Source organism: Arthrobacter sp. PsM3, from assembly GCF_030433895.1.
In the GTDB taxonomy this organism is placed as follows: domain Bacteria; phylum Actinomycetota; class Actinomycetes; order Actinomycetales; family Micrococcaceae; genus Arthrobacter.
The window spans coordinates 1-114043 of sequence record NZ_JARUXE010000008.1; the positions used below are offsets into that span (position 1 = coordinate 1).

Consider the following 114043-nt stretch of genomic DNA (forward strand, 5'->3'; position numbering starts at 1 on the left):
ACGCATCCAGGCAATCATCCGCCAGATCCCGCAACGGATCGATCCCCCGGAACGGGTCCGTGTCCCGCAGATGCGTGCCGTCCGCGCCCACGCCGATGAACTCAGCAAGCGCAGCCGTGGACGCCGCGACAGCCGCCAGGGCCTCCCTGCTCTCCACGCTCAACGCTGCTCCGCTAGCCACACTTTCAGAATAGAGGGAGCCTCTGACAAAATTTCGACATCGACTTTGCGGCAGCGCGGCACCGGAACCGACAAACAAACCAGCCGGCACCCCGAGAATGGCCAGCCTTCAACAGACGGGCGTCCGGGTCGCCGCGCTTCTTTCACAACCCGGGCCGGCGCTACCACGTCCACGGTTGCAAGCGGCGCTTGCAACCGTCGACGAGTGGGCAAGGTTTGGGTCAGCGGGCAAGGTTTGGGTGAACGAGGCCCGGGGCCGCCCAGCGCTGGACCCGCGGCCCCGCTGCTGACTTCGGCTCTGCCGGAAGCATAAGCTGTCCGCATGAACAGCTATGCGGTCTTTCTGCGCGGGGTCAATGTCGGCGGCGTGACCATCAGGATGGCCGAACTGAAAGATGCCCTGAAGTCCCGTCCTTTTTCGGCAGTGAAGACGCTCCTGGCCAGCGGCAACGTCGTGCTTTCGAGTGAGCTGTCCCCGGCTGGCGTCAAGAAGGAATTCGAGGCCTGCCTCCGGGAGGCCTTCGGCTATGACGCCTGGGTGGTGGTTCTGGCGGCGGACCGGGTGAGCGAACTGGTCGCGGCATGTCCCTACCCCGCGGACGACAAAACTACGCACACCTATCTCACACTCGGCTCGGACGCCGACGTGCTTGCCGAGCTGTATGAGGCCGGCAGCGCAGCGGACGGGGCCGAGTTGACCATGCTGGGTCCGGAGGCCCTGGCCTGGCTGGCCCCGGCGGGCGGCACCCTGGACAGCCCGTTCAGCAAACTCTCCTCAAAGCCGAAGTACAAGGCCTCCACCACCACCCGCAACCTGCGCACGATGGTCAAGGTCCGCGACGCCGCAGCGCCGGCTTAGGCGGAGCCCGGTCAGCGCGACGCCGCCCGCAGGGCCTTGTTGAAGGATTCGAGCCGGCTGACCTCCAGCTCCACGGGTTCCACCACCAGTTTCGCCGCCACCGCCGCGACGGACGCCTTGAGCCGCTTCCGGGCTGCGGCGCCCCGGGCACGGGCGGCCGCGGCCGCGATGAACTTCGCAAGGACGGCCAGGACAATTCCGAGCAGCGCGCCGCCGGCGATCATCACGGTCGGCACCGGCCAGCCCGCAACGAGCGGCACCTGCGGGACGGGAAGCTGGAAATAGCCCAGCGCGGCGAGGACGCCGAGCCAGGCGAAACCGCCGAGGGCTGTCAGCAGGGCCAGCCACTGCACAATGTTGAACGCCCTCCACCACCAGGCCTTGCGGCCGGCTTTCAGCTCCGTGGAGGCGATGGCTTGGTCCAGCGCATCCGGCAGCTGCTCGCGGCCCTCGCGGGCAGCAGCCCGGATCACGGCCCGCCAGGGGCCGGGGGCGCCGTCGGAGGCCGCGTCGGCGAATTCCCGGACGGCGGCATCCGTGCGGGCACGCTCCGGGGCGCCGGCCGATGGCAGCGAGGTGCGGTTGAGTTCCGCACTGGCGCCCTCCCGGCGCAGGTTCAGCCGCCGCAGCGGATCGGGCCGGAAGCGGACCAGCCAGCGCGTCACCGGCCAGCCGGTGCGGCGGGTCGACTCCAGCCGGTAGGACCGGACGACGGCGTCCACCACGAGCGGGACGTTCGCCGCCACGGACAGTTCCTCGGCCAGCCTCGCTTTCGCCGCTGCGGTGACCCCGGCTGTCTCGCCCGCACCGGATGCCTCAGCGAGTCGGGCCGAGGCCCGCGTGACGTCCGCGCCGAGGCGCTGCGACTGGGCCTGCCGCTGCGTGGCCACCTGGCGGATCGCGGCCCGGACGTTGTCCACCCCGCTGCCCACCAGTGCGGAGGCGCCGATGACCTGTACCTTGCCGAGTCCGTCGCGCGCCAGGATGCCGCCGAGCGATTCCAGCACCGGGCGGACCTCTTGTGCAGGGAGCCGGTCGATCTGGTTCAGCACCACCAGGGTGACGGCGCCGTGGGATGCGAGGGGTGCCAGGAAATCGTTGTGAACCGCGGCGTCTGCGTACTTTTGCGGATCGAGCACCCAGACAAGGACGTCAACGAGTCCCACCATCCGCTCCACAATCTCCCGGTTGGCGGCGCGGGTGGAGTCGAAGTCGGGAAGGTCCAGGAGGATGAGTCCGGTGCCGTCGTCGGCGAAGCCGGGGACCGCGGTGGCGTGGTGCCGGTTCCGGACCTCCAGCCAGTCCAGCAGTTCGCCGCTGCCCTCGGCGCCCCAGATGCCGGCGAGCGGCTCGGACGTCGTGGGCCGCCGGACGGCCGCCGTCGCGATGTCCGCCCCGCTGACGGCATTGAAGAGCGAGGATTTTCCGCTGCCGGTGGCCCCGAAAAAGCCGACGACGGTGTGGTCGGCCGAGAGGGAACGCCGGGAAGCCGCCCGCTCCAACACTAGGAGAACTCCGTCCAAGACGTCCTCCGGGAGCGCGCCCGCGGCGAGTTCGCGCACCTCGTTCAGGGCCTCGAGGCGGCGGTCCAGCCGGGAGGCCTCGGCGGCGGCGCCGTGGCGGCTCATGCGGAGGCCGCCAGCCGGCGGAGCGCCGCAGCATGGCCCTCAAGCACTGCCGGAGGGACCCCGCCGGAGACAGGAAGCCGGGCCAGGAAGCGCTGCTGCTCGGCCTGGAGCAGCAGCTGGCAGCGGGCGTGGAGATCCTCGCGGGCCGTTTTGGCGAGCCGGCGGACGGCGTCCTCTCCAAAGACCGCTTCCAGCAGCCGCTGCCCGACGACGGCGGTGCCGCCTGCGACGCCGATCTCCAGCCCGGTCAGTCCGGCCGTCATGGAGAAGACCACGATCATCAGGGCTGCGCCGAGGCCGTTGATGCCGAAGGACAGCCAGCGGGCCTGCGTGCGCTTTCCCTGCCCTTCGGTCCGGATGAGTTCCATGAGGCTCCCCTGCCAGGCCCTGATCTCGGCAGCCGCTTTCCCTGCGAAACCCTCGGAGGTGCCGGAGAGGTCGTCGGCGCCGAGCAGTTGGCGGCCGGCCGGGTCGGAGCGCCACCGCTGGTCGGTGGCCTCCGCCGCAGTGGCGGCTTCATCGATGATGACAGCCTGCAGTCCGGACTCGATCGCGGTCTCCACCCGCACGGCCGGCGTCGGTTCGCCCCGGAAGAAAGCACCCACCCGGTCCCTGAACCGGCCAATATTCTGCTCCATGGCCCGGAAGAACTCGCCCGTGCCCACGAAGTCCTGCCAGCGGGCCAGGACCTCGCCCCGGAGGAGGGCGCCGTCCCGGGTAGCCTCAAGGATCCTGGCGACGGCGGCCCGGTACGCGTCCTGGGCGTCCCCGGCGAGGACCTGGGCAGCATGCTCCTGGGCCGCGGCGGCCTGCGCCACCGCCTCGACGCGGCTCCCCAGTGCCTTGACGGTGCCGTTCAGTGTCCGCCGGGCGATGTCGGCGCGCCCGGCGGCGTCCGCTGCGATTTCCTGCAGCCAGAGCCGCACCGGCCCCACAGCGCCGGGCGGAAGCATCCCCATCCCGTCCAGGGCCGCTTCGGGTACGACGAAGAGGCGGGCCCCGCCCAGGCCTTCCCTGCTGAGCATGGACTGCAGGTCGGCGCTGACCTCGGCTTCGGCGGCGGCCGGGACACGGTCCAGCACCACGGCCACCATGATGTCCCGCGAGGCCGCGTCCAGCAACAGGCGCCACGGGACTGCGTCGGCGTAGCGGTTGGCAGTGGTGACGAAGACCCACAGGTCGGCAGCGGCGAGCAACTGGCCGGCCAGTTTGCGGTTGTCAGCGGAAATCGAGTCGACGTCGGGAGCGTCCAGCAGCGCGATCCCCTGCGGCACCGCCGGATCCGCCACCAGCACCAGTGAGGTGACGGCGGCCGGGTCCGGGGGAGGTCCGGCCTCGCTGGCGGGCAGTGGTTCCCGGATCACGGAGCCGCGGATCCGGCTCAGGTTCGGCAGGACCCGCTGGTCCTCGAACCAGCGCCCGTCAGCGGGGTGGTGCAGCAGGATGGGCTGGCGCGTGGTGGGCCGGATGGCACCGGCGCGGGTGACGGCATGCCCGACGAGTCCGTTGACGAGGGTCGATTTACCGGCGCCGGTGGAACCGCCCACGACGGCCAGCAGGGGTGCCTCCAGGCTCCGGTAGCGCGGCAGGATGTAGTCCTCGAGCTGGGCAACGGCGCTGCGGATGCCCTGCCGGGCATCGTCCGAGCCGGGCAGGGCCAGCGGCAGGGACATCGCAGCCAGGTCGCGATGGACGGCTTCCAGTAATTCAACGGCCTGGCCCGGGGTTTCGTCGGAGCTCACCGCATCATCATGCCAGCTTCGGGTTGCGCCGGTCCGGCGCCGCGGGATGGGTACACGAAAAACGGCCCCGGGCTGATGCCCGGGACCGTTTCAGCTGTGACCCCAGCGGGATTCGAACCCGCGTTACCGCCGTGAGAGGGCAGCGTACTAGGCCGCTATACGATGGGGCCGCGTACTCTCCTGAACGGCATTCCTGCCATTCGCGCTAAGCGATTATTTCATACACTCAGCAAGTGTTTCAAATCGGCAGGCCGATTCAAAACCCCTGATCAGCCGCGGAAATCCGCGGATTTTTCAGAGCTGGGATACCAGGACTCGAACCTAGAATGACGGTACCAGAAACCGTAGTGTTGCCAATTACACCATATCCCAATGGAACTTTCGGGCCGGATCCCCGGGTCTAAACCCGCGCTCCCGGCGCCTCAGCACGAGTAATTACTTTACCCGAGAGTTTTCCTGCGCACAAATCGGCCGCCCTGACGCCCCCGGAATGGCCCTCGCGGCACCGGGCACCCGCTCCCAAACAGAAAAACCCTTGCCAATCAGGCACCGACAAGTTTACTCTCGGTAAGTTACTTACGAGTAACCAACCCTCCCCCAGTCCGCTGCGGGCAGCGGCGTCGGATTTTCCGGGTGTTAGCTGCGTCACAGCCCAGGGCCGGCAGCAAAGCCGCTGCCGGCAACACCGTCGAGAGGAACCACAGTGACACAGAGCCGTGCCGCAGCCAGCAGGACCCGCACCCGTGGCCAACAGATCGCCATCGCCATCCTTGCCCTGCTTCTCATCGCCCTTCTGGGGTTCTACACCCTCGTCACCGGCCGGATCACGGATGGTTCGGCCCGGCTCAAGGAAGGCGCCGGGCAGGCCTCTGCCGGAGCCGCACAGCTCAAAGACGGAGCCGGCAGGCTCGCCACCGGCGCCGGGCAGGCCGACACCGGTGCCGGCAAGCTCTCGGCCGGGGCCGAAAAGGTCCATGAGGGGATCAGCGGGAAACTGGCCCCCGGCGCCGAGAAGCTCCAGGCCGGCGCCGACCAGCTATCCGCGGGCGCGGTGAAGATTGAAAGGGACGTCAACACCAAACTTGCCCCCGGCGTCTACAAGGTCGACGACGGCGCGCACAAGCTGGCGGCGGGGGCCGTCCAGCTCTCTGCCGCGCTGACGCCCACGGCCGCCGGCACTGCCGAGAACAACCTCGCCGACGGCGCCACGCAGCTGGATGCGGGCGCGGCACGGCTGGCTCAAGGCTCCGGTGAGCTGGCGGCCGGAACGGTCCAGCTCAAGGGCTACCGGGGCGCCCACAACGACCCCGAAGCCGGGACCGGAACGGCGGCTCTGGCGCAGGCCCTCGAGCTGCTGGAGGCCGCGGCCTCGGATCCCGTGCAGGGCCTGGTGCCCCTGGCCGCGGTCAAGGACAAAGTCGCCAAGATCGCTGCCGGTGCCCGGAAGCTGGACGCCGGGGCCTCGCAGCTGCAGACCGGTGCGGGCCGCCTGCAGGCCGGCGCCGGCCAGCTGCAGGCGGGGACCGGGAAGCTGACGGCTGGTTTCGGCACCCTTGCCGGCAAGCTCAACAGCCGGGACCCCAGCAGCCCCGGCGTGGTCCTGGGCACGGAACTGCTGGCAGATGGAACGTCGAAGATCCGGACGGGCATGGACGGCGTTCCGGGGGATCCCGAACACCCGGGGCTCATCAAGGCTGCCGCCAGGATGACCGAAGGCAGTTCCCGGCTCGCGGATGGAACCGTGGCCCTTAACGCGGGCATCAAGGGAGATCCGGCAGACCCGGCGAATCCCGGCTTGCTCAATGGATCCCTGGCCCTCGCGTCGGGCGCCTCCGAGCTCTCGGCAGGCAACACCAAACTGGCGTCCGGTTCCTCGCAGCTGTCCACCGGCGCGGACAAGCTCGCGGACGGGAACGCCCTGGTTGCCGCGGGCACCGGCACCCTGTACGCCAGCGCCGCGGCAGTCTCGCCCTCGAACATGGTGGGTCAGTCCGACGCCGCCACGGCCCTCGGGATCGTCGGCGTCCTGGGCCTCGGCTCAGTCGGCGCCTTCTTTGTGCTGCGGAACCGCCGGGTTCCTGGCCGCGCCGCCAAGCCGGGGCTTGAAACCGGCGGTTAGGGGCGGTTAGGGGCGGTTAGGGCGGCAGTCAGGCCAGCAGCTCCAGCAGGGAACCGATCTCGCGGCCGGCGAAGCCCGGGGCCGGTTCCCCGCCGCGGTTCAGCCAGACGCCCAGGAGGCCCGCCGCCGTCGAGCCGTCAGCGTCGAGAAGGCGGTTGTCCCCCACGTAAAGCGTTTCGCCCGCGCCGGTGCCGAGGCGGCGGACGCCCTCCAGGTAGATGGCCGGATCCGGCTTCGCCGCACCCACGGTGTCCGTACCCACCAGCACGCTGATGCGTGCCAGTCCGGCGGCATCCAGCTTGACCCGCTGGTAGTCGTGGACGTTGTTGCTCACAGCCCCATAGGGGATGCCCGCGGAATCCAGGGCGTCCAGTATCGGGGTGACGTCGTCGAAGGCGCGGATGTAGCCGTGCTGCCGGCTGGCGTAGGAACTGACCCAGTGGTGGGCCTGCTCGCCCTCCTCCAGTTCCACACCGAAGTGTCCGAGGGCGGCCCTGCCCCGGAGGAGGCGCTGCTCGTTGAAGCTCAGTTCCCCGGCCAGGTAACGGTCGTAGAAGTGGGTGGTCTCGTGCGTGAAGATCCGGCCGAACTTCTCCCATCCGGCCGCGTCCATGCCGGGCAGGAGGTGCTCGCTGACGTCGCGGAGCGCTGCCGTCATGGCGAACTCAAGGTCCACCAGGGTGTCGTCGATGTCGAACAACACGCCGCGGATGCCGCCGAGGCCGGCGGCCAGCGCGCTGATCCGGGCCTCGGGCCGGTCGCCGGGTCGGTTCCCGGACTGCACGGCGGTCATCAGCCGCGGAAGGCGCGCAGCCGGGCCAAGGAGGAGTCCTTGCCCAGGATCACCATGGATTCGAACAGGGGCGGGGAGATCCGCCGGCCGGAGATGGCGGTGCGGACCGGGCCGAAGGCCAGCCGCGGCTTGACCCCGAGTCCCTCCACGAGGGCTGCCTTGAGGGCGGCCTGGATGGCGTCCGCGTTCCACTCGGCCAGCGGTGCCAGGGCGGCCAGGGCGGCGTCGAGTACCTCGGTGAGGTTCTCCGGAAGCCCCTTGCGGGCGTCGTCCGCGACGTCGATGCCGTCGTCGGTCTTGAACAGGAAGGCCAGCATTTCGGGGGCTTCGCCCAGCAGCGAGATGCGCTCCTGGATCAGCGGGGCCGCCTCGGCGAGGATCTCCTCCTGGCGGGCGGTGGGGGTGTCCCCGACAAAGCCGGCGGTGCGCAGGTACGGGACGAGCCGGGCGCGGAAGTCCTCGGCGTCGAGCATCCGGATGTGCGTGCCGTTGATGGCCTCGGCCTTCTTGATGTCGAAGCGGGCCGGGTTGGCGAGCACATCGTTGACATCGAAGTGCTCAATCAGCTGGTCCACCGTGAAGATGTCCTCATCGGCGGAGAGGCTCCAGCCGAGCAGGGAGAGGTAGTTGAGCAGGCCTTCGGGGATGAAGCCGCGGTCCCGGAGCAGGAACAGGTTGGACTGCGGGTCGCGCTTGGAGAGCTTCTTGTTTCCTTCGCCCATGACGTAGGGCAGGTGCCCAAAGACCGGCATGTAGCTGGCGACGCCGATGTCCATCAGCGCGCGGATCAGCACCACCTGGCGGGGCGTGGACGAGAGCAGGTCCTCGCCGCGGAGCACATGGGTGATTCCCATCAGGGCGTCGTCCACGGGATTGACCAGGGTGTAGAGCGGGGAGCCGTCGGCGCGGACGATCACGTAGTCCGGAATGCTGCCAGCCTTGAACGTGATGTCACCGCGGACCATGTCGGTGAAGGTGACGTCCTCGTCCGGCATCCGCACGCGGAGCACGGGCTTGCGGCCCTCGGCCTTGAACGCGGCCAGCTGCTCCGAGGAGAGCTGGCGGTCGAAATTGTCATAGCCCAGCTTGGGATCGCGGCCGGCGGCGCGGTGGCGGGCCTCGACTTCCTCCGGGGAGGAGTAGCACTCGTAGGCGTAGCCGGCTTCCATCAGCTTGGCGACGACGTCCTTGTAGAGGTCCAGGCGCTGTGACTGGCGGTAAGGTTCGTGCGGTCCGCCGACCTCCACGCCTTCCTCCCAGGTGATGCCGAGCCATTTCAGGGCCTCGAGCAGCTGCTGGTAGCTCTCCTCCGAGTCGCGCGCCGCGTCCGTGTCCTCGATGCGGAAGACAAAGGTGCCCTTGGTGTGGCGGGCGTGGGCCCAGTTGAACAGGGCCGTGCGGATCAGGCCGACGTGCGGGGTGCCGGTGGGTGACGGGCAGAACCGGACACGGACCGGGGTGTCGGCGGTGACTTCGCTGGTCACACTGGGGGCGGAGCTGGAGACGGCGTTGGACGCGGAGGGAGTAGTCATAGTGGTACCAACATTACCAACCCCGATCATCGCCGGACGCCCGCGGTCTCCGCTACGGAAACGGACAGCCGCACCGTGGATCCACAGTGCGGCTGTCCGAAATCGGAGCTGTTTCCTTCGTGCGGAGCGGGCTACCGCCGCACCACCGGGTTGGAGAGGCGGCCGATGCCCTCGATCTCGACCTCGAAGCGGTCGCCGGCCTGGACGAGTCCGACGCCGGCGGGAGTGCCGGTCATGATGACGTCGCCGGGCAGCAGGGTGAAGGCCTGCGAGACGATGGAGACGAGTTCGCGGACGCCGCGGATCATCTGGCTGGTGCTTCCGTCCTGGCGCAGTTCACCGTTCAGGCGGCCCTGGATCTGCAGGTCCTCGGTGTTCAGTTCGGTCTCGATCCACGGCCCCAGCGGCGCGGACGTGTCGAAACCCTTGGCCCGGGCCCACTGCAGGTCGGTCTTCTGGACGTCGCGGGCGGTGAGGTCGTTGCCGCAGGTGTAGCCGAAGATGACGTCGTCGACGCGGTCCTCCGGGACGTCCTTGCAGATTCGGCTGATGACGACGCAGAGTTCCGCTTCGAAGGACACTTCCTCGGAGAACTCCGGCAGGACGATCGGATCGTTGGGCCCGATCACAGAGGTGTTGGGCTTCAGGAAGAGCAGCGGCTGCTTCGGGACTTCGTTGCCGAGTTCCTCGGCGTGTTCCACGAAGTTGCGGCCCACGCCGATGACCTTGCTGCGCGGGATGATCGGGGCGAGCAGGCGCACGTCCTCCAGTTTGTGCCGGACGGCGGTTCGTTCAACGCCGTGGAAGAAGGGGTCGCCGTTGATGACAGTGACTTCCTCACGGCCGGGCTCACCTTCAACAATGCCGTAGAGGGGATCAGAATCAACAACAAACCGGGCGATACGCATGGCTCCAAGCGTACCGTCTCCGGCGGGCTAGGACGTGCTGCTGTCCAGGCGCAGGTAATGCAGCTGGGCCGCCACTGAGAGTTCCGCCGCGGGGCGCACGGCGGGATCGACGGCGGCATACACGGCGTCGGCAACCTCGGTGACCTGGGCCCCGTCGCCGAGGCTCTCGAGGGCGGAGCGGATCTGTGCGAGGCGGTCCTCGCGGTGGTCCCGGTAGGCGCGGACGATGGTGTCGAGGGCGGGCAGCATCGGCCCGTGGGCCGGGAGGACGGTGGCTGCGCCGAGGCTTTCCAGCCGGTCCAGCGAGGCCAGGTAGTCGCCCAGCGTGCCGTCAGGGTAGTCCAGGACCGTGGTTCCGAGTCCCAGGATCGTGTCGCCGGTGAGGACCGAGCCGTGGGCGCCGTCCTGCGGCAGGTGGAAGCAAACCGAGTCCGAGGTGTGGCCCGGCGTCGCCAGGACCCTGATTTCCGCGCCGGCGGCGTGGATGACTTCGCCGTCCACGAGGGGGCTTCCGCCGTGGCAGTGGGCGGGGTCCTTGGCGCGCACGGGTGCGCCGGTCAGTTCGGCGAACCTGGCGGCGGCGGCGGTGTGGTCGGCGTGCCGGTGCGTGATCAGGATGAGCTCGACGGCGCCGGCCCCGGCCAGTTCCCGCAGGTGCAGCTCATCCAGCGGGCCGGGATCAACCACGACGGTGCCGGCCGCTCCGGGGGCGGAAATGACGTAGGAGTTGGTCCCGTGCAGGCTCATCGGCCCCGGGTTGGGGGCCAGCCTGAAGCGGGTCAGCTCTGTGCTGCGCACCATGGCGCGGGGGTCGTCCGGGATCACAATTCCATCTTCCCACCGAAGCGGCAGTCAGACGAGCAGCAGTACTGCGATGGTGTCCTCCGGTTGGATCAGGAAGAGCCGGTGGAACCGCTGGTCCCGGAAGAACAAGACTTCTGCGCGTCGAACCTCTGGTCCAACGACGACGGCGGCCCCGCACCGCAAGGTGGGAGCCGCCATCGGGCGCTGCCTGTTGCCTGGGGTCCGGGGCTCAGGCCAGGCGGGTCAGCCAGCCGTGGGTGTCCTCGACGGTTCCGGTCTGGATTCCGAGGAGCTGCTCGCGGATGGCCATGGTGGTCGCCCCGGCCAACGCGCTCTCGGAGCCGATGAACTCGGTGTTGTCCTTGAGCACCCCGATCGGGGTGATGACAGCGGCGGTGCCGCAGGCGAAGACCTCGGCGATGTCGCCGGAGGCCACTCCGTCGCGCCACTCATCCAGGGTGATCTTGCGTTCGGTGACCTCGCGGCCCATGTCCCTGGCAACCTGGATGACGGACATCCTGGTGATGCCCTCCAGGATGGTTCCGCTCAGCGCGGGGGTGACAAGGGAGCCGTCCTTCATCACGAAGAACACGTTCATGCCGCCGAGCTCTTCCACGGCGTTGTCATTGAACTGGTCCAGGAACAGCACCTGCTTGCAGCCGTGGGCCTCGGCTTCCTGCTGCGCGATCAGTGACGCGGCATAGTTGCCGCCGCACTTGGCGGCGCCGGTTCCGCCGCGGCCGGCGCGGGCGTATTCACGGGAGATCCAGATGGAGACCGGCTTGAGCTCGCCGCCGAAGTAGTTGCCGGCCGGGGAGGCGATGACGCGGAAGGAGACTTCGCGGGCGGCGCGGACACCCAGGAAGGCCTCGGTGGCGATCATAAACGGCCGCAGGTAGAGGGCCTCGCCGTCGCCGGAGGGAACCCATTCCTTGTCCACCGAGACGAGCTCGCGGATGGCGCCCAGGAAGTACTCTTCCGGAAGCTCGGGGAGGGCCAGGCGCCGGGCCGAACTGTTCAGGCGCGCGGCGTTGGCTTCGGGGCGGAACGTCCAGATGGAGCCGTCGGCGTGGCGGTAGGCCTTGAGCCCTTCGAAGATCTCCTGGCCGTAGTGGAGCACGGCCGCGGACGGGTCCAGGGAGATGGGGCCATAGGCCTCAACCCGGGCATCGTGCCAGCCGCCCTTGCCCTCGGCGTCGACGCTGTAGTCGACGATGGCGGTGTGGTCGGTGAAATAGTTGCCGAAACCCGGGTTCGCCAGGATGGCAGCACGTTCTTCAGCGGACTTCGGGGTTGCCGAAAGATGCTGGGTGAATTCGACGCCATGGGCAGTCTGAGTCATGGTTCCTCCACGGTCGGCTGCCTGGCGTGTGAACGTGGTTCATCCTCGGACCACGGCAGCATATTGGTGATTCGAAACAAGCTTACGCCCGTCAGCGGACCCGCCGGCGCGCGGCGGGAAGCGGCCTACAGGGCCGCTACAGGGCCCCGGCGATCGCGTCGCCGATCGCGCTGGTGCTGCGGACCGAGGAGCCGCGGCCTGCGACATCGGCAATGACGGCCGCTTCGATTTTGCCGGCGGCGGCGCCGTAGCCTAGGTGGTCGAGCAGGAGCGCGGCAGAGAGGATGGCCGCGGTGGGGTCGGCCTTCTGCTGGCCCGCGATGTCCGGTGCGGACCCGTGGACGGGTTCGAACATGGACGGCGCGGTGCGTTCCATGTTGATGTTTCCGGACGCGGCCAGGCCGATGCCGCCGGTGACCGCGGCGGCGAGGTCCGTGATGATGTCGCCGAAGAGGTTGTCCGTGACGATCACGTCGAAGCGCGCAGGATCGGTGACCATGAAGATCGTGGCGGCATCGATGTGCAGGTAGTCATGGGTCACCTCGGGGAAGTCCTGGGCCACGGCCTCCACGGTGCGCTTCCAGAGGTGGCCGGCGAAGACCAGGACGTTGTGCTTGTGGACGAGGGTCAGCTTCTTGCGCGGCCGGTCGTTGGCGCGGCGGAAGGCGTCCCGGACCACGCGCTCCACGCCGTGGGCGGTGTTGAGCGAAACCTCGGTGGCGACCTCGTGGGGGGTGCCGGCGCGCAGCGTTCCGCCGTTGCCGACGTACGGGCCCTCGGTGCCCTCGCGGACCACGATGAAGTCGATGTCGCCGGGGTTGGCGAGCGGGCTGCCGACGCCCGGGTACAGGCGGGAAGGGCGCAGATTGACGAAGTGGTCCAGGCTGAAGCGCAGTTTGAGCAGCAGTTCGCGCTCGATGATGCCGGACGGGATCCGGGTGTCGCCGGGGGCTGCCCCGACCGCACCGAAGAGGATGGCGTCGCGGGTGCGAAGATCGGCGAGTGTTTCCTCCGGCAGGGTCTCCCCCGTTTCGAGCCAGTGCTGGGCGCCGAGTTTGTAGTGGGTCTGCTGCAGGACGATCCCCTCGGCCGCGGCAGCCTTCTCGAGGACCTTTAGGGCTTCGGCAGTGACCTCGGGGCCGATGCCGTCGCCGGGAATAACAGCCAGGTCAATCGTTGATGCGCTCATGTTTTCAGCGTAGCCAACAGATCCACATGCTGGTCAAGTCGTCTCATTATTCGAACAGTCGATTTCCAGCGTCCCTGCGTCGGGGTGAGACTTCGCGCCCATGCCGTTGCCGGACATGGGCGCGAAGTCTCACCCCGGCGCCGTGGCGGTCAGGCCTCGGCGGGCTCCTCGTACTTCGGGAAGACCGGGGCCGGGGCCGGCAGCGGCGTGCCGGCCTCGATCGGTGAGGCCAGGGCGGCGAACTCCCGCGCCCCGCCCTCGGGCTGGCCCAGGGTGGCCAGGATGGACGCCGCGGCCGCCGGCATGACCGGCTGGGCCAGGATGGCGACGATCCGCAGCACCTCGAGGGTGACGTACAGGACGGTGTTCATGCGCTCGACGTCGGTCTTCCGCAGCACCCAGGGTGCCTGCTCGGCGAAGTACGCGTTGGTGTCGCCGAGGACGGTCCAGATTGCTTCCAGGGCGCGGCTGAACTCCTGCTTTTCAAACGCTGCGCGGGAGATGTCCAGCAGCCCGTTCGCCTGGCCCAGCAGCGCGGCGTCCTCTGCGCTCAAACCGCCCGGGACGGGTACAGCGCCGCCGCAGTTCTTCGCGACCATGGACAGCGAACGCTGGGCCAGGTTGCCGAAGTTGTTGGCCAGGTCCGCATTCATCCGGCCCACGATGGCGTCGTGGCTGTAGGAGCCGTCGGCGCCGAAGGGCACCTCGCGGAGCAGGAAGAACCGCACCTGGTCCAGGCCGTACTGGGCAACCCAGTCCGCCGGGGCCACCACGTTGCCGAGCGATTTGGACATCTTGACGCCCTGGTTGTGCAGGAAACCGTGGATCATGACGCGCTTGGGCAGTTCCAGCCCGGCCGACATCAGGAACGCCGGCCAGTAGACGGCGTGGAAGCGGGAGATGTCCTTGCCGATCACGTGGACGTCCGCCGGCCAGTACTTCCGGAACGACTCGGATTCGGTGTCGGGGAAGCCGACGCCGGTCAGGTAGTTCGTGAGCGCATCCACCCAGACGTACATCACGTGGTCCGGGTTGCCCGGCACGGGGACACCCCAGTCGAAGGAGGTGCGGCTGATCGAGAGGTCCTCGAGGCCGCCCTTGACGAAGCTGACGACCTCGTTGAAGCGGTTGTGCGGCGCGCCGAAGGAGGGGTGGTCCGCGTAGAGGGCCAGCAGCCTGTCCTGGTAGGCGGAGAGCTTGAAGAAGTAGCTCTCCTCCTCGGTCCAGGCCACCTCGGTACCGGTTTCGGACGCATAGCGGAGGCCGTCCGCCTGCACCTCGGTCTCGTCCTCGACGAAGTACCGCTCGTCGCGGACCGAATACCAGCCGGCGTACTTGGACAGGTAGATGTCGCCGTTGGCTTCCATCCGCTGCCAGAGCGCTTTGGCTGCCTCGTAGTGGTCCGGGTCGGTGGTGCGGATGAAGCGGCTCAGGGAGATGCCCAGGTCATCGCTCATCTGGCGGAACGCCGCCGAGTTGCGGTCGGCGAGCTCCTTGACCGGGATGCCTTCCTTTTCCGCGGTCTGCTGCATCTTGAGGCCATGCTCGTCCGTGCCGGTCATGAAGAACACGTCGAAGCCGTCCAGGCGCTTGAAGCGCGCCATCGCATCGGTGGCGATGACCTCGTAGGCGTGGCCGATGTGCGGCACCCCGTTGGGGTAGCTGATGGCCGTCGTGATGTAGAACGGGGTCTTCTCGGAAGATGTCACAGTTTTAACCTAGATCAGTTCGGTGAGGGTATCGCTCTGGCGGACAAGTTCGTGGTCATGTGATGCGACCAGCACGGCGATGCCGTCCGAGGTCGTGTCCTTGAGGATGCTGATGATGCGGTTGGCCGAAGCCCGGTCCAGGCTGGCGGTCGGCTCGTCGACGATCAGCACGCGGGTGCCGAGGATCAGGGCCCGGGCGATTGCCACGCGCTGGCGTTCACCGCCGGAAAGCTGGGCCGGGCGGTGGCGCATGCGCCGGCCCAGGCCGACGAGGTCCAGGAGGTCCTTGGCCATGTCGCGGCGCCTGTCCACCTCGCCGTCGGGCACGGCGGGCAGCAGCACGTTCTCGAGCGCACTCATGCCGTCGATCAGGGCGCCGCCTTGGTCGACGTAGCCGATCAGGGCGCGGCGGCGGTCGGCGATCTCGTCGTCGCCCATGGTCTCGAGGGAATCGCCCTCCCAGAACACCCGGCCCGACGTCGGCAGGGTCAAGCCGGCTCCGACGGTCAGGATGCTGGTCTTGCCGGAGCCGCTGCGCCCGGCGACGCAGTGCATCTCGCCGGCGTGCAGCGTCATGTTGAAGTCGTCCACCACGTTGACCGCTTCGGCCCCGCCTTTGCCCCCGCCATAGTGGATCGTGATGTTGCTGAGCTCCAGCGGCGTGGCGTGGTCGGTGGCCTTCACGATCGTGTTGGCGCGCGTCTTGTGGCCGCCGCGGCGGGTGCTCGCCGTCATCCGGTCGTGAGCCTCACGGTCGAGGTTGAGGTCGTTGTTCATCGGACCACTTTCGTTGCAATGGGAATCCAGCAAAGTACAGCCACGAGCCCGGCGACAGCGGCCCAGAGCGCGGCATAGGGGGCGAGGAGAAGGCCCACGCCCAGGGCGCCGAGGACGCCGAGCGGCAGCGCGACAGTCCCCACCATGGCATTTTCGAAGAAGCGGACCTGGCCGAGCATGTCCGGGTTCCAGCCCATGGCCTGCAGCGTGCCGAGGTACTGGCGCTTGGCCTGCAGCTCGAACCGGCCGGTGACCATGGTCAGCAGCAGCCCGACGGCGACACCGGACACTCCGAGGATGATGCTCGGCAGCGCGATGCTGGCGGCGGCCAGCCCGCTGAGCGCACTCGCCCCGGCGGCCCGGGGTATGTCGATCAGCAGTGCGACCATCCCGCCGACCGCGGCGGCAAAAACGCCGACGGCGACGGCCAGGGAAATGGTGTTGAACTTGTTGGTGCTCAACTGCCGGTTGGCGAAGGTCAGCGGCGAATCCACAGCGATGAGCCGTTCATCGTGCTGCGGTTCCTGGTCCACCACGTCGCGGTGGCGCAGCTGCTGGGCGGCGAAGAACGCCGCGCCCGCATAGAGCACCAGCACGGCGGCCGAGACGACCGCCGTGGCAGGGTTCCAGCTGACCAGGCTGAGGATGATTCCGGCGAGGGCCAGCAGGGCCGCGCCGACGCCGAATTCGGCAAGCACCCAGGACCGGATCCGGCCTTGGGTCCAGCCCATGGCGCGCAGGGTTCCGGCCTCGCTGCGGCGTTTGCGGACGTAGCTGACGGTCGAGGCGCCGGTGAGCAGGGCGGCTCCGCAGAGCGTGAGGAAGAGCAGGGTCAGGTTGGTGGCGGTGAGGGACCCGGAGACGGCGTCCGCGGCGTCCTGGCGGACCCATGACTGCTGGACGGTGCCGAGCGGGGACTCCTTGCCGGCGTCGTCCTTGGAGTAGCCGGGGACGAAGATGCTGGCGTCCTCACGGGCGGAGCCGGCAACGATCGTTGCCTGCAGCCCCATGTCGCGGATCTCGTTGGCGAGCTTCTCCACGACGGGCTGTGCTTCCTTCCAGCTGCCGGGCACCTTGGCCCGGACGCGTACCGCATCGATCACGGAGGCGTTGTCCTGGTAGCCGCGGGCGGCGGCGAGGCCGTAGAAGTCGGTGATGGCGCCGGCGGACTGGCTGGCCAGGCCCGTGGCGCTCAGCGAGGGCTTGAGCTCGGTGTTCCCGGCGTCCTTGCCGGAGGCATCCTTGGAAAGCGTGAAGGGGGTGGGATCGTAGCCGCCCAGGGGCAGGCGGTTGACGTCGCCGGCGGCCTTCTTGACCGTCTCGGCGTCGAACGTTCCGTAGACCATGGCGAGCGGTGTGGCGAGCTTTTTGCCGGTCTCGAGGTTTTCGCGGTAGGAGCGCTCGTCGACGGGCTTGCGCTGGGTCTGGTCCACGGGGGCCCCGTTGGCCGCTTTCTCGGGGAGGCGGTTAACAGTTACCCAGTCGCCGGGGATGGCGCTCTTGTCCACGGCACCGTTGCCTGCGGTTTGACCGTCCTTGTACTTCGGGGCGGCGGCGAAGTCGGTGCTCCAGGTGGCGGGGTTGTAGAGGCCCTGGCTGAAGGTCGCGGTGTCACCGAGCAGCTGCGAGAGGTCCTTGGACCCGGGCCAGGCCAGGGCGAACGGGGACTTGGAGACGAACGGGAGGTAGTCCTTGTCCAGCGAGCGGGTCACGGTCCCGACGTCCTTGGTGACGTTGCCGGAGGCGTCGATTTCCTCGACCTTGACCGAGTACTTGAGGTCAAGGGAGGTGCCGGAGCGCACAATCAGCGGGATCGCCTGGGAGTCCGCGGTGAGCAGGCCGCTGTTCTTGGCCTGCTGGTACTGGCTCATCATCGGCGCCCAGTACTTGAGCTTGATGCCGAGGAAATCGGGGCCTTCCTTGAGTTCGCCCATGCCGATGCCGGTGGTGAAGAGGCTCTCCAGGTGCCGGCCGATTGCCGCGGCGTTGCGGGCGTCGGCGGGCGGCGCCTTCTCCAGCGGGGCGAGGAAGTCGCCGGCGGGCCCGAGCAGGGCACGTTCGGAGACGGGGTCGACGGCGACGACGGATTCGGTCACCTGCGGCGCGAGCGGCAGGGAGACGGAGAGGTTGAAGAGGTTGTGCTCGGAGCCGCCGGCCGGAGCCGGGAACTTGATGCCGGTCTCCCCTGCCGGGCCCGCGATGCGGACGTTCTTGCCGCCGCCGACCTGTTCCTCGATGAGCTTCGCCTTGCCGAGGGAGCCCTCGGCCATGGTCTTGAACAGGGTGTGCTCGGACTGGCCGTCGGAGCTGACGGCGCTGGCGGTGAGCCGGTATTTTTTCGGCGTGCCGGACAGGACCGACTCCGCGGCGGGCCATTTGCTCGGATCGGTGGCGCTGGGGTCCCCGGCGGTTCCGGCGAGTCCGGCGTTGAAGCCGAGGTAGTCGGTGGCATCCAGGCGCGGGGACTCAAGGTTCTGCGTGACGCGGGAGACGAGGCTGATCGGTGCCGCCACGGAGGTGCCGGAGAGCTTCCGGAGGGAGTCCAGTTGTTCGAAGCTGATGCCGCCCTGGCCGGTGGCAATTTCGGGCTGCATGAGGCCGCCGTTGTTGTCGGGCTTGGCCTGGACGAGAATGTCGTAGAGCCCCCGCGAGTTCTGGTCAACCGTCCGGTTCAAAGCGGCCTGCGACTGACCCTGCACGAGGACCGAGAGGCACATGGCCACGATCAAAATGGACGCGGTCAGCAGAAGCACTCGGCTTCTGATGAACCTCTGGACGGCGTTCATTGGGCTCCTGAAAGCTGGATTGCGTGCGCACACTGAAGTTCATTCCATGCGGAAGTGAAGGCGTCCCCTGCCGGGTGTGCAAAAGTAAAGGCCGGGCTGCCGGCCGAATCCGAAAATCGGACGTAGCCATTGTACGCAGACCGGCCATGCGTTCGTGGACACCGGCGGGGGTCGGAACCGCCGCCGGTGTCCACGGTGAAGACATCAGTCCTCGAGGTCGACCTCCCGCACCATGTCAGCGCCGATTCCGGCCTTGATCGCGTCCAGAACCTGCTGCGGGACAGAGCTGTCGATGGTCAGCAGGGCGAGCACCTGGCCGCCCTCGTCCTGCCGCGCAACCTGCATGCCGGCGATGTTGATGTTGTTCATGCCAAGGATGTGGCCGATGGTGCCGATCACGCCGGGGCGGTCCGAGTAGGCCACCACCACGAGGTGTTCGCTGATCGGAATCTCCACCTCGAAGCCGTTGATCCCCACGAGCTTCTGGACCTGCTTGGGGCCCGTCAGGGTCCCGGCCACGGAGATCTGCGTGCCGTCGCTGAGGGCGCCGCGCAGGGTCAGCACGTTGCGGTAGGACTCGGTCTCCGGCGTCGTGATCAGGCGGACGTTGATGCCGCGCTGCTCGGCGATCACGGGGGCGTTGACGTAGGAGACCTGTTCGGTCACGATGTCGGCGAAGATGCCCTTGAGGGCCGCGAGTTCGAGCACCTTGACGTCGAGGGAGGCGATTTCTCCGGCGACCTCGACATCAAACTGGGTGAGCGAGGCGTGGGTCATGGCGGTGAAGATGCGGCCCAGCTTCTCCATCAGCGGGATGCCCGGGCGGACGTCCGGGGCAATCACGCCGCCGGCCACGTTGACCGCGTCGGGGACGAGTTCCCCGGCGAGGGCCAGGCGGACGGACTTGGCGACCGAGACGCCGGCCTTCTCCTGCGCTTCGTCCGTGGACGCGCCCAGGTGCGGGGTGACCACCACGTTGTCGAGCTTGAAGAACGGCAGGTCGGTGCTGGGTTCCTTGACGAAGACGTCGACGCCGGCACCGGCGATTTCGCCGGACTCCAGGGCGGCGTAGAGGGCTTCCTCGTCGACGAGGCCGCCGCGGGCGACGTTGACGACGTACGCGGTGCTCTTCATCTTCTTGAACGCCTCGGCGCCGAGCATGCCGACGGTCTCGGGCGTCTTGGGCATGTGGATGCTGATGAAGTCCGACTGCGCCAGGAGCTCGTCGAGGGTCACCAGCTGGACGCCAAGCTGCGCCGCGCGGGCCGAGGTGATGTAGGGGTCGTAGGCGAGGATCTTGGTGTCGAAGCCCTTCAGGCGGGCGGCGACGAGGGCGCCGATCCGGCCCAGGCCAATGATGCCGATCTTCTTCTCGAAGAGTTCAATGCCGGTGTACTTGGAGCGCTTCCACTCGCCGTCCTTGAGGGCGGCGCTGGCCTGCGGGATGTGGCGGGCCAGGCTGAGGATGTGCCCGACCGTGAGTTCCGCGGCGGAGACGATGTTCGAGGTGGGCGCGTTCACCACCATGACACCGGCCTGGGTGGCGGCCTTGATGTCAACGTTGTCGAGGCCGACGCCTGCGCGGGCGATCACCTTCAGGTTCTTCGCGGCGGCGATGGCCTCGGCGTCGAGCTGGGTGGCGGAGCGGACCAGGATCGCGTCGACGTCGGCGATCGCCGAGAGCAGCTGGGAACGGTCGGCGCCGTCGGTCTGCCGGATTTCAAAATCCGGGCCGAGGGCCTCGATCGTGGCGGGCGAAAGTTCCTCAGCGAGGAGTACTACAGGTTTGGTGCTTGTCACCGGTGACCTCTTTAGCTCTCTTGTATAACAGGCAGGGATTTTGGTGCTGGATAGAAACAGGTGCTGCATAAAAGCAGGGAAGCCGGACCCCAGTTGGCGGTCCGGCTCCCCTGCCGGTCAGTGCTTAGCGGGCCACTGAGCCTTCGTTGTAGTCGTCTTCGTTCTTGATCCAGGAGAACAGCTTGCGCAGTTCGCGGCCGGTGGCCTCGATCGGGTGGTCCTCGCCCTTCTTGCGCAGCGCCTTGAACTCGGGGGCTCCTGCGTCCTGGTCGTCGATGAAGCGCTTGGCGAAGGTGCCGTCCTGGATGTCCGCCAGGACAGCCTTCATGTTTTCCTTCACGTCCGGGGTGATCACGCGCGGGCCGGAGACGTAGTCGCCGTATTCCGCCGTGTCCGAGACGGACCAGCGCTGCTTGGCGATGCCGCCCTCAACCATGAGGTCCACGATGAGCTTGAGCTCGTGCAGCACCTCGAAGTAGGCGACCTCGGGCTTGTAGCCGGCTTCGGTGAGGACCTCGAAGCCGTACTGGATCAGCTGGGAGGCGCCGCCGCACAGGACAGCCTGCTCGCCGAAGAGGTCCGTCTCGGTCTCTTCGGTGAAGGTGGTCTCGATGACGCCGGCGCGGGTGCCGCCGATGGCCTTGGCGTAGGACAGGGCCAGTTCCTTGGCCTTGCCGGACGGGTTCTGCTCGACGGCGATCAGGTCCGGCACGCCGCGGCCGGCCTCGAATTCGCGGCGGACGATGTGGCCCGGGCCCTTGGGGGCAACGAGGGCGACGTCGACGTCTGCCGGGGGCTTGATGTAGCCGTAGCGGATGTTGAAGCCGTGGCCGAAGAACAGGGCGTCGCCCGGCTGCAGGTTCGGGGCGATGTCCTCGGCGTAGACGTGGCGCTGGACCTGGTCCGGGGTGAGGACCATGATGAGGTCGGCTTCGGCGACGGCGTCCTTGACGTTCAGGACGCGCAGGCCTTCGGCCTCGGCCTTGGCGCGTGACTTGGAGCCTTCCTTGAGGCCGACGCGGACGTCAACGCCGGAATCGCGCAGGCTAAGGGCGTGGGCGTGGCCCTGGGAGCCGTAACCGATAACGGCGACGGTGCGGCCCTGGATGATCGACAGGTCGGCGTCGTCGTCGTAAAACATTTCAGTCACTGGGGTGTCTCCTTTGAATGGATTCTTGGGTGGTGCTTGTCGGTGAAACTTCGCTAAACCTGGTGTGGTGCTGCGGCAGGTCACGTCCGCTGCCGGGGGCGTGCCCCCGGCCGTGTTCCGCGCTTTGGCTCAGGCGCTGCGCAGGGCCCTGTCACTCATGGAGCGGGATCCCCGCCCAACGGCCAGGGTGCCGGACTGCACGATTTCGCGGATACCGAAAGGCTCGAGCACTGAGAGCAGTGCCGTGAGCTTTTCGGGGTGGCCTGTCGCCTCAATGACAACCGACTCGGTGGAGACGTCGACCACTGATGCGCGGAACAGGTCTGCAGCCTGGGTAACCTGCAGCCGTGTAGCGGCATCCGCACGTACCTTGACCAGGATGTGGTCACGCTGTACGGAAGATTCTGGGGTGAGCTCAACGATCTTGATCACGTTGACCAGCTTGTTCAGCTGCTTGGTGATCTGTTCGACCAGCTCACCGTCGGCGTCGACGACGACGGTCATCCGGGACATGCCCGGTACTTCCGTCGGCCCGACGGCCAGGGAGTTGATGTTGAAGGCCCGGCGGGCGAAGAGGCTGGCGACGCGGGTCAGCACACCAGGCTTGTCTTCGACCAGAACGGACAGTGTGTGGCGGGTCATGTTCAGTCCTCCTCTTCCCATTCCGGGGTCATGTTGCGGGCAACCTGGATCTGGTCGTTACTGACTCCGGAGGGGACCATCGGCCACACCATGGAGTTGGGGCTCACGACGAAGTCAATGACCACGGGGCGGTCGTTGATCTCCAGGGCCTTCTGGATGGTGGCGTCGATGTCCTCGTCGCGGTCGCAGCGGAAGGAAGCGCAGCCGTAGGCGTCCGCGAGCTTGACGAAGTCCGGGATCCGGACGGTGTCGTGGCCGGTGTTGAGGTCGGTGTTGGAGTAGCGGCCCTCGTAGAAGAGGGTCTGCCACTGCCGCACCATGCCCAGCGAGGAGTTGTTGATGATGGCGACCTTGATCGGGATCTTGTTGATCGCGCAGGTGGCCAGTTCCTGGTTGGTCATCTGGAAGCAGCCGTCGCCGTCGATCGCCCAGACCACCCGGTCCGGGTTGCCCACCTTGGCGCCCATGGCGGCCGGCACGGCGTAGCCCATGGTGCCGGCCCCGCCGGAGTTCAGCCAGGCGTGGGGGCGTTCGTACTTGATGAACTGTGAGGCCCACATCTGGTGCTGGCCGACGCCTGCGACGTACACGCCTTCCGGGCCCGTGAGGGCGCCGATGCGTTCGATCACGCGCTGCGGGGCGCTGAGGCCGTCGTCCGGTTCGGTCCAGCCGAGCGGGTAGGTCTCCTTGAGGTTGTTCAGGAAGGCCCACCAGTTGGTGTAGTCCGGGGTGCCGGAGACGGCGAACACGGCGCGCAGGGCCTCGCTCAGTTCCGGGATGATTTCCTTGACCGACCCCACGATCGGCACGTCGGCGGTGCGGTTCTTGGAGATTTCGGCCGGGTCGATGTCCGCGTGGATGACCTTGGCGTTCGGGGCGAAGGACTTCAGGACACCGGTCACCCGGTCGTCGAAGCGCGCCCCGAGCGTGATCAGCAGGTCCGACTGCTGCAGGGCGGTCACGGCCGAGACCGTGCCGTGCATGCCCGGCATGCCGACGTGCTGCGGGTGCGAGTCGGGGAAGACGCCGCGGGCCATCAGGGTGGTGACCACGGGGGCGCCGGAGAGTTCAGCGAGTTCCAGCAGTTCCGCGGAGGCGTGTGCCTTGACGACGCCGCCGCCCACGTAGAGCACGGGCTTGCTGGCCGCCGCGATGAGCCTGGCGGCCTCGCGGACCTGTTTGTTGTGGCCGCGGAGCACCGGGTGGTAGCCGGGCAGGTCGATCTTGGGCGGCCAGGAGAAGGTCATCTGACCCTGCTGGGCGTCCTTGGCGACGTCGACCAGGACGGGACCCGGGCGGCCGGTCGAGGCAAGGTGGAACGCCTCCGCCATCACGTGCGGGATGTCGTTGGGGTCGGTGACCAGGAAGGAGTGCTTCGTGATCGGCATGGTGATGCCGACGATGTCCGCCTCCTGGAAGGCATCGGTGCCGATGACGCCGCTGGAGACCTGGCCGGTGATGGCCACCATGGGCACGGAGTCCATGTGGGCATCCATGATGGCGGTAACGAGGTTGGTGGCACCCGGACCCGAGGTGGCGATGCAGACGCCGACCCGTCCGGTGACCATGGCGTAGCCTTGCGCTGCGTGGCCGGCTCCCTGTTCGTGACGGACCAGAATGTGGTTCATTCGGGAAGCCATCAAGGGGTCATAGGTGGGCAGGATCGCGCCACCGGGCAAACCAAAAATGTCGTCAACGCCGAGTTCTTCGAGCGAGCGGACGATTGCTTGTGAACCGGTCATCACCGTCGGGGGTACGACGTTGTTCGGCCCGAGGACAGGAGAGACAGCAGCAGTGTCGACGCCGGCGTCGGCCGGGCGTGCGACGCGTTCCGAAGCCTTGGAGGCTCCAGCGGACTTAGTGGCCATCAGCGAGGGGCTGATCGGCGATCCTTTGCTCATCGGACTCTTCCTTTGTGGATCTACGGTTGGATCTTCGGTGATCGTGGAACTGCTGGTACTGCGGGTGGATCTTCGGTGATGCGGAAATAAAAAAACCCCTCAGCCTGACGGCTCTTCGAGGGGTTTGCGCGTGACGGTTCGTTACCAGCCGGGCTATGGAGCCACGCGCTTGGTAAGGACGACGAGGACGCCGGCGGTAACGAATGCGGTCATGCGTTCAGTTTTCCCTCTAAGTAAGACACCTGTCAACGAGCCCACACTCTGTCTCACTATTTGGACTTCATTGTCCACTGGTTGATCTCTGCCCACCCCCGATGGCCCGGCAGCCTTCGGCGGCAGGCGGGTGTTCCCTGCCTCAGGCGGCCGGCGCGGACGCCGTGCGCCTGGGGACCCGGAAGCTCCCTTAAGCCCGGTTACCCGTACTAATCATTACCCGCAGTAGGCGCCGGTGGAGGCGCTGTGGACGAGCTTGGCGTACTTGGCGAGCACACCCTTGGTGAACTTGGCCGGAAGCGGCTCCCAGCCGACCTTGCGGGCTTCGAGCTCCGGATCGTCGACCAGGAGGTCGAAGCTGCGGGCGGCGATGTCCACGCGGATCCGGTCCCCGTCCTTGACGAAGGCGATGGGGCCGCCGTCGACTGCCTCCGGGGCAACGTGGCCGATGCACAGGCCCGTGGTTCCGCCGGAGAAGCGGCCGTCGGTCAGCAGCAGCACGTCCTTGCCCAGCCCGGCACCCTTGATGGCGCCGGTGATGGCGAGCATTTCGCGCATGCCCGGTCCGCCCTTGGGGCCCTCGTAGCGGATGACGACGACGTCGCCCGCCTTGATCCGGCCCTTGTCGAGCGCATCCAAGGCACCCTGCTCGCGTTCGAACACGCGGGCGGTGCCCTCAAAGACGTCGGCGTCAAAGCCGGCGCTCTTCACGACGGCGCCTTCGGGAGCCATCGTGCCGTGCAGGATGGTGATGCCGCCGGTCTTGTGGATGGGGTTGTCCATGGCACGGAGGATCTTGCCGTCCAGGTCCGGCGGGTTGATCGCCGCGAGGTTTTCCGCGACGGTCTTGCCGGTGACGGTGAGGCAGTCGCCGTGGATCAGGCCGGCGTCGAGCAGTGCACGCATGATGACGGGGACGCCGCCGATCTTGTCGACGTCGGTCATGACGTAGCGGCCGAACGGCTTGAGGTCGCCCAGGTGCGGGATCTTGTCGCCGATCCGGTTGAAGTCCTCGAGTGTGAGGTCCACTTCGGCCTCGCGGGCGATGGCCAGCAGGTGGAGGACGGCGTTGGTGGAACCGCCGAAGGCCATGGTGACGGCGATGGCGTTTTCAAAGGCCTTTTTGGTCATGATGTCCCGGGCGGTGATGCCCAGGCGGAGCAGGTTGACCACAGCTTCGCCGGACTTGTGCGCAAAGGCGTCGCGGCGGCGGTCGGCCGAGGGCGGGGCTGCCGAGCCGGGCAGGGACATGCCCAGCGCCTCGCCGATGCAGGCCATGGTGTTGGCCGTGTACATGCCGCCGCAGGCGCCTTCGCCCGGGCAGATGGCTTTTTCGATGCGGGTCAGGTCTTCGAGGCTCATTTTGCCCGCTGCGCAGGCGCCGACGGCTTCGAAGGCGTCGATGAGGGTGACTTCCTTTTCGGAACCGTCCTCAAGCTTGACCCAGCCGGGCATGATGGAGCCGGCGTAGAGGAAGACGGCGGCGAGGTCCAGGCGGGCGGCTGCCATGAGCATGCCCGGGAGGGATTTGTCGCAGCCTGCCAGGAGCACGGAGCCGTCGATCCGTTCGGCCTGCATGACGGTTTCGACGGAGTCGGCGATGACTTCGCGGGAAACCAGCGAGAAGTGCATGCCCTCGTGTCCCATGGAGATGCCGTCGGAGACGGAGATGGTGCCGAACTGCATCGGGAAGCCGCCGCCGGCGTGGACGCCTTCCTTGGCGCCCTGGGCCAGCCGGTTCAGGGAGAGGTTGCAGGGAGTGATTTCATTCCACGAGCTGGCCACGCCAATTTGGGGTTTGGCGAAGTCGTCGTCGCCCATGCCGACCGCCCGGAACATCCCGCGCGCGGGCGCGGCGTGGATTCCGTCGGTGACGACCCGGCTGCGGGGCTTGATGTCCGGTTTGGTCTCTGTCGCTGTTTGGGTGTCCTCACTCATGGGTCAAAGTCTAGGGCTCCCCCGCGGGACGCAACGACCCGGAAGGGCGCATTAAGCGGAAAACCGGGAATATTGCGACCAGATAGTGGACTTCCGTCTCACCTACTGGACTCCCCTGCCACGGCAATTCAATTAAGGTGAGCTGCGTCACGCAGTTCCGGGGCTTCGGCGACGGACTGCGCCTCGGCTTTGAGCAGGGTGAGCACCTGCTGGATGGTGGTCCGCGCCGCGACGTCGGGCCGCGCCAGTGCAACAATGCTGCGGCTGGCCTTGACCCCGGCCAGCGGGCGCAGGACGAACCCGCGTCCCTGGTTTTTCAGCGCCGTATAGCGCGGCAGCAGGCTGAGCCCGTGTCCGGCACTGACCAGGGCCTCGAGGACCCGGAGGTCGGGGAATGTCTGGGCGCGGACCGCGGGGGAATCGGCCTGCACTTCGATCTGGCGGAGCACCGTGTCGAACGGGAAGCCTTCGGGCACTCCCATCCAGGGGAAGCCGGTCACGTCTTCGGCCCGCAGCGTCGTCTTGCCGGCGAGCGCATGGCCCTCGGGGATTGCGACGTCGAGGGGTTCATCCAGGAGCGGCACCACCGTCAGCCCCAGCCGGGCAAAGACGTCGGGCCCGTCAACGCTGTGCGCCAGAACGATGTCGTAGTCGGCAGTGAGCCCGGCGAATCCGGCCACGTTGGGATCCTCGAAGTGTGCCTCGAAGTGGAGTCCGTCAATGGCTTTGACGCGGTGCAGGAGGCCGGGGAGGAACATCTCGGCGGCGCTCGGGAAGAACGCTGCCCTGACATGTGTCTGCCAGCCGCGCCGGTACGTGTCGATGGTGGCTTCCGCACGGGCCATGGCGGTGGACACCTCGGCGGCCGCACCTGCCATGGCGAGTCCGGCCTCGGTGAGACGCACACCCCGGCCCGATTTCCTGACCAGGACGACGCCCAGCTCCCCCTGGAGGGTCTTGAGCTGCTGCGAGACGGCGGAGGGCGTCACCTTCATTGCCTCAGCGGTGGCGCCGACCGTGCCGCGGTCGGCCAGTTCACGGAGAATCCGCAGTCTCTTGAAATCCATGAAGTGAGGCTACAGGGCGGCGGCCGGGCGGCTGGACAGCCCCCTTCGGGCAGACGTACGGTCAAACGACGGCAACCTTGCCTCATGGACAGAAAGGCTCTGCTATGGATTGGATCATCTGGCTCGTCGTCATCGTGGCGATTGTCGCCATCGTCTGGTGGCTGCTGAACCGCAACAGCGCACGCAGCAAGTCCGGCGCTGGCACCGCTGGCACCGCTGGCACCGCTGGCACCGGTACCGGGACCGCCGCCACCCCCGATTCCGCCCCTGCCCATCTGCACGACGCCGGCCACGATGCCAGCCACCGCGGCGCCGTTTCCGGCGGCGGTCCCGCCGCGGCTGGCGCCGCGACCTTGCCCGCCGCTGAGGCGTCCCCAGCCACGGAGAGCTCAGGCGCCGCGGCCTCGCCGGCCGTTGAAGCGGCCCCGGCCGCCGAGAACCCGGAATGGGAAACCCAATGGTCCGAGACACCGCCGGCTGAACCGCACGCCGTCCTCCACCCGGAGCCGGGCCACGGTGCCGCGCACGGCGACCACGTTGAGGAAGCTCCGGCGGCCGCAGCCGCGGCCGCCGCAAGCGCCCCGGTGCACCACCCGGAATACACAGAGCCCCACGCGCCCACCCTCCCCGGCGCCGAATCGGCCGCGGCGGAGGCCGTTCTGGACGCGGAGAACGGGCAGGGCAGGACTGCCGTGGCGGCAACTCCGCCGGCACAGCCGGCGCCCGGGTACCCCCTGGCCGAGGCAGACACCCGGCAGACGGCCATGTCCTCGGCCGCGTCCGAAACGGCTGCCAGCCACGCGGCCGAACCCGCCGGCCACCTCGCCGTCGAGCAGCCGTACGGCGAGGGGTCGGCAGCACCGGCCCCCGACGGCAGCGGGCCCGACGGCTTCACCGTCAAGGGCAACGCCTCCTCGATGGTCTATCACGACGAGACCAGCCCCGCTTTCGAGGAAACCCGCGCCGAAGTCTGGTTCCTGTCCCCAGCCCACGCCGAGGCCGCGGGTTTCCGGCCGCCGCGCCGGACCCGGCAGTAGCTCGCGGCGGGGCTGCTGAGACCTCCCGGGCAGAATCCGGAGCGCTCATGTTGATTTCACGGCCGGGGCAGCGGGGAACAGTTGATGACCGCCCGGTGGGATCGGCATGCCGGCCAGCGGACTGGCTGCGGTGGCTGGGAACGGCGGCCGCCGTCGCGGTCCTGCTGGCCGGCTGCACTCCCGGCAACGACGGCGGGACGCCTGGCGGCACCTCCGCAGCTGCGGGCAGTGCCGCGTCGGGCAGCACTCCCCCGGCCGGCAGCAGCTCCTCCGGGGGGAGCCCGGGCGTGGGGCGGCCGACGGTGGCCGCGACGATCGACGCCGATCTGCAGATGCCCTGGTCAACGGTCTTCCTGCCCGACGGCACCGCGGTCATTTCCGAACGCGACAGCGCCTTGCTCCGGGCTATCGCACCCGGCTCCGGCCCCGGCCGGGCCGGCACGCTGGGGAAGGTTCCCGACGTCGTGCCCGGCGGTGAAGGCGGGCTGCTGGGGCTGGCCCTGTCCCCGGACTTCACGACAGACCGGTACCTCTACGCCTATTACACCGCCGCCAGCGACAACCGGATCGCGCGGCTGCCCCTTGTGGAGGACGCCGGGGTCCTGCGGCTCGGCGTCACGGAAGTCATCTTCACCGGAATCCCCAAGGCCTCCACGCACAACGGCGGCCGGATCCGGTTCGGCCCGGACGGCTACCTGTATGTCGGCACCGGTGATTCGCAACGCCGCGGCCAGCCCCAGGACCCTGGTGCCCTGGGCGGTAAGATCCTGCGCATCACGGCCGAGGGGCTCCCTGCACCTGGTAATCCATTCGCCGGCAATCCCGTCTACAGCCTGGGCCACCGCAACGTCCAGGGACTCGCCTGGGACAGCGCCGGACGGCTGTGGGCAAGCGAATTCGGGCCCGACGTCGACGACGAGCTCAACCTGATTGTGCCGGGCGGCAACTACGGCTGGCCTGAAGTGACGGGCGCCCCGCACCGCGCCGGCTTCCTGGACGCGAAGGTGGTGTGGCCCTCGACGGCGGATTCCTCTCCCAGCGGGCTCGAAATAGTCGGCGACACGGCCTATCTGGGCGCCCTGCGGGGCCAGCGGCTGTGGGCCGCGCCGCTGAACGGCGAGTTCGCGGGCGATCCTGTGGGCTATTTCACACGGATGTACGGACGGATCAGAGATGTTTCGCTGGCTCCGGACGGCCGGCTCTGGGTGCTCAGCAACAACAAAAACCCTGATTTCGTGCTGGTTTTGAAGCTCCCGGAGTAGACCCCTCGGCAGCCGCCCAGCCCGATTTCACACGCCGCAAAAACTCGTGTAGAGTTTCATGTCGTTGCGGAGAACAACGCGGGAACAAAAAGCCCGCGGGGAACTAAAACAACAGATGCACCTCTAGCTCAACTGGCAGAGCAATTGACTCTTAATCAATGGGTTCCGGGTTCGAGTCCCGGGGGGTGCACCAAGGAAAGAAACCCCGTCTTTACTGGCTTAGCGGCTGGTGAGGGCGGGGTTTTTTGTTCCCCGGTGAAGACCCCGTAACTGCGCGGTGATCAGGGTTCCAGGACCCCTGGCCCGGAAGAGGTGCTCGAAAGCCCCGCCGTCGCTTGGCAGTCCGTCGAGGAAGCTGGACGGAACACGGCATATGCGCCTTGGGCGCTGGCGCATCCTGAAAATGACCCGTCCCCCGCTTCGCCCCCTGCTGCTAAGAAGACAGGCGATCTGGGGGAGCGCCCTGATTCCGGGGAGGATGTGCGTGTCAGGGACGCTCAGAGACGCGGCGCGGCGAGGAGCGGGGTTTCCAATTTGGCGCTAACCGGTCGGCTAGTCTGGGCTTGCTAGGGCGGTCCCTGACGCCGGCCCGGCCAAATACGGACCAGCGAAGAGGCGCGAGTGAAATCCCTGACTGAAATCTTGCTACTCGAAGGCATGCTGCCTCTTGAGCGGCTGGGCCGGCTCTCGACCAACCGCGCCGACGACGCCTCGACCATCGGTGCCCTTTTGGAAAATGGCCTGGTGACGAGTGCACAGGTTGCCCGGGTCCGCGCGATCCAGGCCGGCCTGCCCTTCGTCGAGTTACTCATTTCTGAAATCGACAGTGCGGCCGTAGCCCGGGTTTCTGCCTCCATCTGCCGCCGGTACGAGGTGCTTCCGCTCACCGTCGCTGACGGGCGGATGACCCTCGCAATGTGGGACCCGGGAAACATCCTTGCCGTCGATGACGTCCGGGCGGCCACCAATCTGCCGGTGGACGTCGTCGTCGCCGAGCGCGGGGACCTGTTGTCCGCCCTCAACCGCACCCTGCGTGCGGACGGCGAGCTGACCGACCTCACGAACACCCTGGAAGAAGAGAGCGCCGAGGCCGACGCCCGCACGGAGGCGGACGCCGGTCCCTCCGACGACGACGTTCCGATCGTCCGATTCGTCAACCTGCTGGTTAGTCAGGCAATCCAGGATTTCGCCTCGGACATCCACATCGAGCCCGCGGAACACGAAGTCCGGGTGCGCTACCGCATTGACGGTGTGCTGCACGAAATGCAGGGTGCCCCGAAAAGCATCCAGAACGGGCTGATCTCCCGCCTGAAGATCATGAGCGAGCTCGACATCGCGGAACGACGCAAACCGCAGGACGGCCGGATGTCAGTCCGTCACGGAAGCCGCGTTGTGGATCTACGCGTGGCGACCCTGCCTACCGTGTGGGGCGAAAAGATCGTCATGCGAATCCTTGACAGCTCCGCGTCCAGCCTGAGGCTGCGCGATCTCAATCTTCTGGATCGCAACTACGAGGCGTACAAGGCTTCCTATACAAAGCCGTACGGCATGATCCTGGTCACCGGACCGACAGGCTCCGGCAAGTCCACCACCCTATACACGACCCTGAATGAGGTCTCCCGGCCGGAAATCAACGTCATCACCGTGGAAGACCCGGTGGAGTACCGGATGCGGGGCGTAAACCAGGTGCAGGTGAATCCGAAAGCCGGGCTGACCTTCGCCAGCGCCCTGCGCTCCATCCTGCGAAGCGACCCCGATGTTGTCCTGATTGGCGAAATCCGGGATCACGAAACCGCACAGATCGCCATCGAGGCATCGCTGACCGGCCACCTCGTGCTCTCTACCCTGCACACGAACGACGCGCCGAGCGCCATCACGCGCCTCACAGAGATGGACATTGAACCGTTCTTGGTAGGGTCCGCCTTGGACTGCGTAGTCGCCCAGCGCCTCGCCCGCAAGCTCTGCATCCGCTGCAAAGAACCGATGGAGGACGGGCCGGAAATGCTGGCCGCCCTGCCCTTCCATCTCGACCCCGACCTGCCCCCGCCGCTGCTTTATCGACCCAACGGCTGCGTCAGTTGCTCCAATACTGGTTACCGCGGACGCCTGGCCATCCACGAAGTCATGACGGTCACCGAAGAAATCGAACGCCTGGCCGTCGCCCGCGCCTCCAGCGCCGACATCGGCCGCCTGGCCCGGGAACAGGGAATGCTGACCCTGCGCGAGGACGGCTGGGAAAAGGTCAAACAGGGGCTGACATCCGTCGAAGAGATCCTGAGGGTGGTCGCATAGTGGATTTTGGTACTTGGGAAAGGGACAACGCATTGCACGACAAACCCATCCATGAGATTCCAGTGGCGTCTCCCGGCGAGACAGCCCCTGGCTGGGCACCACAGCGCCTCGCCCCGGAGGGCCGGCGCGCCGCCCGCACAGCGGGTCCGGCCTTTGAGCAGGATGCCGGCTTCCCGGAGCCGGACCCCGGTGAGGAGCCAACGCCCGCTCCGGCGTTCGACGTCGACGACCGCGACGCGGACGCCGCCAACGCCGTCCCGGCCGTTGATCCCGACCTCATCAGCGCGCTGCACGACGTCGTCCGGCAGGGAGCCTCCGACCTGCATTTGACGGTGAACGCCCCGCCGATGATCCGCGTGAACGGCGGGCTGCGGCCTGCCGGCGCGGTTGAACCGTGGACCCGAGACAAGGTGCTCTCAGCCCTTGGCAGCCTGCTTTCAAACGAGCAGCGGGCAATCTTCGATGCGGAACTGGAACTGGACTTCGCCCACACCCTGCCCACTATCGGCCGGTTCCGGGTGAACTTCTATCAGCAGCGCGGTTCGCTTGGCGCAGTTTTCCGCCTGATTCCCTGGGAGATCAAGCAGTTTCGGGAACTTGGAATCCCGGAACGGATCGGCGATTTCGCCAAGTTGCCGCGTGGCCTGGTCCTGGTGACGGGGCCCACCGGATCCGGAAAATCGACCACCCTCGCGGCCATGATCGATCTCGTGAACCGCACGCGTGCGGACCATATCGTGACGGTGGAGGACCCGATCGAGTTCCTGCATTCGCATCAGATGTCACTCGTCAATCAGCGTGAGGTGGGCAGTGACACCCACAGCTTTGCTGCAGCGCTGAAGCATGTGCTGCGCCAGGATCCGGACGTGATCCTCATCGGCGAACTCCGCGATCTGGAGACGATGTCCGTCGCCCTGACTGCCGCTGAGACTGGCCACCTGGTCTTTGCCACCTTGCACACCCAGGATGCAGCGCAGACCATCGACCGCGTCATTGACGTCTTCCCGCCGCACCAGCAGGGTCAGGTACGCGCACAGCTGGCTGGCGTGCTGCAGGGCGTGATTTGCCAGACGCTCGTGAAACGCGCGGACGGCAGCGGCCGGGCGGTGGCCACCGAAGTCCTCGTCGCTACCCCGGCCATTTCGAACCTGATCCGTGAAGGCAAGACGCACCAGGTTCGCTCCATGATGCAGGCCGGGCGGGGCCTGGGCATGCACACCATGGACCAGCACCTGGCCGACCTGGTCAACGCCGGCGACATCCTCCGCGAGGCAGCGGAGGAAAAGGTGCACGATCAGGAGACCTTCGACCGGCTTGTTCACCGGACCGCTTCTCCGGGCGGCAGTGCCGGGATGGGCCCGGCCAGCGGAACCATAGACTTCGGCGACTCATTCTCCGCGGAAGCCTTGTAGTGGCAAACACGCAGTCCTGGTCCTACACCGGCCGCGACACGGCCGGAAAGCTCGTCAAGGGCAAAGTGGACGCGGCAAGTGAAGCAGGCGTCACAGCACACCTGCGGACGCTGGGACTCTCCCCCGTCAAGGTGGTGGATGCGTCCGCCGGCACCGGATTGAACCGTGAGATCTCCGTTCCTGGCTTCCAAAAGAGCGTAAAGCTCAAGGACCTGGCCATTATGAGCCGGCAGATGGCAACCATGGTCGGCGCCGGGCTGTCCCTGCTGCGTGCCCTCAACATCCTGTCCGAGCAGACCGAGAACAAAACCCTCGCAAAGCTTCTGGTGGGTATCCGGAACGACGTCGAGTCCGGCGTGTCATTGTCAGAGTCCATGCAGAAGCATCCGGCCGATTTCCCGCCGATTATGATCAACATGGTGCGGGCTGGCGAAGTGGGGGGTTTTCTGGACCAGTCACTGGAGTCCATCGCGGACAGTTTCGAGGCGGACGTCAAGCTGCGCGGAACCATCAAATCGGCGCTGAGCTATCCGATGGTCGTCCTGGTCATGACCGTAATCTCCGTCGCGGCCATGCTGCTGTTCATTGTTCCGGTGTTCAAGACCATGTTCGCCAACCTCGGCGGAACCCTTCCGGGCCCCACGCTGGTGCTCGTCTGGTTCTCAGAGCAGATGGTGTGGGCCGTACCCGTGACAATCGTCGGCAGCATCGTTTTCTCGATCTGGTGGGGAAAGAACAAAAACACGCTGTCTGTGCGCAAAGTAGTCGATCCGGTCAAACTCCGCTTGCCGGTGTTCGGGCCGCTCATGACCAAGCTCGCCGTCGCCCGTTTCAGCCGCAACTTCTCGGCCATGATCGGCGCGGGCGTGCCGATTCTTCAGGCGCTGCGGATCGTCGGGGAGTCGAGCGGCAATTGGGTGATGGAATCGGCTCTCAACCGGGTGGCCGACGCCGTTCGGCAGGGTGAGTCCATCGCCGGTCCGCTGGCCGGTTCGCCCGTGTTCCCGCCTATGGTGACCCAGATGATTGCGGTAGGCGAAGACTCGGGCGCGCTGGAGCAGATGCTGTCCAAGATCGCGGACTTCTACGACGCCGAGGTCCAGTCGACCACGGAGCAGCTCACTGCGTTGATCGAGCCTTTGATGATCGCGTTCCTGGGTCTGGTGGTCGGCGGCATGATCGTGGCCCTGTACCTGCCGATCTTCAATATTTTCACCCTCATCAAATAGCCCACAGACAAGCGGGTTTTGCGCAGTTTTTCCCTAGGATCTCGAGCCGCCCGCTGTGATTACGCTTTTGTAACGCATGTTATTGGTGTGAACGCAAGTTACTGGATCTATCGCTAATCGGACCCATTACGCTAAGCGAACTGAGTCAGCCCGAGGGTGCTGTTGGTACCCCGGGCGGCTCTCTTCTCCGCTGGGGTTCTTTTCGCAGTACAACGTTCTCGCTCTTCACTCAAACTTTACAAAAGGGAAAATCATGGTCTCACGTGCATTTGCGGCGCTCGAAAAGAAGCGCTCCTCCCTCGCCGAGCAGGAAAAGGGTTTCACCCTGATCGAACTCCTCGTCGTGGTCATCATCATCGGCGTCCTCGCCGCCATCGCGATCCCGGTCTACCTCAACGTACAGAGCAGCGCCAAGGACAGCGCCGTTCAGTCCGACCTGACCAACGCTAAGACGGCCGTTATCAGCGCACAGACGACGAGCGCCGGGGGCGCAGTGCTGCCCGCCGACCAGACGGCCTTTGATAAAGCTTCGCCTGCGCCCGCCAAAAGCAACTACGACTCCGCATTCACCACACTCATCTACACCACCGACAAGTCGACTGCATTCTGCATCACCGCCAAGAGCGCAAGCGGCAAGAACTTCGCCATCGATGCGAAGAACTCCGTGAAAGAAGGCACTTGCACCGCCTACGTGGCCGGTTAGCAGCTTTCGCCTAATCAGCGCAGCTGATCGTGAGCTGATGGGATGCCGTTACGGCCTCCCATCAGCTTTCGCTTATTACTACCGACGCTCGGGGGATGCGACGGCAACTCTCCCCGGTAGCCCTAGCTGAAGTAGTGGCCCATGCAGTCTTTCCTCACTCGTCTCCGAACGCCTGCCAGCACGGATAGCGGCTTCTCCCTCATCGAGGTGCTCATCGCCATGATGGTGTTCATGATCCTCGCTGTGGGGGTCGCGTTCTCGCTTCTTTCTGTGCTGTCGTTGACGAACGAGTCCCGTGCCCGGCAGACGGCAACAAACCTCGCGGCCCAGGAGATCGACCTTGGCCGTTCGGCCAAGGACATCTTTACCCTGGGCGATGTCACCCGCACGGTCACAAACGCCGGCCTAACCTTCCGCATCACGCGCGAATCGCAGTGGGTCAGCGGCGCCGGGGAAGACAACGGCTGCGGCACAGGAACCGGCGCCCTGCAGTACAAGCGGATCAATGTCACCGTCACATGGGACGGCATGCGGGCCGGCGCGTCACCCGCCCGGGCGGATACGCTGCTTGCCCCCCGGGACCGCATCAATGATCCTGCCCTTGGCACCATCATCGTCTCCGTCTTCTCCGCCAGCGGGTCCGGCAGCGCTGGGGTTTCCGTATCCGCTGCTCCGACGGCGGGCGTGGCTGGTAACACCGCAGTGTCGCTCTCGGGACCCGTCACCGACGCCCAGGGCTGCAGTTACCTCCTGAGGGTTGCGCCCGGCACCTATGACGTTACGATCTCCCGGGCCGGCTATGTCGACCAGCAACAAGCCCCGTCGCCTGTCCGTACCACCGGCATTACCGTCGCGGCCGGTGCCTCCGCCGCCGCAGGGTTTGTCTTCGACCTGGCCGGCTCGTTCTCCGTTGGCTACGCGTCCAACGCCGCTGCCGGTACTGTGCAGTTTCCCAGCAATCTCGATACGAGCTTCATCAGCACTGCGGGCATCTATGTCTCCCCTGGAGCGCCCACAGCTTCCAATCGCACTCTGCAGCTCTTCCCGTTCCCGAGCGGCTACGCCGTGATGGCCGGCAAGTACGTGGCGCCCAGCCAAAGCGTGCCGCCCAGCCCGACCTCGCCCGGATGTATTTCGGTAGATCCGGCGGCCTGGCCGGCGGACGAGGCGGCCGCCACTGCGGAGGTACGGACCCAGTCGACGACGGCGGCGGCCGCCGGGATGCCCATGGGGCTGGTCGCGGTTTCCGGCGCTTCGGGCCAGTTCCTCACAGCGGTTTCGGCCGCCGGCACGGGCACAGACGACCCGGGTTGCTCAGTTCCGATGACTTACACGTTTGCCGCTCTCGCGTCGTCAGGGACAGTCGCTTTGCCCTACGGCTCGTGGACTCTTTACAAGGGTGCCACGCTCGGCGCCAAAACAACGGTGATCCCGGCAGCCTCTCTCACCGTGGCCACGCCGAGTGTCGTGTCTACGTCAACGGGAGTTGTGACCCTTGACCCTCGGCCCACGCCAACGCCAACGCCAACGCCAACGCCAACGCCAACGCCAACGCCAACGCCAACGCCATGATCACCCTTGCCCGCGCGTGCCGGGCCCGCTGGCGGCGCACCGAAAATGAGAGCGAACGGGGCATGAGCCTGACCGAGTTGTTGGTTGCCAGCATCGTGCTCATGATCGTCCTCACGGCTGCCTCGGCACTGTACGTCAGCGCCACGAAGGCGATGAGTATGGCGGGTGCCCTTAACGCCAACACCGCCAACGCATCCAACGGAATGAACGAAGTGGTCCGCGTCATTCGTGCGGGCACGTCCAACCCGGTCGAGAATTTGCCATTGGACGCCCCGGCCTTCCTGGAGGCGAAACCCGAGTCCGTAATTCTCTACTCGTACGTGACGTCGGATCCAGCAGTTCCGCGCCCGGTCATGACGCACTTCTATCTCAACGCCCAGCGCCAGCTCGTCGAGGACCGCTGGGTTGCAACGTCCCAGAGCGGCTATTGGAGTTTCCCTTCGCCGACCCCCGGTGCTTCCGGCTACAGGGTCCCCGACTCCACCCGCATCCTGACAACAGCCGTTCCGACGCCCCAGGGCACTGCGGCGGACCTATTCACCTACTACGGCGATGTCCGCGGAACCGAGACTACGAGACTCGCCGCGGCGAGGAACGACGTCCCGGCGGCCAGCCTCGAGAGGATCGTGGCTGTCCAGGTGACCCTGACGACGCAGCAAAGCCTGACCAATAGCAGTTCACCCGTAACTCTCACCAACCTCGTTGGCATACCCAACCTCAACGCATTGGAGTCCATTTCATGATCGGCGTGCGAACGTCCCGGCGTCGGATTCGCGCGGCCGGAAGCTGGGCGCGGCGCGAGGAGGGAGTCGCCTTGGTGGTGGTCCTCGGCATTGGCGCAGTCCTGACCGTGCTCGTCACGGCAGCCCTCAGCCTGTCCCTCAGCAGCGTAGTCAAGGCCCAGACCGACCAGGACTGGAACGCGGCCGTTGCCGCCGCATATGCGGGGGTCGATGACTACAAGAGCAAGTTGGCCAACGACAGCACCTACGTTCAGTACGGCAACCAGGAAGCCGCCTTCAGTGCCACGAGCAAGGCCGCCGGCACGTTGGTGCTGCCCACCGGATCGAAGTCGAACCCGGCGTTTGGCGTTGGCGCAGCCGGAACGTGGGCCACGATTGCCGGAACCGGCGCCCCGGCATCGTACCGCTACGAGGTGGATAACTCGAAGTATTCTTCAACCGGCGTGCTCCGCCTCCGGGCGACCGGACGAGTGGGAGCGCAGGCCCGGAGTGTCGTGGTAAACCTCAAACAGTCCGGGTTCATCGATTTTCTTTACTTCAGCAACTATGAAGTAGCGGACCCCGCCCTCACGGGCTTCGACGGCACGAATGGCAAGCCGAACTGCGCCAAGTATGAGTGGCAGTCCCGGAGCAACACCTGTGACCAGATCCAGTTCGCCGGTAGCGATGTGATTAATGGCCCGCTGCACTCCAACGACACCATTTATGTCTGCGGTGCCACCTTCAACGGTCCGGTGACCACCGCGACCACCAGGACTTCGCCGCGGTATGACAAGCCGTCCTCCGGGTGTTCCACGCCCACCTTCAAGGTTCCTGGCAGCCCGGCATTTGCACCCGTAATCGCCATGCCGCCCTCGAACGGGAAAATGAAGGATGAGACCCGCACCGACATTAGGGCTCAGGTGCCCAGACCCGGCTGCCTCTACACGGGGCCGACGAAAGTCACCTTTAACGCCGACGGAACCATGACAATACGCTCTCCCTGGACTAAGGCCACGCGCGTCATCGGGAACCCTGCGACCGCGGTCGGAACGCCGTCCACCGGGGATTCCCCCTGCGGAACCCCGGGTGACCCGAGCAAGACCCTGGCGGCCAATGCCAACACCCTTGCCGGGGACACCGGCCAAAAAATTGCCGTTCCCGCCAACAATCTTATTTACGTCCAGAGCGTGCCCACGAATAGCCCTAGCGATCCGAACTACTGGACGACCACCAGCGCTCCCCGCGGCGTGCAGTGCACAAGCAGTGGCAACGGGATCGGCTATCCCCTCGCCAATGAGCAGGTGCCCACTGCGGCTGCAGGGACCCAGGCCTACGGTTGCCGCAACGGCGACGTATTTGTCCAAGGCACAATGCGCGGCGCTTTGACGGTCAGCGCAGCCAATTACATCTATGTGACTGGCGACATTACTTACCAGGACTCCAAAGCGGACATTCTTGGGCTTGTGGCGGAGAACGCGGTCTGGGTCTGGAACCCCATGGACTGCACTGCGTACACAACAAGTGATTGCACTGCCGCTAATCCGGGCAACTTCACCAAGCTCCTATCCGACAGCGCGCGCAGAATCGACGCGGCCATACTCTCCGTCAACCACACGTTCCAGGTCCAGAACTACAACTTGGGCGGCAAGCGCGGAACCCTCACGGTCAACGGGGCCATCGCCCAGAACTTCCGCGGACCTGTCGGCACCAGTGGGGGCAGCGGGGGCACCGGATACATCAAGAACTACCTCTATGACCAGCGGTACAGAAACATAGCACCGCCCAAGTTCATCGTCCCGCCTTCGACGACCTATGGAATCAGTGTGCAGGCCGAGGTCGGCAAGGCGTTCAACGCAGACGGGAGTCCGGCATGACCATCGCCGAACCCGGCCTCTGGCTCTCCTTCACCACCGCCTGCGCGGGCGTCTTCGGACTGCTCATCGGCTCGTTCCTGAATGTGGTGGTCTACCGTGTCCCGAACGGCCTCTCGGTCGTGTCGCCGCCCAGCGCCTGCCCCTCGTGCGGTCACACCATCAAGGCCTACGACAACGTCCCCGTCCTTTCCTGGCTCGTGCTGCGGGGCAAATGCCGCAACTGTGCGACGCCGATTTCGAAGCGCTACCCCCTCGTGGAGGCAGCCACGGGCATCGCCTTCGCGGGAGTCGTGCTCTGGGCCTGGACCGGCGCGGCGTCGGCCCGTCCCGTGGATGGCGCCCCCGGCATCCTGGTCCTGGTCGGCTTCCTGTATCTGGCGGCCGTCAGCGTGGCGCTCGGACTCATCGACCTTGACACCCTGCGGCTGCCCGACGCCATCGTCTTGCCGGGTTACCTCGTGGGTGCCGCGCTGTTCGCCGCGGCCAGCATCATCAGCGGGGACTATTCCGCACTCCTGAGCGCCGGCGTCGGCATGGCGTCCTTGTGGACCGCGTACCTGCTCATGGCGCTCGCCTATCCAGGCGGTATGGGGTTCGGTGACGTGAAATTGGCGGGACTGCTGGGAATGTTTCTGGGCTGGACGGGCTGGGGCCCGCTGGTTGTCGGGGCGTTCGCGGCCTTCCTGCTGGGCGGCGTGTACTCCCTCATCCTTCTGGCAGCCGGCAAGGCCGGCCGCAAGAGCGGAATACCTTTTGGTCCGTGGATGCTGGCCGGGGCCTGGATAGGGATCCTTGCAGGAACTCTGCTTTGGAGGGGCTATCTTGCACTCGTCGGACTGTAACAACACAGCTACACAACGGATTAAGGAAGAGTGCCGGCCATGCCATCACGCGTCGTAGGAGTCGACATCGGCAGCACAGCGCTGCGCGCCGTCGAAGTGGCCAATCCGGAGAAGGCCAGGCCAACTGTCCTCAGGTACTTCGAGGTCCCGCTGCCGGTCGGCGCCGTCAACCATGGCGAGGTCGCGGACCAGCCTGCAGTCACGGCTGCCTTCAAGAAACTGTGGTCAGAGGGCGGCTTCAAATCAAAGACAGTAGCGCTCGGCTTGGGCAACCAGCGCGTGCTGGTGCGGGACCTCGTGGTGCCGCTGGCCCCGCTCAGAATGATCCGGGAATCGCTGCCATTCCAAGTCCAGGACATGCTGCCCGTTCCGGTCTCCGAGGCGCAGCTCGATTTCTATCCGACGTCGGAGGAAGCAGGTCCGGACGGCCCCACGGCCAACGGTCTTCTGGTCGCAGCGAGGAAGGAAGCGCTCCTGGGCAACGTCGAGGCGGTCCGGCGCGCCGGACTACTGACGGTCGATGTCGACCTGATCCCCTTCGCCCTCACCCGCTTGCTGCTGCGGCGCGGGGAAGCCGAAGGAGGAATGGCTGTCATTGACGTGGGGGCCAGCACGGCCAGCATTGTCATCGCCAACGACGGCGTTCCGCAGTTCGTCCGCCTGATCCCGACCGGAGGCCTGGACCTGACCGTCGCGCTCGCGGCGCGTCTCGCGATCAGCGCCGACGACGCCGAGAAGCTAAAGCGCAACATCGGCCTCCGTTCGCTGAGGGACGTGCCCGAAGACCAGCACGAGGCCCTCCGGGTCATTCACGAGCTGAGTATTGAACTGCTGGACAGCCTTCGCAACACCGTCACATATTTCCTGAAAACCCGGCCGCAGGAAACGATTGGCCGGCTCGTCCTCACCGGCGGCGGAGCCAAGCTGCCGGGCTTCGCTGAGGCCCTAAGCGAGATGACCAGGCTCGACGTCGTTATGGCTGACCCGTTTGGGGGCGTAGGACTGACCCGCGGCCTGGGCCCTGGCCCTGGCTCCATGGCTGTTGCCCTTGGCCTAGCTATCGGTGAACGTGCCATGGACACAGCGAATACCGCGCGTGACCGGTCGCCTGGAATCGCACCGGCCACGATCGATGAAAACACGGTCGGTAAGAAGCTCGGCAAGATGCCGAAAGCGGAAACCCCTGACAGCAGTTCTGCCACGAAGGCATTGGCCGTTGTCGAATCGGGCTCGGGGAGCCCGATGGAGCCGCAGCCAAAGAAGGCCCCGGCCTTGTCCCTGCCAAAGGGGAAGCCCTATCCGAAGATTTCACCAATGCGGAAGGAACCACTCCTGGCCTTCGGCGGGGAGCGCCGCGTTGACTTGCTGCCCACGGAACTCCGCCGGCTCGTGGCCGCTAAGAAAGTGCGGGAGCGCCTGGTCCTCGCAGTCGTCGCCGTGCTCGTAGTGATGGTGCTTGGCTCCGGCGCCGCGAATGTGGCCGCCATGCAGGCAAGGAGCGGTCTTCTCGCCGAGCAGGCACAAACAAATGCCCTGCTGGCGGAGCAAACCAAATACCTCGACGTGCGGAAAGTGCAGGCCGAGGTTGCCCGCATCAAGGCCGCGCTCCGGACCGGGGCAAGCACAGAGATTGCTTGGAAGCCATACCTCGATGCCGTCCAAAAGACGTTGCCCGGCAACGTGACCATCGAAACGGTAAAAATCGACTCGTCATCTCCCGTCACCCCGTACGCCCAGTCCACCGCTCCCCTGCAGGGTGCCCGCGTTGCCACACTGAGCTTTTCCGCCCGGAGCCCCACGCTGCCCGCGGTTCCCACCTGGCTGACCAGCATCCAGACCCTCCCGGGCTTTGCCGATGCGCTGCCGGATACCCTGGCGAAGAACGACGACGGCAGCTACACAGTCAACATCACCATGCATATCAACGAAGGCGCGTTTTCCAAGCGCTTCCCGGCGGAAGGCCAGTAATGGACAGGAATAGGCTGTTCGTCATCGGCGCGGCACTTGCAATGGTCGTCGTCATATTTTTCGGCTGGACCGTCGGTGTCCAGCCTCAGCTGGCCGCCTCCGTGGCCGCCGCCGAGGAGACGAAGGCAGTTCAGGCGAGCAACGCCTCGCAGGCCGACGTCCTGTCGGTCTTGAAAAAGGACTACGCGAACATCGGCACGCTGCAAGCGCAACGGGATCAACTCCGCAAGGCAGTACCGGCGGGCACCGACATGTCTGCCTTCATCGACGAGCTACACGCCGTCGTCGTGGCCCACGGAGTGGCCCTCGGCAACTTCGCAGTGACCGAGGGCCAAGCATACGTGGCCCCGAAAGCTGCCGGGACCGGCGCGGCGGCGCCAGCGGGCACAACGGCACCTGCGCCCGGCGCCGGGACGGCCCCGGACGGTTTGGTGCTGATGCCGATCCAGCTCGCGGTGACGGGGCAGTACGGGAAGGTGCTGGACTTCGTTCAGGGACTGCAGACAGGGACGAGGCTCGTGCTGGTTACCACACTGACGACGGCGCCGTCGTCCACCGGTGCCGGTGCTGGCCGGGACTTCACCGCGCAGATAGGCGGCTTCGCCTACGTCCTGTCCGATCATCCGACAGGACGCCCGGCTGCGTAACTGCTGCCGGCGCCGCAGGGACCCGACAGTCCGGACGGACCCCACATCCAATAGGTCCGCAGCTCAGGATTGGCGCCGAAGCGCAACTGCCAGCTGGAAGTGGATGGGCAGCGACAGCTGCACTGCGGAAACGCCGACAGGCTCGTCAAGCAGCTCATTGATCGAGGTCTGCCCTTCGAGCTCCCCCGGCGGGTTGGCGTCCATCCCCTGAGCCTATCCGCGGCACGCCGCCGCGTCGGTGAGGGACACGGGCGGGGAAGGCGAGGCGCCGCAACAAAGCCGCCCCGTCATGATCCGCGGCTCCAGGCCGGCGGCAGCCCCCTCCCCCGCCGCCGGCCGGCTGGTCTCGGCACTAGCCGAGGGCGCTGACGAATTCCTCCGACTTCATGGGCGTGGAAAACATCGGGTAGTCGTAGGTGATGGCGTTCTCGTGCTCTTCAATGGAGGTGGCCGCCACGCAGTCACTCAGGGTGATCACCTGGTAGCCGTTCTCGTAGCCCGAACGCATGGTCGATTCCACGCAGCAGTTCGTCAGGAAGCCGCCGAGCGCGATCGTCTTGATCCCCTTGCTGCGCAGGATGAAGTCCAGGTTGGTGCTGGCAAAGGTATCCAGACCCCGTTTGCCCTCAATAAGGATGTCCCCCTCCGCAGGAGCCAGCTCGTTGATGATCTGAGCGCCCCAGGTCCCCTTGACGAACACCTTGCCGTCGACAACACCCTTGAGGATGCCGTACGGGTGCGGGCCGAGCTCGTTGTAGCCCGCGGCGAAGGTGATCGGTGCATGCATGATCGTTGCACCGGCGGCCCGCGCTGCCTCCACGATCAGGGCCGTGTTGGCCAGCATGCCGGTCTTCTCCATGACGGGCCGGACGGCGTCGTACAGCCCCCCACCCTCGGTCGCGAAGTCATTCTGGTACTCGATGAGCACAACGGCGGTGGTGTTCGGGTCAATCTGCACGGAAGCCTCCTGGTCGGTCCTGGGCCGCACATAGTCGTGCGCGCCAGCCGCCGCCAGACTAGCCCGGCTGCCAGCGCCCCACAAGGCCTTGGCCCGCGCCTGGAATGCTCCGCGGACCAGTCCCGCCGCTCAGGTCTCCCGGACTTTGGTGGCGGGGGCCCCGCCGCGGACAACGAGCACCGGGCAATGGGCATGGTGGACCGTCTGCATGGAGACCGATCCGAGCAGCATGCCGGTGAAGCCGCCGCGTCCATGCGAGCCGACAACAATGAGATCGGCCTGCTGTGAAGCGTCCACCAGGGCCGACGCCGGGTTCCCTTCAATAAGGCTGCTCGTGACTTCCACGCCGCGGTTTCGGACCCGCTCAAGTTCCTGGTCCAGGACCGTCCGCGCGTCATCCTCAAAGCCCTGATACTCCCACACCTGCCCGAGGGCGTCGCTGACGTAGGGATAGTGCCAGGCGGAGAGGGCAACGACGCGGCCGTTCCTCAGCCGGGCCTCGTCAACAGCCCAGTCCATGGCCGCCTGCGCCGACTCCGAACCGTCCACGCCGACGACGATCTTGAAGGCGCCGTTACTGGAACTGCCCATGGGTCAATCCTCTCCTCGGGATCCGCTGCTCCGCCGCGTCAGCCGGGCGGGGACAGGCTCATCCTCGCACTGCCGGCGCGGATCCGGGAAGGGCCTCAGGGCACCCCGCAGGGTCCGGGCCCTGCAAAGGCGGGATTCGGAGGCAGTGGGGGCGTCCTCCGGCGCGGCGTTCGACGTCGGTGGCCGGCCCCGGGGGGGCAGTCCCCTAGTTGGCGTCGACGGGCAGGCCTGGTTCCGCCGGGGTGACGATCGCCTTTGCGTCCGGAGCGGAAATCCGGGTGGCCAGTTCCCTGACGACTGCCTGGAGTTCCTGCCTGAGCACATCCGGGTCGATTGAAGCGGCGGCGAGCACCGACCGCTCCATGTCTGCGGCTTCAGCCACAGCCTCCCGGCCGCGGTCCGTCAGCGACACGACGTGGCTGCGCCGGTCGGAGGCACTACGCTGCCGGGAGATGTGACCGTGCGCTTCCAGCCGGCTGAGAGTTTTGCCCATGGTCTGCGCCTGGACACGCACCAGTTGGGCCAGTTGGGCCTGCGTCATTGGTCCGTTGACGGAGAGCACTTCCATGGCGATGACCCCGGCATGGGTCAGGCCAATGGCCCCCAGCTTCTCGTTCCAGGAGTGTTCAACAAGGCGTGCTGCCGTGGACAATAGGCGCCCAGTGGGCCAGCGATCCATATCAGGCATACCCCCGAGTATAGCCAGCATAGGATTCGGCGCCCGCACCAACGCTCATTAGGCTGGAATTACCCCAGCCTAAGACCGCCTCGAGAAGGAGCACACCTTGACGGAACGACTTATCCCCGGTGACCCGGCGCCAGCTTTCACGCTGAAGAATTCCGATGGCGCGGAGGTCTCCCTCGGGGATTTTCATGGCCGCAGCACGGTCGTCTACTTCTACCCGGCGGCCTCCACCCCCGGCTGCACGAAGGAGGCCTGCGATTTCCGCGATTCCCTGGCGTCCCTGCATCAGGCCGGCTACGAGGTCGTCGGCATTTCCCCCGACCCGGTGGAAAAGCTCGCCAGGTTCGCCGCCGCAGAGGCCCTGACCTTTCCGCTGCTCTCCGACCCGGACCATGCTGTCGCCGGGGCGTATGCGGCCTGGGGGGAGAAGAAGAACTATGGCAAGACCTACGAAGGGCTGATCCGGTCCACGGTCGTCGTCGACCCCGAGGGGAAGGTCCTCATGGCGCAGTACAACGTCCGGGCCACCGGGCATGTCGCCAAGCTCCGCCGGGACCTCAAGGTCGACGCCTAGACTCCGGACGGTGCCCACCGGCGCCCGGGCCGGCAGCGAAGCGGACATCGCCGCCCGGTGCGTTGCGAAATGTACAATGGAGCCTGGCATCCGCCCACAACGGTCCCAGGACCTGCCAAGTGGCGGCGCCGCGCGCGAGTGGTGAAATTGGCAGACACGCAGGATTTAGGTTCCTGTGCCTTCGGGCGTGGGGGTTCAAATCCCCCCTTGCGCACATTAGGGAAAGCCCCGGTCTTCGGACCGGGGCTTTCTTTTCTTAACCGCCGATTCCTAACCGCCGATTCCTAACCGTTGAATGCTCTGCGATGTCCCCAATGCCGCTGCCCCGAAACAAATGCTGAGCCTTCCCTGTTTTGCCGCCGGTTGACGGCACGGGGCCGCACACCCCGGGCCGCCGGGTCCGCCCCAAGCGCCCGGAAGCGCCTGGAACCGCCTGGAACCGCCTGGAACCGGGGCGGGGCGGCCAGAACCGGCCGCGAAAAAAGAATTCCCATCCGGCACCCATCCGTTTCCCCCGACCCCGCGAATACCCATTGAGACACCAACCAAGGGTCGGTGCCCGACAAGTCGGAAAAGGGCCAGAGCGGCAATAGTCCGCCGCTGGCAATAATCGGCACAACAAAGGAGAAACCGAAATGCAGAACATCAAGCGCACGACACTTTCCGTTGCAGGTATCGCTGCTGCAGCCATGCTCAGCCTCACTGCCTGCGGCGGATCCACCACCGCAGCGGCACCGAGCTCCTCGGCTCCGGCGTCCACACCGATGGCATCGTCCATGGCACCGTCGCCGTCGGCCAGCTCGGCAGCAGCGATGGATCCGGCCGCCAACCTCGTCGGTTCCGGCTGCGCAGCCTACGCCGCCCAGGTCCCCAGCGGCGCCGGCTCCGTCTCCGGAATGGCCCTCGACCCGGTAGCGGTTGCGGCGTCCAACAACCCGATCCTCACCACCCTGACGGCGGCGGTTTCCGGCAAGCTCAACCCGAAGGTCGACCTGGTGGACACGCTGAACGGCAGCGAATTCACTGTCTTCGCACCGACGGATGACGCTTTCAAGAAAATCGACGCCGCCACGATCGAAACGCTGAAGACGGACGATGCCCTGCTCAGCAAGATCCTGACCTACCACGTAGTCCCCGGCAAGATCAGCCCGGACAAGATCGTCGGCACGCACAAGACGGTCCAGGGCGGCACCATCACGGTCACCGGCTCCAAGGACGCGCTCAAGGCTGACGAGGCCAACGTTGTCTGCGGCGGCGTCATGACCGCCAACGCCACCGTCTACATGGTCGATTCGGTGCTGATGCCGAAGTAGGCAGCACTGAACGCTCCTGCTGCGGTCCCAGCCTGACTCACTGGACCAAAACTGGGAGAAATGAAGGCCCGCACCGTTGGTGCGGGCCTTCATTGGCGTGCGCCGGGCAACGGCACGGCACACCCTCCGGGAGAGCTTGACCGGCTCACAGAGATCCTCCCGGCCGGTCAACTAGAATGGGCCTGTTCCGCAGCCGGCGGTCCACCCAGAGTCCCCCGAGGTGATTCCCGAGTGCCCAGAAGTACAGTGACCAGCGGTACCGTGCGCCCCAGCACGGTGCGAGCCCGTGCGGTGCGCCGCATTGCAGCCGGTTTCGGTGCCGTGCTCCTGATGCTGCCGCTCGCCGCGTGCACCGGCACCCCCGGACCAGGGCCCGGCTCCGCGTCCGCCTCGGCCAGCTCCACCGACGCCGCGCCCAGCGCAGTTTTCACCTTCGGCACCGGCTCCCAGCCGCTCGGGCTCGATCCGGCGGTTGTCTCCGATATTGAGTCGTACCGGATCACCCGCCAGGTGCTGGAAGGGCTCGTCGGTGTGGACCAGACCACCGGACAACCCACCCCGCTGCTGGCGACGGAATGGAACACGAGCGACGAAGGCCGCGCCTACACGTTCAAGCTCCGCGGGAAAGTGGCCTTCCAGGACGGGACGGCCTTCGACGCCGCCGCAGTGTGCAGCAACTTCGACCGCTGGTTCAACTTCCCCGAAGCGCTGCGGAAGCAGGCTCCGGGGACCACGTTCAAGGGCGTTTTCAAGGCCCACGCCGATCAGGCGTCCCTTTCGATCTACAAGGGCTGCACCGCCCTGGCGCCGGACAACGTCAGGATCGAGCTGACCCAGCCGTTCACCGGGTTCCTGCAGGCCCTCACCCTGCCCGCCTTCGCCATCTCCTCTCCCCAGGCGCTCAAGTCCCAGAACGCCGACGATCTGAACCAGAGCCGCGACGGCCAGCCGGTCTCCGCATACGGGCTCCACCCGGTCGGTACGGGTCCGTATGCCTTCAGTTCCTGGGACGCGGGCGGCGTCACGCTTACCAGCAACAAGGACTACTGGGGGGACAAAGGCCAGATCGGGACGATCCATTTCGTCACCTACGATCAGACACAGACCCGGATGCAGGCCCTGCTTGACGGCAAGATCGACGCCTACGATGCCGTGACCGTGGGCAACTTCGACCAGCTCGTCAAGCGCGGAAAGCAGATCATCCAGCGGGATCCTTTCTCCGTTATGTATTTGGGGATGAACCAGGAAGTGCCCATCCTGCAGAACCTGAAAGTCCGCCAGGCCATCGAAATGGCGCTGGACAAGGACACCCTGATCCGCAGGTTCTTTATTGACAACACCGCCCAGGCGACCCAGTTCGTGCCGCCGAAGCTCAGCGGCTTCAACAACAACGCACCGTCCCTGGGCCACAATCCGGAAAAGGCCAAGGAGCTGCTCACCGAGGCCGGCTACAAGGGCGAGGAACTGAAGTTCTACTACCCGCTGAACGTCACTCGGCCGTATCTGCCCACGCCGGAAAAGGTCTACGCGGAAATCAGCAAGCAGCTCACCGCCGTCGGACTGAACATCAAGCCGGTGCCGGTCGAGTGGTCCGAGGGCTACCTCCAGAAAGTAACCTCCCCCGGCGACCACGCCCTGCATTTGCTGGGCTGGAACGGTTCCTACTCCGACCCGGACAACTTTGTGGGCCCGCTGTTCGGCGAGAATACCGGCGAGTTCGGCTACCAGGACGCGCAGGTCTTCTCCAAGATCGCCCGGGCGCGCGGCCTGCCTGAGGGCAAGGAGCGGACCGAGCAGTACCAGACCATCAACGCACAGATCGCCGCCACGGTCCCCGCCGTGCCGATTGCCTTCCCGATCTCGGCGCTGGCCCTGTCGGACCGCGTGCTGAAGTACCCGGCGTCACCGGTCCTGAATGAAGTTTTCACGAAGGTGGAGCTAAAGCCTTGACGGACCGACCCAATTTCAGTATGAGGCCGCTGCGGGGATATTCTGTGACAGCCAGACCCGCTGCTATCGGAGACTGATTGTGACTTTCATTTCCAAGACCCAACATGCCGACGTCGTCCTGATTGGCGGCGGCATCATGAGCGCCACGCTCGGTGCTTTCCTGAAGCAGCTCGAACCGAACTGGACTATTTCCCTGTTCGAAAAGCTGGATGAGCCGGGTCTGGAAAGCTCCGGCCCCTGGAACAATGCCGGCACCGGCCATGCCGCACTGTGTGAGCTTAATTACTCCCCGGCGGCCAAAGACGGTTCGGTGGACCCCGCCAAGGCCCTCCTCATCAACGAGCAGTTCCAGCTCTCCCGCCAGTTCTGGTCGCACCTCGTCACGAACGGCATGATCGGCTCCCCCAAGGGCTTCATCAATACTGTCCCGCACATGAGCTTCGTGATCGGCGAGGAGAACGCCAAGTTCCTGCGCACCCGCTACGAGGCGCTCAAGCCGAACCCGCTGTTCCACTCGATGGAGTACTCCGAGGACCATGCCCAGATCGCCAAATGGGCCCCCTTGATCGTCAAGGGCCGCGACCCCAAGCAGCGCATTGCCGCCACCCGCGCCGCCGAGGGGACCGACGTCGACTTCGGCGCCCTCACCCGTGAGCTGACCACCTACCTCGGCAACAACGGCGTCGAGGTCAACTACGGCCACAATGTCTCCGGCATCAAGCGCGCTTCCGACGGCGGCTGGGACCTCGCGATCAAGCACCCGGGGTCCGGCGAGCACGGCTCGATCCACGCGAAGTTCGTCTTCGTGGGCGCCGGCGGCGGAGCGCTGCATCTGCTGCAGGCCTCCGGCATTCCCGAAGGCAAAGGGTACGGTGGCTTCCCGGTCTCCGGCCAGTTCTTCCGCTGCACCGACGAGACGCTCGCGGCCCAGCACAGCGCCAAGGTCTATGGCCAGGCGTCCGTCGGCGCCCCGCCCATGTCGGTACCGCACCTGGATACCCGCTTCGTCAACGGCAAGCGCTCACTGCTTTTCGGCCCGTACGCCGGATTCTCCACGAACTTCCTGAAGCAGGGCTCGTACCTGGACCTGCCGCTGTCGATCCGGCCCTCCAACATCATCCCGATGCTGGCCGTGGGCAAGGACAACATGGACCTCACAGCTTACCTGATCAAGGAAGTCGCGAAGCGGCACGGCGCCAAGGTTGAGGCCCTGCGCGAGTACTACCCCACCGCAAAAGACGGCGACTGGGAACTCATCACCGCCGGCCAGCGTGTACAGATCATCAAGAAGGACCCGAAGAAGGGCGGTGTGCTGCAGTTCGGTACCGAAGTCATCGCCGGCCGCGACGGTTCCATCGGCGCCCTGCTGGGTGCGTCCCCGGGCGCGTCCACCGCGGTGCCGATCATGATCGAGCTGCTTCAGAAGTCCTTCCCGAAGCAGTTCAAGGGCTGGCAGCCCCGGTTCAAGGAGATGATGCCCGGGTATGGCGTCAAGCTCAACGAGAACCCGGACCTCGCCGCCCGGCTCGAAGCGGCCACGGCCAAGGCACTGCAGCTGGAACCGGTCAACACGCGCAACTGACGCCCGCTCCGGGTTGCGGTCGGTTTGATCCCCTTTGAAGTACGTCCGTCGACCCATCAGGAGACAATGAGATGTTCCGGCTCGCAAAGCTGTCACTGGCCAACCGGGCCCTGATTGCGCTGGTGACCGTCTTCGCGGCGGTCTTCGGCGTGATCACGATGTCCTCGCTCAAGCAGGAGCTCATCCCGTCCATCGAGTTCCCGCAGATCACGGTGATCACCTCGATGCCGGGCGCGTCCCCGGAAGTGGTGGACAAGCAGGTCAGCGGCCCGCTGGAGACGGCGCTCAGGGGCGTGGAGGGCCTCGAGTCGACGACGTCCACTTCGCGCAGCGGTGTCTCCCAGATCAGCCTGGCGTTCACCTATGGTTCGAACCTGGACCGTGCCCGGAACCAGATCGACCGGGCCATCTCCAACGCCAAACGGTCGCTGCCCGACGACGTCCAGCCCCAGGCGATCGCCGGGAGCATCAGCGACTTCCCGATCGTGTTCCTCGCGGTCTCGTCCGACAAGCCCCTGAGCGAACTGAACGCCGATCTGTCCCGGCTCACCGTGCCGCGGCTGCAAAAGATCGACGGCGTCCGCGGCGCCGACGTGACCGGCGGCGCCACGGAGCACATCAAGATCCTCCCCCGCCCCGCGGCCATGGCAGCCTCCGGTGCGAGAATCCAGTCCATCAGCGAGGCGCTGAAGAACAACGGGTCCCTCGTTCCGGCCGGCACCATCGAGGAACAGGGCAAGACCCTTTCGCTGCAGATCGGCAGCCCGGTCGACTCGCTCGACGCGATCAAGGCGCTCCCGCTCGGCGGCGCCAAGAACGCCGCAACAATCGGCAGCGTCGCGGACGTCAGCATCGCCGAGGATGCCCGCACCTCCATCACCCGCACCAACGGCCAGGAAACCCTCGCCCTCTCCGTGACCAAAAAGCCCGAAGGCGACACGGTGGCCATTTCCCACGCGGTCAAGGATTCCATCCCGCAGCTCGAGGCCGAGCTTGGCTCCAACGCCCGGTTCACGCCGATCTTTGACCAGGCGCCGTTCATCGAGAAGTCCATCAAGGACCTCACCACGGAGGGCCTGCTCGGCCTCGGCTTCGCCGTTGGGGTGATCCTGGTGTTCCTGATGTCCGTCCGCGCCACCCTGGTCACGGCGGTTTCCATCCCGCTGTCACTGCTGATCACGTTCATCGGGCTTTCGGCCACCGGCTACTCGCTGAACATCCTGACCCTCGGCGCGCTCACGATCGCGATCGGCCGCGTCGTGGACGACTCGATCGTGGTGATCGAGAACATCAAACGCCATCTGAGCTACGGCGAGGCGAAGATCACGGCGATCCAGACGTCCATCCGCGAAGTCGCCGGCGCCATCACGGCCTCCACCCTCACCACCGTTGCCGTGTTCCTGCCGATCGCCTTTGTGGCCGGACTGGCCGGAGAACTGTTCCGGCCGTTCGCGCTGACCGTCACCATCGCCCTGCTGTCCTCGCTCCTCGTTTCCCTGACCATCGTCCCGGTGCTGGCCTACTGGTTCCTGCGCAACCCCGCAGACAGGGCGGCCACAGCCCGGGAAGCCTCTGCCCGGGAAATCGCCGCGACAGCCCATGAGGCGGAGCAACGCACTGTCCTGCAGCGCGGCTACCTGCCGATCCTGACCAAGACCCAGAAACATCCGGTTGTGACCCTGATCGCGGCCCTGCTGGTCCTCGGCGGCACCGCCGCCATGACCCCGCTGCTGGCCACCGACCTGCTGGGCAACTCCGGCGAAAACAGCATGACCGTCAAACAGGCGCTCCCCGCCGGGACCAGCCTCGCCGAGGCCAGCGCCTCCGCGATCAAGGTTGAGGAGGTGCTGCGGGGCATCGACGGCGTCAAGGACGTCCAGGCCACCACCGGCAATGCCCAGACCGGCTTCTCGGCGCTGCTGTCGGCCGGCGCCTCGAACTCCAGCTTCACCGTGGTGACGGAGGAGAAGGCCAACCAGTCCAAACTCAAGGACACCGTCCGCAGCGAACTCGCCAGAATCCCTGACTCGGGCAAGATCACCGTGGGCTCGCAGCAGGGCGGCTTCGGCACGTCATCGACCGTGGACATCACGCTCAAGGCTGCAACGACCGCCGATCTGCGGACCGCGAGCGACACCATGGTCCAGGCGATGGACGGTGTCCCCGGGGCCTCCGAGGTCGCCACCAACCTGGCCGCCAGCCAGCCGGTGGTGCAGGTCAAGGTGGACCGGGCCAAAGCCGTCGCGGCGGGCCTGAGCGAGCAACAGGTGGCAGGGGTGCTTGCCTCCACCATCAGCCCCATCCCGGCCGGAACCGTGCGCATCGACACCAACGACTTCCCGGTCCGCATCGGCGAAGGGACCCGCTTCACCAGCATCGACGCCGTCCGTCAGACCCCGCTGCCGACGCCGGCAGGTCCCGTGCCGCTGATCAGCATCGCCTCCGTGGAGCAGGTCGACGTTCCGGTCTCGATTACCGCCAGCAACGGCCAGCGGACCGCACGCGTGTCCGTCACGCCGTCGGGCGCCAACCTCGGCGCGGTGAGCACCGAAGTGCAGGCCAGGCTCAAGACCGTCCAGCTGCCCGCCGGTGTCACCGCAGAAATCGGTGGCGCCACGACCCAGCAGGCCGAATCCTTCGCCCAGCTCGGCCTCGCCCTGCTGGCCGCCATCGCCATCGTCTACGTGATCATGGTGGCCACATTCAAATCGCTCATCCAGCCGCTGATCCTGTTGGTCTCCGTGCCGTTCGCGGCCACCGGCGCCATCGGGCTGCTGCTCATCACCGGCGTGCCGCTGGGCCTGCCCTCACTGATCGGCATGCTGATGCTGGTGGGCATCGTAGTGACCAATGCGATTGTGCTGATCGACCTCATCAACCAATACCGCCAGCCGCGCAACGGCGAGCCCGGGATGAGCGTGGCGGACGCGATCACCCATGGCGCCCGCCAGCGGCTCCGGCCGATCCTGATGACGGCGCTGGCCACCGTGTTCGCGCTGACACCGATGGCCTTGGGCCTGACCGGCGGCGGCGGCTTCATCTCCCAGCCGCTCGCCATCGTGGTGATCGGCGGCCTGATCTCCTCCACCGCCCTGACCCTGGTCCTGGTCCCGGTGCTGTACCGCCTGGTGGAGGGCCGGCGCGAGCGGAAAGCCCTGGCCAGGGCGGCGGCGCGCAGCGGAGCGGTTGCCGGCAAGGACGCCGGGACGTCCCCCGTCCGCGGCCGCCGGGCCGCCCCCGGGGCCGTCCCCGACGACTTTCCCGAGGACATTGCCGACGACGCGCGCCTCCCCACCGGCTCGCGATAGCCCATGTTCGACCGCCGGCACCCCAGCTGGACGCAGACTGCCTTGTGGCGGCGTGGGGCGTGATTCCTGCCGGCGGAACCTCACTTCGCGCGCCGGGTTGCCGGAATGCCGGGTTACCGGATACAACATGCCCTCCGGGATGTCCTCGCCCTTCATCAGCATGGCATCGGCCCCCAATGACGAACCGTCGTGCATCGGCACACCGTAGGGATTGAACGGAACGCCGTCGAACGGCGCACCGGCCAGCAGCTTTCAGGGACGTCCGGCCGCCAGAAGTAACGGTCAAGATTATCCGGAACACAAGCGCTCCGAACATCCCCGCAGCGACCCCCGGCACACCGGGGAATATTCGGGAGCGGCGGACGTTATACCGGTCGATAGATGCAAATGCATGTAAATCGGTTATAGTAGAAACAGCTCCCGGAACACTCCGGCCACGGAAGGCACATCATGCAGATCGGCGTATTCAGCGTCAGCGACATCACCACCGACCCCACCACGGGGCGGACCCCCACGGAGCACGAACGTATCAAGGCGTCCGTGGCGATCGCCAAAAAGGTCGAAGAAATCGGCATGGATGTTTACGCCATTGGCGAGCACCACAACCGGCCCTTCTTCTCCTCCTCCCCCACCACGACCCTGGCCTACATCGCCGCCCAGACAGAGCGAATCATCCTTTCCACGGCGACCACACTGATAACCACCAACGATCCGGTGAAGATCGCCGAGGACTTCGCCATGCTCCAGCACCTGGCCGACGGCCGCGTGGACCTGGTTTTGGGCCGCGGCAACACCGCCCCCGTCTACCCCTGGTTCGGCAAGAACATCCAGGACGGAATCGAACTCGCGATCGAGAACTACAGCCTCCTGCGCCGTCTCTGGGACGAGGACACCGTCAACTGGTCCGGCAAGCACCGCACGCCGCTGCAGAACTTCACCTCCACCCCGCGCCCGCTCGACGGCGTCGCCCCCTTCGTCTGGCACGGTTCGATCCGCACGCCGCAGATTGCCGAAGTCGCCGCCTACTACGGCGACGGTTTCTTCGCCAACAACATCTTCTGGCCCAAGGAGCACTACCAGCAGCTGATCGGCCTCTACCGCGAACGCTACGAGCACTACGGCCACGGCAAGGCGGACCAGGCCATTGTGGGCCTCGGCGGACAGTTCTTCATGCGGAAGAACTCGCAGGACGCCGTCAAGGAGTTCCGCCCCTACTTCGACGACGCCCCGGTCTACGGCCACGGCCCGTCGCTCGAGGACTTCACCTCACAGACCCCGCTGACCGTCGGCAGCCCGCAGGAAGTCATCGAAAAGACGTTGTCCTTCCGCGAGTACTTCGGCGATTACCAGCGGCAGCTGTTCCTGATCGACCACGCCGGCCTGCCGCTGAAGACCGTGCTGGAGCAGCTGGACCTGTTCGGCGAAGAGGTCCTGCCGGTCCTGCGCAAGGAATACGCAGAGAAGACCCCGGCCCATGTCCCCGAACCGCCCACCCACGCCGGGCGCGTCGCCGCAACCCTGGCCTCGGCCGGGCAGTCCTCCGGCGAAACCGCCAGCCCCAAGAGCGTGTGATGTCCACCAAGACCAGCGAGTCACCGGTGCGTCTGGCCGCGGAAACCTGGGAATCCCTGTTCCGCGCCCAGGTGGCGGTCATGCGCAGGCTGCAGGCCGGCCCCGCCTTCAAAACCCTTGCCCTGAACGAGTACGACGTGCTGTTCACGCTCTCGCGCTGTCCGTCCGGATGGCTCCGCCAGAACGAGCTGAACGACCACGTGCTGCTGAGCCAGTCCAGCCTCAGCCGGCTCGTGGAGCGTCTCGAAAGGCGCGGTCTGGTGGAGCGGATGCCGGCACCGGACGACGGCCGCGGCGTTCTGGTCAGGCTCACCGAAGCCGGCCTGGAGCTGCAGAAGCAGATCGGCCGGGAGCACGTCCGCGACATCGCCGCCCTGGTGGGCCCGGCGCTGACGGCGGCCGAGCAGCAGGAGCTGCTGCGTCTCACGGAAAAGCTGCGGGCCTCGGTGACGGCGCGCTGAGGGTTAGCCCTACTGGAGGGACACGAGCTTGGCCGGATCTTCGGCCGGCAGTTCGCCGTCGACGATGGCGGTGACCTGGAGTTGGGTCAGTGACAGGCTGCCGCCCACCGTCGACAGGAATGCCGTGTCCGAGGAATCACGGCCGGCGGTGATCCGGAGCATGCTCTCCCGCGGCGCCAGGCCCGTCGGGTCAATGACGTACCAGGCGCCGTCGATGTGGGCCTCGGCCACGGCGTGGAAGTCCATGGGGCTCAGTCCTGGGGCGTAGACCGCGGCCAGCCTCGCCGGAACATTCTTGGCGCGCAGCAGCGAGATCGCCAGGTGGGCGAAGTCGCGGCAGACTCCGCGGCGGTTCAGGAGAGTCTCGACGGCGCCGTCGGTCCCCCGTGAGGATCCGCTGATATAACGCAGCTCGCTGAAGACCCAATTGCGCACCGCGTGCACCAGCTCGCTGCCCTGCAGGCCGCCGAATTCCGCGTAGGCAGTCGGCAGGAGCCGGTCGGACTCGGCGTACCGGCTCGGCCGGACGTAGCGGATGAGTTCCATCAGCCGTGGTTCCTCGGGCAGCGCGAAGCCGGTGACGGTGGCCGTGTACTCCACGAGCACTTCGGTGGGTTCAGCGAATTCCATGTAGTGGAAGCGCCCCCCATGGTGGTCCGAAAGCTCGGTGAGGGGGACGTCTTCACCGCCGGAGGTCACGGACAAGGACTCCGCAAGGCCGCTGTAGCCTGCGTTGCGTGCCACGGACACCGCCAGGGCGACCTTGGTGTCGGCCACGGTTTTGAAGGCCATGCGGGCGGCAACAGAGCGTTCCATGAATCTCCGGGGTGTGAGGGTAGGGCGCGTGAAGTCACCGCTTCCGGCCCGGGTGTGTCCGGGCGGCGCGGGACTAGTTTTTGATCTCCAGAGACATTAGCATCCGCTGGACGTCGGCGAATTCCGAGCCTTCGTTGACGTATTTGGCCGCCTGGTCAAGGGTGTCAAAAGCCTTGGCCGGTGCAACCTTCTGGTCCGCGGCGTACGTCCTAAGCTCCGCCAGGTCGGCGAAAGAGTAGTCCCCCGTGCCCTCGGGGCCGCGGACCAGGTTCTGCAGCACGCAGGACTTTCCTTCCGCGCCGCCGACCACGTTGGTGATGCCGTAGGAGCCGAAGTACTTGTAGCCCTGGATCACCCGGAACACCACATGCGGGTCGATGGTGCCGTCGCCGCCGCGGTGCGGCAGTTCCACCGGGACACTGCTGACGACGACGTACGGTTTCGCGGCCTCATCCGTGCAGGCCGGAGCCGGCTGGGGCTGGAGACCGGTCCGCAGGGTGGCGAGGTAGCCGCCCTTGGCATCCTTGACCTCGATCCTGAGCGCTCCGGGCAGGGCTCCCTGCTCCGGGGTTACCGACTGGGCAATCCACTCCTGCGGGAGCTCGAAGCTGACTCGCTTCGCCGGGTCCGTGAAAACCTTCCAGGCCTGCGCCGTCGAACCCGGTTCCGCCGGACCGGAGGCCGTGGACCCCGGCGTCGTGCCTGGCGTCGAGCCCGGCGACACGCCCGGCGTCGAGCTCCCCGCGGATGCTTCCGCGGACGGCACGCCTCCGCTTGCGCCCGGGCTGCCTCCCGCCGTCCAGGCGGGGTTGCCCTTGTTGTCAGTGCTGCAGCCGGACAGTGCAGCCGCAGTGAGCGCCAGGGCAGCGGCGATCCGGATGCCGCGGGCCGAAGCCCGTCGGAAGGTATCCGTCCCATTCATGGTGCCAGCGTAGCGGGACTTCGGGCCGCCCTGAGTTCCCGGACCAGCGTTTCGTGGATGCCCGGGCGGAGGAGGCCGGCGGGCGCGGAAGTCCGGGTCCGGCACAGTGCCGGGTCCGGGCGCCGAGGGAGCGATTCGCCACGGGGAAAGCGGGATACGCTGGGGACATGGCGGATCAGGATTTTGACCCCACGGATTCCGGGGACCAGGACAGTGTGGCGGACATCTCCGCCGTCGACATCGCGGACTGGCGGCTCCGGACGTTCGCGCTCTACGCCACTGTGCGCAAGATCGCGGCAGAGGATCCGGCCGAGGCGCATTCCTACTGGCGCCAGGAGCGGGACCGGATGTTCGGCACACATCCCGCGTCTCCGCTGACGGAGGCCGCGAAGTCCAGCTTCGGCGGGCTCAAAACGGCGGACTACGATCCGATCTACCGCTTCCACATTCCGCTCACCAAAGAGGGCGCCGGACGGGAAATGAACGTGGAAACCGGGACGGACGGTGTGGTTCATTTTGTCCGGCTGGGCACTTTCGATCTGCCGGAACTGGGCCAGCTCGCCGTGTGGAAGCTCAGGGGCTACGGCGGCGGCATCTTCGTGCCGTTCCGTGACGCCACGGCCGGCCAGCCCGGCGGCAGCTACGGCGCGGGCCGCTACCTTCTGGACACCATCAAGGGTGCCTTCCACGGGGTGCAGGGTTCCGGCCCCGAGGCCGAGTTCGTCGTCGATTTCAACTTCGCCTACAACCCGTCCTGCGCCTACAACGAGGCGTGGGCATGCCCGCTCCCCGGCCCGTCCAACCGCCTGGCCGTGGAGATCCCGGTCGGCGAGCTGTACTGACCGGATGGATGCCCAGCTCGAGGAGCACTCCCCCGCCCCGGCCGGCCCTGCCGTCCGTTTTCCCGTCCGCCGCCGGCACCGGGGCCTGCTGCGCTACCCGCTGGTCCGGCAACTGCTGAGGTTCACCGCCGTCGGAGTTGTCTGCACCGTGACGTCGCTGGCACTCTATGCCTTCCTCCGGCCGTACCTCGGGCCGCAGCCTGCCAACGCGACCGCCCTGATCCTCACCTCGTTGATGAACACGGCGCTGAACCGGCGGCTCACCTTCAAGATCACCGAACGCCACCGGATGAAGCGCGACCATGTCAACGGCCTGATCGTGATCCTCGTGGCGCTGCTGATCACCGGCGGCAGCCTCGGCATCCTGCACTGGATCAACCCCGACGCCACGGTCGCCGCTGAGTTGTGGACCACCACACTCTCCGGCTTCGTTGCCACGGCGGTGCGTTTCACCCTGCTGCGGCACTGGATATTCCGCAGGGCCCGGCACCGCTGAGTTGTCCGACGGGAAACCCGGCGTGCCCTGCGTGCCCCGCTTGCCCGGCTTGCCCCGCGTGCCCGGCTTGCCCCGCGTGCCCGGCTTGCCCTGTCAGATAACGTCCCCATGCCGGCGGGATGAGCACCAAAAAGTGACAGGGCAAACGGGGTCAGGGGGAGCCGAGGGCCTGGACGCTGCCGACGGCGGTGCGGACTGCGGCCGCCGCCTCCTGCAGTTCAGCGGCCGTGACTGTGGAGTCGAAGCTGAACCGGACCGCGGTCTGCGCCAGTTCGGCCTCGATGCCCATCGCCCGCAGCACCGGGGATGGCTCGTCCGTACCGGCCGCGCAGGCCGAGCCGCTGGAGCAGATGACGCCCAGCCGTTCGAGTTCCAGGAGCACGGATTCGCCGCTGGTTCCCGGGAAGCAGAACGAGGCGACGGAGGGAAGCCGCTCGCTCGGATGGCCCGTGAGGACAGCGCCCGGCACCCCAGCCTGCACCGAGCGGATGAAACCATCCCGCAGGGCGGCCACGCGGGACGCCCGGTCCCGCTGGTCGGTCAGCGCAAGCGTGAGCGCCGTCGCGAGGGCCACGGCCCCGGCCACATTCTCGGTCCCCGAGCGGCGCCCGCGTTCCTGCCCGCCGCCGTGGATCACGGGTTCCAGCCGGGTCCGGCTGCGCACGAACAACACCCCGCTTCCTTTCGGCGCGCCCAGTTTGTGTCCGGAGATACTCAGGGCGTCCACCCCCAGAGTTGCGGTGTCGAGCGGCAGCCAGCCGGCGGCCTGGACCGCGTCGGTGTGGAACGGGATCCCCCGGGCGCGGGCTAGCGCGGCCAGCCGGGCGACCGGCTGTACCGTACCCACCTCATTGTTGGCGTACATGATGCTGACCAGGGCGGTCTCCGGCCGGAGCGCGGCGGCCAGGGCATCCCCGGTGACGCGCCCGCAGGAATCGACCGGCACCACGTCGACGGCGAAGCCGTGCACGCGCTCCAGGTAGCGGGCGGACTCCTCGACGGCGGGATGTTCGACGGCGCTGATCACCACCCGGTCCAGCCGGGGGTCCGCGGCCCGGCGGGCCAGCGCAATCCCCTTGACGGCGAGGTTGTCCGCTTCCGTGCCCCCGGAGGTGAAGACGACCTCGCCCGGCCGGCAGCCAAGCGCCCTGGCCACCGCTGCCCGTGCCCGGGCGAGCGCCGTCGCGGCCGAGTCGCCGAGCGAATGGTGGCTCGAGGGGTTGCCGAAGTCCCCGCTGAGGTACGGCCACATGGCCTCAAGCACCTCGCGGCGCACCGGTGTGGTGGCGGCTGCGTCGAGGAAAATCACGGTGTCGCCCGGCCCGCCATCTGTCCGCTGTTCGATTCGCCGTTCGATCCGCTGTTCGATTTGCCGTGCAGGCCCAGTTCCATGTCGAGGCCCAGGTCCAGGGCGGCAACACTGTGGGTGAGTCCGCCGATCGAGATGACGTCCACTCCGGTGGCGGCGATGCCGGCCACGGTGGCCAGGTTGACGTTGCCGCTGGCCTCCACCCGGGCCCGGCCGTTCACCAGGGCCACCCCGGCGGCAAGGTCCGCCAGGGTGAAGTTGTCCAGCATGATGGTGTCGACCCCGGCGGCCAGCACCGGTCCGATCTGGTCCATGCTGTCCACCTCCACCTCGAAGTGCGTGGTGTGCCCGAGGCGCGACCTGGCCTCCCGGAGCACCGCGGTGAGCTTCGACGGGTCTCCCCCGGTCAGGACCGCCAGGTGGTTGTCCTTGGCCAGCACGGCGTCGGAAAGGCCAAAGCGGTGGTTTGCCCCGCCGCCGCAGCGGACGGCGTACCGCTCCAGCACCCGCAGCCCCGGCGTCGTCTTCCGGGTGTCGGTGATGCGCGCCCCCGTGCCGTCCACAAGGGCGACGAACTCCGCCGTCCTGGTGGCGATGGCGCTCATCCGCTGGACAAGGTTCAGGGCCACGCGCTCGGCGAGCAGCACGGCGCGGGCGTTCCCGCGGACCCTGGCGAGCGCCGTTCCGGCGGCAAAGGGCGCGCCGTCGGCCACGAGCAGTTCGACGTCGGCACCGGGGTCCGTGAGCTTCATCGCTGCCGCGAAGACCTCCCCGCCGCTGAGCACACCGGGTACGCGGGCGGCCAGGACCGCCGTCGCCCGCGCGTCCGCGGGGATGAGGGTCTGAGAGGTGATGTCGCCGTAGGGCGCGTCCTCGTTCAGGGCGACCCGGAGCACCGTGTCCACGGCGGCGGCGGGCAGGGTTCCGGCGAGGGCCGTCACCGGGAGGGCGGCAGGGCGGGCGGCAACGGGTGCTGTCATGACGAAATCCTTTGTTTCGGACGGGAGGCGGCGGCATGCCGCTGGCTGTGCGGGCCGGCCGCCGGGGTTGCGCCGGCGGGAGCTGCGAGCACGGCGGGTGCTGGGAGCACGGCGGGGGCCGAGGGCAGGGCACGACGGGCGGGAGTGTCCGCATCGGCCCGGTAGTGGGCTCCCACGGAGCCGGTGCGGTTGCGCGCTGCCGCCACGAGCAGCCGGGCGGCGAGCAGCAGGTTCAGGTCCTCGTGGGCGGACTGGTCCAGGCCGGCACGGTCCCCACCGGACGTGGCCCATTCCGCAAGCCGGACGGCGGCGGCGTCGAGGCCCGCTCCGGTGCGCATCACCCCGGCCGCGCCGGTCATGAGGCGCCGCAGCGCGTCCCGGCTGAACGGAACAATGCCCTGCCCCGTCTCCGCGGCCGGGAGTTCTTCCCGGGCACCGGCGGGTGACAGGGCCGGAGCCGGTCCGGTGCCCGCCGCGCCCAGGAATGCCTCCACCGCACGGCGTCCGAAGACAAGTCCTTCCAGGAGGGAGTTGCTCGCCAGCCGGTTGGCGCCCTGCGCTCCCGTGCATGCGGCTTCGCCGGCCGCATAGAGCCCCGGGACGGTGGTGCGCCCCCAAAGATCCGTGGACACGCCGCCCATCCAGTAGTGGGCCGCCGGGGACACCGGAAGCGTTTGAGCGGTCCAGTCGTAGCCGGCGGCGCGGGTGGCCGCGGTGATGGTGGGGAAACGCCGCGCCAGGAAACCGGGACCGCGGGAGGCCTCGATCCCCCGGGCGTCCAGGAAGACGGGGCTGTCCGGCCGCGCGCCGGTCGCGGCGAGGTGCAGGGCAATGCTGCGGGAGACGACGTCGCGCGGGGCCAGCTCGGCGTCGGGATGGTAGTCCGGCATAAAGCGGTAGCCGGCGGCGTCGAGCAGGACGGCGCCTTCCCCGCGGACGGCTTCGGAGATGAGCAGCTCCGGCGGCCCCCCGGGAACCTCGTCCGCAGCCAGCGTGGTGGGGTGGAACTGGAAGAACTCCAGGTCGCGGACGGCGGCACCCGCCCGCCAGGCAAGGGCCAGTCCATCGGCCGTGGCGACGGAGGGGTTGCTGGTCCGGGCGAACAACCGGCCGGCACCTCCGGTGGCCAGGAGCACCGCGTCGGCGTCCAGCTGCCGGGGCTGCCCGTTGCAGAGGTAGGCGACTCCGGTGACCCGGGCGGCGTCCGCCGTCGAACCCGGTCCCTGGTGTCGGGTGAGCAGTTCGGTCACGAAGGTGTTGGTCTCGACCCGCAGCCTGCCCTGGAGCGCGCGGTCCAGGACGGCGGCGACGAGCGCACGGGCAATACGGGCGCCCGTCGCGTCTCCGCCGGCGTGCAGGATGCGCGCGGCGGAATGCGCGGCTTCCAGGCCAAGCGCCGGGCCTCCGCCGGGTCCGGCGTCGAAGTGCACACCGAACCGCTGCAGGCCTGCGATGTCCCCTGCCGCTTCGGCGCACAGAACCCGCACGGCCTCGGGGTCGTTGAGCCCCGCGCCGGCGGCGAGGGTGTCGGCGATATGCGCCGCGACGGAATCGCCGGGCGCCGCCTCCCCCGCCGTGAGCACGGCCGAGACCCCGCCCTGGGCGTAGAAGGTGTTGCTCTGCTCCAGGGTTCCCTTGCTCAGAAGCACCACCTCACAGGCCGGCTGGCCGTCGAGCACCGCGTCGGACGCCAGCAGCGCCGCGTACAGTCCCGCGATGCCGCTGCCGACCACCACCAGCCGCCTGGTCACGGCCGCGCCGCCAGCATCCGCTCGAGTGCAACCTTCGCCGGGGCGGCGACCTCGTCCTCCACCGTGATGCGGTTGACCACCTCGCCCCTCACGAGCGCTTCCAGGACCCAGGCGAGGTAGCCGGGGTGGATGCGGTACATCGTGGAGCAGGGGCAGATCACCGGGTCCAGGCAGAAGATCGTGTGCTGCGGATTCTCCGCGGCCAGCCGGTTGACGAGGTTGATCTCGGTGCCGACGGCGAAGACGGCGGGTTCGGTCGCGGCGGCAATGGCCTTGCGGATAAAGTCGGTGGATCCGGCGGAATCGGCGGCGTCCACCACTTCCATCGGGCATTCCGGGTGCACAATCACCTGCACGCCCGGGAATTCGGCGCGGGCCTTTTCGATCTGGCCGACGTTGAAGCGCTTGTGGACCGAGCAGAAGCCGTGCCACAGGATCACGCGGGAGTCCTGCAGGGCCTGCTCTTCGTTGCCGCCGAGGTCCTTGCGCGGGTTCCACATCGGCATCTGCTCCAGCGGCACGCCCATGGCTTTGGCGGTGTTGCGGCCCAGGTGCTGGTCCGGGAAGAACAGCACGCGCTGGCCGCGCTCGAAGGCCCATTCCAGCACCGTGGCGGCGTTGGAGGAGGTGCAGACGATGCCGCCGTGCTCGCCGCAGAAGCCCTTGAGGGCGGCGGAGGAGTTCATGTAGGTGACCGGGACGACCGGGACCCGGCCGTCGGCGTCGGGCTCGGTGCCGAAGAGCTCCTCGAGCTGTTCCCAGCACTCGGTCACGGAGTCGATGTCCGCCATGTCCGCCATGGAGCAGCCCGCGGCGAGGTTGGGCAGGATCACGGCCTGGTCCGGCCGGGACAGGATGTCCGCGGTCTCGGCCATGAAGTGCACGCCGCAGAAGATGATGGCCTCGGCATCCGGGCGCGTCAGCGCGGCGTTGGCCAGCTGGAACGAGTCCCCCACGAAGTCGGCGTACTCCACCACCTCGTCGCGCTGGTAGAAGTGGCCCAGCACCACGGCGCGGTCCCCGAGCGTTGCCTTGGCGGCCCGGATCCGCGCGTCGAGCTCGGCGTCGCCGGCACGCTTGTACTCCTCGGGCAACTGGCCCTGCCGGGGGGTCGACGCCGGGGCGCGGTCCGCGACGGAGGCGCCGGGGCCGTAGGCGGGCACACCGGCGAGGGCCTCGGCGAGGTCGTAGTCCCAGGGGCCGCGGGCGAGCGCCGGACTGCAGGTGGAGGCGCCTGCTGCAATGCCCTTGGCGCTGCTGGCGGCCTGGTCGCGCGTGATCAGCTGGATCGCCGTGTTGACGCTGCTCATGGTGTGCTCCTGTTGTCTGGGTCAAGGCCTGGGCGGCCGGTAAAGCGATAGAGGCGGGGCGGGCGGTGTTTGCCGCCCTGCAGGTACTGGTCGGTTTCTTCGATCTCCGGCGTGGCTTTGACCTGCCGGCGGAAGTTGGCCGGGTCCAGTTCGCGGTCCAGGACGGCCTCGTAGACCTCCCGGACCTGCGCGAGGGTGAAGTATTCGCCCAGAAGGTGGTACGCGATGGATCCGTAGGCCATCTTGTTGCGGAGCCGCCAGAGCGCGTATTCGATGATGGCGTTGTGGTCGAAGGCCAGTTCGCCGAGCCGGTCCGCGCGGAACCACCGCACGTTTTCGGATTCGGCCGCGAGCGCGGCCTCGGTGGGCTGCACCAGCGCCCAGTACACGATGGAAACCACACGCTGGGTGGGCGAACGGTGCAGCCCGCCGAACGCGTAGAGCTGTTCGAGGTAGCTGGGCGCCAGGCCGGTGGTCTCCTGGAGGTTGCGCGAGGCGGCGTCCGGCAGGGACTCGGAATGGGTCAGCGGGCCGCCGGGCAGTGCCCACAAGCCCTTGAAGGGTTCGCGGATCCGGCGTACCAGCGGGATCCAGAGGGTGGGGCGTCCGGAACGCTCGCTGGGGCGCAGGGCGAAGATCACCGTGGAGATGGCCAGCGACGGCGGCGCGAGCTGGCGTTCCGCGACGTTGGCTGCTGTTGTGTAAACGGTGGTTCACCCCGCATTCTCAGGCTCCGGACCGCTCCCCTGGGATGGCCCGGATGTTCCGGCCCGACCGCCGGATTAGTTATAGTCAAAATGACTAGAACTAATTCTACGACGCGGCCGGCCGGGGGCAAAATGTTTCAGCTCACATTCGGGCGCTTCCGGGTGCGCCCGGGGGCCGGACGGCTCACTCCCCCGCGGCGGCGGCTTCCAGCAGCGGGAGCGTGCGGCCCTGGAAATGCGTGTTGAGCACAATCACCGAGGAGGAACGGAGCACCGTCCTGGTCGCAATCATGGCGTCGAGCACACGCTGCAGGTCCGGGTTGGAGCGGGCCGCAATGCGGGCCATCAGGTCCGAACTGCCGGAGACGGTATGGATTTCGATCAGTTCCGGGATCGCCGCGAGGGCCTCGACGACCGCGTCGTGCCCCAGGTCCTGATTGATCGTCAGGGAGCAGAAGGCGACCACGGGAAAACCGAAGCGGGCCGGATCCGGCTGCGGCACCCACGAGCCGATAACCCCGCTGTCCTGCATCCGGTCCAGCCGTGACTGCACGGTGGCGCGCGCAACCTTGAGCACACGGGAGGCCTCCAACACCGAGGCGCGGGGCGAATCGGTGAAGAATCGGACAATCTTCGCGTCCAGAGGGTCAACGTCCATCAAATGTTCCTCCTGAAGCCGGGTTCGCATCACAAACCGTCGGGAATCCTGCGTTTCCTGCCATCAAACTGCCACCATGTTCTCACGGCCGGCGCACCGCGACCCCGCTCCGTGGCGGTAAATTCAAGGGGTCCCACAAGGACCAATGATCCAAACCACACGAAGGTTCGCCAGCATGACAATGAAGTCCACCGCAGAGCGCCCCGGCCTGAAACTCGGCCACAGCATGAAGCCACGCCAACTCACCATGATGGGACTCGGCAGTGCCATCGGCGCCGGCCTGTTCCTGGGCTCGGGGGCCGGCGTCAAGGCCGCCGGACCCGCCGTCCTGATTTCCTACCTCGTCGCCGGAACCCTGATCATCCTCGTGATGTGGGCCCTCGGCGAAATGGCCGCAGCCAACCCCAACAGCGGCGCGTTTTCCGTCTACGCCGCCAAGGCCATGGGCCGCACCGCGGGGGCCACCGTGGGCTGGCTCTGGTGGCTGCAGCTGGTGGTGGTCATCGCCGCCGAGGCCCTCGGCGCCGCAGCGCTGCTCTTCACGGTGTGGCCTGTGATCCCGGTCTGGGCCCTGTCCCTGATCTTCATGGTGCTGTTCACCGCGATCAACCTCGCCGGCGTTAAGAACTTCGGCGAGTTCGAGTTCTGGTTCGCCATCCTCAAGGTGGCCGCCATCCTGCTGTTCCTGGGCATCGGGACCGCCCTGCTGCTGGGCTGGCTGCCGGATGTCGAGTCCCCCGGCCTGTCCAACATCACTGCCGACTTCGCCCCGGCCGGCCTGGGCGGCATCGCCACGGCGCTCTTCGTGGTCATCTTCGCTTTCGGCGGCACCGAGATTGTCAGTGTGGCCGCCGCCGAAACCGAGAACCCCCAGCACAGCGTGGCCCAGGCGATCCGCACCGTCGTGTGGCGGATCCTGGTCTTCTACATCGGCTCGGTCTTCGTCATTGCCGCCGTCCTTCCGTACACCTCGGACGCCCTGGCATCGCCCTTCGCCGGCGTCCTGGACCAGGCCCGCATCCCCGGCGCCGGTGCCGCCATCACCCTGGTGGCCGTCGTCGCGCTCCTCTCGGCCCTGAACGCGAACCTCTACGGCGCGTCCCGGATGGTCTACTCGCTGTCCGAACGCGGCGAGGCCCCCCGCTTCCTGTCGAAAGTGAACAAGTCACGGGTGCCGATGCTCGCCGTCGGCGTCTCCGTGGCCTTCGGGTTCCTGGCCGCCGTGCTCGAGCTGGTCTTTCCGGAGCGAATCCTTCCGGCGCTGTTCCAGCTGGTCGGCTCGACCTGCCTGATGGTCTGGGGCTCGGCGCTCGTGTCCCAGCTGATCCTGCGCCGCCGCGCCGACCGCGAGGGCACCACCCTCCCGCTGCGGATGAAGGGCTTTCCGGGACTGACGATCTTCGGCCTGGTGCTCCTGGCCCTGATCTTCGCCGTCGGCTTCAGCAGCCCGGACAGCAGCAGGCAGCTCGTCAGCACCATCGTCCTGGTCGCCGGCATTGCGGCGGCCTGCTGGATCGGCGCCCGGCTGACCCGGAACCGCGCCGCGGAACCGGCCGGGCAGGCCGGGCCCGCCGACGCCGGACAGTAGCCGGGCGAGCCGGACGGTAGCCGGGCGCACGCCGGGCGCTAGCCGCAGGCTAGCCGGGCGAGGCCCTGCAAGCTGACCGGACTGCACAAATTGTTGACCCAAATGCGTGGCGGGCTGGCACTTTTGTGCAGTCTGGTCACTCATTTAACGGCTGATTGCGCACCGCCCGGCGGGTGACTAGGGTCACAGCCATGGATACACTTCCCGCGGCTTCCGGCGGCGCCGCCGAACCGCTGACACCTGCCCAGCTCCGCGAGCTCTATTCGCTGATGGTGGCGGTCCGCCACCTCGATACCTCGGCCATCGCCTGGCAGCGCCAGGGGATCATCCCGGGCTATGCCCCGGAAATCGGCCAGGAGGCGGCCCAGGTGGGCAGCGGCTACGCCGTGGACACCACCCGGGACTTCGTCTTCCCGACCTACCGCGAGATGGGGGTGGCCCGCACCATGGGCATCGACATGGTGGCGTACATGTCCACCCACAAGGCCACCTGGCACGGCGGCCTGTACGACCCGCTGGAATCCCGGCTCGCCCCGATCCAGGCCGTCGTGGCCGGCTCCGTGCTGCACGCCGTCGGCTGGGCCCACGGCCAGACCCTGGACGGCAAAGACGGCGTCGCGATGACGTACTTCGGCGACGGCGCTTCCTCCCAGGGCGATGTCCACGAGGCCCTGAACTTCGCCGCCGTGATGAAAGCCCCCGTGGTGTTCTTCGTCCAGAACAACGGCTGGGCCATCTCGGTCCCCACCGAACGCCAGGTGGCCGGCGGCTCCGTCGCCGCCCGTGCCGCCGGCTACGGCATGCCGGCACTGCAGATCGACGGCGACGACGTCGTCGCCGTCGTCGAGGCCACCAGGCGCGCCTTTGCGCATGCCCGCTCCGGCAGGGGCCCCGTGCTCATCGAAGCCATGACCTACCGCCGCGGCCCGCATTCGACCTCCGACGATCCCGGACGGTACCGCTCTCTCGATGAGGAGCGCGACGGCGCCGGCCTGGACCCGCTGCAGCGCTTCCGGCAGCGGCTGCTCGCCGACGGCGTCGCCGACGAGGCCTTCTTCGCCGGGGCACTCGCCGCGGCCAAGGCAGAGGAGGAACAGATCCGCACCGGCATCCAGGCCCTCGGCTCCCGCCCCGGCACCGAAATGTTTGACCTGGTCTTCCAGGAAACCACCCCTGCCCTGCAGGCCCAGGCCGCCAACTGGCGCGAGGAGTCCGAACATGTCTAACTCGATTCTCGAAAGCGAAACTTCAGTGGAAAGCCCCGCAGCCGGCACCGTGATGTCCATGCAGCAGGCCCTGAACCGGGCGCTCGACGAGGTGCTGGCGGAGAACCCGAAGACCCTGATTTTCGGCGAGGACTGCGGCCGGCTCGGCGGGGTCTTCCGGATCACCGACGGCCTGCAGGCCAAGCACGGCGAACAGCGCGTCTTTGACACCCCGCTCGCGGAGTCGGGGATCCTCGGCATGTCCGTGGGCCTGGCGATGGCCGGGTTCCACCCCATTCCCGAGGTGCAGTTCGACGGCTTCGCCTACCCGGCCATCAACCAGATCGTCTGCCAGATCGCCCGGATGAACTACCGCAGCCGCGGCACCCTGCCGATGCCCATCACGCTGCGGGTTCCCAGCTTCGGCGGTATCCGCGCCCCTGAACACCACGGCGAAAGCCTCGAGGCACTCTTCGCCCATGTGCCGGGCCTGAAGGTGGTTTCGCCGTCGAACCCGCACGAGGCGTACCACCTGCTCAAGTACGCGGCGACGCGGCCGGACCCGGTGATCTTCATGGAGCCGAAGTCACGCTACTGGCAGAAGGGCGAGGTGGATGTTGCCCGTCCTGACCCGGCCGGCGGCTCCCCCACCGGCGCGAAGGTCATGCGCGAGGGCCGGCACCTGACCCTCGTCGCATGGGGCGCCATGGTGGCCCGCTGCCTCCAGGTGGCCGAACTCGCCGCCGAGGACGGGATCGACATCGAGGTCCTGGACCTGCGCTGGCTCAAGCCGATCGACGCCGCGGCGCTGGCCGCCTCCGTGCGCAAGACACGGCGCGCCGTCGTCGTCCATGAGGCGCCGCTGACGTCCGGGCTGGGCGCCGAGGTGGCACAGCTGATCACCCAGGGCTGCTTCGACACCCTCAGGGCGCCGGTGGAACGCGTCACCGGCTTCGATGTCCCGTATCCCTCGGGCGACCTGGAAGACGAATACATCCCGAACATTGACCGGATCCTCTTCGGGATCCAGCGAGTATTGGAGTACAAACGTGGCTGAAATTTCCTTCCCGCTTCCGGACCTCGGCGAGGGCCTGATCGAGGCAACCGTGCTGGAATGGCTCGTGGGCCCGGGTGACCAGGTCGAGCGGAACCAGCCCCTCGTCGAGGTTGAAACCACGAAATCAGCCGTGGAATTGCCCAGCCCGCAGGCAGGTAAAGTGGTGCGTATCCACGGCGGGCCCGGTGACAAAATCAATGTCGGCGAGCCCCTGATTGTGTTTGAGGTCCCGGACAACACGGCCGGCATCGTGGGCACGGTCCCGAAGGAAGAGGCACCGAAGCGCCGGGTCCGCCTGAGCGCCGTACTTGATGAGGACTGAGACCATGAGCGGCAGACACACCGGCGAACGGCATTCCCACACCGTCGAGGGCACCGACCCCCAGCTGTTTGTCGGTGTGCATGAACCCGCGTCCGACGCCGGACTGCGCCCGGTGCTGCTGCTGCACGGCTTTTCCTCCTCCTCCAAACTCAACTGGGAGGACACCGGCTGGCTGACCGCGCTGCTGGAGGCCGGCCGCCGCGTCATCACGGTGGACCTGCCCGGCCACGGCCGCAGCGGGGCGCCCGAGGACATGGACTCTTACACGCCCAGCAGGATCCGCGCTGACCTGCTGCAGATCGCGTTCGACGCCGGGGTCCGCCCCCTGCGCGACGGCGACCCGTCCAGCGGGCTGGACCTGATCGGCTATTCGCTCGGTTCCCGGCTCGCCTGGGAGTTCGGCGCCACCCAGCACGAGCTGGTGCACCGGCTGGTCCTGGGCGGTCCGAACGTCGCCGACCCGCTGGCTGAATTCGATCTGGTCGCCGCGCAGCGCTACCTGGCCGACGGCACCCCGATCACCGACGCGTCCACCGCCGGGCTTCTGAAGATGGCCCAGATGCTGCCCAGCAACAACATCTTCTCGCTGCTGTCCCTGGTGGAGGCCATCAAGAACGAGCCGTTCGATCCCGCCGAGGCGGTGCCGCACATGCCGATGCTGCTGGTCGCCGGTGAGAAGGATGAGCGCGCCGCGTCAATGCCGGAACTGGCCGCCCTGGGCGCGAAGGCCGGTGCCATGGTCGAACAGCTGGTCCTGCCGGGCCGGAACCACACCAACGCGATCACCAGCCGCGCCTTCAAGCAGGGAGCCATCAGCTTCCTCGCCGTCTGACCTCCGGCCCGTCCAACTGCAACTCACTGCAACGCGGGGTCACCTACGGCCCATCCACGTCGTCCGGATGGGCCGTAGGTGACCTCGCGTTGGTTCCGGGCTGCTAGTAGTCGACGCCCGGTTCGGGGGTTCCTGCCATCTGGAAGCAGGCGGACGAGGACAGGACGTTGAGCGCGTTCCGCTGCGGGTTGAACTCGACCGAGTGCCGGAACCCTTCCTCGCTGACGATCACCAGTTCCGGGTCCCCGTTGACGCTGGTCTTGTCCCGGACGGTCCAGCCGTTCCTGGCCGACCAGTCTGCCTTGATCTGGGCCAGGAGCGCCGCGCCGTCGGCGTCCCCGCTCAGGACCACGTCCATGGTGCCCGGCCAGTAGTAGCCCCCGCCCTCGCACTCGAAGAGGGCCCGGGAGGTCTCGGTGTGCCTCGTCGTCGATACCGCCGCGGAGGGGACCGCGGCCAGCAGCTCGTCCTGCTGGGCGCGGGTGGACTGTTTGGCGGTGGCAAGATCCATGCTGGGGCTCCGGGGTTCGGTGGCGGGGGCACAGGCTGCCAGTGCGGCGGCCAGGCAGGTGACGGACGCGGCTGCAGACAGCCGGGTGAGAAGTGCGGCGGCCCTCATTTGCGGCCCCCATAGATTGCGCGCGCGATGTCCTCCCGAGCCTCCCGGTTCCTGGTGTCCTGGGCGCTGGCGATCAGGCTGTGGTTCTCGATCTTGGCCATCGGATCCGTTGTGATCCTCACCGGGCCGAACTCAAAATTCCGGGCGGGGTCATCGTAGATGTGCTTCCTGAAGGCTCGGTCGCCCAAGGGGTACTTGTCGCCCACCAGCCCCAGCTGCTGGGCGGTGGCAAGGGCGTCAAAGTCATAGGCGAAATGGTGGTAATCGGTGGCAGGATCGGCTTTCCAGCCCTCCGGCATCCAGGCGCCGGACAGGGAGATCTGGCTGTCATAGTGTGTCCCGAACATCTCAGACGACGCTACCGCAGCTTCGCCCCAACTGTGCGACACCGCCACCGTTTGGGCCGCGGGCGGGTTCTGCGCCGCGAGGCCCTCTTCGAAGGCCGCGAGCCTCCGGCCCGCCTGCTCCCCAAAGGGCTTGTCGGCCGACTGCACAAACGTCTGGTCCTGGGGGAACTCGCTGTTCTTGTAGACAAAGGCCGCCGTGCTCCCGGCCGGATCCGATTGCTGGAGGTAGGCTGCCATTTTCTGGGCGCCGCCGGCGTAAAAGTCCCCCGCCTTCGCAAACGTGCCCGGGACATACGTCAGGACAGTCGTGGTGCTCCCGTCGTAGCGGCCGAGCAGCTCGATGAGATTTCCCTTGCCTGGATCGTAGGCGACGAGTCTGATCTGGCGGGCCAGCACTTTCCGGAGGTAGCGGGCCTCCTCGCCCGTGCTGGGCCCGTTCGCGTCAAGCAGTGCCAGTTGCCCGGCGGCAGCCACCTTATTGGCCTCGATCCTGACGGAAATGGGGAGCCCGTCCAGGTTGCCGGCCGTGAAGGGGTGGAGCCGGGAGAACTCAGCCTGCCTTTCCGCGCCAAGGCCCGGCCACAGGTCATGGACCTGCTGCGGAGACAGTGCCGCCAGCTCGGCAGGGGTGGGCAGGGCGCCCGGCGGTGCCGCCGGCCCCGCCGGGGCGGCCGGCATGGCAGCCGAGCCGGCGCTGCTGGCGTGCTCCTGCTGGTCCGCGTTGGCAGTGAGCTCCCGCTGCATCGTCTCCAGCAGATGGACCGCCTGGACCATGGAACGGGAATGGGCCGTTTCCCAGTCCGATCTGAAGCTTCTGGCATCGTTGCCCTGCCAGTGGCGGGACGCCGCCAAGTCGGCCGCCAGCCGGCGGCGCAGGCCGTTGAGTGCCGAGGCGCTGCTTCCGGCCTGCGAGGCAAGGGTGCGCAGCTGCGCCACATCCGCGCCATACAAGGTTCCGGCCATTGATTCCCCCAGGTAGTTCGGCCCCACACGCCGTGCCGCCAGCACGGCCTGCCATCCACCGGACATGCTACAGGCGTTTTTCCATTCGCTGGATGGATAGAACTGCCCGTCGGCGGGATCCGTGCACTTCCCTCGCGCAGCTCCCCCGGCCGGACGTAGGCTGGCCGCAGCAGAGTGGGCGGGAACCGGAGGAGGGTCTCCATGGGCATGCGTTACACCGACCGCGGGGAGGCAGGCAGGTCCCTCGCCTCCGCCCTTCGCCAGTTCCGCGGACGGCCGGACACCGTGGTGCTGGGCCTCGCGCGCGGCGGGGTCCCCGTGGCCGCCGCAGCCGCCGCAGCGCTGCAGCTGCCGTGGGACGTGCTTCCGGTCCGCAAACTGGGGATTCCGGGCCTCGCAGAAACTGCGTTCGGCGCCTTGGCCTGGGCCGGCGGCGGGGTGGTGGTGCGGATGCTGAACCGGTCCCTCTCGGACCGGCTCCTAAGCGTTGGCGTCCGCCAGTCCGCGCTGGACGAGGTCGAAAGCACCGCAAGAGCCGAACTGGAACACCGCGCCGGGACCTATCCGGGGCCGCGGCTGCCGCTGAAGGGCCGATCCGTCATCGTCGTCGATGACGGGCTGGCGACCGGAGCGACGATGCGGGCCGCCGTCGGGGCGGTGCGGGCGGCCGGTGCGGCAACCGTCGTCGTCGCCGTTCCGGTGGCGTCGCTGGAGGCACAGACGACACTGGAGCAGGCCGCCGACGCCGTCTTCAGCCTGTTCATCCCCGGCGGGTTCCGCGCCGTCGGCAGTTACTACCGCGACTTCCGACAGGTGCGGGACGACGACGTCGTCCGGCTGCTGGGTGCCCGGCCCGCCTGAACAGCAACGCGGGGTCACTTAGCGCCCATCCGGAGGCTCCGGATGGGCGCTAAGTGACCCCGCGTTGGTTAAAAGGCGAGGGGCACGGACCTTGCGGCCCGTGCCCCTGCTGTCTGGCTGGTTGTTAGTGCTTTGCCGCGTCAGCGGGCGTGTGGTGCACGACGCCGAGCGGGCGGCCCTTGGTTTCCCCGGCGAGGAGGACACCGACGGCGGAGATGACACAGAGGATCATGATGTAGATGCCGATGGAACCGGTCCACCCGGTGCCCTGCAGCAGGGCCTCCGCGATGGTGGCTGCGAACGCACCGCCCAGGATGGCACCGAAGGCGTAGCCGATGGAGATGCCCGAGTAGCGCACGTTCGCCGGGAACATCTCGGCGTACATCGCGGACATCGGGCCGTAGGACAGGCCCAGGCCGATGGTGAGGACGAACAGCGCGACACCGTAAAGCACGATGTTCTTGGTGTCGATCAGGGCGAACATCGGGATCATCCAGGCGAAGACAATGCCGTAGCCGATCAGGAAGGTCTTGACGCGGCCGATCTTGTCCGAGAGCCAGCCGCCGATCAGGGTGAAGATCAGCCAGCCGAAGGAAGCCAGCGTGGTGGCCAGCAGGATCTGCGCGACGGGCATCTTCAGGGACTTGGTGGCGTAGGAGATGAAGAACGCGATCAGGAGGTAGCCGGCGGCATTGTTGCCGATGAAGATCATCGTCGAGTAAAGGACGGCCTTCTTGTGCTTCCGGATGAGCTCGCCCAGGGGCGCTTTGCTCTCCTCCTTGCGCTCGGAGAGTTCCTTGAAGACCGGGCTCTCGGCAACGGCGCGGCGGATCAGGTACCCGACGACGATCAGCACGATCGAGAGCAGGAACGGCACACGCCAGCCCCAGGACGCGAAGTCCTCCTTGGACATGGACGTGTTGAGGAAGTACAGCAGGCCGGTGGCGAGGATCATACCCACCGGAACACCGATCTGCGGGTACGCGCCGAACAGGCCGCGCTTGCTCATGGGAGCGTGCTCGACGGCCATCAGGGCGGCGCCGCCCCATTCACCGCCGGCGGAGAAGCCCTGGATGACGCGGAGCAGGATCAGCAGGACCGGAGCCCAGAAGCCGATCTGGGCGTAGGTCGGCAGCATGCCGATCAGCGCCGTGGCGGCACCCATCATGATGAGGGTGAAGACCAGCATGGCCTTGCGGCCGAGGCGGTCACCCAGGTGGCCGGCGACGACGGCGCCAAGCGGGCGGAACAAGAAGCTGATGCCGATGAGGGCAAAGGACAGGATCTGCGCCAGGCCCGGGTTGGAGGCGTTCAGCGGTGCCAGGAACAGCGGTGACAGCAGCGTTGCTGTCAGCTGCGCGAAGATGAAGAAGTCGTACCACTCGATGGTGGTCCCGACCAGGGTGCCCGCGAGGACCTTGCGTTCCTCGTGCTTGCTGCTGGGGCCCGCCTCAGAATCGACACTTGAAGTTGCGGTCATTGAAACTCCGTTGCTGGGGGCAGGGATACTGCCCGGGGTGGGTGCGGTGCGGATAACTGAATGCCTCTTGAATTACTGATCGAACGGTCAGTTAGTATTCAGATCATACTATGAAATGTGTGACAGGACACACATCTTTGGAAAAAAGCTTCACCGCCGCCAAAAAATGACGGCGGAGCCTCCCGCGGCGCTCAGTCGGCGCGGTGCAGGAAGTCCCGGACCCGGGCGCGGACGGGCGCGCGGTCGTAGCCGTTGACCATGGCCGCGGCCATCCTCACTGGATCGCCGAAGAAAAAATACTCGTACAGCGACTGCCGGCCGGAGAACCCGGAGACCGAAGCGTCGAAGGCCAGCTTGAACAGCCGGACGCGCTCGGGGCCGGTGAGCGACTTGCCCTGAAGGTACATCTCGATGTCGGCCCGGGCATCGCTGTTGACATCGGCCTCGCCGGGCAGGGCCATCAGCCCGGAGGCGCAGAACTTCCGGATGATCTGCGGGAAACGCTGGGCGACTTTCGGGTACCAGTTGCGGGCGGCGTTTAGCGTGGACCACTTCGGCAGCATCACGCCGGCCTCGTTAAGCGCCGCGTCCACCTCGGAGGCCCGGACCAGCGCCCTGCCGATTTCGACGTCGACGATCAGTTCGGCGATGTCCTCCTGGATGTGCTGGAAACCGTCGATGCCGATCGAGTCGGCGAGTTCGGAGGCCAGGCCCAGGAAGAACTCGCTCTTGGCGATGGTCCTGGTGACCACCTGGTGCGTCATGAGGGCGCCGGCGCCGGTTTCGGAGTAGAAGCCATTGCACAGCTGCGGGTTGCCGAGCATGAAGATGCGCTCGTTGGGGACAAAGACATTGTCGAAGATCGCGACGGCGTCCATTTCCTCGTAGCGCGACGCGAGCGGCTCGTCGTGGGTGCTGCCGCCGTTGTACAGCGAGGTGCGGCACAGGTAGCGCAGGCCCGGCGTGTCGTTGGGGATGGCGAAGGCGTAGGAGTAGGGGGCGTCCTCCGGCGTGCCGCGGAGCACGGTGGAGGGAAAGACGAGGAGCTCGTCCGCGATCGGGGCGATGGTGGCCAGCATGCGGGCGCCACTGATGACGATGCCGTCCCCGCGCTCCTCGACAATCCGGGCCGACAGCTGTCCACCGAGCTGTTCGGAGCCGGAGACGGAGCGGTTGGCCTGCGGCGGGATCAGGGTGTGCGTGGCAAGGACATCGTTTTCACGGGCCCACTCGTAGTAGTTGCGGATGTTTTCGCCGAACTTGGGGTCAGCCTGGGAAAACCACTTTCCGGCCGTGCTGAGGGCGGTGAGCGAGGAGTTCATGTAGTCCCCGGAGCGGCCCAGGAAACCGTTGGAGGACTCGGCCCAGGTGGAAATGGCACGGCGGCGGCGTTCAAGGTCCGCGACCGTCTTCGGCACCAGGAAGGAGGCGTTCACCAGGTCTCCCGTGGTGGGCGAGGTGTACGTCAGTGCGGCCTGGTACCTGGGGTCGTGCTGCATGTCGAAGAGCTTGGCATAGGAGCGTGCCACGTTCCGGAAGGCGGGGTGCTCGGCGATCTTCTCGCTGACAACCTCCCCGTCGATCACCACATGGGGTGACATTGCGTTGAGTCTGTCCAGGTACTGCTGTCCGGTGCGGATTCCCATTGCTGTTTCTCCAGTCGTCGGTGTACTGAGTCGTACGAGGCTGAGTTGATGTGCAGCTGAGCCGTTAGCGGGAGTTCAGAGCAGCTCTTCCATGCCCAGCAGGCTTTCCGGGATGGTGGTGAAGGTGCCGTTCGCGAAGGCCAGCGCATCGCCGTTGCGGTAGTTGAAGTCCACTACTTCGCCGATATACAGCGTGTGGTCGCCGCCGTCGTACGCCGCCCAGGGCTTGCACTCAAAGTAGGCAAGCACATGGGAGAGCCGCGGAGCCGTTCCGCCCTCGACCCAGAGCGGCTCGGGTCCGGGACGGCCGGCGAAGTGCATCGCGAGCTGCCGCTGCTCCGCACCAAGGATGTTGACCGTGAAGGGCCGGCCGGCGAGCTCGTCGTGCGCCTTCGCGGTGCGGGCGATGCTGACCAGCACCAGGGGCGGGTCCATGGATACGGAGGTGAAGGAATTGACCGTAATGCCATGGCGCTTCGAAGCGCCGTCGAAGGTCACGATCGCGACGCCGGTGGCGAACCGGCCCAGGCTCCCGCGGAAGTACTGGGCCCGGGGCAAGGACGTGCGGCCCGGAACCACCGGAGCAGGCTCGGTGCGGGGCTTGGCAATCATCGTTGATCCCTTGCGTCTGGTGATGGCTGTTTGGTGGGGGTGCGTTCCGTCACACTCTGTTCTATAATCGAACACATCGTTCCCATATAGAACGCTAGCGCACTGTGAGGCAGAGCACAAGGGCCGCCCGGTGCATCCCGGATCCACGACCGCCCGCACCTAGGATGGACCAATGACCCCGACCGCCGGCAGCGCCCAGGCCTCCCCGTCCCAGACGTTGTCGCGCGGCATCCGCGCGCTGGAAATCCTTGCCGACGCCCAGCACCCACTGACCATCGCCGAACTGGCCGATGCGATGGGGGTGCACCGCTCCGTGGCGTACCGCATCCTCCGCACCCTGGAAGACCACTCGCTGCTGGTGCGGGACGACGGCGGCCGGGTCCAGCCCGGCCCCGGCCTTGCCGTCCTGGCCCGGGGAGTTTCGCGGAACCTGCAGGCGGCGGCCCTGCCGGAGCTCACCCAGCTCGCCAATGCCCTGACGATGAGCGCCTTTGTTGCCGTCTGGGACCACGAGGAATGCGTCACGCTCGTCACCGTGGATCCGCGGCACACCGGCGCCGCAGTGGTCCAGCATCCCGGCTCCCGGCACCCGATCAGCGCCGGCGCCCCCGGCATCGCGATCCAGTCGGCCTTCTCGGAACAGGACTGGGCCGCCAAGGCACCCGGCATCCCCTACCGGGCCGAAGCGGCCGAGGCACGACGCCGGGGCTACGCGGCCAGCCATGACGAGGTCATCTCCGGCGTCTCCTCGCTCGCCGTCCCGATCCGGGTTCCGGGCGGGCGGCCGGCGGCACTCGCCGTCGTCTACATCCGCGCCGCCCAGGATCCCGCGGAGGTCGCCGCGGCCCTGGCGGCCAGCGCACGGAACATCGAAAGCCAACTGGCCTGAGGTCCCGGGGCGCCGCCCCCGCCGGGCCGCGCGGCTCCCCCGGCTTCACCGTTTCCCCCGGTTCCGCCGGCTTCACCGGTGAATGCTTGACAAGCGGCCGCGTCTCAGGCAGTTTGTATCGTATACGATTTCACGCTCAATGAGGAGATGTGATGGCGCAGCTTCGCAGCATTGCCCTGCTGGACACGCTCCCCGCAGATGCAAAGGATGATTCCCATGGCTGAGCACTACGTCCCGGACGACCTCCCCACCCGCATCCGCCACTACATCAACGGCGAATTCGTTGACTCCGTCAGCGGCAGGACCTTCGACGTGCTGGACCCGGTGTCCAACACCAACTACGCCACCGCCGCCGCCGGCCAGAAAGAGGACATCGACCTCGCCGTCGCCGCCGCGCGCGAGGCCTTCACCGCCGGCCCGTGGCCGCGGATGAAGCCGCGGGAACGGGCCCGCATCCTGAACAGGATCGCCGACGCCGTCGAGGCCCAGGAGACCCGCCTGGCGCAACTGGAGACCTTCGACACCGGGCTGCCGATCACCCAGGCCAGGGGCCAGGCCCTCCGGGCCGCGGAGAACTTCCGCTTCTTCGCGGACCTCATTGTCGCCCAGTTCGACGACGCCATGAAGGTCCCCGGCGCCCAGATCAACTACGTCAACCGCAAGCCGATCGGCGTCGCCGGCCTCATCACGCCGTGGAACACCCCGTTTATGCTCGAGTCCTGGAAGCTCGCCCCGGCGCTGGCCACCGGCAACTGCGTGGTCCTGAAGCCCGCCGAATTCACGCCGCTCTCCGCCTCGCTCTGGGCCCGGATCTTCCAGGACGCCGGCCTGCCCGACGGCGTCTTCAACCTCGTCAACGGCCTCGGCGAGGAAGCCGGCGACGCCCTCGTCAAACACCCCGATGTGCCGCTGATCTCCTTCACCGGAGAAACCACCACCGGCAGGACGATCTTCCGCAATGCCGCGGAGAACCTCAAAGGCCTGTCCATGGAGCTCGGCGGCAAGAGCCCCGCGATCATCTTCGCCGACGCCGACCTCGACGCCGCAATCGACTCCACCCTGTTCGGGGTCTTCTCGCTCAACGGCGAACGCTGCACCGCCGGTTCCCGCATCCTCGTCCACCAGGACATCTACGAGGAATTCTGCGGGAAGTACGCCGCCCGGGCCAAAAACATCGTGGTCGGTGACCCGCACGATCCGGAGACCGAGGTCGGCGCCCTGGTCCACCCCGAGCACTACGCCAAGGTGGCCTCCTACGTGGAGATCGGCAAAACCGAGGGCCGGCTGCTCGCCGGCGGCGGACGCCCCGAGGGGCTTCCGACCGGCAATTACATTGCCCCGACGGTGTTCGCCGACGTCGCCCCGGACGCGCGGATCTTCCAGGAGGAGATCTTCGGCCCGGTCGTGGCGATCACGCCGTTCGCGGACGACGCCGAGGCGCTGGCTTTGGCGAACAACACGAAGTACGGGCTGGCCGGCTACGTCTGGACCAACGACCTGACGCGGGCGCACAACTTCTCGCAGAACCTGGAAGCCGGCATGGTCTGGCTCAACAGCCACAACGTGCGGGACCTGCGCACCCCGTTCGGCGGCGTCAAGGCCTCCGGGCTCGGCCACGAGGGCGGCTACCGCTCGATCGACTTCTACACCGACCAGCAGGCCGTCCACATCACCCTCGGCACCGTCCACACCCCGAGGTTCGGCGCCTCGGCGGCGCAGTAGCAGGCCGGCTGCCCGGCCGGTGCGCTGTCACCTGTCCGGCACCCGATGCGCCATCACTTAACGTCCTTATGAGGCAGTGCAGGCAACCAGGACTGATAGCGCAACCGCGGGTCAGCCGTCGGGTGCAGCCGCGGGTCAGCTCCCGGCGTCGTCGGAAATGTGCAGGGTGGAACCGTTGCGTCCCTTGACCACCTGCAGCTGGGTGCCGATGCGCTGTTTCATTTCCGCTACATGGCTCACGAGCCCGACCACGCGGCCGCCGTCCCGGAGTCCCTCGAGGGCGTCCATGACCTGTTCCAGGGCCTGTTCGTCGAGGCTGCCGAAGCCCTCGTCCACGAACAGCGTTTCGATGTCGACCCCGCCGGATTCCTGCTGCACCACGTCCGCGAGGCCGAGAGCCAGGGCGAGCGAGGCCATGAAGGACTCGCCTCCGGACAGCGTTGCGGTGTCGCGCCGCTGGCCGGTCCACTGGTCCACCACTTCCAGGCCGAGGCCGGATTTCGCCCCGCGAGCTGCTTTGGCGTCTGTGTGCTGAAGGGTGTAGCGGCCGTCGCTCATGCCGACCAGCCGTTCCGAGGCCGCCAGGGCCACCTGCTCGAGCCTCGCGGCCAGAACGTAGCTGTTCAGGCTCATGCGGTAGTTGTTGTCTCCGGCGCCGCGGGCCGCGTCGGCGACCGCGGTCAGCAGTTGCGCCCGTTCGCGTGGTTCCCGGCCGGTGGCGGCGAGTTGGGCATAGCTGGCGGCGATCGTGCCGAGGGTCCGCACTGACTTCTCCGCGAGGCCGGCCGCGAGTTCCGCGTCCCGGGCCGCGCGTTCAGCTGCGGCCGCGTCCGCGCGGAGCTGTTCCACGGACTCCTCGCCGAGGGGGCCCTCCGTTTCCAGCTCGTGCGCCGCCAGCACGAGTTCCTCGCCGGCAAAGAGCTCTCCGATCCGGGCCGCTTCGTCCTGTCCGGCCCGGACGGCGGCATCCAGTGCCGCCGCGTCCGCGGCCGGGAGCAGCACGGCCCGGGCGGCGTCCGCGGACTCGAAGCCGGTGCCCGGAAGTGCCAGCTCGAGTTGCTGCCGGGCTTCACCGGACCGGGTGCCTGCCTGTTCCAGCCGGGTCCGCGCCGCATCTGCGCGTTCCAGCACGGCGATTGTGCCGTCCAGCGCTGTGATCCGGTCGGCCAGGGCCGGGTGGCCGGCCCGGAGTTTGTCGAGGGCCAGTTCGAGGGTAGCGGCCTGCCCCCTGACCTCCGTGAGGGTGGATTCGGTCTGGGCGATGCTGGATGCCCCGGCCGACCGGGCCAGCTCGGCGGCGGCGATCTTCTCTTCCAGTTCGGTATGCCGCGCCCGGCTGACGGTGAGGTCCGCCGCTGCCTGGCGGGCTTCGGCGGCGCGTTCCCTGGCCAAGGTGGCGTCCTGGCTGGCGTCCTCGGGCGCGGTGTTTCCGCCCTGGGCCGCCAGGACGGCGAGGTCCTGCTGGGCATCGGAGAGTTCGCGTTCGAGCGCCGCGAGGGCGGTCTCCGCCATCTCGCAGGCGTGCTGCGCGGCTTGTTCGGCCTCCGCTACGGTCAGCGCGGACGCAGCGGCCGGCGCTGGGACCGGGTGCTCGGGGCTGCCGCAAACCGGGCACGCGACGCCGGCCTGCAACTGGGAAGCGAGTTCGGCCGCGGCGTTGGCCAGCCGTTCCTCGCGCAGATCGAGCCAGCGCTGCCGCCGGTCCTGGTACTCCCCGCGGGCCCGGCCATGGCGTTCGGCCACGGCTCCGCAGGCCGTCCCGGCCGCGGCGTAGCGCCGGACCAGGACAAGAAGTTCCTCCGCGGCGGCTGCTTCCTTCGTCCGCAGCTGCACTTCGGCGGCGAGTTCTTCCAGCGGGCGCAGCCCGGCGAGGAGGGCAACTGATTCATTGCGCAGGGCAAGCAGGGCTGCTGCCCCGGAAGCCTGTCCGTCTTCCAGCTGCGCCAGGACCTGGCGCAGCTGCGCGGTCCGGCTCCGGAGACCGGCGAGCCTGGCTTCATCGGGCAGCCGAGCCTCCAGCACCGCGCGCAGGGAGCGCAGCCCCCCAAGCGCGGACCGCACGGCGCCGCCGCCGAAAGTGCAGCCGTCGAGGGTGGAGGCGCCTGCCGTCCCGGTCCGGAGCGTGCCGAGTTCGGGGTCGGTGCGGGCCGCGGCGCGCAGGTCTTCCGCGGCGGCGGCCATGGCGGCTGCGGCCAGTTCCTCCGCCGTCCCGGCGCTGTCCACCGCCTGCAGTTGCCCGCCAAGGACTTCGGCCCGGCGGTGCAGGCCCAGCTGCCGGCTCTTGGCGGCGATTTCGGGAGCGGCCGCCCCCGCCGCGGAGCGCCGGCGTTCGGCCGCGGCCAGCCTTGCCTGGCGCGCAGCACGCGCCGTAGCGGCGTCCTTGGCCGACAGGCGGTGGGCGCGCAGCCCCTCGGCCTGCAGCGCGGCCGCGCGGGTCTGTTCCGCGGCGGTGGCGGCACTGGCTCCGAGCCAGGCCAGGAAGGAGTCCGGGTCGGTCCGGTCCGGCGCCTCCGCCGTGTCGAGATCCAAAGCGGCTGTTTCGGACTCGGCCTGGGCGAGCAGGAGCTCGAGCCGGCCGTTGAGGCTGGCGACCTCGGCCCGGGCGGCCTGCGCCTTCCGGCCGAGCTCCTGTTCCACGGCTTCGAAACGCTGGGTGCCGAAGAGGCTCTGCAGCAGCTCGAGGCGGTCGGTGGCCTTGGACCGCAGGAACGCAGCGAAGTCGCCCTGCGGCAGCATCACAACCCGGGTGAACTGGTCCCGGTTCATGCCGAGGACCTCGGCGATCTCGGCGCCGGCCTCGTCGTTGCGGCCGGACTTCTCGGTCCATTCGCCGTCGACACGTTCGCGCAGGACGGTATTGGCCTGCTGGAGGGTGAAGCCCTTCTTGCCCCGGGCACTGGGTTTGTCCCAGGCGGGAGAGCGGGAGACTTCGAAGTGCCGGCCCCGGGCGGAGAACTCGCAGGTGACCCGGGGTTCCGCAGCGCTCCCGGCGTGGTCGCTGCGCAGCCGCTTTCCGTCCTGCCGTGCCCCCGGGACGGAACCGTAGAGCGCGAAGCAGATGGCGTCCAGGACGCTGGTCTTGCCGGCTCCGGTGGGGCCGTTCAGCAGGAACAGCCCGTGTGCGCTCAGGCGGTCGAAATCGATGTGTTCGGTGGCCGCGAAGGGTCCGAAGGCGGAGATCTCGAGACGGTGGATCCTCACAGGGACATTCCTTCCAGGCGCACGGATTCCAGGGCTTCGGCCAGGGCCGCTGCCTCGCGGTCGTCGGCTTCCCGGCCACGGACGTGTTCCAGGAACCCGCAGCAGATGGAGAGGTCGTCCGCCGCCCCGGCGAGTTTGCTGCTGTAGCTGGTCTTGGCGGTGCTGCCGGCACCTTCCGGATCGAAAGCGAGCACGAGCGTGTCAGGGAACCGTGAGCGCAGCCGCTCCATGGCCTGGGCCGGGCGCTGCGCGTCGGTCAGGGTGATCTGGCAGTAGGCGGCTTCCGCCCCCGCGAAATCGTCGGCGGAGAGCAGATCCTCCAGTTTGCCGCGCAACACGGCCAGCGCCCGGGGCGCCTCCCACAGCACCTCGCGGACCTCGCCGATGCCGCCCGCCTCCACGTCCAGGAGCCAGCTGCCTTTCCTATGCTGCGCTTCGGAGAAGGAGTAGGCGAGCGGCGAACCGGAATAGCGGACCGAGGGCGAGAGTTCCTGCCGGCCGTGCAGGTGGCCGAGCGCTGTGTAGCCGAAGCCGTCGAAGAGGTCCAGCGGGACAGCGCCGACGCCGCCGATGCTGAGGTCCCGCTCGCTGTCGGAGCTGATCCCGCCGCTGGCGAAGGTATGGGCCAGCACCACGGAATGGACCGTCCGGGTCCCGGAGCGGGCTGCAAGATCGGCGCGGATCCGTGCGGTGGCCGCCCGGGTCACCTCGAAATGGCTGGCCGTGTCGACGCCGAGCTGTTCGGCCACGAGCCGCGGCTCCAGCCAGGGAATGCCGTAGATGGCCAGCACGGGTCCCGTCCCGCCGTCGGCGTCCGTCCCGCCGTCGAGCGGGAACAGTACGGGCTGGTCCAGCTCGGCGAGCCGGGTGCGCAGGTGCACTCCCCCGCGCTCCAGCAGGCGGGACGCGAAGCCGAGCCGGATGGCCGAGTCGTGGTTGCCGCTGGTCAGCACCACCTTGGCGCCGGCCCCGGTCAGGCCGACGAGGGCGTGGTCGAGGAGCCGGACGACGTCGACCCCCGGCAGGGCGCGGTCGTAGACGTCGCCGGCAATCAGGACGACGTCGACCGCCTCGTCCCGGACGAAGGTGACGAGCTGGTCGATGAACGCGCGCTGGGCGTCAAGCATCCCGACGCCGTGGAACGACCGGCCCAAATGCCAGTCCGAGGTGTGCAATAACCGCATGCTCCTACGGTATCGGCTGGCACCGACAGGATTGCGCCACCGCTCCGGAACAGCAACGCGGGGTCACTTACGGCCCATGCCGGGGCGCGGGATGGGCCGTAGGTGACCCCGCGTTAGTAGGTCCGGGGTGCGGGGAGGGATCCGGGTGCGGACTATTCCCCATGCCCGGGGCGTGTTCCGCGCCCTGCGCCTGCTCCGGGCCCAGCGTCGAAGAAGTCGCGGGCTTCGTCGCTGCCGGTGTCCGCCGGGGCGGAGACGCGTGCGTCCCCGCCGTCCGGTCCGGCGTCCGGTCCGTCGTCGTCCCCGGTCTCCGGCGCCGTGTCCGGCACGGGCACGGTCACGGCGGCCGGCGCCGTCCGCGCGAAACCGCGGTAGACCAGTCCCGCGAGGGCCGCGCCCACGAGCGGGGCAACCCAGAAGAGCCACAGCTGCCCGAGCACGTCGGGGCTGCTGAAGAGCGCCGACGCCGTGGCGCGCGCCGGATTGAAGGGCGTGTTGCCGGGCGCCTGGCCGAACTGCAGCAGCACCGCCGTGGTGAGGCCGACGGCGAAGGGCGCCGCCAGCCGGGACGGGTTGCGGGCGGACGTGGTGCCCAGGTAGACGGCGACCAACAGGGCGGCGCCAAGCACCTCAATGAGCAGCACACCGGCCATCGGGGCCTGGATGACGGAATGCTCGCCGAAACCTGCGGCCACCGTGTCGAAGGCGGTCCGGGTGTCGGTGATGTTGGGCACGGTGCGCAGGAGACCGAAGAGCGTCACCGCGGCGAGCAGTGCGCCCACCAGCTGCGCGCCGACGTAGGCCGCCGCATCAGCAAGCCGGATGCGGCCCGCAATGGCGTTTCCAGCCGTTACCGCGGGGTTGAAGTGGCCGCCGGAGAGGTACCCGAACGCCAGCATGGCCGCGGTGAGCGCCAGCCCCGCGGCGAGGGAAGCGGGGAGCGGGCTCGACTGCGGAATGGTGAACAGCGGGACGCCCAGGCCGGCGATCACCACGAAGAACGTCCCGAGTGCCTCGGCGGACAACCGGCCCAGCAGGCCGGGACGCGTCGGATCGTCGGAGGTGGAGGCCGGCTCAAGGACGGCCGGCTCGGGGGCTGGCGCACGCGTGTTCATGTTCGGTATTCCTTTGCTGGGGGTCAGCGTGCAGTCTGCCAGCGGAGTCTGGACGTTGGCTGGACCCGGGCTCAGGGTCCCAGCGCGATCGCGGCCACGGCGCTGGTCCCCAGCACGATGACCCCGGCGGCGGCCCAGCGCATGAGGGAGGCCGGGGCTGCGTAGGAGGAATCGCGGAGCTGGTGCACCCGGGCCAGGACGCAGAGGCACAGCACCCCGGTCGCGACCATCGCCGCCAGTGCGCAGACTCCCAGGTAGTCGGTGGTCCCGGCTCCTGCCCATCCGGCTGAGCCGCGCACGGGTGCGGACTGCGATCCTGCGACCGCCCAGCTGCGCCAAATCAGCAGGTCGGCCGCGAAAAGAGCCAGCAGGGTCCGGCCCCAGGACAGCGATGTCCGTTCCGGCTGCAGCCCGGGGTCCCGGACGGCGGCGGCGCTCACCGCGCGACCAGGAGCAGCACGGCCAGGACAAACGCCGCGGCCGTCACCCCGATGGTCATCACCAGCATCACCCCGGAAAACGGCAGCTCGCGGTTGTTGCGCATGGCCGCCTCCATCTGACCCCAGCGGCGGTAGGCCAGGCCGGCCAGGACGGCACCGATGACCGCCAGTGCGACGCACATGGCGATCCGCAGCGGGGCGGGAGCGATGTCCGGGAACAGCTGGTCGATGCCAAGGGCCCCCACGATCAGGGCGAGGGAAGTCCGGATCCAGGCCAGGAACGTCGTTTCGTTGGCGAGCGAGAACCGGTAGTCGGGCGTGGATCCGGTCTTCCGCCATGCTGGTTCGCGCATTGGTCGCCTGCTGTCCCGGTCTTGACTTGTGCACCGGCGCCGACATGGGGCCGGGGTAAAATTCTAACTAATGAGCAACGAGCCCGCCATCACCCCAGCACCGGCACCAGCCCCCTCGCACGAATCCCGGATCCACGGATGCCTGCTGGGCGGCGCGCTCGGTGATTCGCTGGGATACGCGGTCGAATTCGACGAGATCTCCACCATCCGCGTGAAGTTCGGCCCGGAAGGGCTGCAGGATTTTTCAGCGCTCGACGGCGGCAGCCACTTCTCCGACGACACGCAGCTCACGCTGTACACCGTGGACGGGCTGCTGGAGGCGCTGGAGTGGGCCAACTCGGGCGTGGGCGCGGACACCAACGCGTGCCTGTGGCTCGCCTACCTGCGCTGGCTCGGCACCCAGGGCGTGCCGGTTCCGGAGGCGGCGCCGTTCCAGCCGCCCCGCTGGATCGATTCCCATGAGGTCCTCAGGCACCGCCGCGCGCCGGGGAACGCCTGCCTGAGCGGACTGGCCACCGGGGAGATGGGAACCTTCTACCGTCCGGTCAACCCGGACTCCAAGGGTTGCGGCACGGTGATGCGCTCAGCGCCGTTCGGCCTGGTCCCCTACATCGAGGCCGGCGCCGTCTATAAGATCAGCGCGGACGCGGCCTCGCTGACCCACGGGCACCCCGCGGCCCGGCAGAGCGCCGGGGTGTTCAGCCTCGTCATCCATGCCCTGACCGCCGGACGCGGCCTGCGCGAAGCAGCACAGTTCGCGCTCGGGGAACTGGACGCAGGCCACCTGCGCAAGGGCGAAGTTCCCGACCCGGACCTCGTGGCGCGGCTTGAGGCGGCGTTGCGCCTCGGCGGCGCGGGAGAACGGCTGGGCCCCGAGGAACTGGTCCGGGAACTCGGCGAAGGCTGGGTGGCCGAGGAGGCTCTCGCCGTCGCACTGTATGCGGTCCTCGCCACGGCGCCGGATCCGGCCGCCGGTCATCGGGCGGCGGCCGCCGGTCATCCCGAGGCCCACTTCCGCGCGGCGATCGCGCTCGCGGTGAACCACAGCGGCGACAGCGATTCCACGGCGTCCATTGCCGGCAACATCCTGGGCACGTTCTACGGTGAGGACTGCCTTCCGGCGCAGTGGCTCGCCGCGCTCGAGGCCCCGGAGGTCATCCGGGGCATGGCGTCGCGGCTGGCGGCCGTCACCGGCGCCTGACCCTGCCCCTGAAGACCCTGCCTCTGCACGCGGCGGCTATCCCGGTGCCGTGGGGGCCGGCTCAGGCGCGGCGGAGTGAAATATTGTTGCAGGCCTCGCACACGTCCTCGGGGATCAGGCCGCGGCGCTGCAGGAAGCCGAAGACGGCGCAGCCAAGGCAGAAGCCGGCGAACGCCTCAAGGGAAGCAGCCACAACCAGGACGGCAAGCAGGATCCAGGCGGCCGGCGCCAGCCCCGCGGCCAGCAGCACGGCGGCCGTCGTCGACAGTGCAGCTCCGATGCCCTGCGCGAAGCGCTTCGGCGGCCCCGGCACCAGCCGGGTCTTCCCCAGCCTCGGCGTCAGCACCTTGACGGACAGCTGGGCCAGCGGCGAGATCCGCGGGCCGAACAGCACACGCAGCCAGAACCCCGCGGCAATGACTGCCAGGCCCCAGCCGAAACCGGTCAGCAGCGTCGCCACGGACAACAGCACCACCAGGGCCGCCGTGACGCGGGCCGCATACTCGTTGACCGGGTTCGGGAACGCGAAGACCGCGCGCCAGCCGCGTCCGTCCTGCGGGGCAGTTGCGGGTGCCGGAGCCGCGGAGGGGGCCGTGCTCAGTTTGCTCATTGTTCAAGGCTAGGAGCAGGGCCGCCCCGGGGGAAATGTTTGTTGCGCCGCATGACCGCGGAACCCCTGCACCGGCCGGGTTCAGGCAATCGCGGCGGAGGCGATGTGGCCGCCCACCATCTGCAGGAATTCGCCCTCGGAAAGGACCTCGATCCGCTGCCCCCGGTCGTGCAGCTCCAGCACGCGCCGGGCCTTGCCGGTGAGCCGGCCGGAGCGCAGGTCGGCGGCCACGAACCCGTCGCCCACCACCAGGACGGTCGTGCGGGCCGTAACCCGGCTCTCCGGCCGGGCGCCGAACTCGGCGGAACGGATCTTCGCCTCGGGCCGGGGCATCACGAGCTCGCCGGTAAACACAACGGTCTGGCCGAACAGCGGATGGCCGGGCTCGGCCAAGGCGTTCGGCAGCGGGTTGGCCCCCTCCTCCGGCCAGCCGGGCTGGTAGGCGCGGACCGGCGTCACGGCGGCTCCTCCCCCGGCGAGTGCGTCCAGGGCTGACTGGCTGGCCTTGGAGAGCGGATCGCGCAACGGGTCAAAGGCCTGCTGGCGGGACACCGCCAGGCCCAGCGACAGGTACAGCTCAGCGATGCTGCCGGCGCCGTTGCGCGCGGCGATGTCAATCAGGATCCCGGCGCAGGCCCGCGCATCCTCGGCGGCGTCGTGATGGTTGACCAGCGGGACACCGGCTTCCTCGGCCGCGTAGGGCAGGGAATTGGACACGAGCGAGTAGCAGCGGCGGGCGAGCATCACCGTGCAGACGTAGTCGTAGGCCGGGCCGGGCAGGCCGGAGACCTCGAGTCCGGAACGGATCACACCGAGGTCGAAGGCGGCATTGTGGGCGGCCAGCACGTCGCCGCCGATGAAGGCGCCGATCTCCGGGAAGAGTTCACCGAAGCGGGGCAGCCCGGCCACCTGCTCGGGCCGGATTCCGTGGATCCGGACGTTGTGGTGGTCGAAGCGGTCGTGGTTTTCCGGCGGCCGCATCAGCCAGGAGGCTTCCTCGACCACAACGCCGCCGCGGACCTTGCTCAGCCCAACAGCGCACGGTGAACCGCGGAAGCCGTTCGCGGTCTCAAAGTCGATCGCCGTAAAGTCCAAACCCACGCTCCAACTTTAGCGCCGGATTCCGGCCCGGCCCGCACAGGCCGCGCCCGCGCCGCGGATTGCACCTTGGTGGCGCCACCGGCCGGGAGCGCCCGACGGCGGCCGTCAAGTACCCTTGACAGGTGAACCTTTTAGCTCTGAGTGACTTCGCCGTGTCCACGATCGGCGGCGCGGGCCCGGTACAGCCGCAGCTGGCCTCATTCCTGCCCGACTGGCTGAACCCCCAGGTCTTCCTGGCCAACCCCGCCCTCGCGCCCTGGGTTGTGCTGCTGGTCTGCGGCATTATCTTCGCCGAGACCGGCCTGCTGATCGGCTTCTTCCTGCCGGGCGACTCGATGCTGTTCACGGCCGGGCTCCTGGTGGCCACCGGAACCATCAAGGTGAACATCTGGCTGCTGGTCATGCTGGTCATCGTCGCGGCGATCATCGGGAACCAGGTCGGCTACCTGATCGGGTCCAAGGCCGGCCCGGCCATCTTCAACAAGCCCAATTCCAAGCTCTTCAAGCGCGAAAACGTCGAAAGTGCCCACGCGTTCTTCGAGAAGCACGGCGGCAAGGCGCTGATCCTGGCCCGTTTTGTGCCGATCATCCGGACCTTTGTCCCCGTGATCGTGGGCGTCGCCCAGATGAGCAAGCGCAAGTTCTTTGTGTTCAACGTCATCGGCGCCGTGCTGTGGGGCGGCGGGGTGACCCTGCTGGGCTACTTCCTCGGCGACACCTTCCCGTGGGTCCGCGAAAACCTGGACATCATCTTCATCGCGATCGTCCTGGTCTCGGTGATCCCGATCGGCATTGAGGTCATCCGCGGCGTCATCGCCAAGCGCCAGGCGGAAAAGTACGGCACGGGCCTCGTCGAGGAGTTCATCGAGGAGCACGAGCCCGAAGAGGAACGCAAGACGCCGTAGCTCCCGTTCCGGGCAGGCAACCCGGCAGGCGCTCCGGAGAAATGGCGCAGAGGATGGCGCCCCACTGTGTGGGGCGCCATCCTTTTTGTGGGTGCCATCCTCTTTAAGGGTTACGGGACAGGGGCTCCGCCCGTCAGATGCGGTCCGGGGGCACTTCGACACGGACACGACGAGGACACCGCACCGAAAGCGCCGGAATCGTGTCCAAAGGCGCCCCGGACGGCGACACCTACCTTCCGGAGAGTGCCTCCACAATCGCCGGGAGCAGCGCCCGGAACGCGTGCCCGCGGTGGCTGATGGCGTTCTTCTCCTCGGGACTGAGCTCGGCGCAGCTGCGGTCCAGCCCGCTGGGCTGCAGCACCGGGTCGTAACCGAAGCCGCCAGCCCCGCGCGGTTCGCGCAGCAGCGTCCCTTCCAGCTGTCCGTACTCCACAACTTCCCGGCCCTCCCCCGGGCCGGAACCTGCGCCGGAACCGGGAACGGCCAGCGCCGCGGCGCAGACAAACGCGGCGCCGCGGTACTCGTCGGGAACGTCGGCCAGCTGGTCCAGCAGCAGCCGCAGGTTGGCGGCGTCATCCCCGTGGCGTCCGGCCCAGCGGGCCGAGAAGATCCCGGGCGCCCCGCCCAGCACATCGACCGCGAGCCCGGAGTCGTCGGCGATCGCCACGAGCCCGGTCGCCTGCGCCACCGCGCGTGCCTTGAGCAGCGAGTTCTCGGCGAAGGTCACACCGGTTTCGGCGACGTCGGGAGCGCCGACGGCGCCCGCATCCACCACCTGGCTGTCGACATCTAGGCCGGGAACCTGCCCGCGCAGCAGCTCACGGAGTTCCCGGAGCTTGCCCTGGTTGTGCGTGGCGAGAACCAGCACGGGCGCGGCGCCGTGCCGTCCCGTTTTTTGCTGTGATGCGTTCGGCTGCGCCGGGTCCGGCCGGGATGCGCCATGCTGTGACGCGCCGCCTGTCACGGGGCTTCAGCCAGGGTGTCGCGCTGGATGGCGGCGAGCTGCTCCGTGCCCATCAGGGCCAGGTCCAGCAGTTTGTTGAGCTCATCACGGTCGAAGGGGGCGCCTTCGGCGGTGCCCTGGACCTCGACGAACTTTCCGGACCCGGTGACGACGACGTTCATGTCGGTCTCGGCGCGGACGTCCTCGACGTACGGCAGGTCCAGCATCGGGATGCCGTCGATAATGCCGACGGAGACGGCGGCGATGGTGTCGATCAGGGGCTGGGCGTTGCGGGCGATCATCTTGTTCTCGCGGGCAAAACGGATGGCCTCGGCAAGCGCCACGTACGCGCCCGTGATGGCGGCGGTGCGGGTGCCGCCGTCGGCCTGCAGGACATCGCAGTCCAGCACGATGGTGATCTCGCCGAGGGCCTTGGTATCGATGATGGAACGCAGCGAGCGGCCGATGAGCCGGGAGATCTCGTGGGTGCGGCCGCCGATCTTGCCCTTGACGGACTCGCGGTCCGAGCGGGTGTTGGTGGCGCGCGGCAGCATGGCGTACTCGGCCGTGACCCAGCCGCGGCCTTCGCCCCGGAGCCAGCGCGGCACGCCCTCGGTCAGGGAGGCCGTGCACAGCACCCGGGTGTTGCCGAACTCGATCAGGGCCGATCCCTCGGCCTGCTTGGACCAGCCGCGGGTGATGCTGATCGGGCGGAGCTGGTCGGGGGTGCGGCCATCGGCGCGGATAACGGGGGCAGTAAGGGCTTCGGAAGTCATGCCCCTAGCTTATCGACCCGCACCGGACCAGCCCGGCACGTCCGGCACGTCCGGCACGTCCGGCCCGTCCGGCCGCACCGGGACCGAAGGGTTCCGCTCAGATCGTGTAGTGCACGCCCGCGACGGCGACGGCCACGTGCTGGCCGAAGACCCCTTTGGCTTCCGCCATGACGGTGGTCGGGGACGTCCAGACCGGGATGTGGGTCAGCAGCAGCCGCCGGGCCCCGGCGGCAACGGCAGCGTCACCGGCGCGTTTGCCGGTCAGGTGCACGTCCTTGATGCCGTCGTCGCGGCCTTCCTCGAAGGCGGCCTCACAGAGGAACAGATCGGCGTCGCGGGCCGCGTCCTCGAGTCCGCTGCAGGAGTCGGTGTCCCCCGAGTAACTGAGCACCCGGGTGACGGGGTTGCCGTCCTTGTCCGGTTCGGTGACCTCCACGCGGAGCGCGTAGGCCTCCTCCACCGGGTGGTTGACGGCGTACGGGGTGACCGTGAACGGGCCCATGGCCACCGGCTTGCGCTCGGACCAGTTGCTGAAGTCGAATTCCTCGTGCATCCCGGGGTCCAGCTCCAGGCCGTAGGCCGTGGCCATCCGGTCCGCTGTGGCGGCCGGCCCCCAGACCGGGATCCTGCCGCGCCCCCAGCCGCCCGGCTTCCAGCGCACCGCGACGTGGAGACCGCACAGGTCCATGCAGTGGTCCGGGTGCAGGTGGGTGAGGAAAATCGCGTCAATGTCCTCCAGGTCCGTGTAGCGCTGGATGGCGCCGAGTGCCCCGCTGCCGAGGTCCAGGACGATCTTCCAGTTCCGTTCGCCGTCGTTGGCGGTCAGCAAATAACACGACGCCGGCGAGCCCGGCCCCGGAAAGGATCCGGTGCAGCCCACGATGGTCAGCTTCACAGGGCGGGTCCTCCAACGAAGTTGGAGATCCGGGGACGGCCCGCGCCGGCCTGCGCGGCGGCGATCATTTCCGGTGTGATCCTGGCCAGGCTGCCCGTGGGGTACTGGGCCGCGACGTGGTCGACGTGCCGGACGCTGAGCACCTCGGGGCCGAGGAAGCGGCGGGCGAGGTGCTCGAACTGTACGGCGTCGCCGGTGGCGATGAAATTGTGCGTCGGGGCGCTGGCGTCGGTGCGTTCCAGCCCGCGGGAGGCCAGCGCCCGGTAGACGTCCTTGGCCGTCTCCTCAGCGCTGGAGACCAGGGTGACGTCCTCCCCCAGCACGAAAGAGATGACGCCGGTAAGCAGCGGATAGTGCGTGCAGCCCAGCACCACGGTGTCCACGCCGGCGGCTTTGAGCGGGGCCAGGTATTCGCGGGCGACGGCGAGCAGCTCCGGCCCGGTGGTGATGCCGGCCTCGACGTAGGACACGAACGCCGGGCAGGCGACGGACGTGATGTGCAGGTCCGGGGCGGCGGCGAACGTGTCCTCGTAGGCGCGGGAGCCGATGGTGGCGGAGGTGCCGATGACGCCGACGCGGCCGCTGCGGGTGGCTGCGACGGCGCGGCGCACGGCCGGCTGGATCACTTCGATGACGGGGATCCCGTAGCGGGCGGTGTAGCGTTCGCGGGCATCGCGGAGCACGGCGGCGGACGCGGAGTTGCACGCTATGGTCAGCAGCTTCACGCCCGAATCCACGAGTTCGTCCATCACGCCCAGGGCGTTGGCCCGGACCTCGGCGATCGGGAGCGGACCGTAGGGGCCGTTGGCGGTGTCCCCGACGTAGAGGATGGATTCGTTGGGCAGCTGGTCGATGATGGACCGGGCCACGGTGAGTCCGCCGACGCCGGAATCAAACACACCGATGGGACGCGACCCCATCCGGCTGGCGGTCTGGCTGCTGGCGGTACTGCTCGCTGGAGAGTCCGCAACAGCTGCCGCTGCCGGATCCTTGCTCGATGCTGAAGTCATGATTATTCGAGGATAGGGCTTAGCCACGGGCGCGGCCATCACATTGTGTCGTCCGACTCATGTCTAATTTGTCACACGCGGCGGCAGCCCCGGCCGCCGCACGGCACCCGGTGCCGCCGTTCAGCCGCGAGTGTCCAGCGACTGCAGCATCGCCTGCACCAGGGATTCCTGCAGCCAGGTGGTGAAGTTGTAGACCAGCGCGAGGTAGCTTTCGACGTCCTCGGCCTGGGACCAGTCCTGCATCAGGTGCACGTGGCCGGCATCCTCGTCGTCGCGGATGTCCAGGCGTTCGGCCAGCACCAGCCGGACGTCGTTGAGCGCCATGGACCAGTGCCGCGCGTCGGCGGGGCTCAGCACCAGTTCATCCTTGTCCAGCCCGAGGGACGCGGCTTTCAACGCGCCGATCTTGCTCTCGCGCAGCGACCGCTCGGTATACCGGCGGAACTCCAGCGAGGCGGCGGCGTCGTTCTTCGAGACGTTCGGGAGCAGCCGGCGCAGGGCACGGTCCGAGGGTTCGCGCGCCTCGCTATCGAGTCCCACGAGCGCGGCGAGCGGATCCTGGTTGGCGCGTTCCTCCGGCTCCAGCATGGACACGACGTCGTCGAAGAGGCTGCGGAGCAGTTCCCGCTCGGCCGGTTCCAGATAGCCGGTGATGCCCTTGATTCCGGACTTGAATGCCTTAGCCACGTTTTCCTTTGCCTTTGCCTGAACCTGAGCCGTCGCCGCCGCCGGTGGCCTTTTCCACCGTGGCCCAGAGACCGTAGCCATGCATCGCGACCGCGTGCTGCTCCACCTGCTCCTTGCTGCCGTGCGCCACGATGGAGCGTCCCTTCTTGTGGACCTCCAGCATGAGCTTGTTCGCTTTGGCCTCCGAATAACCGAAGTAGCTGCGGAACACGTAGGCCACGTAGCTCATGAGGTTCACCGGATCATTCCAGATCACGAGGTTCCAAGGGATATCCGGGGCGGTCAGGACATCGGTCGACGTCACTGTTCCGGTCTGGGTGCTCTCCTGGGTGTCAGGGCCGAGCGCAACGCTGAGGGTCATCTGTCCATTCTATGGGGATGCGCACTAGAGTGAATTTGTGAGTACCTCAGCTGGCTGGGAGCGTCCCCGCACGTCCCTGTACACCGACCATTACGAGCTGACCATGCTGCAGGCCGCGCTGCATTCCGGCGCCGCCCACCGCAAGTCAGTGTTCGAGGCCTTTACCCGGCGCCTGCCGGACGGGCGCCGCTACGGCATTGTGGGCGGCACCGGCCGGCTGCTCGAGGGCATCGCGGACTTCCGCTTCGGCGACACCGAAATCGACTTCCTGCGCCGGACCAAGGTGGTCAACGAGGAGACCTTGGACTATCTGGCCGGGTTTTCCTTCTCCGGCGACATCTGGGGCTACGCGGAGGGCGAAGCGTACTTCCCCAACTCCCCCATCCTCATCGTCGAATCCACCTTCGCCGAGGCCTGCATCCTCGAGACGTACATCCTCTCGATCCTCAACCATGACAGCGCCATCGCCTCCGCGGCCTCGCGCATGATCACCGCGGCCGGCAGCCGGCCCTGCGTGGAGATGGGATCGCGCCGCACCCAGGAGGAATCCGCCGTCTCGGCCGCCCGGGCAGCGATCATCGCCGGCTTCGACAGCACCTCAAACCTTGAGGCGGGGCTGCGCTACGGGCTGAAGACGGTCGGCACGGCCGCGCATTCCTTCACCCTCCTGCACGACACGGAACGCGAGGCGTTCGAGGCGCAGATCGCCTCGATGGGCGCCGGAACCGCGCTGCTGGTGGACACCTACGACGTCGAGGCGGCGGTGCGCACCGCCGTCGAACTGGGCGGCGACAAACTCGGTGCGGTTCGTCTGGACTCCGGCGACCTCGTGGCCCAGGCGCAGTGGGTCCGCCGGCTCCTCGACGAGCTGGGCAACGAGCGGACCCGCATCATCGTCACCTCCGACCTGGACGAGTTCGCCATCGCCGCCCTGCAGTCCGCACCGGTGGACTCCTACGGCGTTGGGACTTCACTCGTGACCGGCTCCGGCGCGCCGACGGCCAGCATGGTCTACAAGCTGGTCAGCCGCACGGACGACGACGGCGATTTCGTTTCCGTCGCCAAGGCCGCCAAGAACAAGACCAGCAAGGGCGGACGCAAGTACGCGCTGCGCAAGCTCAACGAGCGCGGCACGGCCACCCAGGAGATCGTCGGAATCGGCCGCCGCCCCGAGGACGACGGCAACGACCGGCCGCTGCTTCACCAGTTCGTCAAGAACGGCGAACTGGTGCCCGGCTGGACCGGCGCGGAGGGCGTGCTGCGTGCCCGCAAGCGCCACGCGGACACCATGAAAGAGCTTCCCGCTGTCGTGAACCGGCTGCAGCGCGGCGAAGCAGCCATCCCCACCATCTACGAGGAGAACTGATGTCCCGCGCCCTGATCATCGTCGACGTCCAGAACGATTTCTGCGAAGGGGGCTCCCTGGCCGTCGCAGGCGGGGCTGAGCTGGCCGGCGCCATCAGCGAATACGTCGACGCCCACCACGGACAGTTTGACCACATCGTCGCGACCCAGGACTGGCATGTCGATCCGGGCGCGCACTTCTCGGAGGACCCGGACTTCATCGACAGCTGGCCGAAGCATTGCGTGGCCGGAACCCGAGGTGCCGAGCTCCACCCGGACCTCGACACGGAATACATCCAGGCCTACTTCCGAAAGGGCCAGTTCACCGCGGCGTACTCGGGCTTTGAAGGACTTCTCGCGCCGGACGACGCCGTGCCCACCGGGGACCGGAAGCCCGGCGCCATGCCCGTATCCGGCGGCGGCTTCGAGGCAGGGACCCCCGCCGGCGCTGACTTCGGCGCGGGTGAGGATGCGATCGGGCTCGACGACTGGCTGCAGAGCCACGATGTCGAGGACGTGGTGGTCGTCGGGATCGCCACCGACCATTGCGTCAAGGCGACCGCCCTGGACGGGGTGCAGGCCGGGTACTCCGTGACCGTGCTGCGCGATCTGACTGTGGGGGTTGCCGAGGATCTTGACGACGCAGTCGCCGAGATGGAACTCGGCGGGGTCGACATCGCCTGAGCAGCTGCGGCTTCCCGGCAGCTTCCTGGGCTGCGGCTTCCCGGAGGCGTCTGTCCCGGAGGCGTCTGTCCCGGCTGCCTCTTCCCCGGGTGCGCCGGGACGGCCTGCGCGATTGCGGCGACATCCGGCCGCACCGCTGACCGGAAAACGGTGCCCCCGCAGTAGACTCGAAATCCTGGCCATTATCGTCTGACCCGTACGAACCCCGGAGTACATCATGAAAAAGACCCTGACCGTCCTGATCGCTGCCGGGGCCCTGCTCGGCGCCGCCGGCTGCGCGGCCCCGCAAGACACCACCGCGGAGACCTGCGCCCGGGTCCAGACTGTCGGCGCGGGACCCACGTCGAACGCGGACAAAGCCGGCATGATCCGCCTCGCCAACCGGCTCAGGCCCGTTGAGGCCACCGCGTCCGCGGAACTGAAGACCCCGCTGCAGTCCATCATCGAATTCCTGGACGAGTCGGCGAAGGAAACGCCGGACACCGGCAAGCTGCAGGAGATGCAGGGCAAGTACACCTCTGCGGGCCAGGCCCTCACCCAGGCCTGCGGCGGCGGCCAGTAACAGCGGTCCGCGGCTGCGAAAGCCGCAAACCTGCTACTGCAGAACTTACAAAAGAGGGACCGGGTGATCCCGGTCCCTTTTTTGTGCCGTTGGCATTTGGCCCGGTGGATTTTGTGCCCTGGCTCCTATGCCGGCGGCGGCTACTTCCGGCCGATGAACCAGTCCTGGAGCTTCCGCAGCCGGGTCTGCAGCTGCTCCTCGTTGGCCTGGGCCACGGCCGGACCACCGCAGACCGTCCTGAGCTTGGTGTGGATGACGCCGTGTGGCGTGCCAGTCCGCGCGGACCAGGCCGCGACATTCTTGGCCAGTTCGGTGCGCAGGTCCATCAGCATCCGGTGATCCGGCAGTGCCGGTACGGCAGCAGCGGCCGCAGCCGCGCCCTGCGGGGCGCGCGCGTTCTTGCGGTTGAGCTGCTCATGCTGGCGCTGGCGCAGCAGCGTGCCGACCTGTTCGGCGTCGAGCAGGCCGGGAATTCCGAGGAAGTCGAGCTCGTCCTCCGAGCCGACCTCGCCGCCGGTGCCGAACTCGCCGCCGTCGAACAGCACGCGGTCAAAGGAGGCCTGCGAATCCAGGGCCTCGAACTTGCCCTTTGTCAGCGAATCGGAGGCCTTCTCCTCGCGGTTCGCCTCGTCCATGAGCGAGTCTTCCGGGTTGAAGAGGCCGTCGCCGTCCTCCTTCTCGGGGCGGTCCAGGGCATGGTCGCGCTCTGCCTCCATGGAGTTGGCCAGCGCCATCAGCTGCGGCACGGAGGGCAGGAAGACCGACGCCGTCTCGCCGCGTTTCCGGGCGCGCACGAAGCGGCCGACGGCCTGGGCGAAGAACAGCGGGGTGGCGGTGGAGGTTGCGTACACCCCAACGGAGAGCCGTGGAACGTCCACGCCCTCGGAGACCATCCGCACGGCCACCATCCAGCGCTTCTCGCTGGCGGTGAACTCCTCGATCTTGCTGGAGGCCTTGGCATCATCGGAGAGGATCACTGTGGGCGACTCGCCGGTGATCCTCTTCAGCTGGCCGGCGTAGGCGCGCGCGTCCTCGTGGTCGGTCGCAATGACAAGCCCGCCGGCGTCGGGAACTGTCCGGCGCACCTCGCTGAGGCGTTTGTCGGCCCCGGCAAGGACCGCCGGGATCCACGCCCCGGTGGGGTTCAGCGCGGTCCGCCAGGCGTGGGAGGTGACGTTCTTGGTGACCGCCGATTCGCCGAGCGAGGCCGCCATCTCCTCGCCGGCGCTCGTGCGCCAGCGCATCTGGCCGGAGTAGGCCATGAACATCACCGGACGGACCACGTGGTCCCGCAGCGCCTTGCCGTAGCCATAGGTATAGTCCGCCTTCGAACGCCGGATGCCGTCCCGGTCCTCGGCGTATTCCACGAACGGGATCGGCGAGGTGTCGGAACGGAACGGAGTACCCGTCAGCGAGAGCCGGCGTGCCGCGGGCTCGAAGGCTTCGCGGAGTCCGTCGCCCCATGACAGCGCCTCGCCGCCGTGGTGGATTTCATCGAGGATGACGAGGGTGCGGGCCGCCTCGGTCTTGGCCCGGTGCAGCATCGGCTTGCTTGCCACCTGCGCGTAGGTGACCGCGACGCCGATGAAACCGCGGCCGTGCTGGCCGTCGGCGTTCTTGAAGTTCGGATCGATGGCGATCCCCACCTTGGCGGCGGCGTCGGCCCACTGACGCTTCAGGTGGTCGGTGGGCGCCACGATGGTGACGCGGTTGACGACGTTGGCCTCGATCAGCATGGACGCCACCCGCAGCGCGAAGGTGGTCTTGCCGGCGCCCGGCGTGGCGACCGCCAGGAAGTCCCTGGGATGGGTGCTGAAGTAGCTGTCGAGGGCCTCCTGCTGCCAGGCACGGAGCTTCGGTGCGGTGCCCCAGGCGGCCCGCTCGGGATACGCGGGCGGGAGGACGGGTCCGCCAAAGAGTGTCTCTGTCATTTAGGTGCCCTCCATTCCGCGTACTGCTGGCGCTGCCGGAGAAACCCAAATAAGCACAAAAACACCAATCTTTTTCGGATGAACCGTAAGCAACCACCGGCCGGCATGGGCCGGCATCATTCACCGGGGGGAACAGGCCCTCCGGCGCAGGGTGGAACGGAGAGGCGGAACGGAGGTGCGGAACGCAAAGGGGCCGCACGCAGGGGCCCGGAGCCTCGCGGCCCGCGGGGACCAGCTACTTGTCGCCGGAACCGCTGCCGCCGTCTTTGCCCGGGCGCAGGCCCTCATAGACCTCTTTGCATTCGGGGCAGACAGGGAACTTCTTCGGATCGCGGCCCGGCGTCCAGACCTTGCCGCACAGGGCGATGACGGGTTCGCCGGACAGCGCGGATTCCATGATCTTTTCCTTGCGCACGTAGTGCGAGAAGCGTTCCCGGTCACCGGGTTCCACTTCCTGGCGCAGTTCCTCGCGCTCGATTGTGGCCGTCGACGTCCCGGCTCCGGAGAGCTCGCGCATCGGGTCGTTTTCGAGGGGATCGGTCATGCTGTTCATGAGACCCATCTTAGCCGCTGGATCGGACGCAATGGCTACGCGGCCGGGACGGGACCGCTGGGACGGGCTGCTACAGCCCCTGCCACGACGGCTTGTTCTCATAGCTGTGGCGGTAGTAGTCGGCGAGCCGCAGCGAGGACGCCGCGGCCTCGTCAACCAGGATCGTGGCGTGCGGATGCAGCTGCAGGACGGAGGCGGCGCAGATGGCGGCGACGGGCCCTTCCACGAGGTCGCGGACCGCCTGGGCCTTCTGCGCGCCGGCCGCGATGAGAATCACATGCCGGGCCTCCAGGATGGTTCCCAGGCCCTGGGTAAGGACGTGGTGCGGGACGTGGGACAGGCTGCCGAAGAACCGTGCATTGTCCCGGCGTGTCTGCTCGATCAGGGTCTTGACCCGGGTCCGTGAGGCAAGGGATGAACCGGGCTCATTGAACCCGATGTGGCCGTCGGTGCCCACCCCCAGCAGTTGCAGGTCCACTCCCCCCGCCCCGCGGATGGCATCCTCGAAGGTACGGCAGGCTGCCGGGATGTCGGCGGCCTGGCCGTCAGGCCCGTGGACGTTCGCCGGGTCGATGTTGACCCGTTCGGTGAATTCGCGCCTGATCACTTCACGATAGGACTCGGGGTGGCCGGCCGGCAGACCCACGTACTCGTCAAGGGCGAAGGCACGGACCCGGCTGAAATCCAAGCCGTCCCGTTCGTGCCGCAGCGCCAGTTCGTTGTAGACCGGCAACGGCGACGAACCGGTCGCCAGGCCCAGGACGGCGTCGGGCTTGCGCCGGAGCAGTGACTCGATCGCGTCCGCCGCGAGGGCGGCGATCAGCTTGGTGCCGGACAGAATGACGACTTCCATGGCCTGCCTTTGCGCTTGCCTTGCCCCGTTGCGGTTATGCCGTAGTGGCAGGTTATCGCAGTCCCGGCCCCGGCGCGCGCGTCTGCGGTTGACGGCCAGCCCGGCCAGCAGGGCACGGCAGCGCCGCGGCGCCCCAGCACGACCCCCATCTGGGCCAGTCCGGCGTCCGCCCGGCCCAGGGCGGCGAGCAACCCTGAATCTCGCTAGAAGGAGTGGCGGGGAACGGCACGTTCGTACTGCGGCGGCCAGGCCAGCTCATGGCCCAGCTCGAACGCGGCCCGCAGCCACCAGTGCGGATCGCGCAACGCGGCACGGGCGATGAAGACGCCGTCGGCCTGGCCGGTGGCCACGGCATGCTCGGCCTGGCCGGCGGACGTCAGCAGACCCACGGTACCGGTCCTGACGCCGGTTTCGCGCCGGATCCGCGCGGCAAACCCGGTCTGGTAGCCCGGACCGACCGGGATTTGCTGGTAGGCCACAGCTCCGCCGCTGGAGACGTCCACAAGGTCCACGCCGTGTTCCGACGCCGCCTTGGCCATCCGCACCGAAGCCTCCACATCGATGCCCCCTTCGGCCCAGTCAGAGGCAGAGATCCGCAGCAGCAGCGGCATGGAGTCGGGGATGACGTTCCGCACGGCGTCGACCACCGCGAGGGTCAGCCGGTTCCGGCCGGCCTCGTCGCCGCCCCAGCGGTCGGTGCGGTCGTTGACGAGCGGACTCTGGAACTGGTGCAGGAGGTAGCCGTGGGCGCCATGGATTTCGATCGTGTCGAACCCGGCGCCGACGGCCCGGGCGGCGGCGGCGGCGAAATCGGCGATCACACCCTCGATCCCCTCCTCCGTCATCGCCGAGGGCGCCTCGTACCCGTCAAAAGCTGAGGTGCCGGGACCCAGGGTGGGCCAGCCGCCGTCGGCGGCTGCCACTGTGCCCGTCTTGCCGGAGAACGGCCAGTAGGAGGACGCCTTCCGGCCGGCGTGCGCCAGCTGGGCGCCAATCTTGGTCTCTGCCGCGCCGTGCCGGTGCACGAAGGATGTGATCCGTTCCCACGCCGCCGCCTGCTCGTCGTTGTAGAGTCCGGCGTCCCGGGGGCTGATCCGTCCTGCGGCGTTCACGGCGGCCGCCTCGGTGAGGATCAGGGCTGCGCCGCCGGTGGCGAAGGAACCCAGATGCATCAGATGCCAGTCATTAGGAACCCCCTCTCCGGTCTCCGGCTCACAGCTGTACTGGCACATCGGGGAGACCCAGCCGCGGTGTTGCAGGTGCAGGGAGCGCAGTTCGAGCGGCGTGAAGAGCGCCGAACCCATCAGAAGAGCACCCGGGCCAGGTTCTGGCGCGCTTTCGCGACGCGGTCGTCGGCTGTGCCCACGACGTCGAACAGCTCCAGCAGCCTGACCCGGGCGGTTTCCCGCTCCGGCCCGAAGTTCCTGCCGATGAACGCGACGATCCGGCCGAGTCCGTCCTCGACGTGCCCGCCGGCGACATCGAGGTCGGCCACACCGAGCTGGGCTTCCAGGCTGTCCGGCTCAGTGGCGGCTTTTTGGCGCAGCGCTTCGCTGTCCGCGGCCGACAGCAGCTGGAGCCGGCCCATCAGCTCCACCTGGGCGAGTCCGGCCTTGGCGTCGGCATCTGCGGGCATCTCCAGGAGGGCCTGCCGGTAGGCGTCCGCGGCAGCGGCGTAGTCGCCGGCTTCGATCGCGTCGAACGCCTTCTGGTGCAGGGGCGGCAACGGCGGGGCCTCGGCCTCGGCGGCGCCTGGTCCGCCCGCGCCGATCCGTCCGCTCACGCCGTTGGCCGCGGCGACCTTGAGCAGTTCATCCAGCAGGCTGCGGACCTGCGGTTCCTCGGCGCCGCCCTGGAAGAGGGGCACCGGCTGGCCTTTCACGAGGGCCACTGCGGTGGGGACGGCCTGCACCTGGAACGCCTGGGCCAGCTGCGGGAACACCTCGACGTCGGCGGCACCGAGGACCAGCTGGCCCTCGTAGCTGTCCACGATGCGCTCGAGGACGTCAACCAGTTCGGCGGAGCCCGGCGAGTACGCCGCCCACAGGGCAACGACTACGGGCACCTGCGCCGACAGCTCAACGAGTTCCTGGAAATTGGCTTCGGTGATGTCCACCCGAAGCGGTCGGCCAGGGTGCTCCGCACCGCCGTTGCCCGCGCCGGGCCCACCGGGGATGCCGGGCGCGCCGCTCGGGCCGGTGCCGGCCGGTGGCGCCGCGGGACGCTGTTTGAGCGAGGACAGGTCGACGGCGCCCCGCAGGTTGAGCGGGTTGGCGGCAGCTGGCGGGACGGGGCGGGAAGCTGGCGAAGTCATGGTTCCACTCTAGCCACATCAGCCCGGGCAGGTGCCACGGGCGGGCCCCCGGCAACAGAAAAGACCCGGCCTTACGGCCGGGTCCCTCCTGTCCGTGCTGCTGCTGTCGGCGCTGCCTGTGCCAGCGGCGCCTGCGCGGGTGCCGCTTCTGGCCGGCCTACTTGAAGTTGGCCCCCACGAGGCCGCGGGTGGCGGCGACGAGTTTCATTGGATCCTGGGATCCGGCCGGCGGGATGTAGACGGCCACGGACTCGGCGAAGTTCAGCACCATGCCGGTGCTGGTCTCCTTGCCGCCGGCCAGGGCCGCCGCGTCGTCACCGATCGTCAGCTTGTCGCCGGCGGCCTTGGGGGTGCCGTCGAACGCGAAGTCCAGGCGGCCCAGGGCCAGTGCCCCGCCGTCGGCAGTCCGGAACACTGTGACGCTCTCCGGGACGATCTTGTGGGTAAAGGAGAAGGTGCCATTGACACCTGAGTTCACCACGTCGGTCTGGTAGGCCAGCGTGTCAGCGATGTACGGCGAGGACTCACCCTCGGCGACCTTGTTCTTGTAGGCGGAGTCAGCCGAGTTCAGCCGGTCGCCCAGCGCGCCCAGCGCTTCCTCGCCGCTGTTGAGGAGACCCGATTTATCCGAGCCTCCCAGGGTCTCGGTGCCGCCGCGTGCGATCCCCGGGAAGGTCGTTCCCGGCTGCAGCGGCGTGGTGAGGACCAGCTTGTAGTTCTCCCGCGGGGAGGCCTGGGTCAGGGTGAGCAGCTGCGGAACCACATTGCCTTCGCCCTGGGTGACCGCCATGACCGTGCGCGGCCAGCTGCGTTTGTCGGTCACCACGGTGGTAAGGAGCTTCGTGGCGCGGACCGGCATCCGGGCCTCATAGGAGCCGACCTGGGAGCGGATCTTGTAGTTCTGCGTGCGGACCTCAAGTTCGGGGCCGGCCACACGCGGTTCAAGCTTGCTGGCGTCCTTGGCGGCATCACCGGCGTCGACGGCACTGGCAACCTGCTCAAGGATGCGGCGGAACTGGGCATCGACCAGCACCGGTGAGTCCGGCGCCTGCCCCGCGGCGGCGGAGGAGGTGCCCGGCGACGGGGCGGGCGTCTGGCTGGCCTGGGCCGCCACACCGGTCCCGGCGACGGCCGTGGCTGTCAGCATGGCCACGACGAGGCCGGGGCGCCGCAGGCGCGGGGCGGCGGTTGCGGCTTTGGCCGGGAGCTTTCCGGAGTCCTTGGTCGGGACGCCCTTGGGGGTGCCGCCGGTCGCATCAGGGGCTTTGGGGCCACCGGCGGCCGGGTCCCCGGCGGGCACCGTTGGGGTCGCTCCGGCAGAGCTCCCGCTGCCGGTCCCGGCACGGGGGCCGGACTTGGGCTTGAGCACCAGCAGGGCGGCGCCGGCCAGCACCAGCAGGCCGCCGAGGACTATAAACGGAATGGCCCACGGGGTGGAGGTGTCATTCGGGAAGGTCATGGTGATGGAGCTGGGGGCCGGCTTGGTGCCGTCCGTGGCGAGCAGCAGGGCCCAGTCGCCGTCGGCCGGCGGGGTCCAGTTGTACTTCAGCTCGCCGCTGGCGTTCTCCGTGGTGACCCACAGGTCGGAGCCGGCCGGCGAGGGAGCGGTCGGTGCCCCGTCGGCATGCGTCACCTGCAGCGCCTTGCCGTCCTCGGAGACGCCGGAGACGGTGTTGTGGGCGGTCGTGCCGACCCAGGCGTCGACGTCGTCCGGGCGGCCGGCGGCCAGCAGGAAGCTGCCCTCGCCCTTGACATTGATCGTCACCGTGCCCTCGTGCAGGGTGCGCAGCTTCTCGTCGAAAACGGTCAGGGGCGCGGCGGTGGCGCCGGCTGGTACGGTGGCGGTCACGGACTCGGCCGGAGCCCAGAATGTCTTCTGGCCGATCCCTGCCAGCAGTGTCAGGAGGCCCAGCAGCACTAGTGCAACTGCAGTCTTGAAACGCAAAATATTACCTATCATCAGCGGACACGTAACTTCAATAGTAACCATTTTGTTACCACGGAGTCAGATCGGGCTGTTTGTCAATCCCTCCCTCGCCGCCCCCGGCCGCTGCTTCGCCGCGCCATAACAAGGCTGCTGATAGTGTTTGCGGTGATCATCACACCCGGGCCGCGACAGCGGCGTCGCAGGGAATATTCAGAGGACAAAGGGCTTTCAACGCAGTGACTGGACACACGGATTCGTCCCCCTCAGGACCGGAAGAAAGCCAGGAATCCGGCAGCACGGCGGGTGGTCCGCAGGAGCAGTTTCCCCCCCGCCGGACGGCCCTGGCCGGGATGCTGAACTCGATGGCCCACCGCTTGCGCCAGCCCCTTCCCGGGGCCCAGCCGCGGCTCCGCTTCGAGATGCCCCCGGAGCAGGAAGCCGACGAAACGACGCCGGAGAGCGAGACCAGCGCCCGCTTCGGCCACCCCGGCCCGCGCATGTCCTCACAGCACCCCCTCTACGTCGGGTTCATGGGGACAGTCGGCGTCGGCGTGGCCCTGCTCGTCTACTGGATCGGTTCCAACACCACGCAGCTGCTGCTCTGGATCGTGGCGGCACTCTTCATCGCCCTGGGCCTGGACCCTGTGGTGCGCTGGCTGGAGGGGAAAAAGTTCCCCCGCGCGGCGGGCATTGTGGCCGCTGTTGCCACCCTGGGACTGGCCATTGCCGCCTTCTTTGCCACACTGATCCCCACGATTGTCCAGCAGGTCACCCAGATCGTCGAGGAGGCGCCGCGCTGGGTCACGGACTTCATCAACTCCGACTTCTTCCGCAGCATCGACAACCAGTACGGGGTGCGTGAACGCATCACCCAGGAGCTGGAGAAGTTCGTCAACAACCCGGAGGCCATGGGTGGCATCTTCGGCGGCGTCGTCGGCTTCGGCTCCACCGTGGCGAACGGCCTGTTCGGCGCCCTGATCGTGCTGGTGCTGAGCCTCTACTTCCTCGCGGCCCTGCCTGCCATGAAGAAATGGGGCTACCGGCTTGCCCCGCGGTCCCGCCGGGCCCGGGTCGCGGCGCTGTCCGAGGAAATCACCGGATCGGTGGGAAACTACGTGATCGGCCAGGCCGTCGTCGCGCTCGTGAACGCAACCTTCGCGTTCATCGTGATGTCGATCGTCGGCGTTCCGTTCGCCGTGCTGCTGGCGTTTGTCGTGGCCCTGCTCGCCTTCATCCCCCTCGTCGGCGGGCTGATCGCCGGCGTGATTGTCACACTGATCGCCCTCACGGCAGGCTGGCAGACTGCTGTGGTCTACGCCATCTGCTACTTCGCGTACCTGCAGTTCGAGGCCTACTTCATCTCCCCGCGCATCATGCAGAAAGCCGTTGCGGTGCCGGGCGCCGTCGCCGTCATCTCGGTGATCGCCGGCGGCAGCCTGCTGGGCGTGCTGGGCGCACTGATCGCGATCCCCACCGCGGCCGCGATCATGCTCCTGATCAAGGAAATCTTCATCGTCCGCCAGGACAAGCACTAACCAGGACGAGCACTAAAAGTTTTCCGCGACGAAAAAGGGACAGCCGCTGCGTGGATCCACGCAGTGGCTGTCCCTTTCCCCAGCGGAAAGGCAGGCGGAGCTCAGGCCTGGGCCGTGGCCACCGGGCCGTTCCACTCCTGCGCCAGTTCGGTGCCGGCAGATCCGCCGGATCCGCCCGGCAGCACCTCGCCGACAATCTCGTTGAGCACCCGGCCGGCGTACTTCTCCCCCACCCACAGGTGCCTCGCACCGTCCACGCCCACGACGCGGGCCTGCGGCACCACCGCAAAGCGCTCCATGGCCTCGGCCGGCTGGAGGTAGTCGTCCAGCTCGGGGACCAGGACCTTGAGCGGTTTGCCGGAGGCGGCCCATTCCTTGAGGTGCACGTCCGTGGCGCGGTGCAGCGGGGGCGAGAGCAGGATGGCGCCCTCCACCTCGGAGGCCACCGGTTCCGACGCCCCGTACATCAGCGCGAGTTCGGTGCCGAAGGACCAGCCCACCAGCCAGCGGTTCGGCAGGCCGCGGTCGACGGCGAACTGCACGGCCGCTTCGACGTCGAGGCGTTCGCCGATCCCCTCTTCGAACGCCCCCTCGGAAGTTCCCCGCGGCGATCCCGTGCCGCGCGTGTTGAACCGGAGCACGGCGATGCCGGCCAGGGCGGGCAGCCGGTAGGAGGCTTTGCGGTAGACGTGCGAGTCCATGAAACCGCCGTGGGTCGGCAGCGGATGGAGGGTGATCAGGGTGGCCTTCACCTCGCCGGACTCCGGGAGTGCCAGCTCGCCTACAAGCCGGTGGCCGTCGCTCGTGCGGAGCACGACGTTCTCCCGGCGGGCCGGGAGAACGGTGGAGGCGCGGATCACGGTCGGTGCGGAAGGCTGGCTGAAGACGTACGACGCCGGGTCAAAACTCATGCGTCCAGCTTAGCGAAAGCCGCCGGCGGGTCAGTCAGCGGTACCGGTAGCTGCGAGAGCTCCAGCAGTTGGTATGCCAGTGCCGCCGCTCCGCCAGCCCGGCGGCCGCCCCGAAAAGGTGGTCCTCGGACCACACCACGAGGTGTGCCACACCGGGCTGCACCGCCGTCGAACAGCCCGGACAGATGTAGGTCTTTTCGGCCCGGCTCGCGGTGATCGGCCGGACCGACCATTCCCCGTCCGGTGCGCTCTCCCGGCGGGCAAAGCCGGAGCGCGCGCGCTCAAGGTCCAGTTCCGGCACCGGGCCGCCCTTGGCTCCGGGCTTCTGTACTTTGCCGGGCCCGGGCCGTCCGGGGACGGCGCGGCGGGGGCGGTTGGAACGGGGCATGGTTCCATTCTGCCCCAGTCCGGGTGCCTGTTCTCCCCGCAGACGGTAGTGTTGACCGGGTGCGTTTAGTCATAGCCCGTTGCTCCGTTGATTATGTCGGACGGCTCAAAGCCCATCTCCCGCTGGCCACCCGGCTCCTGCTGGTCAAGGCCGACGGTTCCGTTTTGGTCCATTCGGACGGCGGCTCCTACAAGCCGCTGAACTGGATGAGCCCCCCGGCGTCCCTGCGGGTCTCCACCCCGGACGAGGTCGATGTTGAAACGGGCGTGGTCGAGCAGTGGACCGTCCAGTCCGCCAAGACCGACGACCGGCTGATCATCAACATCCATGAGCAGATCCATGACACGTCCCATGAGCTCGGCCAGGACCCCGGGCTGATCAAGGACGGCGTCGAGGCGGACCTGCAGCGGCTGCTGGCTGACCAGATCGAGCTTCTCGGCACCGGGTTCTCCCTCATCCGCCGCGAGTACTTCACGGCCATTGGCCCGGTCGACATCCTGGCCAGGGACGCCAAGGGCGGCACCGTGGCCATCGAGCTTAAGCGGCGCGGGGACATCGACGGCGTGGAGCAGCTCACGCGCTACCTCGAACTGCTCAACCGCGACCCCCTGCTGGCCCCGGTCCGCGGGATTTTCGCCGCCCAGCAGATCAAGCCCCAGGCCAAGGTGCTGGCGAACGACCGCGGCATCGACTGCGTCACCCTCGACTATGACGCCATGCGCGGCGTCGACGACGTCGAATCGCGGCTCTTCTAAGAGTCACCACGATTCCACCGTGGCGGTCCCCCCGGGACCGGGGCCGGTTGCCACATGGTTTCCGGCATGGCGTTCCCGGAGCCGGGACGGCCATTTACCGGGATCAGTGATTTAGCCACGCTCCATTGTTCCGTCAGAGCACGAATTCCGGCAGGGAATGCCCTGCCGCACTTTTCGGTCCGGCCGGCGACGGGCGCGGAACTTTCGACAACACCATTACGAAACGTGGCGCCGGTAATCCGCTTTGAAATCGTTCATCGATTCTTTGTACAAAATTTATGGAATTCTGCCCCGCGGCCGTTGACCTGAGGCAACTGGCATGAAATTCTTAGACCAGTCTTTGTGTAGGTGTTTTTTCATGCTCGCAAGACATGTTGCGAGCGTGAAGCTCCTGCCGCCGAAGCCCGGTAATTCCGGACCCACAGCCAAGGTTCTTCTCGCGGAGTGACCAAGTCCGGTACGAAGTGTGCCGGACTTAACCCAGATCCATAATGAGGAGAAATACATGGCACAGGGAACTGTCAAGTGGTTCAACGCTGAAAAGGGCTTCGGCTTCATCACCCCGGATGACTCCGACGGCGATGTCTTCGTTCACTACTCGGAGATCCAGACCGGTGGCTTCAAGACCCTCGACGAGAACGCCCGCGTTCAGTTCGAAATCGGCCAGGGCGCCAAGGGCCCCCAGGCTACCGGCGTGACGCTGGTCTAGCACCCCGCAGCGGATCTGCCTGCGGCAGTCCCCGCGCAAAGATGGTCCCCGGCATCCGTGCCGGGGACCATCTTTTTGCCCTCGTACGCCCGTGGTACCGGATCAGCGCACCAGTGTCCGGAGCAGCCGCGCACTTTGCCGCACCGACAGGCCCGGGAGATAGGCCTGGCTGAGCGCCCTGCCCATGGCGGGCAGCTGCAGCGGGTCCTGGTAATAGAGATACAGGGTCCGGTACTCGGGCTTGAAGCGGGACTTGAAGGTGGCGAGTGAGCGGAAACCGTAGACAGGCTCCAGCGCCTTGCCGACGACGTCCAGGATCCCTGCCAGAGCCTCGGATCCGGCCTCATCCCCGGCGCCTGCGGCCTGCGCGGTGTCTTTCGCCAGCGGCGATCCGGACAGGGAGATGACCTCCACGGAGGTCCGCAGCTCCTTCACGGCAGAGGCGATCAGGAATTCCATCACCCCCGGGAAGGAATCACCGCGCCTGCGCATAACATCCAGCGTCCAGCTCACGAGGCGCCCGTCCGCATACACCGGCAGCCAGCTGGTGACGCCCTGCACCTGCCCCTCGGCGTCCACCGCAAGGCAGCAGAGCACCTCCTCGTCCTGCAGTTCGTCGATGCCGCCGAGGGTGAAGCCCATTTCCGGAACGGATTTCTGGGCGGCCCATTCCTCCGAGACCTCGATCAGCTGGGCGCGCAGCGCGGGCGCGAAGTCGGCGTAGCGTCCCCACACCGCGTGCACCCCGGTCTTCTCGGCCCGGTTCAGGGCGGTGCGGACGTTCTGCCAGTCCTTGCCCTTGAACTCCAGTGAGCGCACAGCCAGCCGGGTTTCCTGGGCTACGGCGACCCGCCGGAAGCCGCGGCGCTCCAGCATTGGCCACAGCTCGTCGGTGCAGGAGTAGAAGCTCGGAATGAGGGCATGTTCGGCGCAGTACTGGATGAAGCCGGCTGCGGTCTCCTCGCGGAACGCCGCCGGGCCGAAGGGTCCGGCCAGCGTCAGCGCGACATTGCCGTGCTGCTGGTAGGCCACCCCGCCGTGGCCATCGGGGGCGAACCAGTACTTGTTGGGCTCCCACAGCGCCATCCAGGACAGGGAGTCGCCGCCCTGGCGGATCAGGCCGCGGGCCACCTCGCGGTCCTCGGCTCCGGCGTCGGTGCGGTGCAGCCGGCGTTGCAGGACCAGCCAGACGGCGGCCAGGGCAACCGACCAGAAGATAATCCCGGAGGTGGCGAAAAGGAAGGCCTCGACCGCGTTGCGGCCCTGGAAGATGCGGCTGTAGATACCTGGGATGGGGAGCGGCAGGTACTGGCGGGAGAGTTCGGCAGCCAGGCCCAGCAGCCCGCCGTCGCGGTCCATGCCGCCGGCGGCGAACCAGACTCCGGTGTAGCACGAGGCCAGCACGAGCCAGGTGCCGCCGACGGCGGCGGCGAGGGCCCGGCGGGCCCGGGGACTCGTTTCGACCCGGAACTGCCGGTGGTTGGCCGCGAGCAGCACCACCAGCACGAGCGGAACCACCACGAGGGGCAGCACGTGGACGAAACCTGATCCCATCACCCCGGTACGGGGCCGGTTGGGGTACTGCGGAATCCTGGCGATCAGGGACAGGTAGACGGCGGCCATGGCCGTCACGGCGAGCTGGAGCGTGATCGCGATCCGGAGGGCGAGGCGTCGGCCGTGCCGCATGCCGTCCGCGCAGATCAGCAGCAGCACCACCGGGACGACCGCCAGCGCGAGACCCAGAGGACCCGCAAAACCGGCGCGGCCGGCCTCGAGGCAGGTGACGTCGATGCTGCCGCCGCAGATCTGTTCCAGCTGGTTCAGCGTGGGCAGCGGGTTCAGGACGACATCCCGCAGCAGGGCCAGCGGCCCGGTGGGGGTCCGGACCGTGGCCGTCAGAATGGGGCCGACGGCGAAGATCGCCACGGTGAGCGCGAGCAGGTTGCGGGTCTCGCGCCCGGTGGAGCGGTGGCGGTGCAGGGTGCCCTTGTCGCCCTGGATCCACCACCCGGCCGACAGCCCGGCCAGTGCCCCCGCGAACCCGACGACGGTCTCCGGGTGCCCCACGTACAGCACGAGCATCAGCGAAATGGAGACCACGGCGGTCCGCAGCCGCCGCTGCCACAGCGTGGGGAGCAGCCCGCTGGACGCCAGCGAGACGGCGAGGACCGCGGCGTAAGGGCCCATCAGCCGCGCGTCCACCATCCGGCTCAGCCAGCCGTCGTCGACGTAGCGGGCAAGCTGCGTCAGCAGCAGGAACAGCGTGACCGCGGCGAACTGGGCGACGAAGTAGAACACGGCCGTGCGCCGCGTGCCCAGCTTCCGTTCGGCGAAGCCCAGCAGGACCAGGATCATCAGCGCGGCCGCGGCGTAAGCCAGCAGGTTCGTGGCAAAGAACATCGAGGTGAACAGCGACCACCACCGCCCGGACTTCAGGTCCGGGGCGCCGACGGACGCCACGTCCAGCAGGGATTCCGGTGGCCCGGCAAGGAAACTTCCGGTGGCCGCACCGGTGATCAGGAAGGCCGCGAGGACCGCCAGGGTGAAGGGGATGGCGCGCAGATGGCCCAGTGACTGCCGCAGGCCTTCACGGCCCAGGCCCCGGAGGGAGGCAAGTCCCGTCCCCGGCTGCCGTGCCGTTGCTGCCGGGCTCACTGGGTAATCCCCCAGCGGGATGCCAGGAAGTCGAGCCCGGCGGGCAGCCCCTTGGACCCGGTCTCCCAGGAGTGCCCGGCATCGGGGATCCGGCGGGCCTCCACGGAGAATCCGGCAGCGCGGGCAGCCTCCGACAAGAGATTCATATAACCAATGAACTCAGGGTCCCGCTCGCCGGCACCAAAATAGATGCCATGCCCTTCATAGCGGCGCTCCTGCATGAGCCGCAGCGGTGTCTGGCGGTCGAAGGCTTCGGTGTCGCCGGCGAAGGCGGCAGCGATGGTCTTCTCCCGCTCCTTGGCGAGGGCCGGTTCCTTCTCGCTAGAGAAGGCCAGCGCGGAGCTGTAGATGTCGGGATGCCGGGTCACCATCTGCATCGCGCAGGTCGCGCCGAAGGAGAAACCCCCGGCCGCCCACTTCGAGGGGTCCGGATCCACGTCCAGCGTCCGGTTGATCCAGGCCGGCACGTCCACAGCGAGGAAGGTGTCCGCCCGCGCGATCCTGCTGTCCATGCAGAGGGTGTTGCCCGAGGCGGAGCCGTTCGGGTCAACAACCACCACCACCGGGGCCACGCCGTGGTGCGCTGCCGCAAACTGGTCCATCCGGGCCCGCAGCGCCCCGCCGGTGAGCCAGTCCGCCGGACCGCCCGGCTGGCCCGAGAAGAGGACCAATACAGGCAAGGCAGGCCGGGGCGTGGCCCGGTAGGCCGGCGGAAGATAGATGTAGGCCTCCCGGCTTTGGAACCCCGAGCTGGTACCGGGGATTACGGCGCGCCGCAGCACACCGCTGGCGGGCAGATCGGCCGGCGGCTTCCAGCCCGCCAGGCCGGGGCCGGCGGGGGCTCCGGGAGTACTTTTCAGCGCATCTTCCAGCGGCTGGATCCGCGCCACGGCGGTGCCCATCAGGTCGCTCACCGTGTGGTTGAGGCCAAAGTAGCCGTTGATCTGGACGGCGGAGAACAGCAGGACGCCAAGCAGTGCACCCGTCGCCGCTGCAATCCTCCGGGCGGGCCGCCGGCTGCCCTCGGGTGCGGGGGTCCGGGCGCCCGTGCGGCGCCAGCTGACCCACAGGACCGTGATCCAGAGCAGCAGAGCCGTGACCGCGGGAAGGGACCAGGCAAGAACCTCACGCGGCAGCTCCCCCGGGAAGACGGAAAGGGCATACACCAGCAGCCAGTGGGCGGCGGCCAACAGTGCGGCGGCGCAGAAGATGGCGGCGGCGGGGGCAAGCAGGGACTGGAGCCAGCGGGGACCCGGCGGCTGGCTGGTGCGGCGTTGTCCGCCCCGCCAGAGAAGGTAGCCCATTCCCGCCGCTCCGGCGGCCCAGGCAATCCACAGGACCGGGCCGTCGACGAGCCGCAGGTCTTCGATGAAGTCCACCGGGGCTAGCGCCAGGTGCCGACGCCAATGACCGGCCCGGCCTCAAGCCAGGACGACAGCCCCGTGTAGGCGTCAAACCGCATGGCGAGCAGGACGCCCTGCCCTTCGTACCGGAGTTCGACAATCACGGCGTCGGGCTGGATCTTGACGAGCTCGGATTCAGTGGGCTTGCGCCGGCCGACAAGCTCGAGCGAGCTCCGGCGAAAGGTGTGCTTCGGCCTCATGCTCAGGGAGGCGAGCCGGAACCACTCGAGGTCGTTGTCCTGATAACGACAAACCCCCATCTGCCAGCTGTTTCCAGCCGTGCAAATGGAGGCGTCCACCGTGCCCAGGGCGCGCCGCAGATTGAAGCGGCGCACCCCGGAAATGCACAGTGCCAATACCAGCAACGCAAAGATCGTTGCCAGGACGATGAACGGAAAAACTGTATCGTTCATCAAGGTCGTGCTAGCGGATCCCCGCAGTAGCTGCGTCGCCCATTTGGGCGTTGTCAGCGACAATGACGACCCGGTTGTTGTCGACGGAGAAGAAGCCGCCGTCGACAACTACGGCAATGCGGTCACCGGAGACCGGCTGGATTGCCAGCTCGCCTTCGGCCAGAATCGCCAGCAGGGGCGAGTGGCCGGGCAGGATTCCGATTTCACCATCGCTGGTGCGGGCCTTGACCATTGTGGCCGCTCCGGACCACACGAAGTGGTCCGCTGCGACAATCTCAACCTCAAGCTCAGCCATATTACTTGGTCTGTTCCTGGATCTTGGCCCACTGGCGCTCAACGTCATCCAGGCCGCCGACGTTGAAGAACGCCTGCTCTGCGATGTGGTCGAGGTCGCCGTCGCAGATCGCCGTGAAGCCTTCAACGGTGTCCTTGATGGTCACCGTGGAGCCTTCGACGCCGGTGAACTGCTTGGCGGTGTAGGTGTTCTGCGAGAGGAACTGCTGGATGCGGCGTGCACGCGACACGACGATCTTGTCCTCTTCAGAGAGCTCGTCAACGCCGAGGATGGCGATGATGTCCTGGAGTTCCTTGTTCTTCTGCAGGATCTGCTTGACGCGGACGGCCGTGTTGTAGTGGTCGTTGCCGATGTACTGCGGATCCAGGATGCGTGAGGTCGACGTCAGCGGGTCAACGGCCGGGTACAGACCACGGGAAGCGATTTCACGGGAAAGTTCCGTGGTCGCGTCGAGGTGTG

At 67.7% G+C, this 114043-nt stretch carries 101 protein-coding genes and 4 tRNA genes (1 of these 105 cut by a window edge); 41 read left to right on the plus strand and 64 right to left on the minus strand.

Annotated elements, in window-relative coordinates:
• The coding region (locus QCD75_RS05495; RefSeq protein WP_301226503.1) for a hypothetical protein at positions 1-181 on the minus strand (181 nt) is incomplete at its 3' end.
• 321 nt (positions 182-502) lie between these two features.
• Between QCD75_RS05495 and QCD75_RS05500 the strand changes: the two genes are divergently transcribed.
• The gene (locus tag QCD75_RS05500) at positions 503-1039 is read left to right on the plus strand and encodes a DUF1697 domain-containing protein (RefSeq protein ID WP_301226505.1); all 537 of its coding nucleotides are present in this window, start codon (positions 503-505) and stop codon (positions 1037-1039) included.
• 11 nt (positions 1040-1050) lie between these two features.
• Here QCD75_RS05500 and QCD75_RS05505 read toward each other — a convergent pair whose 3' ends face one another.
• From QCD75_RS05505 to QCD75_RS05520, 4 genes are all read right to left on the minus strand, one after another.
• Positions 1051-2667 (minus strand): GTPase, encoded by a 1617-nt coding sequence (locus QCD75_RS05505; RefSeq protein ID WP_301226507.1) that lies wholly within the window; start codon positions 2665-2667, stop codon positions 1051-1053.
• Positions 2664-4340: a dynamin family protein gene (locus QCD75_RS05510; protein ID WP_301226723.1), complete on the minus strand. Its 1677-nt coding sequence runs from the start codon at positions 4338-4340 to the stop codon at positions 2664-2666. The genes QCD75_RS05505 and QCD75_RS05510 overlap by 4 nt, the downstream gene beginning before the upstream one ends.
• 166 nt (positions 4341-4506) lie before the next feature.
• Positions 4507-4579: transfer RNA gene (locus QCD75_RS05515), tRNA-Glu, on the minus strand.
• Positions 4580-4709: 130 nt separating this feature from the next.
• A tRNA-Gln gene (locus tag QCD75_RS05520) sits at positions 4710-4781 on the minus strand.
• A 331-nt stretch (positions 4782-5112) separates the two neighbouring features.
• Between QCD75_RS05520 and QCD75_RS05525 the strand changes: the two genes are divergently transcribed.
• Positions 5113-6528 (plus strand): hypothetical protein, encoded by a 1416-nt coding sequence (locus QCD75_RS05525; RefSeq protein WP_301226509.1) that lies wholly within the window; start codon positions 5113-5115, stop codon positions 6526-6528.
• A 28-nt stretch (positions 6529-6556) separates the two neighbouring features.
• Here QCD75_RS05525 and QCD75_RS05530 read toward each other — a convergent pair whose 3' ends face one another.
• The 16 genes from QCD75_RS05530 to QCD75_RS05605 all read right to left on the minus strand — a co-directional run bounded on the left by QCD75_RS05530 (position 6557) and on the right by QCD75_RS05605 (position 27079).
• Positions 6557-7321: an HAD family hydrolase gene (locus tag QCD75_RS05530; protein ID WP_301226511.1), complete on the minus strand. Its 765-nt coding sequence runs from the start codon at positions 7319-7321 to the stop codon at positions 6557-6559.
• Positions 7321-8853 carry a glutamate--tRNA ligase gene (gene gltX, locus QCD75_RS05535; protein WP_301226513.1) on the minus strand — a complete coding sequence of 511 codons (1533 nt, stop codon included), beginning with the start codon at positions 8851-8853 and terminating at the stop codon, positions 7321-7323. Before gltX ends, QCD75_RS05530 begins: the two co-directional genes overlap by 1 nt.
• A 131-nt stretch (positions 8854-8984) precedes the next feature.
• Positions 8985-9761 carry a fumarylacetoacetate hydrolase family protein gene (locus QCD75_RS05540; RefSeq protein WP_301226515.1) on the minus strand — a complete coding sequence of 259 codons (777 nt, stop codon included), beginning with the start codon at positions 9759-9761 and terminating at the stop codon, positions 8985-8987.
• Positions 9762-9788: 27 nt separating this feature from the next.
• Positions 9789-10562 carry an MBL fold metallo-hydrolase gene (locus QCD75_RS05545; protein WP_301226724.1) on the minus strand — a complete coding sequence of 258 codons (774 nt, stop codon included), beginning with the start codon at positions 10560-10562 and terminating at the stop codon, positions 9789-9791.
• A 51-nt stretch (positions 10563-10613) separates the two neighbouring features.
• Positions 10614-10763 (minus strand): hypothetical protein, encoded by a 150-nt coding sequence (locus tag QCD75_RS05550; RefSeq protein ID WP_301226517.1) that lies wholly within the window; start codon positions 10761-10763, stop codon positions 10614-10616.
• A gap of 31 nt (positions 10764-10794) precedes the next feature.
• Positions 10795-11907 carry a branched-chain amino acid aminotransferase gene (locus tag QCD75_RS05555; RefSeq protein WP_301226519.1) on the minus strand — a complete coding sequence of 371 codons (1113 nt, stop codon included), beginning with the start codon at positions 11905-11907 and terminating at the stop codon, positions 10795-10797.
• 136 nt (positions 11908-12043) lie between these two features.
• Positions 12044-13096: a 3-isopropylmalate dehydrogenase gene (locus QCD75_RS05560; RefSeq protein WP_301226521.1), complete on the minus strand. Its 1053-nt coding sequence runs from the start codon at positions 13094-13096 to the stop codon at positions 12044-12046.
• A 149-nt stretch (positions 13097-13245) separates the two neighbouring features.
• The gene (metG, locus tag QCD75_RS05565) at positions 13246-14805 is read right to left on the minus strand and encodes a methionine--tRNA ligase (RefSeq protein ID WP_301226523.1); all 1560 of its coding nucleotides are present in this window, start codon (positions 14803-14805) and stop codon (positions 13246-13248) included.
• 9 nt (positions 14806-14814) lie between these two features.
• Entirely contained in the window at positions 14815-15582 is a 768-nt protein-coding gene (locus tag QCD75_RS05570; protein ID WP_441005440.1) for an ABC transporter ATP-binding protein, read from the minus strand.
• On the minus strand, positions 15579-18368 hold the full coding sequence (locus QCD75_RS05575) for an FtsX-like permease family protein (protein ID WP_301226525.1): 2790 nt from the start codon (positions 18366-18368) through the stop codon (positions 15579-15581). Before QCD75_RS05575 ends, QCD75_RS05570 begins: the two co-directional genes overlap by 4 nt.
• Positions 18369-18572: 204 nt before the next feature.
• Complete coding sequence (gene serA, locus QCD75_RS05580; protein ID WP_301226527.1) at positions 18573-20168, minus strand: phosphoglycerate dehydrogenase; 1596 nt, start codon at positions 20166-20168, stop codon at positions 18573-18575.
• Positions 20169-20292: 124 nt separating this feature from the next.
• Positions 20293-21318, minus strand: a complete 1026-nt coding sequence (gene ilvC / locus QCD75_RS05585) for a ketol-acid reductoisomerase (RefSeq protein ID WP_301226529.1) — start codon at positions 21316-21318, stop codon at positions 20293-20295.
• A gap of 129 nt (positions 21319-21447) precedes the next feature.
• Positions 21448-21960: an acetolactate synthase small subunit gene (gene ilvN / locus QCD75_RS05590; protein WP_226758946.1), complete on the minus strand. Its 513-nt coding sequence runs from the start codon at positions 21958-21960 to the stop codon at positions 21448-21450.
• 2 nt (positions 21961-21962) lie between these two features.
• Entirely contained in the window at positions 21963-23861 is a 1899-nt protein-coding gene (locus QCD75_RS05595) for an acetolactate synthase large subunit (protein ID WP_301226532.1), read from the minus strand.
• Between the two features lie 429 nt (positions 23862-24290).
• A complete protein-coding gene (gene ilvD / locus QCD75_RS05600; RefSeq protein ID WP_301226534.1) occupies positions 24291-26012 on the minus strand; it encodes a dihydroxy-acid dehydratase in 1722 nt (573 codons plus the stop codon).
• A 128-nt stretch (positions 26013-26140) separates the two neighbouring features.
• A complete protein-coding gene (locus QCD75_RS05605) occupies positions 26141-27079 on the minus strand; it encodes a LysR family transcriptional regulator (protein ID WP_301226536.1) in 939 nt (312 codons plus the stop codon).
• 104 nt (positions 27080-27183) lie between these two features.
• Here QCD75_RS05605 and QCD75_RS05610 point away from each other — a divergent pair, with 104 nt between their 5' ends.
• The 13 genes from QCD75_RS05610 to QCD75_RS05670 all read left to right on the plus strand — a co-directional run bounded on the left by QCD75_RS05610 (position 27184) and on the right by QCD75_RS05670 (position 42642).
• Positions 27184-28116 (plus strand): sunset domain-containing protein, encoded by a 933-nt coding sequence (locus QCD75_RS05610; RefSeq protein ID WP_301226538.1) that lies wholly within the window; start codon positions 27184-27186, stop codon positions 28114-28116.
• Positions 28117-28163: 47 nt separating this feature from the next.
• Positions 28164-29378 (plus strand): PQQ-dependent sugar dehydrogenase, encoded by a 1215-nt coding sequence (locus QCD75_RS05615; protein WP_367400633.1) that lies wholly within the window; start codon positions 28164-28166, stop codon positions 29376-29378.
• 117 nt (positions 29379-29495) lie between these two features.
• Positions 29496-29571 (plus strand) — tRNA-Lys (locus QCD75_RS05620).
• Between the two features lie 428 nt (positions 29572-29999).
• Entirely contained in the window at positions 30000-31670 is a 1671-nt protein-coding gene (locus tag QCD75_RS05625) for a GspE/PulE family protein (RefSeq protein WP_301226540.1), read from the plus strand.
• A gap of 32 nt (positions 31671-31702) precedes the next feature.
• Positions 31703-33082 carry a type IV pilus twitching motility protein PilT gene (locus tag QCD75_RS05630; protein WP_301226542.1) on the plus strand — a complete coding sequence of 460 codons (1380 nt, stop codon included), beginning with the start codon at positions 31703-31705 and terminating at the stop codon, positions 33080-33082.
• Complete coding sequence (locus QCD75_RS05635) at positions 33082-34311, plus strand: type II secretion system F family protein (protein ID WP_301226544.1); 1230 nt, start codon at positions 33082-33084, stop codon at positions 34309-34311. Before QCD75_RS05630 ends, QCD75_RS05635 begins: the two co-directional genes overlap by 1 nt.
• A gap of 253 nt (positions 34312-34564) precedes the next feature.
• On the plus strand, positions 34565-35014 hold the full coding sequence (locus QCD75_RS05640) for a type IV pilin protein (RefSeq protein WP_301226546.1): 450 nt from the start codon (positions 34565-34567) through the stop codon (positions 35012-35014).
• 141 nt (positions 35015-35155) lie between these two features.
• Positions 35156-36586 (plus strand): prepilin-type N-terminal cleavage/methylation domain-containing protein, encoded by a 1431-nt coding sequence (locus QCD75_RS05645; protein WP_301226547.1) that lies wholly within the window; start codon positions 35156-35158, stop codon positions 36584-36586.
• Positions 36587-36648: 62 nt separating this feature from the next.
• Positions 36649-37329 carry a hypothetical protein gene (locus QCD75_RS05650; RefSeq protein WP_301226548.1) on the plus strand — a complete coding sequence of 227 codons (681 nt, stop codon included), beginning with the start codon at positions 36649-36651 and terminating at the stop codon, positions 37327-37329.
• Positions 37326-39185 carry a hypothetical protein gene (locus QCD75_RS05655; RefSeq protein ID WP_301226550.1) on the plus strand — a complete coding sequence of 620 codons (1860 nt, stop codon included), beginning with the start codon at positions 37326-37328 and terminating at the stop codon, positions 39183-39185. The genes QCD75_RS05650 and QCD75_RS05655 overlap by 4 nt, the downstream gene beginning before the upstream one ends.
• Positions 39182-40027, plus strand: a complete 846-nt coding sequence (locus QCD75_RS05660) for a prepilin peptidase (protein ID WP_301226552.1) — start codon at positions 39182-39184, stop codon at positions 40025-40027. The genes QCD75_RS05655 and QCD75_RS05660 overlap by 4 nt, the downstream gene beginning before the upstream one ends.
• A gap of 39 nt (positions 40028-40066) precedes the next feature.
• Complete coding sequence (gene pilM, locus QCD75_RS05665; RefSeq protein WP_301226554.1) at positions 40067-41995, plus strand: type IV pilus assembly protein PilM; 1929 nt, start codon at positions 40067-40069, stop codon at positions 41993-41995.
• A complete protein-coding gene (locus tag QCD75_RS05670) occupies positions 41995-42642 on the plus strand; it encodes a hypothetical protein (RefSeq protein WP_301226556.1) in 648 nt (215 codons plus the stop codon). Before pilM ends, QCD75_RS05670 begins: the two co-directional genes overlap by 1 nt.
• A gap of 63 nt (positions 42643-42705) precedes the next feature.
• On the opposite strand, the gene QCD75_RS05675 is transcribed toward QCD75_RS05670, so the two are convergent.
• The 4 genes from QCD75_RS05675 to QCD75_RS05690 form a co-directional block, all read right to left on the minus strand.
• Complete coding sequence (locus QCD75_RS05675) at positions 42706-42846, minus strand: hypothetical protein (RefSeq protein WP_301226558.1); 141 nt, start codon at positions 42844-42846, stop codon at positions 42706-42708.
• Positions 42847-42994: 148 nt separating this feature from the next.
• Positions 42995-43600 carry a cysteine hydrolase gene (locus QCD75_RS05680; RefSeq protein WP_301226560.1) on the minus strand — a complete coding sequence of 202 codons (606 nt, stop codon included), beginning with the start codon at positions 43598-43600 and terminating at the stop codon, positions 42995-42997.
• 129 nt (positions 43601-43729) lie between these two features.
• Positions 43730-44191 (minus strand): universal stress protein, encoded by a 462-nt coding sequence (locus QCD75_RS05685; RefSeq protein WP_301226562.1) that lies wholly within the window; start codon positions 44189-44191, stop codon positions 43730-43732.
• A 205-nt stretch (positions 44192-44396) separates the two neighbouring features.
• Positions 44397-44870 carry a MarR family winged helix-turn-helix transcriptional regulator gene (locus QCD75_RS05690; protein ID WP_301226729.1) on the minus strand — a complete coding sequence of 158 codons (474 nt, stop codon included), beginning with the start codon at positions 44868-44870 and terminating at the stop codon, positions 44397-44399.
• Between the two features lie 106 nt (positions 44871-44976).
• On the opposite strand from QCD75_RS05690, the gene bcp reads away from it, so the two are divergent.
• From bcp to QCD75_RS05730, 8 genes are all read left to right on the plus strand, one after another.
• Positions 44977-45450: a thioredoxin-dependent thiol peroxidase gene (gene bcp / locus QCD75_RS05695; RefSeq protein WP_301226564.1), complete on the plus strand. Its 474-nt coding sequence runs from the start codon at positions 44977-44979 to the stop codon at positions 45448-45450.
• Positions 45451-45582: 132 nt separating this feature from the next.
• Positions 45583-45664, plus strand: a tRNA-Leu gene (locus tag QCD75_RS05700).
• A 421-nt stretch (positions 45665-46085) separates the two neighbouring features.
• Positions 46086-46763 (plus strand): fasciclin domain-containing protein, encoded by a 678-nt coding sequence (locus tag QCD75_RS05705; protein ID WP_301226566.1) that lies wholly within the window; start codon positions 46086-46088, stop codon positions 46761-46763.
• Positions 46764-47093: 330 nt separating this feature from the next.
• Positions 47094-48713, plus strand: a complete 1620-nt coding sequence (locus QCD75_RS05710) for an ABC transporter substrate-binding protein (protein WP_301226731.1) — start codon at positions 47094-47096, stop codon at positions 48711-48713.
• Between the two features lie 79 nt (positions 48714-48792).
• On the plus strand, positions 48793-50295 hold the full coding sequence (locus QCD75_RS05715) for a malate:quinone oxidoreductase (RefSeq protein ID WP_301226568.1): 1503 nt from the start codon (positions 48793-48795) through the stop codon (positions 50293-50295).
• A 71-nt stretch (positions 50296-50366) separates the two neighbouring features.
• The gene (locus tag QCD75_RS05720) at positions 50367-53603 is read left to right on the plus strand and encodes an efflux RND transporter permease subunit (protein ID WP_301226570.1); all 3237 of its coding nucleotides are present in this window, start codon (positions 50367-50369) and stop codon (positions 53601-53603) included.
• 450 nt (positions 53604-54053) lie between these two features.
• Entirely contained in the window at positions 54054-55175 is a 1122-nt protein-coding gene (locus QCD75_RS05725; RefSeq protein WP_301226572.1) for an LLM class flavin-dependent oxidoreductase, read from the plus strand.
• Positions 55175-55636, plus strand: a complete 462-nt coding sequence (locus QCD75_RS05730) for a MarR family winged helix-turn-helix transcriptional regulator (RefSeq protein WP_301226574.1) — start codon at positions 55175-55177, stop codon at positions 55634-55636. The genes QCD75_RS05725 and QCD75_RS05730 overlap by 1 nt, the downstream gene beginning before the upstream one ends.
• A gap of 9 nt (positions 55637-55645) precedes the next feature.
• On the opposite strand, the gene QCD75_RS05735 is transcribed toward QCD75_RS05730, so the two are convergent.
• Together QCD75_RS05735 and QCD75_RS05740 are read right to left on the minus strand one after the other, a co-directional pair.
• Entirely contained in the window at positions 55646-56452 is an 807-nt protein-coding gene (locus QCD75_RS05735; protein WP_301226576.1) for a transglutaminase-like domain-containing protein, read from the minus strand.
• Between the two features lie 73 nt (positions 56453-56525).
• Complete coding sequence (locus QCD75_RS05740) at positions 56526-57374, minus strand: hypothetical protein (RefSeq protein WP_301226577.1); 849 nt, start codon at positions 57372-57374, stop codon at positions 56526-56528.
• A 167-nt stretch (positions 57375-57541) separates the two neighbouring features.
• Here QCD75_RS05740 and QCD75_RS05745 point away from each other — a divergent pair, with 167 nt between their 5' ends.
• Positions 57542-58216, plus strand: coding sequence for a DUF1684 domain-containing protein (locus tag QCD75_RS05745; RefSeq protein WP_301226578.1), 675 nt, complete (start codon positions 57542-57544; stop codon positions 58214-58216).
• Positions 58217-58220: 4 nt separating this feature from the next.
• On the plus strand, positions 58221-58712 hold the full coding sequence (locus QCD75_RS05750) for a GtrA family protein (RefSeq protein WP_301226580.1): 492 nt from the start codon (positions 58221-58223) through the stop codon (positions 58710-58712).
• A 151-nt stretch (positions 58713-58863) separates the two neighbouring features.
• On the opposite strand, the gene QCD75_RS05755 is transcribed toward QCD75_RS05750, so the two are convergent.
• From QCD75_RS05755 to QCD75_RS05780, 6 genes are all read right to left on the minus strand, one after another.
• Positions 58864-60021: a cysteine desulfurase family protein gene (locus QCD75_RS05755; protein ID WP_301226582.1), complete on the minus strand. Its 1158-nt coding sequence runs from the start codon at positions 60019-60021 to the stop codon at positions 58864-58866.
• Complete coding sequence (nadC, locus tag QCD75_RS05760; protein WP_301226584.1) at positions 60018-61001, minus strand: carboxylating nicotinate-nucleotide diphosphorylase; 984 nt, start codon at positions 60999-61001, stop codon at positions 60018-60020. Before nadC ends, QCD75_RS05755 begins: the two co-directional genes overlap by 4 nt.
• On the minus strand, positions 60998-62752 hold the full coding sequence (gene nadB / locus QCD75_RS05765) for an L-aspartate oxidase (protein WP_301226586.1): 1755 nt from the start codon (positions 62750-62752) through the stop codon (positions 60998-61000). The genes nadC and nadB overlap by 4 nt, the downstream gene beginning before the upstream one ends.
• Positions 62749-64062: a quinolinate synthase NadA gene (gene nadA, locus QCD75_RS05770; protein ID WP_301226588.1), complete on the minus strand. Its 1314-nt coding sequence runs from the start codon at positions 64060-64062 to the stop codon at positions 62749-62751. The genes nadB and nadA overlap by 4 nt, the downstream gene beginning before the upstream one ends.
• Positions 64059-64712, minus strand: coding sequence for an NUDIX hydrolase (locus QCD75_RS05775; protein WP_301226733.1), 654 nt, complete (start codon positions 64710-64712; stop codon positions 64059-64061). The genes nadA and QCD75_RS05775 overlap by 4 nt, the downstream gene beginning before the upstream one ends.
• 241 nt (positions 64713-64953) lie before the next feature.
• The gene (locus tag QCD75_RS05780; RefSeq protein ID WP_301226590.1) at positions 64954-65427 is read right to left on the minus strand and encodes an Lrp/AsnC family transcriptional regulator; all 474 of its coding nucleotides are present in this window, start codon (positions 65425-65427) and stop codon (positions 64954-64956) included.
• 175 nt (positions 65428-65602) lie between these two features.
• On the opposite strand from QCD75_RS05780, the gene QCD75_RS05785 reads away from it, so the two are divergent.
• The 5 genes from QCD75_RS05785 (at position 65603) to QCD75_RS05805 (ending at position 70431) form a co-directional block, all read left to right on the plus strand.
• Positions 65603-67015, plus strand: a complete 1413-nt coding sequence (locus QCD75_RS05785) for an amino acid permease (RefSeq protein ID WP_301226592.1) — start codon at positions 65603-65605, stop codon at positions 67013-67015.
• Positions 67016-67206: 191 nt separating this feature from the next.
• The gene (locus QCD75_RS05790) at positions 67207-68241 is read left to right on the plus strand and encodes a thiamine pyrophosphate-dependent enzyme (protein ID WP_301226594.1); all 1035 of its coding nucleotides are present in this window, start codon (positions 67207-67209) and stop codon (positions 68239-68241) included.
• Positions 68234-69277 carry an alpha-ketoacid dehydrogenase subunit beta gene (locus tag QCD75_RS05795; RefSeq protein ID WP_301226596.1) on the plus strand — a complete coding sequence of 348 codons (1044 nt, stop codon included), beginning with the start codon at positions 68234-68236 and terminating at the stop codon, positions 69275-69277. Before QCD75_RS05790 ends, QCD75_RS05795 begins: the two co-directional genes overlap by 8 nt.
• Positions 69270-69599, plus strand: coding sequence for a biotin/lipoyl-containing protein (locus QCD75_RS05800; RefSeq protein ID WP_301226598.1), 330 nt, complete (start codon positions 69270-69272; stop codon positions 69597-69599). The genes QCD75_RS05795 and QCD75_RS05800 overlap by 8 nt, the downstream gene beginning before the upstream one ends.
• A gap of 4 nt (positions 69600-69603) precedes the next feature.
• Positions 69604-70431 carry an alpha/beta fold hydrolase gene (locus QCD75_RS05805; RefSeq protein WP_301226600.1) on the plus strand — a complete coding sequence of 276 codons (828 nt, stop codon included), beginning with the start codon at positions 69604-69606 and terminating at the stop codon, positions 70429-70431.
• A 103-nt stretch (positions 70432-70534) separates the two neighbouring features.
• On the opposite strand, the gene QCD75_RS05810 is transcribed toward QCD75_RS05805, so the two are convergent.
• Complete coding sequence (locus tag QCD75_RS05810) at positions 70535-71050, minus strand: hypothetical protein (RefSeq protein WP_301226602.1); 516 nt, start codon at positions 71048-71050, stop codon at positions 70535-70537.
• Positions 71047-72426, minus strand: a complete 1380-nt coding sequence (locus QCD75_RS05815; protein WP_301226604.1) for a hypothetical protein — start codon at positions 72424-72426, stop codon at positions 71047-71049. The genes QCD75_RS05810 and QCD75_RS05815 overlap by 4 nt, the downstream gene beginning before the upstream one ends.
• 135 nt (positions 72427-72561) lie before the next feature.
• Here QCD75_RS05815 and QCD75_RS05820 point away from each other — a divergent pair, with 135 nt between their 5' ends.
• Complete coding sequence (locus QCD75_RS05820) at positions 72562-73221, plus strand: phosphoribosyltransferase (RefSeq protein WP_301226606.1); 660 nt, start codon at positions 72562-72564, stop codon at positions 73219-73221.
• A 124-nt stretch (positions 73222-73345) separates the two neighbouring features.
• Here QCD75_RS05820 and QCD75_RS05825 read toward each other — a convergent pair whose 3' ends face one another.
• From QCD75_RS05825 to QCD75_RS05835, 3 genes are all read right to left on the minus strand, one after another.
• Positions 73346-74701, minus strand: a complete 1356-nt coding sequence (locus QCD75_RS05825; protein ID WP_301226608.1) for an MFS transporter — start codon at positions 74699-74701, stop codon at positions 73346-73348.
• A gap of 191 nt (positions 74702-74892) precedes the next feature.
• The gene (gene hpaB / locus QCD75_RS05830; RefSeq protein WP_301226610.1) at positions 74893-76347 is read right to left on the minus strand and encodes a 4-hydroxyphenylacetate 3-monooxygenase, oxygenase component; all 1455 of its coding nucleotides are present in this window, start codon (positions 76345-76347) and stop codon (positions 74893-74895) included.
• A gap of 75 nt (positions 76348-76422) precedes the next feature.
• Positions 76423-76959: a flavin reductase family protein gene (locus QCD75_RS05835; RefSeq protein ID WP_301226612.1), complete on the minus strand. Its 537-nt coding sequence runs from the start codon at positions 76957-76959 to the stop codon at positions 76423-76425.
• A gap of 172 nt (positions 76960-77131) precedes the next feature.
• Between QCD75_RS05835 and QCD75_RS05840 the strand changes: the two genes are divergently transcribed.
• Entirely contained in the window at positions 77132-77848 is a 717-nt protein-coding gene (locus tag QCD75_RS05840; protein ID WP_301226614.1) for an IclR family transcriptional regulator, read from the plus strand.
• 216 nt (positions 77849-78064) lie between these two features.
• Complete coding sequence (hpaE, locus tag QCD75_RS05845) at positions 78065-79570, plus strand: 5-carboxymethyl-2-hydroxymuconate semialdehyde dehydrogenase (RefSeq protein ID WP_301226616.1); 1506 nt, start codon at positions 78065-78067, stop codon at positions 79568-79570.
• A 135-nt stretch (positions 79571-79705) separates the two neighbouring features.
• Here hpaE and QCD75_RS05850 read toward each other — a convergent pair whose 3' ends face one another.
• The 5 genes from QCD75_RS05850 to QCD75_RS05870 all read right to left on the minus strand — a co-directional run bounded on the left by QCD75_RS05850 (position 79706) and on the right by QCD75_RS05870 (position 85863).
• Positions 79706-82771, minus strand: a complete 3066-nt coding sequence (locus tag QCD75_RS05850; protein ID WP_301226618.1) for an AAA family ATPase — start codon at positions 82769-82771, stop codon at positions 79706-79708.
• Positions 82768-83955, minus strand: a complete 1188-nt coding sequence (locus QCD75_RS05855) for an exonuclease SbcCD subunit D (protein WP_301226620.1) — start codon at positions 83953-83955, stop codon at positions 82768-82770. Before QCD75_RS05855 ends, QCD75_RS05850 begins: the two co-directional genes overlap by 4 nt.
• A gap of 152 nt (positions 83956-84107) precedes the next feature.
• On the minus strand, positions 84108-85070 hold the full coding sequence (locus QCD75_RS05860; RefSeq protein WP_301226622.1) for an MIP/aquaporin family protein: 963 nt from the start codon (positions 85068-85070) through the stop codon (positions 84108-84110).
• Positions 85071-85141: 71 nt separating this feature from the next.
• A complete protein-coding gene (locus tag QCD75_RS05865) occupies positions 85142-85510 on the minus strand; it encodes a DUF202 domain-containing protein (RefSeq protein ID WP_301226624.1) in 369 nt (122 codons plus the stop codon).
• The gene (locus QCD75_RS05870) at positions 85507-85863 is read right to left on the minus strand and encodes a YidH family protein (protein ID WP_301226626.1); all 357 of its coding nucleotides are present in this window, start codon (positions 85861-85863) and stop codon (positions 85507-85509) included. The genes QCD75_RS05865 and QCD75_RS05870 overlap by 4 nt, the downstream gene beginning before the upstream one ends.
• 70 nt (positions 85864-85933) lie before the next feature.
• On the opposite strand from QCD75_RS05870, the gene QCD75_RS05875 reads away from it, so the two are divergent.
• On the plus strand, positions 85934-87064 hold the full coding sequence (locus QCD75_RS05875) for an ADP-ribosylglycohydrolase family protein (RefSeq protein ID WP_301226628.1): 1131 nt from the start codon (positions 85934-85936) through the stop codon (positions 87062-87064).
• Positions 87065-87125: 61 nt separating this feature from the next.
• On the opposite strand, the gene QCD75_RS05880 is transcribed toward QCD75_RS05875, so the two are convergent.
• Both QCD75_RS05880 and QCD75_RS05885 read right to left on the minus strand, forming a co-directional pair.
• Positions 87126-87674, minus strand: a complete 549-nt coding sequence (locus tag QCD75_RS05880; protein ID WP_301226630.1) for a DUF4395 domain-containing protein — start codon at positions 87672-87674, stop codon at positions 87126-87128.
• An 81-nt stretch (positions 87675-87755) separates the two neighbouring features.
• A complete protein-coding gene (locus QCD75_RS05885) occupies positions 87756-88775 on the minus strand; it encodes an exonuclease domain-containing protein (protein WP_301226632.1) in 1020 nt (339 codons plus the stop codon).
• 137 nt (positions 88776-88912) lie between these two features.
• On the opposite strand from QCD75_RS05885, the gene QCD75_RS05890 reads away from it, so the two are divergent.
• Positions 88913-89680, plus strand: a complete 768-nt coding sequence (locus QCD75_RS05890) for a VTT domain-containing protein (RefSeq protein ID WP_301226735.1) — start codon at positions 88913-88915, stop codon at positions 89678-89680.
• A gap of 229 nt (positions 89681-89909) precedes the next feature.
• Here QCD75_RS05890 and rdgB read toward each other — a convergent pair whose 3' ends face one another.
• The 6 genes from rdgB to clpS all read right to left on the minus strand — a co-directional run bounded on the left by rdgB (position 89910) and on the right by clpS (position 94352).
• Positions 89910-90548, minus strand: coding sequence for an RdgB/HAM1 family non-canonical purine NTP pyrophosphatase (gene rdgB, locus QCD75_RS05895; protein ID WP_301226634.1), 639 nt, complete (start codon positions 90546-90548; stop codon positions 89910-89912).
• Positions 90549-90640: 92 nt separating this feature from the next.
• The gene (gene rph / locus QCD75_RS05900; protein ID WP_301226636.1) at positions 90641-91399 is read right to left on the minus strand and encodes a ribonuclease PH; all 759 of its coding nucleotides are present in this window, start codon (positions 91397-91399) and stop codon (positions 90641-90643) included.
• 97 nt (positions 91400-91496) lie between these two features.
• Positions 91497-92294, minus strand: coding sequence for an MBL fold metallo-hydrolase (locus tag QCD75_RS05905; RefSeq protein WP_301226638.1), 798 nt, complete (start codon positions 92292-92294; stop codon positions 91497-91499).
• Positions 92291-93304: a glutamate racemase gene (gene murI / locus QCD75_RS05910; protein ID WP_441005441.1), complete on the minus strand. Its 1014-nt coding sequence runs from the start codon at positions 93302-93304 to the stop codon at positions 92291-92293. The genes QCD75_RS05905 and murI overlap by 4 nt, the downstream gene beginning before the upstream one ends.
• 120 nt (positions 93305-93424) lie before the next feature.
• Positions 93425-93991 carry a DUF2017 domain-containing protein gene (locus QCD75_RS05915; protein WP_301226642.1) on the minus strand — a complete coding sequence of 189 codons (567 nt, stop codon included), beginning with the start codon at positions 93989-93991 and terminating at the stop codon, positions 93425-93427.
• On the minus strand, positions 93984-94352 hold the full coding sequence (clpS, locus tag QCD75_RS05920) for an ATP-dependent Clp protease adapter ClpS (protein ID WP_301226644.1): 369 nt from the start codon (positions 94350-94352) through the stop codon (positions 93984-93986). The genes QCD75_RS05915 and clpS overlap by 8 nt, the downstream gene beginning before the upstream one ends.
• A 37-nt stretch (positions 94353-94389) precedes the next feature.
• Here clpS and QCD75_RS05925 point away from each other — a divergent pair, with 37 nt between their 5' ends.
• The 3 genes from QCD75_RS05925 (at position 94390) to QCD75_RS05935 (ending at position 96942) form a co-directional block, all read left to right on the plus strand.
• On the plus strand, positions 94390-95718 hold the full coding sequence (locus QCD75_RS05925) for a nicotinate phosphoribosyltransferase (RefSeq protein WP_301226646.1): 1329 nt from the start codon (positions 94390-94392) through the stop codon (positions 95716-95718).
• Positions 95718-96380 carry an isochorismatase family protein gene (locus QCD75_RS05930; protein WP_301226648.1) on the plus strand — a complete coding sequence of 221 codons (663 nt, stop codon included), beginning with the start codon at positions 95718-95720 and terminating at the stop codon, positions 96378-96380. Before QCD75_RS05925 ends, QCD75_RS05930 begins: the two co-directional genes overlap by 1 nt.
• 217 nt (positions 96381-96597) lie before the next feature.
• Entirely contained in the window at positions 96598-96942 is a 345-nt protein-coding gene (locus tag QCD75_RS05935) for a hypothetical protein (protein ID WP_301226649.1), read from the plus strand.
• Positions 96943-97082: 140 nt separating this feature from the next.
• Here QCD75_RS05935 and QCD75_RS05940 read toward each other — a convergent pair whose 3' ends face one another.
• The 6 genes from QCD75_RS05940 to QCD75_RS05965 all read right to left on the minus strand — a co-directional run bounded on the left by QCD75_RS05940 (position 97083) and on the right by QCD75_RS05965 (position 104553).
• Positions 97083-98873, minus strand: a complete 1791-nt coding sequence (locus QCD75_RS05940; protein ID WP_301226651.1) for a DEAD/DEAH box helicase — start codon at positions 98871-98873, stop codon at positions 97083-97085.
• 235 nt (positions 98874-99108) lie between these two features.
• On the minus strand, positions 99109-99417 hold the full coding sequence (locus tag QCD75_RS05945) for a DUF3039 domain-containing protein (RefSeq protein WP_413463701.1): 309 nt from the start codon (positions 99415-99417) through the stop codon (positions 99109-99111).
• Positions 99418-99496: 79 nt separating this feature from the next.
• A complete protein-coding gene (nagB, locus tag QCD75_RS05950; protein ID WP_301226654.1) occupies positions 99497-100279 on the minus strand; it encodes a glucosamine-6-phosphate deaminase in 783 nt (260 codons plus the stop codon).
• A 203-nt stretch (positions 100280-100482) separates the two neighbouring features.
• The gene (locus QCD75_RS05955; protein WP_301226655.1) at positions 100483-101583 is read right to left on the minus strand and encodes an NADH:flavin oxidoreductase/NADH oxidase; all 1101 of its coding nucleotides are present in this window, start codon (positions 101581-101583) and stop codon (positions 100483-100485) included.
• On the minus strand, positions 101583-102593 hold the full coding sequence (locus QCD75_RS05960) for a tetratricopeptide repeat protein (RefSeq protein WP_301226657.1): 1011 nt from the start codon (positions 102591-102593) through the stop codon (positions 101583-101585). The genes QCD75_RS05955 and QCD75_RS05960 overlap by 1 nt, the downstream gene beginning before the upstream one ends.
• Positions 102594-102750: 157 nt before the next feature.
• Positions 102751-104553, minus strand: coding sequence for a hypothetical protein (locus QCD75_RS05965; RefSeq protein WP_301226659.1), 1803 nt, complete (start codon positions 104551-104553; stop codon positions 102751-102753).
• 317 nt (positions 104554-104870) lie between these two features.
• Here QCD75_RS05965 and QCD75_RS05970 point away from each other — a divergent pair, with 317 nt between their 5' ends.
• Complete coding sequence (locus QCD75_RS05970; protein WP_301226737.1) at positions 104871-106055, plus strand: AI-2E family transporter; 1185 nt, start codon at positions 104871-104873, stop codon at positions 106053-106055.
• 101 nt (positions 106056-106156) lie between these two features.
• Here the strand turns inward: QCD75_RS05970 and QCD75_RS05975 are convergent, their stop codons facing one another.
• Positions 106157-106966 (minus strand): alpha/beta hydrolase, encoded by an 810-nt coding sequence (locus QCD75_RS05975; RefSeq protein ID WP_301226661.1) that lies wholly within the window; start codon positions 106964-106966, stop codon positions 106157-106159.
• Positions 106967-107000: 34 nt separating this feature from the next.
• Entirely contained in the window at positions 107001-107354 is a 354-nt protein-coding gene (locus QCD75_RS05980; protein ID WP_301226663.1) for an ATP/GTP-binding protein, read from the minus strand.
• A gap of 59 nt (positions 107355-107413) precedes the next feature.
• Here QCD75_RS05980 and nucS point away from each other — a divergent pair, with 59 nt between their 5' ends.
• Complete coding sequence (nucS, locus tag QCD75_RS05985) at positions 107414-108109, plus strand: endonuclease NucS (RefSeq protein WP_301226665.1); 696 nt, start codon at positions 107414-107416, stop codon at positions 108107-108109.
• A 505-nt stretch (positions 108110-108614) separates the two neighbouring features.
• Positions 108615-108818 (plus strand): cold-shock protein, encoded by a 204-nt coding sequence (locus tag QCD75_RS05990; protein WP_024365900.1) that lies wholly within the window; start codon positions 108615-108617, stop codon positions 108816-108818.
• Positions 108819-108920: 102 nt separating this feature from the next.
• On the opposite strand, the gene QCD75_RS05995 is transcribed toward QCD75_RS05990, so the two are convergent.
• The 5 genes in view from QCD75_RS05995 to atpD are tightly spaced (at most 10 nt apart) and all read right to left on the minus strand, a layout consistent with a single transcriptional unit that may run on beyond the window.
• On the minus strand, positions 108921-111473 hold the full coding sequence (locus QCD75_RS05995) for a rhomboid family intramembrane serine protease (RefSeq protein ID WP_301226669.1): 2553 nt from the start codon (positions 111471-111473) through the stop codon (positions 108921-108923).
• Entirely contained in the window at positions 111470-112852 is a 1383-nt protein-coding gene (locus tag QCD75_RS06000; protein ID WP_301226671.1) for an alpha/beta hydrolase, read from the minus strand. The genes QCD75_RS05995 and QCD75_RS06000 overlap by 4 nt, the downstream gene beginning before the upstream one ends.
• A 5-nt stretch (positions 112853-112857) precedes the next feature.
• Complete coding sequence (locus QCD75_RS06005; RefSeq protein ID WP_301226673.1) at positions 112858-113289, minus strand: DUF2550 domain-containing protein; 432 nt, start codon at positions 113287-113289, stop codon at positions 112858-112860.
• A gap of 10 nt (positions 113290-113299) precedes the next feature.
• Positions 113300-113584 carry a F0F1 ATP synthase subunit epsilon gene (locus tag QCD75_RS06010; protein ID WP_024366377.1) on the minus strand — a complete coding sequence of 95 codons (285 nt, stop codon included), beginning with the start codon at positions 113582-113584 and terminating at the stop codon, positions 113300-113302.
• A gap of 1 nt (position 113585) precedes the next feature.
• Positions 113586-114043, minus strand: partial view of a F0F1 ATP synthase subunit beta gene (atpD, locus tag QCD75_RS06015; protein WP_226761535.1) — the 3' portion only. Its footprint extends 997 nt past the window's final position; only the last 458 of its 1455 coding nucleotides appear in the window; its start codon lies off the right edge, out of view; its stop codon occupies positions 113586-113588.

Bases quoted from the DNA above. Each gene is read 5' to 3' on its own strand.
- QCD75_RS05785 (WP_301226592.1), top strand. From the start codon at position 65,603: ATGACAATGAAGTCCACCGCAGAGCGCCCCGGCCTGAAACTCGGCCAC.
- QCD75_RS05930 (WP_301226648.1), top strand. From the start codon at position 95,718: ATGTCCCGCGCCCTGATCATCGTCGACGTCCAGAACGATTTCTGCGAA.
- nadA (WP_301226588.1), bottom strand. From the start codon at position 64,062: ATGAGCAGCGTCAACACGGCGATCCAGCTGATCACGCGCGACCAGGCC.
- QCD75_RS05650 (WP_301226548.1), top strand. From the start codon at position 36,649: ATGAGCCTGACCGAGTTGTTGGTTGCCAGCATCGTGCTCATGATCGTC.
- QCD75_RS05655 (WP_301226550.1), top strand. From the start codon at position 37,326: ATGATCGGCGTGCGAACGTCCCGGCGTCGGATTCGCGCGGCCGGAAGC.
- QCD75_RS05690 (WP_301226729.1), bottom strand. From the start codon at position 44,870: ATGGATCGCTGGCCCACTGGGCGCCTATTGTCCACGGCAGCACGCCTT.
- QCD75_RS05790 (WP_301226594.1), top strand. From the start codon at position 67,207: ATGGATACACTTCCCGCGGCTTCCGGCGGCGCCGCCGAACCGCTGACA.
- pilM (WP_301226554.1), top strand. From the start codon at position 40,067: ATGCCATCACGCGTCGTAGGAGTCGACATCGGCAGCACAGCGCTGCGC.
- QCD75_RS05860 (WP_301226622.1), bottom strand. From the start codon at position 85,070: ATGAACACGCGTGCGCCAGCCCCCGAGCCGGCCGTCCTTGAGCCGGCC.
- QCD75_RS05540 (WP_301226515.1), bottom strand. From the start codon at position 9,761: ATGCGTATCGCCCGGTTTGTTGTTGATTCTGATCCCCTCTACGGCATT.
- QCD75_RS05595 (WP_301226532.1), bottom strand. From the start codon at position 23,861: ATGAGCAAAGGATCGCCGATCAGCCCCTCGCTGATGGCCACTAAGTCC.
- gltX (WP_301226513.1), bottom strand. From the start codon at position 8,853: ATGACTACTCCCTCCGCGTCCAACGCCGTCTCCAGCTCCGCCCCCAGT.
- QCD75_RS05555 (WP_301226519.1), bottom strand. From the start codon at position 11,907: ATGACTCAGACTGCCCATGGCGTCGAATTCACCCAGCATCTTTCGGCA.
- QCD75_RS05550 (WP_301226517.1), bottom strand. From the start codon at position 10,763: ATGGCGGCTCCCACCTTGCGGTGCGGGGCCGCCGTCGTCGTTGGACCA.
- QCD75_RS05820 (WP_301226606.1), top strand. From the start codon at position 72,562: ATGGGCATGCGTTACACCGACCGCGGGGAGGCAGGCAGGTCCCTCGCC.
- QCD75_RS05660 (WP_301226552.1), top strand. From the start codon at position 39,182: ATGACCATCGCCGAACCCGGCCTCTGGCTCTCCTTCACCACCGCCTGC.
- QCD75_RS06010 (WP_024366377.1), bottom strand. From the start codon at position 113,584: ATGGCTGAGCTTGAGGTTGAGATTGTCGCAGCGGACCACTTCGTGTGG.
- QCD75_RS05955 (WP_301226655.1), bottom strand. From the start codon at position 101,583: ATGGGTTCGGCGCTCTTCACGCCGCTCGAACTGCGCTCCCTGCACCTG.
- hpaB (WP_301226610.1), bottom strand. From the start codon at position 76,347: ATGGGAATCCGCACCGGACAGCAGTACCTGGACAGACTCAACGCAATG.
- nadC (WP_301226584.1), bottom strand. From the start codon at position 61,001: ATGACAGCACCCGTTGCCGCCCGCCCTGCCGCCCTCCCGGTGACGGCC.
- QCD75_RS05795 (WP_301226596.1), top strand. From the start codon at position 68,234: ATGTCTAACTCGATTCTCGAAAGCGAAACTTCAGTGGAAAGCCCCGCA.
- QCD75_RS05710 (WP_301226731.1), top strand. From the start codon at position 47,094: ATGCTGCCGCTCGCCGCGTGCACCGGCACCCCCGGACCAGGGCCCGGC.
- QCD75_RS05500 (WP_301226505.1), top strand. From the start codon at position 503: ATGAACAGCTATGCGGTCTTTCTGCGCGGGGTCAATGTCGGCGGCGTG.
- QCD75_RS05670 (WP_301226556.1), top strand. From the start codon at position 41,995: ATGGACAGGAATAGGCTGTTCGTCATCGGCGCGGCACTTGCAATGGTC.
- clpS (WP_301226644.1), bottom strand. From the start codon at position 94,352: ATGACCCTCAGCGTTGCGCTCGGCCCTGACACCCAGGAGAGCACCCAG.
- QCD75_RS05835 (WP_301226612.1), bottom strand. From the start codon at position 76,959: ATGATTGCCAAGCCCCGCACCGAGCCTGCTCCGGTGGTTCCGGGCCGC.
- QCD75_RS05805 (WP_301226600.1), top strand. From the start codon at position 69,604: ATGAGCGGCAGACACACCGGCGAACGGCATTCCCACACCGTCGAGGGC.
- QCD75_RS05815 (WP_301226604.1), bottom strand. From the start codon at position 72,426: ATGTCCGGTGGATGGCAGGCCGTGCTGGCGGCACGGCGTGTGGGGCCG.
- QCD75_RS05685 (WP_301226562.1), bottom strand. From the start codon at position 44,191: ATGGGCAGTTCCAGTAACGGCGCCTTCAAGATCGTCGTCGGCGTGGAC.
- QCD75_RS05640 (WP_301226546.1), top strand. From the start codon at position 34,565: ATGGTCTCACGTGCATTTGCGGCGCTCGAAAAGAAGCGCTCCTCCCTC.
- QCD75_RS05725 (WP_301226572.1), top strand. From the start codon at position 54,054: ATGCAGATCGGCGTATTCAGCGTCAGCGACATCACCACCGACCCCACC.
- QCD75_RS05975 (WP_301226661.1), bottom strand. From the start codon at position 106,966: ATGAGTTTTGACCCGGCGTCGTACGTCTTCAGCCAGCCTTCCGCACCG.
- QCD75_RS05945 (WP_413463701.1), bottom strand. From the start codon at position 99,417: ATGACCGATCCCCTCGAAAACGACCCGATGCGCGAGCTCTCCGGAGCC.
- nagB (WP_301226654.1), bottom strand. From the start codon at position 100,279: ATGGAAGTCGTCATTCTGTCCGGCACCAAGCTGATCGCCGCCCTCGCG.
- QCD75_RS05675 (WP_301226558.1), bottom strand. From the start codon at position 42,846: ATGGACGCCAACCCGCCGGGGGAGCTCGAAGGGCAGACCTCGATCAAT.
- hpaE (WP_301226616.1), top strand. From the start codon at position 78,065: ATGGCTGAGCACTACGTCCCGGACGACCTCCCCACCCGCATCCGCCAC.
- QCD75_RS05740 (WP_301226577.1), bottom strand. From the start codon at position 57,374: ATGAATGGGACGGATACCTTCCGACGGGCTTCGGCCCGCGGCATCCGG.
- QCD75_RS05505 (WP_301226507.1), bottom strand. From the start codon at position 2,667: ATGAGCCGCCACGGCGCCGCCGCCGAGGCCTCCCGGCTGGACCGCCGC.
- QCD75_RS05735 (WP_301226576.1), bottom strand. From the start codon at position 56,452: ATGGAACGCTCTGTTGCCGCCCGCATGGCCTTCAAAACCGTGGCCGAC.
- QCD75_RS05745 (WP_301226578.1), top strand. From the start codon at position 57,542: ATGGCGGATCAGGATTTTGACCCCACGGATTCCGGGGACCAGGACAGT.
- ilvD (WP_301226534.1), bottom strand. From the start codon at position 26,012: ATGAGTGAGGACACCCAAACAGCGACAGAGACCAAACCGGACATCAAG.
- QCD75_RS05825 (WP_301226608.1), bottom strand. From the start codon at position 74,701: ATGACCGCAACTTCAAGTGTCGATTCTGAGGCGGGCCCCAGCAGCAAG.
- QCD75_RS05940 (WP_301226651.1), bottom strand. From the start codon at position 98,873: ATGACAGAGACACTCTTTGGCGGACCCGTCCTCCCGCCCGCGTATCCC.
- QCD75_RS05530 (WP_301226511.1), bottom strand. From the start codon at position 7,321: ATGACCGCCGTGCAGTCCGGGAACCGACCCGGCGACCGGCCCGAGGCC.
- QCD75_RS05980 (WP_301226663.1), bottom strand. From the start codon at position 107,354: ATGCCCCGTTCCAACCGCCCCCGCCGCGCCGTCCCCGGACGGCCCGGG.
- QCD75_RS05870 (WP_301226626.1), bottom strand. From the start codon at position 85,863: ATGCGCGAACCAGCATGGCGGAAGACCGGATCCACGCCCGACTACCGG.
- QCD75_RS05510 (WP_301226723.1), bottom strand. From the start codon at position 4,340: ATGTCCCTGCCGCTGGCCCTGCCCGGCTCGGACGATGCCCGGCAGGGC.
- QCD75_RS05990 (WP_024365900.1), top strand. From the start codon at position 108,615: ATGGCACAGGGAACTGTCAAGTGGTTCAACGCTGAAAAGGGCTTCGGC.
- QCD75_RS05965 (WP_301226659.1), bottom strand. From the start codon at position 104,553: ATGATAGGTAATATTTTGCGTTTCAAGACTGCAGTTGCACTAGTGCTG.
- QCD75_RS05750 (WP_301226580.1), top strand. From the start codon at position 58,221: ATGGATGCCCAGCTCGAGGAGCACTCCCCCGCCCCGGCCGGCCCTGCC.
- QCD75_RS05645 (WP_301226547.1), top strand. From the start codon at position 35,156: ATGCAGTCTTTCCTCACTCGTCTCCGAACGCCTGCCAGCACGGATAGC.
- QCD75_RS05780 (WP_301226590.1), bottom strand. From the start codon at position 65,427: ATGGACGTTGACCCTCTGGACGCGAAGATTGTCCGATTCTTCACCGAT.
- QCD75_RS05570 (WP_441005440.1), bottom strand. From the start codon at position 15,582: ATGAACAACGACCTCAACCTCGACCGTGAGGCTCACGACCGGATGACG.
- QCD75_RS05705 (WP_301226566.1), top strand. From the start codon at position 46,086: ATGCAGAACATCAAGCGCACGACACTTTCCGTTGCAGGTATCGCTGCT.
- QCD75_RS05970 (WP_301226737.1), top strand. From the start codon at position 104,871: ATGCTGAACTCGATGGCCCACCGCTTGCGCCAGCCCCTTCCCGGGGCC.
- QCD75_RS05880 (WP_301226630.1), bottom strand. From the start codon at position 87,674: ATGAGCAAACTGAGCACGGCCCCCTCCGCGGCTCCGGCACCCGCAACT.
- QCD75_RS05935 (WP_301226649.1), top strand. From the start codon at position 96,598: ATGAAAAAGACCCTGACCGTCCTGATCGCTGCCGGGGCCCTGCTCGGC.
- QCD75_RS05545 (WP_301226724.1), bottom strand. From the start codon at position 10,562: ATGGTGCGCAGCACAGAGCTGACCCGCTTCAGGCTGGCCCCCAACCCG.
- QCD75_RS06005 (WP_301226673.1), bottom strand. From the start codon at position 113,289: ATGAACGATACAGTTTTTCCGTTCATCGTCCTGGCAACGATCTTTGCG.
- murI (WP_441005441.1), bottom strand. From the start codon at position 93,304: ATGACTTCAGCATCGAGCAAGGATCCGGCAGCGGCAGCTGTTGCGGAC.
- QCD75_RS05560 (WP_301226521.1), bottom strand. From the start codon at position 13,096: ATGAGCGCATCAACGATTGACCTGGCTGTTATTCCCGGCGACGGCATC.
- QCD75_RS05875 (WP_301226628.1), top strand. From the start codon at position 85,934: ATGAGCAACGAGCCCGCCATCACCCCAGCACCGGCACCAGCCCCCTCG.
- rph (WP_301226636.1), bottom strand. From the start codon at position 91,399: ATGACTTCCGAAGCCCTTACTGCCCCCGTTATCCGCGCCGATGGCCGC.
- QCD75_RS05960 (WP_301226657.1), bottom strand. From the start codon at position 102,593: ATGACTTCGCCAGCTTCCCGCCCCGTCCCGCCAGCTGCCGCCAACCCG.
- QCD75_RS05855 (WP_301226620.1), bottom strand. From the start codon at position 83,955: ATGCGGTTATTGCACACCTCGGACTGGCATTTGGGCCGGTCGTTCCAC.
- QCD75_RS05810 (WP_301226602.1), bottom strand. From the start codon at position 71,050: ATGAGGGCCGCCGCACTTCTCACCCGGCTGTCTGCAGCCGCGTCCGTC.
- QCD75_RS05840 (WP_301226614.1), top strand. From the start codon at position 77,132: ATGACCCCGACCGCCGGCAGCGCCCAGGCCTCCCCGTCCCAGACGTTG.
- QCD75_RS05720 (WP_301226570.1), top strand. From the start codon at position 50,367: ATGTTCCGGCTCGCAAAGCTGTCACTGGCCAACCGGGCCCTGATTGCG.
- QCD75_RS05605 (WP_301226536.1), bottom strand. From the start codon at position 27,079: ATGGATTTCAAGAGACTGCGGATTCTCCGTGAACTGGCCGACCGCGGC.
- QCD75_RS05615 (WP_367400633.1), top strand. From the start codon at position 28,164: ATGTTGATTTCACGGCCGGGGCAGCGGGGAACAGTTGATGACCGCCCG.
- QCD75_RS05610 (WP_301226538.1), top strand. From the start codon at position 27,184: ATGGATTGGATCATCTGGCTCGTCGTCATCGTGGCGATTGTCGCCATC.
- QCD75_RS05730 (WP_301226574.1), top strand. From the start codon at position 55,175: ATGTCCACCAAGACCAGCGAGTCACCGGTGCGTCTGGCCGCGGAAACC.
- QCD75_RS05575 (WP_301226525.1), bottom strand. From the start codon at position 18,368: ATGAACGCCGTCCAGAGGTTCATCAGAAGCCGAGTGCTTCTGCTGACC.
- ilvN (WP_226758946.1), bottom strand. From the start codon at position 21,960: ATGACCCGCCACACACTGTCCGTTCTGGTCGAAGACAAGCCTGGTGTG.